At 61.5% G+C, this 113,190-nt stretch carries 120 protein-coding genes, 1 tRNA gene and 2 pseudogenes (1 of these 123 cut by a window edge); 66 read left to right on the top strand and 57 right to left on the bottom strand.

Annotated elements, in window-relative coordinates; all coding sequences use genetic code 11:
• From CBB63_RS02365 to CBB63_RS02340, 6 genes and pseudogenes are all read left to right on the top strand, one after another.
• Positions 1-298 (top strand): annotated as a pseudogene (locus tag CBB63_RS02365) (glycolate oxidase subunit GlcE); the annotation flags it as partial.
• Positions 295-660, top strand: coding sequence for a hypothetical protein (locus CBB63_RS02360; RefSeq protein ID WP_286697998.1), 366 nt, complete (start codon positions 295-297; stop codon positions 658-660). The pseudogene CBB63_RS02365 and the gene CBB63_RS02360, both read left to right, overlap by 4 nt.
• A 45-nt stretch (positions 661-705) precedes the next feature.
• Complete coding sequence (gene glcF / locus CBB63_RS02355) at positions 706-2,097, top strand: glycolate oxidase subunit GlcF (RefSeq protein WP_286697997.1); 1,392 nt, start codon at positions 706-708, stop codon at positions 2,095-2,097.
• A gap of 106 nt (positions 2,098-2,203) precedes the next feature.
• Complete coding sequence (locus CBB63_RS02350) at positions 2,204-2,992, top strand: trypsin-like serine peptidase (RefSeq protein WP_005851046.1); 789 nt, start codon at positions 2,204-2,206, stop codon at positions 2,990-2,992.
• A gap of 157 nt (positions 2,993-3,149) precedes the next feature.
• A complete protein-coding gene (locus tag CBB63_RS02345; protein ID WP_005851048.1) occupies positions 3,150-3,620 on the top strand; it encodes an Hsp20 family protein in 471 nt (156 codons plus the stop codon).
• A gap of 139 nt (positions 3,621-3,759) precedes the next feature.
• On the top strand, positions 3,760-4,980 hold the full coding sequence (locus tag CBB63_RS02340; RefSeq protein WP_286697996.1) for an aminotransferase-like domain-containing protein: 1,221 nt from the start codon (positions 3,760-3,762) through the stop codon (positions 4,978-4,980).
• Between the two features lie 60 nt (positions 4,981-5,040).
• On the opposite strand, the gene CBB63_RS02335 is transcribed toward CBB63_RS02340, so the two are convergent.
• Positions 5,041-6,516: an NAD-dependent succinate-semialdehyde dehydrogenase gene (locus CBB63_RS02335; RefSeq protein ID WP_286697995.1), complete on the bottom strand. Its 1,476-nt coding sequence runs from the start codon at positions 6,514-6,516 to the stop codon at positions 5,041-5,043.
• Between the two features lie 94 nt (positions 6,517-6,610).
• On the opposite strand from CBB63_RS02335, the gene CBB63_RS02330 reads away from it, so the two are divergent.
• From CBB63_RS02330 to CBB63_RS02310, 5 genes are all read left to right on the top strand, one after another.
• Positions 6,611-7,402, top strand: coding sequence for a hormone-sensitive lipase (locus tag CBB63_RS02330; RefSeq protein ID WP_009825861.1), 792 nt, complete (start codon positions 6,611-6,613; stop codon positions 7,400-7,402).
• Positions 7,403-7,522: 120 nt separating this feature from the next.
• Positions 7,523-8,746 (top strand): aminopeptidase P family protein, encoded by a 1,224-nt coding sequence (locus CBB63_RS02325; RefSeq protein ID WP_286697994.1) that lies wholly within the window; start codon positions 7,523-7,525, stop codon positions 8,744-8,746.
• 216 nt (positions 8,747-8,962) lie between these two features.
• Positions 8,963-10,048, top strand: coding sequence for a histidine kinase dimerization/phosphoacceptor domain -containing protein (locus tag CBB63_RS02320; RefSeq protein ID WP_502695840.1), 1,086 nt, complete (start codon positions 8,963-8,965; stop codon positions 10,046-10,048).
• Positions 10,049-10,083: 35 nt separating this feature from the next.
• Entirely contained in the window at positions 10,084-10,350 is a 267-nt protein-coding gene (locus tag CBB63_RS02315; protein ID WP_005851057.1) for a hypothetical protein, read from the top strand.
• Between the two features lie 12 nt (positions 10,351-10,362).
• A complete protein-coding gene (locus tag CBB63_RS02310) occupies positions 10,363-10,989 on the top strand; it encodes a DUF1523 family protein (protein ID WP_286697992.1) in 627 nt (208 codons plus the stop codon).
• A gap of 54 nt (positions 10,990-11,043) precedes the next feature.
• Here the strand turns inward: CBB63_RS02310 and CBB63_RS02305 are convergent, their stop codons facing one another.
• On the bottom strand, positions 11,044-11,424 hold the full coding sequence (locus tag CBB63_RS02305; protein WP_286697991.1) for a histidine triad nucleotide-binding protein: 381 nt from the start codon (positions 11,422-11,424) through the stop codon (positions 11,044-11,046).
• A 9-nt stretch (positions 11,425-11,433) separates the two neighbouring features.
• On the bottom strand, positions 11,434-13,011 hold the full coding sequence (locus tag CBB63_RS02300; protein ID WP_286697990.1) for a DUF5928 domain-containing protein: 1,578 nt from the start codon (positions 13,009-13,011) through the stop codon (positions 11,434-11,436).
• A gap of 158 nt (positions 13,012-13,169) precedes the next feature.
• Between CBB63_RS02300 and CBB63_RS02295 the strand changes: the two genes are divergently transcribed.
• The 4 genes from CBB63_RS02295 to CBB63_RS02280 all read left to right on the top strand — a co-directional run bounded on the left by CBB63_RS02295 (position 13,170) and on the right by CBB63_RS02280 (position 16,753).
• Entirely contained in the window at positions 13,170-13,988 is an 819-nt protein-coding gene (locus CBB63_RS02295; protein ID WP_286697989.1) for a sulfotransferase family protein, read from the top strand.
• A 94-nt stretch (positions 13,989-14,082) separates the two neighbouring features.
• Positions 14,083-14,571, top strand: coding sequence for an SsrA-binding protein SmpB (gene smpB / locus CBB63_RS02290; RefSeq protein ID WP_009825868.1), 489 nt, complete (start codon positions 14,083-14,085; stop codon positions 14,569-14,571).
• Between the two features lie 143 nt (positions 14,572-14,714).
• Entirely contained in the window at positions 14,715-15,569 is an 855-nt protein-coding gene (sseA, locus tag CBB63_RS02285; RefSeq protein ID WP_286697988.1) for a 3-mercaptopyruvate sulfurtransferase, read from the top strand.
• Positions 15,569-16,753 (top strand): amino acid aminotransferase, encoded by a 1,185-nt coding sequence (locus CBB63_RS02280; protein ID WP_064216295.1) that lies wholly within the window; start codon positions 15,569-15,571, stop codon positions 16,751-16,753. Before sseA ends, CBB63_RS02280 begins: the two co-directional genes overlap by 1 nt.
• A gap of 164 nt (positions 16,754-16,917) precedes the next feature.
• On the opposite strand, the gene CBB63_RS02275 is transcribed toward CBB63_RS02280, so the two are convergent.
• Positions 16,918-18,219, bottom strand: a complete 1,302-nt coding sequence (locus tag CBB63_RS02275; protein ID WP_005851078.1) for an ammonium transporter AmtB — start codon at positions 18,217-18,219, stop codon at positions 16,918-16,920.
• A gap of 25 nt (positions 18,220-18,244) precedes the next feature.
• Positions 18,245-18,583 (bottom strand): P-II family nitrogen regulator, encoded by a 339-nt coding sequence (locus CBB63_RS02270; RefSeq protein ID WP_005851080.1) that lies wholly within the window; start codon positions 18,581-18,583, stop codon positions 18,245-18,247.
• Positions 18,584-18,839: 256 nt separating this feature from the next.
• Here CBB63_RS02270 and CBB63_RS02265 point away from each other — a divergent pair, with 256 nt between their 5' ends.
• Positions 18,840-21,011, top strand: a complete 2,172-nt coding sequence (locus tag CBB63_RS02265) for a transglycosylase domain-containing protein (protein WP_286697987.1) — start codon at positions 18,840-18,842, stop codon at positions 21,009-21,011.
• Between the two features lie 135 nt (positions 21,012-21,146).
• Here the strand turns inward: CBB63_RS02265 and CBB63_RS02260 are convergent, their stop codons facing one another.
• The 3 genes from CBB63_RS02260 to CBB63_RS02250 all read right to left on the bottom strand — a co-directional run bounded on the left by CBB63_RS02260 (position 21,147) and on the right by CBB63_RS02250 (position 23,906).
• On the bottom strand, positions 21,147-22,001 hold the full coding sequence (locus CBB63_RS02260) for a DUF481 domain-containing protein (RefSeq protein WP_286697986.1): 855 nt from the start codon (positions 21,999-22,001) through the stop codon (positions 21,147-21,149).
• A gap of 156 nt (positions 22,002-22,157) precedes the next feature.
• A complete protein-coding gene (locus CBB63_RS02255; RefSeq protein ID WP_286697985.1) occupies positions 22,158-23,057 on the bottom strand; it encodes a LysR family transcriptional regulator in 900 nt (299 codons plus the stop codon).
• A gap of 99 nt (positions 23,058-23,156) precedes the next feature.
• Positions 23,157-23,906 (bottom strand): MlaA family lipoprotein, encoded by a 750-nt coding sequence (locus tag CBB63_RS02250; protein ID WP_286697984.1) that lies wholly within the window; start codon positions 23,904-23,906, stop codon positions 23,157-23,159.
• A gap of 189 nt (positions 23,907-24,095) precedes the next feature.
• On the opposite strand from CBB63_RS02250, the gene CBB63_RS02245 reads away from it, so the two are divergent.
• The 4 genes from CBB63_RS02245 (at position 24,096) to CBB63_RS02230 (ending at position 26,858) form a co-directional block, all read left to right on the top strand.
• The gene (locus CBB63_RS02245; protein ID WP_286697983.1) at positions 24,096-24,554 is read left to right on the top strand and encodes a RidA family protein; all 459 of its coding nucleotides are present in this window, start codon (positions 24,096-24,098) and stop codon (positions 24,552-24,554) included.
• Positions 24,551-25,312, top strand: coding sequence for a glycerophosphodiester phosphodiesterase family protein (locus tag CBB63_RS02240; protein ID WP_286697982.1), 762 nt, complete (start codon positions 24,551-24,553; stop codon positions 25,310-25,312). The genes CBB63_RS02245 and CBB63_RS02240 overlap by 4 nt, the downstream gene beginning before the upstream one ends.
• Before the next feature lie 50 nt (positions 25,313-25,362).
• On the top strand, positions 25,363-26,550 hold the full coding sequence (locus CBB63_RS02235; protein ID WP_286697981.1) for a GNAT family N-acetyltransferase: 1,188 nt from the start codon (positions 25,363-25,365) through the stop codon (positions 26,548-26,550).
• Positions 26,547-26,858 carry a 4a-hydroxytetrahydrobiopterin dehydratase gene (locus CBB63_RS02230; RefSeq protein ID WP_286697980.1) on the top strand — a complete coding sequence of 104 codons (312 nt, stop codon included), beginning with the start codon at positions 26,547-26,549 and terminating at the stop codon, positions 26,856-26,858. The genes CBB63_RS02235 and CBB63_RS02230 overlap by 4 nt, the downstream gene beginning before the upstream one ends.
• Positions 26,859-26,945: 87 nt before the next feature.
• Here the strand turns inward: CBB63_RS02230 and CBB63_RS02225 are convergent, their stop codons facing one another.
• Complete coding sequence (locus tag CBB63_RS02225; protein ID WP_286697979.1) at positions 26,946-27,434, bottom strand: peroxiredoxin; 489 nt, start codon at positions 27,432-27,434, stop codon at positions 26,946-26,948.
• Between the two features lie 92 nt (positions 27,435-27,526).
• On the opposite strand from CBB63_RS02225, the gene CBB63_RS02220 reads away from it, so the two are divergent.
• From CBB63_RS02220 to pssA, 4 genes are all read left to right on the top strand, one after another.
• Positions 27,527-28,735, top strand: a complete 1,209-nt coding sequence (locus CBB63_RS02220) for an NAD(P)/FAD-dependent oxidoreductase (protein WP_286697978.1) — start codon at positions 27,527-27,529, stop codon at positions 28,733-28,735.
• A complete protein-coding gene (gene rsmD, locus CBB63_RS02215; RefSeq protein WP_286697977.1) occupies positions 28,732-29,283 on the top strand; it encodes a 16S rRNA (guanine(966)-N(2))-methyltransferase RsmD in 552 nt (183 codons plus the stop codon). Before CBB63_RS02220 ends, rsmD begins: the two co-directional genes overlap by 4 nt.
• Positions 29,284-29,374: 91 nt before the next feature.
• Positions 29,375-30,034 carry a phosphatidylserine decarboxylase gene (locus CBB63_RS02210; protein ID WP_286697999.1) on the top strand — a complete coding sequence of 220 codons (660 nt, stop codon included), beginning with the start codon at positions 29,375-29,377 and terminating at the stop codon, positions 30,032-30,034.
• Between the two features lies 1 nt (position 30,035).
• Positions 30,036-30,797, top strand: coding sequence for a CDP-diacylglycerol--serine O-phosphatidyltransferase (gene pssA, locus CBB63_RS02205; RefSeq protein ID WP_286697976.1), 762 nt, complete (start codon positions 30,036-30,038; stop codon positions 30,795-30,797).
• A gap of 3 nt (positions 30,798-30,800) precedes the next feature.
• Here the strand turns inward: pssA and map are convergent, their stop codons facing one another.
• On the bottom strand, positions 30,801-31,616 hold the full coding sequence (gene map, locus CBB63_RS02200) for a type I methionyl aminopeptidase (protein WP_286697975.1): 816 nt from the start codon (positions 31,614-31,616) through the stop codon (positions 30,801-30,803).
• A 34-nt stretch (positions 31,617-31,650) separates the two neighbouring features.
• A complete protein-coding gene (sfsA, locus tag CBB63_RS02195) occupies positions 31,651-32,388 on the bottom strand; it encodes a DNA/RNA nuclease SfsA (protein WP_286697974.1) in 738 nt (245 codons plus the stop codon).
• A gap of 46 nt (positions 32,389-32,434) precedes the next feature.
• Here sfsA and CBB63_RS02190 point away from each other — a divergent pair, with 46 nt between their 5' ends.
• The 4 genes from CBB63_RS02190 to CBB63_RS02175 are packed head-to-tail and all read left to right on the top strand — an operon-like array spanning position 32,435 to position 35,423.
• Complete coding sequence (locus CBB63_RS02190) at positions 32,435-33,154, top strand: competence/damage-inducible protein A (RefSeq protein ID WP_286697973.1); 720 nt, start codon at positions 32,435-32,437, stop codon at positions 33,152-33,154.
• On the top strand, positions 33,151-33,861 hold the full coding sequence (locus CBB63_RS02185; protein ID WP_237278212.1) for a GNAT family N-acetyltransferase: 711 nt from the start codon (positions 33,151-33,153) through the stop codon (positions 33,859-33,861). Before CBB63_RS02190 ends, CBB63_RS02185 begins: the two co-directional genes overlap by 4 nt.
• Positions 33,862-33,873: 12 nt before the next feature.
• Positions 33,874-34,443, top strand: coding sequence for a peroxidase-related enzyme (locus CBB63_RS02180; protein WP_009825885.1), 570 nt, complete (start codon positions 33,874-33,876; stop codon positions 34,441-34,443).
• Positions 34,440-35,423 (top strand): OmpA family protein, encoded by a 984-nt coding sequence (locus tag CBB63_RS02175; RefSeq protein ID WP_286697972.1) that lies wholly within the window; start codon positions 34,440-34,442, stop codon positions 35,421-35,423. The genes CBB63_RS02180 and CBB63_RS02175 overlap by 4 nt, the downstream gene beginning before the upstream one ends.
• Before the next feature lie 61 nt (positions 35,424-35,484).
• Here the strand turns inward: CBB63_RS02175 and CBB63_RS02170 are convergent, their stop codons facing one another.
• The 3 genes from CBB63_RS02170 to CBB63_RS02160 form a co-directional block, all read right to left on the bottom strand.
• Positions 35,485-36,390 (bottom strand): LysR family transcriptional regulator, encoded by a 906-nt coding sequence (locus CBB63_RS02170; protein WP_286697971.1) that lies wholly within the window; start codon positions 36,388-36,390, stop codon positions 35,485-35,487.
• A 58-nt stretch (positions 36,391-36,448) separates the two neighbouring features.
• Entirely contained in the window at positions 36,449-37,468 is a 1,020-nt protein-coding gene (locus CBB63_RS02165; protein ID WP_502695845.1) for a zinc transporter ZntB, read from the bottom strand.
• Between the two features lie 134 nt (positions 37,469-37,602).
• A complete protein-coding gene (locus tag CBB63_RS02160) occupies positions 37,603-39,630 on the bottom strand; it encodes an NADPH-dependent 2,4-dienoyl-CoA reductase (RefSeq protein ID WP_286697969.1) in 2,028 nt (675 codons plus the stop codon).
• Positions 39,631-39,797: 167 nt separating this feature from the next.
• Here CBB63_RS02160 and CBB63_RS02155 point away from each other — a divergent pair, with 167 nt between their 5' ends.
• Together CBB63_RS02155 and purU are read left to right on the top strand one after the other, a co-directional pair.
• Positions 39,798-40,289: an RNA pyrophosphohydrolase gene (locus CBB63_RS02155; RefSeq protein WP_009825889.1), complete on the top strand. Its 492-nt coding sequence runs from the start codon at positions 39,798-39,800 to the stop codon at positions 40,287-40,289.
• A gap of 211 nt (positions 40,290-40,500) precedes the next feature.
• Positions 40,501-41,385, top strand: coding sequence for a formyltetrahydrofolate deformylase (gene purU, locus CBB63_RS02150; protein ID WP_286697968.1), 885 nt, complete (start codon positions 40,501-40,503; stop codon positions 41,383-41,385).
• A 12-nt stretch (positions 41,386-41,397) separates the two neighbouring features.
• Here the strand turns inward: purU and CBB63_RS02145 are convergent, their stop codons facing one another.
• From CBB63_RS02145 to nth, 3 genes are all read right to left on the bottom strand, one after another.
• Positions 41,398-41,988: a GNAT family N-acetyltransferase gene (locus CBB63_RS02145; RefSeq protein WP_286697967.1), complete on the bottom strand. Its 591-nt coding sequence runs from the start codon at positions 41,986-41,988 to the stop codon at positions 41,398-41,400.
• Positions 41,988-42,977, bottom strand: a complete 990-nt coding sequence (locus tag CBB63_RS02140) for an adenosine kinase (RefSeq protein ID WP_286697966.1) — start codon at positions 42,975-42,977, stop codon at positions 41,988-41,990. Before CBB63_RS02140 ends, CBB63_RS02145 begins: the two co-directional genes overlap by 1 nt.
• Positions 42,974-43,618, bottom strand: coding sequence for an endonuclease III (gene nth, locus CBB63_RS02135; RefSeq protein ID WP_286697965.1), 645 nt, complete (start codon positions 43,616-43,618; stop codon positions 42,974-42,976). Before nth ends, CBB63_RS02140 begins: the two co-directional genes overlap by 4 nt.
• A 140-nt stretch (positions 43,619-43,758) precedes the next feature.
• On the opposite strand from nth, the gene CBB63_RS02130 reads away from it, so the two are divergent.
• Positions 43,759-44,655 (top strand): methylated-DNA--[protein]-cysteine S-methyltransferase, encoded by an 897-nt coding sequence (locus CBB63_RS02130; RefSeq protein WP_286697964.1) that lies wholly within the window; start codon positions 43,759-43,761, stop codon positions 44,653-44,655.
• A 126-nt stretch (positions 44,656-44,781) separates the two neighbouring features.
• Positions 44,782-45,450, top strand: a complete 669-nt coding sequence (locus tag CBB63_RS02125) for a YiaD family glycine zipper/OmpA-like lipoprotein (protein ID WP_286697963.1) — start codon at positions 44,782-44,784, stop codon at positions 45,448-45,450.
• A 95-nt stretch (positions 45,451-45,545) separates the two neighbouring features.
• On the opposite strand, the gene CBB63_RS02120 is transcribed toward CBB63_RS02125, so the two are convergent.
• A complete protein-coding gene (locus CBB63_RS02120) occupies positions 45,546-46,577 on the bottom strand; it encodes an NAD(P)/FAD-dependent oxidoreductase (RefSeq protein WP_286697962.1) in 1,032 nt (343 codons plus the stop codon).
• 59 nt (positions 46,578-46,636) lie between these two features.
• Here CBB63_RS02120 and mnmC2 point away from each other — a divergent pair, with 59 nt between their 5' ends.
• A complete protein-coding gene (gene mnmC2, locus CBB63_RS02115; RefSeq protein WP_037943053.1) occupies positions 46,637-47,308 on the top strand; it encodes a tRNA (5-methylaminomethyl-2-thiouridine)(34)-methyltransferase MnmC2 in 672 nt (223 codons plus the stop codon).
• Positions 47,305-48,213, top strand: coding sequence for a DMT family transporter (locus tag CBB63_RS02110; protein WP_286697961.1), 909 nt, complete (start codon positions 47,305-47,307; stop codon positions 48,211-48,213). The genes mnmC2 and CBB63_RS02110 overlap by 4 nt, the downstream gene beginning before the upstream one ends.
• On the opposite strand, the gene CBB63_RS02105 is transcribed toward CBB63_RS02110, so the two are convergent.
• Positions 48,169-50,142, bottom strand: a complete 1,974-nt coding sequence (locus CBB63_RS02105) for a lytic transglycosylase domain-containing protein (RefSeq protein WP_286697960.1) — start codon at positions 50,140-50,142, stop codon at positions 48,169-48,171. The two genes, CBB63_RS02110 and CBB63_RS02105, sit on opposite strands and share 45 nt — an antisense overlap.
• Before the next feature lie 119 nt (positions 50,143-50,261).
• Here CBB63_RS02105 and dapA point away from each other — a divergent pair, with 119 nt between their 5' ends.
• Positions 50,262-51,137 (top strand): 4-hydroxy-tetrahydrodipicolinate synthase, encoded by an 876-nt coding sequence (dapA, locus tag CBB63_RS02100; RefSeq protein WP_286697959.1) that lies wholly within the window; start codon positions 50,262-50,264, stop codon positions 51,135-51,137.
• Between the two features lie 148 nt (positions 51,138-51,285).
• On the opposite strand, the gene CBB63_RS02095 is transcribed toward dapA, so the two are convergent.
• The 17 genes from CBB63_RS02095 to CBB63_RS02015 all read right to left on the bottom strand — a co-directional run bounded on the left by CBB63_RS02095 (position 51,286) and on the right by CBB63_RS02015 (position 67,488).
• Positions 51,286-51,543, bottom strand: a complete 258-nt coding sequence (locus CBB63_RS02095) for a YMGG-like glycine zipper-containing protein (protein ID WP_037944890.1) — start codon at positions 51,541-51,543, stop codon at positions 51,286-51,288.
• Between the two features lie 96 nt (positions 51,544-51,639).
• Positions 51,640-53,037 carry an aminotransferase family protein gene (locus CBB63_RS02090; protein WP_009825899.1) on the bottom strand — a complete coding sequence of 466 codons (1,398 nt, stop codon included), beginning with the start codon at positions 53,035-53,037 and terminating at the stop codon, positions 51,640-51,642.
• A 272-nt stretch (positions 53,038-53,309) separates the two neighbouring features.
• The gene (locus tag CBB63_RS02085; RefSeq protein WP_286697958.1) at positions 53,310-55,523 is read right to left on the bottom strand and encodes a DEAD/DEAH box helicase; all 2,214 of its coding nucleotides are present in this window, start codon (positions 55,521-55,523) and stop codon (positions 53,310-53,312) included.
• A gap of 164 nt (positions 55,524-55,687) precedes the next feature.
• On the bottom strand, positions 55,688-57,256 hold the full coding sequence (locus CBB63_RS02080) for a gamma-glutamyltransferase (RefSeq protein WP_286697957.1): 1,569 nt from the start codon (positions 57,254-57,256) through the stop codon (positions 55,688-55,690).
• A gap of 85 nt (positions 57,257-57,341) precedes the next feature.
• Complete coding sequence (locus CBB63_RS02075; protein WP_286697956.1) at positions 57,342-57,962, bottom strand: CHAP domain-containing protein; 621 nt, start codon at positions 57,960-57,962, stop codon at positions 57,342-57,344.
• Between the two features lie 132 nt (positions 57,963-58,094).
• Positions 58,095-58,724: an urease accessory protein UreG gene (gene ureG, locus CBB63_RS02070; protein ID WP_286697955.1), complete on the bottom strand. Its 630-nt coding sequence runs from the start codon at positions 58,722-58,724 to the stop codon at positions 58,095-58,097.
• The gene (locus CBB63_RS02065; RefSeq protein WP_286697954.1) at positions 58,721-59,356 is read right to left on the bottom strand and encodes an urease accessory protein UreF; all 636 of its coding nucleotides are present in this window, start codon (positions 59,354-59,356) and stop codon (positions 58,721-58,723) included. Before CBB63_RS02065 ends, ureG begins: the two co-directional genes overlap by 4 nt.
• A gap of 12 nt (positions 59,357-59,368) precedes the next feature.
• Entirely contained in the window at positions 59,369-59,821 is a 453-nt protein-coding gene (locus CBB63_RS02060; protein ID WP_286697953.1) for an urease accessory protein UreE, read from the bottom strand.
• 9 nt (positions 59,822-59,830) lie between these two features.
• On the bottom strand, positions 59,831-61,540 hold the full coding sequence (ureC, locus tag CBB63_RS02055; RefSeq protein WP_286697952.1) for an urease subunit alpha: 1,710 nt from the start codon (positions 61,538-61,540) through the stop codon (positions 59,831-59,833).
• Between the two features lie 24 nt (positions 61,541-61,564).
• Positions 61,565-61,870 carry an urease subunit beta gene (locus CBB63_RS02050; RefSeq protein ID WP_009825907.1) on the bottom strand — a complete coding sequence of 102 codons (306 nt, stop codon included), beginning with the start codon at positions 61,868-61,870 and terminating at the stop codon, positions 61,565-61,567.
• Positions 61,867-62,052 carry a hypothetical protein gene (locus tag CBB63_RS02045; RefSeq protein WP_286697951.1) on the bottom strand — a complete coding sequence of 62 codons (186 nt, stop codon included), beginning with the start codon at positions 62,050-62,052 and terminating at the stop codon, positions 61,867-61,869. The genes CBB63_RS02050 and CBB63_RS02045 overlap by 4 nt, the downstream gene beginning before the upstream one ends.
• 27 nt (positions 62,053-62,079) lie before the next feature.
• A complete protein-coding gene (locus CBB63_RS02040; RefSeq protein ID WP_009825908.1) occupies positions 62,080-62,382 on the bottom strand; it encodes an urease subunit gamma in 303 nt (100 codons plus the stop codon).
• A gap of 1 nt (position 62,383) precedes the next feature.
• Positions 62,384-63,256 carry an urease accessory protein UreD gene (locus CBB63_RS02035; RefSeq protein WP_286697950.1) on the bottom strand — a complete coding sequence of 291 codons (873 nt, stop codon included), beginning with the start codon at positions 63,254-63,256 and terminating at the stop codon, positions 62,384-62,386.
• Between the two features lie 153 nt (positions 63,257-63,409).
• A complete protein-coding gene (locus CBB63_RS02030) occupies positions 63,410-64,723 on the bottom strand; it encodes a TRAP transporter large permease (RefSeq protein WP_005851171.1) in 1,314 nt (437 codons plus the stop codon).
• Complete coding sequence (locus CBB63_RS02025; RefSeq protein WP_502695844.1) at positions 64,720-65,247, bottom strand: TRAP transporter small permease subunit; 528 nt, start codon at positions 65,245-65,247, stop codon at positions 64,720-64,722. The genes CBB63_RS02030 and CBB63_RS02025 overlap by 4 nt, the downstream gene beginning before the upstream one ends.
• Before the next feature lie 153 nt (positions 65,248-65,400).
• A complete protein-coding gene (locus tag CBB63_RS02020) occupies positions 65,401-66,408 on the bottom strand; it encodes a TRAP transporter substrate-binding protein (protein ID WP_502695843.1) in 1,008 nt (335 codons plus the stop codon).
• Between the two features lie 225 nt (positions 66,409-66,633).
• Entirely contained in the window at positions 66,634-67,488 is an 855-nt protein-coding gene (locus CBB63_RS02015; RefSeq protein WP_286697947.1) for a helix-turn-helix domain-containing protein, read from the bottom strand.
• Positions 67,489-67,581: 93 nt separating this feature from the next.
• On the opposite strand from CBB63_RS02015, the gene pobA reads away from it, so the two are divergent.
• Positions 67,582-68,751: a 4-hydroxybenzoate 3-monooxygenase gene (gene pobA / locus CBB63_RS02010; protein WP_278374845.1), complete on the top strand. Its 1,170-nt coding sequence runs from the start codon at positions 67,582-67,584 to the stop codon at positions 68,749-68,751.
• A 101-nt stretch (positions 68,752-68,852) separates the two neighbouring features.
• Here pobA and CBB63_RS02005 read toward each other — a convergent pair whose 3' ends face one another.
• A complete protein-coding gene (locus CBB63_RS02005) occupies positions 68,853-69,833 on the bottom strand; it encodes a zinc-binding dehydrogenase (RefSeq protein ID WP_286697946.1) in 981 nt (326 codons plus the stop codon).
• Positions 69,834-69,854: 21 nt separating this feature from the next.
• Positions 69,855-70,448 carry a TetR/AcrR family transcriptional regulator gene (locus CBB63_RS02000; RefSeq protein WP_286697945.1) on the bottom strand — a complete coding sequence of 198 codons (594 nt, stop codon included), beginning with the start codon at positions 70,446-70,448 and terminating at the stop codon, positions 69,855-69,857.
• A gap of 154 nt (positions 70,449-70,602) precedes the next feature.
• Here CBB63_RS02000 and CBB63_RS01995 point away from each other — a divergent pair, with 154 nt between their 5' ends.
• Positions 70,603-70,824: a hypothetical protein gene (locus CBB63_RS01995; protein ID WP_286697944.1), complete on the top strand. Its 222-nt coding sequence runs from the start codon at positions 70,603-70,605 to the stop codon at positions 70,822-70,824.
• Between the two features lie 36 nt (positions 70,825-70,860).
• On the opposite strand, the gene CBB63_RS01990 is transcribed toward CBB63_RS01995, so the two are convergent.
• Both CBB63_RS01990 and CBB63_RS01985 read right to left on the bottom strand, forming a co-directional pair.
• Positions 70,861-70,936 (bottom strand) — tRNA-Ala (locus tag CBB63_RS01990).
• Between the two features lie 116 nt (positions 70,937-71,052).
• Positions 71,053-71,379, bottom strand: a complete 327-nt coding sequence (locus CBB63_RS01985) for a TIGR02300 family protein (protein ID WP_005851186.1) — start codon at positions 71,377-71,379, stop codon at positions 71,053-71,055.
• Positions 71,380-71,491: 112 nt separating this feature from the next.
• On the opposite strand from CBB63_RS01985, the gene CBB63_RS01980 reads away from it, so the two are divergent.
• A complete protein-coding gene (locus CBB63_RS01980; protein WP_037943083.1) occupies positions 71,492-72,190 on the top strand; it encodes a M48 family metallopeptidase in 699 nt (232 codons plus the stop codon).
• 56 nt (positions 72,191-72,246) lie between these two features.
• The gene (locus tag CBB63_RS01975) at positions 72,247-72,897 is read left to right on the top strand and encodes a GntR family transcriptional regulator (RefSeq protein WP_005851189.1); all 651 of its coding nucleotides are present in this window, start codon (positions 72,247-72,249) and stop codon (positions 72,895-72,897) included.
• Positions 72,898-72,918: 21 nt separating this feature from the next.
• Here CBB63_RS01975 and CBB63_RS01970 read toward each other — a convergent pair whose 3' ends face one another.
• From CBB63_RS01970 to CBB63_RS01960, 3 genes are all read right to left on the bottom strand, one after another.
• Complete coding sequence (locus tag CBB63_RS01970; RefSeq protein ID WP_286697943.1) at positions 72,919-73,881, bottom strand: acetyl-CoA carboxylase carboxyltransferase subunit alpha; 963 nt, start codon at positions 73,879-73,881, stop codon at positions 72,919-72,921.
• Positions 73,882-73,945: 64 nt separating this feature from the next.
• Positions 73,946-74,575, bottom strand: a complete 630-nt coding sequence (locus CBB63_RS01965; protein ID WP_502695839.1) for a LysE family translocator — start codon at positions 74,573-74,575, stop codon at positions 73,946-73,948.
• Between the two features lie 74 nt (positions 74,576-74,649).
• The gene (locus CBB63_RS01960) at positions 74,650-75,609 is read right to left on the bottom strand and encodes an L-malyl-CoA/beta-methylmalyl-CoA lyase (RefSeq protein ID WP_286697941.1); all 960 of its coding nucleotides are present in this window, start codon (positions 75,607-75,609) and stop codon (positions 74,650-74,652) included.
• Between the two features lie 249 nt (positions 75,610-75,858).
• On the opposite strand from CBB63_RS01960, the gene dgcN reads away from it, so the two are divergent.
• The 3 genes from dgcN to CBB63_RS01945 all read left to right on the top strand — a co-directional run bounded on the left by dgcN (position 75,859) and on the right by CBB63_RS01945 (position 78,735).
• Positions 75,859-76,860, top strand: a complete 1,002-nt coding sequence (gene dgcN, locus CBB63_RS01955) for an N-acetyltransferase DgcN (protein ID WP_286697940.1) — start codon at positions 75,859-75,861, stop codon at positions 76,858-76,860.
• Between the two features lie 45 nt (positions 76,861-76,905).
• Positions 76,906-77,871: an N-acetyl-D-Glu racemase DgcA gene (gene dgcA / locus CBB63_RS01950; protein ID WP_286697939.1), complete on the top strand. Its 966-nt coding sequence runs from the start codon at positions 76,906-76,908 to the stop codon at positions 77,869-77,871.
• Between the two features lie 3 nt (positions 77,872-77,874).
• Positions 77,875-78,735 (top strand): D-amino-acid transaminase, encoded by an 861-nt coding sequence (locus CBB63_RS01945; protein ID WP_286697938.1) that lies wholly within the window; start codon positions 77,875-77,877, stop codon positions 78,733-78,735.
• Positions 78,736-78,766: 31 nt separating this feature from the next.
• Here CBB63_RS01945 and CBB63_RS01940 read toward each other — a convergent pair whose 3' ends face one another.
• Entirely contained in the window at positions 78,767-79,081 is a 315-nt protein-coding gene (locus tag CBB63_RS01940; protein ID WP_286697937.1) for a DUF1244 domain-containing protein, read from the bottom strand.
• A 280-nt stretch (positions 79,082-79,361) separates the two neighbouring features.
• Here CBB63_RS01940 and pyk point away from each other — a divergent pair, with 280 nt between their 5' ends.
• The 4 genes from pyk to rplT all read left to right on the top strand — a co-directional run bounded on the left by pyk (position 79,362) and on the right by rplT (position 81,792).
• Positions 79,362-80,807, top strand: coding sequence for a pyruvate kinase (pyk, locus tag CBB63_RS01935; protein WP_005851205.1), 1,446 nt, complete (start codon positions 79,362-79,364; stop codon positions 80,805-80,807).
• 44 nt (positions 80,808-80,851) lie between these two features.
• The gene (locus tag CBB63_RS01930) at positions 80,852-81,079 is read left to right on the top strand and encodes a hypothetical protein (RefSeq protein ID WP_005851207.1); all 228 of its coding nucleotides are present in this window, start codon (positions 80,852-80,854) and stop codon (positions 81,077-81,079) included.
• A gap of 131 nt (positions 81,080-81,210) precedes the next feature.
• Positions 81,211-81,411, top strand: a complete 201-nt coding sequence (gene rpmI / locus CBB63_RS01925; RefSeq protein WP_005851209.1) for a 50S ribosomal protein L35 — start codon at positions 81,211-81,213, stop codon at positions 81,409-81,411.
• Positions 81,412-81,426: 15 nt separating this feature from the next.
• A complete protein-coding gene (gene rplT / locus CBB63_RS01920; RefSeq protein ID WP_005851211.1) occupies positions 81,427-81,792 on the top strand; it encodes a 50S ribosomal protein L20 in 366 nt (121 codons plus the stop codon).
• A gap of 72 nt (positions 81,793-81,864) precedes the next feature.
• On the opposite strand, the gene CBB63_RS01915 is transcribed toward rplT, so the two are convergent.
• On the bottom strand, positions 81,865-83,088 hold the full coding sequence (locus CBB63_RS01915) for a YbfB/YjiJ family MFS transporter (RefSeq protein WP_286697936.1): 1,224 nt from the start codon (positions 83,086-83,088) through the stop codon (positions 81,865-81,867).
• A gap of 138 nt (positions 83,089-83,226) precedes the next feature.
• Here CBB63_RS01915 and pheS point away from each other — a divergent pair, with 138 nt between their 5' ends.
• From pheS to mscL, 6 genes are all read left to right on the top strand, one after another.
• On the top strand, positions 83,227-84,300 hold the full coding sequence (gene pheS, locus CBB63_RS01910) for a phenylalanine--tRNA ligase subunit alpha (RefSeq protein ID WP_037954562.1): 1,074 nt from the start codon (positions 83,227-83,229) through the stop codon (positions 84,298-84,300).
• 65 nt (positions 84,301-84,365) lie between these two features.
• A complete protein-coding gene (locus CBB63_RS01905) occupies positions 84,366-84,647 on the top strand; it encodes a YrhK family protein (RefSeq protein ID WP_260004718.1) in 282 nt (93 codons plus the stop codon).
• Positions 84,648-84,655: 8 nt separating this feature from the next.
• Positions 84,656-85,507 carry a CE1 family esterase gene (locus CBB63_RS01900; RefSeq protein WP_009825926.1) on the top strand — a complete coding sequence of 284 codons (852 nt, stop codon included), beginning with the start codon at positions 84,656-84,658 and terminating at the stop codon, positions 85,505-85,507.
• 83 nt (positions 85,508-85,590) lie between these two features.
• The gene (gene pheT, locus CBB63_RS01895) at positions 85,591-87,990 is read left to right on the top strand and encodes a phenylalanine--tRNA ligase subunit beta (RefSeq protein WP_286697935.1); all 2,400 of its coding nucleotides are present in this window, start codon (positions 85,591-85,593) and stop codon (positions 87,988-87,990) included.
• Between the two features lie 16 nt (positions 87,991-88,006).
• Positions 88,007-88,456, top strand: a complete 450-nt coding sequence (locus CBB63_RS01890; protein ID WP_286697934.1) for a YtoQ family protein — start codon at positions 88,007-88,009, stop codon at positions 88,454-88,456.
• A 159-nt stretch (positions 88,457-88,615) separates the two neighbouring features.
• Positions 88,616-89,047: a large conductance mechanosensitive channel protein MscL gene (gene mscL / locus CBB63_RS01885; RefSeq protein WP_286697933.1), complete on the top strand. Its 432-nt coding sequence runs from the start codon at positions 88,616-88,618 to the stop codon at positions 89,045-89,047.
• Positions 89,048-89,119: 72 nt separating this feature from the next.
• Here the strand turns inward: mscL and ald are convergent, their stop codons facing one another.
• Entirely contained in the window at positions 89,120-90,238 is a 1,119-nt protein-coding gene (gene ald / locus CBB63_RS01880; RefSeq protein ID WP_286697932.1) for an alanine dehydrogenase, read from the bottom strand.
• A gap of 141 nt (positions 90,239-90,379) precedes the next feature.
• Between ald and CBB63_RS01875 the strand changes: the two genes are divergently transcribed.
• Entirely contained in the window at positions 90,380-90,841 is a 462-nt protein-coding gene (locus CBB63_RS01875) for an Lrp/AsnC family transcriptional regulator (protein WP_286697931.1), read from the top strand.
• Here the strand turns inward: CBB63_RS01875 and trhA are convergent.
• Both trhA and rpsU read right to left on the bottom strand, forming a co-directional pair.
• Complete coding sequence (gene trhA, locus CBB63_RS01870) at positions 90,838-91,488, bottom strand: PAQR family membrane homeostasis protein TrhA (RefSeq protein WP_009825931.1); 651 nt, start codon at positions 91,486-91,488, stop codon at positions 90,838-90,840. The genes CBB63_RS01875 and trhA overlap by 4 nt on opposite strands.
• A gap of 155 nt (positions 91,489-91,643) precedes the next feature.
• On the bottom strand, positions 91,644-91,850 hold the full coding sequence (gene rpsU / locus CBB63_RS01865; RefSeq protein ID WP_005851231.1) for a 30S ribosomal protein S21: 207 nt from the start codon (positions 91,848-91,850) through the stop codon (positions 91,644-91,646).
• Positions 91,851-91,965: 115 nt separating this feature from the next.
• On the opposite strand from rpsU, the gene CBB63_RS01860 reads away from it, so the two are divergent.
• The 4 genes from CBB63_RS01860 to CBB63_RS01845 all read left to right on the top strand — a co-directional run bounded on the left by CBB63_RS01860 (position 91,966) and on the right by CBB63_RS01845 (position 95,139).
• Positions 91,966-92,664, top strand: a complete 699-nt coding sequence (locus tag CBB63_RS01860) for a COQ9 family protein (RefSeq protein WP_286697930.1) — start codon at positions 91,966-91,968, stop codon at positions 92,662-92,664.
• Positions 92,665-92,748: 84 nt separating this feature from the next.
• Entirely contained in the window at positions 92,749-93,474 is a 726-nt protein-coding gene (locus tag CBB63_RS01855) for an energy-coupling factor ABC transporter ATP-binding protein (RefSeq protein ID WP_502695842.1), read from the top strand.
• A complete protein-coding gene (locus tag CBB63_RS01850; protein WP_286697928.1) occupies positions 93,449-94,045 on the top strand; it encodes a CbiQ family ECF transporter T component in 597 nt (198 codons plus the stop codon). The genes CBB63_RS01855 and CBB63_RS01850 overlap by 26 nt, the downstream gene beginning before the upstream one ends.
• A 101-nt stretch (positions 94,046-94,146) precedes the next feature.
• Positions 94,147-95,139 carry an NAD(P)H-quinone oxidoreductase gene (locus CBB63_RS01845; RefSeq protein ID WP_286697927.1) on the top strand — a complete coding sequence of 331 codons (993 nt, stop codon included), beginning with the start codon at positions 94,147-94,149 and terminating at the stop codon, positions 95,137-95,139.
• A 115-nt stretch (positions 95,140-95,254) separates the two neighbouring features.
• On the opposite strand, the pseudogene CBB63_RS01840 reads toward CBB63_RS01845, so the two are convergent.
• Both CBB63_RS01840 and CBB63_RS01835 read right to left on the bottom strand, forming a co-directional pair.
• Positions 95,255-97,318, bottom strand: a pseudogene (locus CBB63_RS01840) (ATP-binding protein); the annotation flags it as partial.
• Between the two features lie 459 nt (positions 97,319-97,777).
• Entirely contained in the window at positions 97,778-98,128 is a 351-nt protein-coding gene (locus tag CBB63_RS01835; RefSeq protein WP_502695841.1) for a putative pterin-binding protein, read from the bottom strand.
• A 342-nt stretch (positions 98,129-98,470) separates the two neighbouring features.
• On the opposite strand from CBB63_RS01835, the gene CBB63_RS01830 reads away from it, so the two are divergent.
• Entirely contained in the window at positions 98,471-99,091 is a 621-nt protein-coding gene (locus CBB63_RS01830) for a response regulator transcription factor (RefSeq protein WP_005851242.1), read from the top strand.
• Here the strand turns inward: CBB63_RS01830 and CBB63_RS01825 are convergent.
• A complete protein-coding gene (locus CBB63_RS01825) occupies positions 99,084-99,728 on the bottom strand; it encodes a ribonuclease T2 family protein (RefSeq protein WP_286697925.1) in 645 nt (214 codons plus the stop codon). The genes CBB63_RS01830 and CBB63_RS01825 overlap by 8 nt on opposite strands.
• A 128-nt stretch (positions 99,729-99,856) precedes the next feature.
• Here CBB63_RS01825 and CBB63_RS01820 point away from each other — a divergent pair, with 128 nt between their 5' ends.
• The 5 genes from CBB63_RS01820 to CBB63_RS01800 all read left to right on the top strand — a co-directional run bounded on the left by CBB63_RS01820 (position 99,857) and on the right by CBB63_RS01800 (position 106,470).
• A complete protein-coding gene (locus tag CBB63_RS01820) occupies positions 99,857-100,618 on the top strand; it encodes a DUF1013 domain-containing protein (RefSeq protein WP_009825939.1) in 762 nt (253 codons plus the stop codon).
• Between the two features lie 108 nt (positions 100,619-100,726).
• Complete coding sequence (locus CBB63_RS01815; protein WP_286697924.1) at positions 100,727-101,830, top strand: endonuclease/exonuclease/phosphatase family protein; 1,104 nt, start codon at positions 100,727-100,729, stop codon at positions 101,828-101,830.
• A gap of 246 nt (positions 101,831-102,076) precedes the next feature.
• Positions 102,077-103,255 carry a type III PLP-dependent enzyme gene (locus tag CBB63_RS01810; RefSeq protein WP_005851249.1) on the top strand — a complete coding sequence of 393 codons (1,179 nt, stop codon included), beginning with the start codon at positions 102,077-102,079 and terminating at the stop codon, positions 103,253-103,255.
• Positions 103,256-103,448: 193 nt separating this feature from the next.
• Positions 103,449-105,299: an aspartate--tRNA ligase gene (gene aspS / locus CBB63_RS01805; protein WP_286697923.1), complete on the top strand. Its 1,851-nt coding sequence runs from the start codon at positions 103,449-103,451 to the stop codon at positions 105,297-105,299.
• A gap of 445 nt (positions 105,300-105,744) precedes the next feature.
• A complete protein-coding gene (locus CBB63_RS01800; RefSeq protein WP_286697922.1) occupies positions 105,745-106,470 on the top strand; it encodes a GNAT family N-acetyltransferase in 726 nt (241 codons plus the stop codon).
• Positions 106,471-106,477: 7 nt separating this feature from the next.
• Here the strand turns inward: CBB63_RS01800 and CBB63_RS01795 are convergent, their stop codons facing one another.
• Positions 106,478-107,197 (bottom strand): response regulator, encoded by a 720-nt coding sequence (locus CBB63_RS01795; protein ID WP_286697921.1) that lies wholly within the window; start codon positions 107,195-107,197, stop codon positions 106,478-106,480.
• A 134-nt stretch (positions 107,198-107,331) separates the two neighbouring features.
• Here CBB63_RS01795 and mce point away from each other — a divergent pair, with 134 nt between their 5' ends.
• Together mce and CBB63_RS01785 are read left to right on the top strand one after the other, a co-directional pair.
• Positions 107,332-107,736 carry a methylmalonyl-CoA epimerase gene (gene mce / locus CBB63_RS01790; RefSeq protein WP_005851258.1) on the top strand — a complete coding sequence of 135 codons (405 nt, stop codon included), beginning with the start codon at positions 107,332-107,334 and terminating at the stop codon, positions 107,734-107,736.
• Between the two features lie 2 nt (positions 107,737-107,738).
• Positions 107,739-108,032 (top strand): DUF1467 family protein, encoded by a 294-nt coding sequence (locus tag CBB63_RS01785; RefSeq protein ID WP_009825945.1) that lies wholly within the window; start codon positions 107,739-107,741, stop codon positions 108,030-108,032.
• On the opposite strand, the gene CBB63_RS01780 is transcribed toward CBB63_RS01785, so the two are convergent.
• From CBB63_RS01780 to trpS, 4 genes are all read right to left on the bottom strand, one after another.
• Positions 107,965-108,699, bottom strand: a complete 735-nt coding sequence (locus CBB63_RS01780) for an EI24 domain-containing protein (protein ID WP_286697920.1) — start codon at positions 108,697-108,699, stop codon at positions 107,965-107,967. The two genes, CBB63_RS01785 and CBB63_RS01780, sit on opposite strands and share 68 nt — an antisense overlap.
• Entirely contained in the window at positions 108,690-109,262 is a 573-nt protein-coding gene (locus tag CBB63_RS01775; protein WP_286697919.1) for a nitroreductase family protein, read from the bottom strand. Before CBB63_RS01775 ends, CBB63_RS01780 begins: the two co-directional genes overlap by 10 nt.
• An 11-nt stretch (positions 109,263-109,273) precedes the next feature.
• Positions 109,274-110,380, bottom strand: coding sequence for a histone deacetylase-like amidohydrolase (locus CBB63_RS01770; RefSeq protein WP_286697918.1), 1,107 nt, complete (start codon positions 110,378-110,380; stop codon positions 109,274-109,276).
• A gap of 138 nt (positions 110,381-110,518) precedes the next feature.
• Positions 110,519-111,535 (bottom strand): tryptophan--tRNA ligase, encoded by a 1,017-nt coding sequence (trpS, locus tag CBB63_RS01765; protein WP_286697917.1) that lies wholly within the window; start codon positions 111,533-111,535, stop codon positions 110,519-110,521.
• Positions 111,536-111,610: 75 nt separating this feature from the next.
• On the opposite strand from trpS, the gene CBB63_RS01760 reads away from it, so the two are divergent.
• Entirely contained in the window at positions 111,611-112,297 is a 687-nt protein-coding gene (locus CBB63_RS01760) for a rhomboid family intramembrane serine protease (protein ID WP_286697916.1), read from the top strand.
• Positions 112,298-112,384: 87 nt separating this feature from the next.
• On the opposite strand, the gene murJ is transcribed toward CBB63_RS01760, so the two are convergent.
• Positions 112,385-113,190: the 3' portion of a murein biosynthesis integral membrane protein MurJ gene (gene murJ, locus CBB63_RS01755; RefSeq protein ID WP_286697915.1), read on the bottom strand. 787 nt of this gene lie beyond the right edge of the window; only the last 806 of its 1,593 coding nucleotides appear in the window; its start codon lies beyond the right edge, outside the window; the stop codon is at positions 112,385-112,387.

Raw genomic sequence — 113,190 nt, 5'->3', positions numbered from 1 at the left:
CCTGCGCCGCGCGCGCCGCGCGCCGGGAAGCGCGGCGCGATCGGGAGCAGAGTGCTGGACCTATGACTGGGCGGGCGGGCTGATCTGGCTGCGCAGCGCCGCGGGCCATGATCTGCGCGCGGCCATCGGGCCGATGGATGGGCATGCAACGCTGGTACGGGCCGATGCGCAGACCAAGGCGCGCTTGGGCGTGTTCCACCCCGAACCCGCCGGTGTGGCGCGGCTGACAGCGGCCCTGCGGGCGCAATTCGATCCCAAGGGCGTTTTTAACGCGGGCCAGTTGGACCGCGCGGCATGAGCTTGCTTGCGGTCTTCCTTGTCGTCTTTATCGGCGGGCCGTTGGTGTTCCGCCTCTCGACCCGTGGCACGCCTGACCGGCGCAGCCTGCGTGCGCTGGTGCTCTTGGCTTTTCTCTGTGCCGTGGCGGGGATGGCGATACGCTATGGCGTGGCGCAGTATTGGGGCGAGAGCCTGCTGGCGTCGATGGGGGCGATTGCCTGTATCTGGCTGGGCTGGATCGCCGTTCTGGCCTTTGTCGCGCAGGTGTTGCGCCGCGCCTATCCCGGCTCCGTCACGCAGCGCTGGACCAATGTGCTGGGGATCTTGGCCACCACGCTGCCCTGGTTCGGCCTGATCTGGGCCAGCACCGTCGCCGCTTAACTCTTTACCTCGTCAGGGTCTCGTGCCCGCAACGCCGGAGCTTTCATGCAAACCACATTCACCGCAGAACAGTTGAAAAACCCCGCGACGGCGCGCAGCAACGAGATCCTGCGCGCCTGTGTGCATTGCGGCTTTTGCACCGCCACATGCCCCACGTATCAGGTGTTGGGTGACGAATTGGATAGCCCGCGCGGGCGTATCTATCTGATCAAGGACATGCTCGAGAACGACCGCGATCCGGATGAAAAGACGGTCAAACACATCGACCGCTGCCTGTCCTGTCTGGCGTGTATGACGACCTGCCCCTCGGGCGTGCACTATATGCATCTGGTGGATCACGCCCGCGATTACATCGAAAAACGCTACAAACGGCCCTTCAGCGACCGTGCCCTGCGGTGGATTCTGGCGCGTATCCTGCCCTATCCGACGCGGTTCCGGTTGGCGCTTCTGGGGGCGAAGATCGGGCGGCCCTTCGCGCGGTTGATGCCCGACGCGCGGTTGCGTGCGATGATCGAGATGGCCCCCAAGTCGATCCCGCCGGTCAGCCGCAACGACGACCCGCAAAGCTTCCCCGCGCAGGGGGCTCCGCGCAAACGGGTGGCGCTGATGACGGGCTGTGCGCAAAAGGCGCTGAACACCGACATCAACGACGCCACCATCCGCCTGCTGACACGGCAGGGCTGCGAGGTGGTCGTCGCCGAAGGCGCGGGCTGCTGCGGGGCGCTGACCCATCACATGGGCAAAACCAGCGAAAGCCACGCCACCGCGGCGCGCAACATCAAGGCATGGTGCGCCGAGATGGACGGGCAAGGGCTGGACGCCATCGTCATCAACACCTCGGGCTGTGGCACCACGGTGAAAGACTACGGCCATATGTTCCGCAATGACCCGCTGGCGGCAGATGCGGCGCGGGTGTCGGCGATCGCCAAGGATGTGTCCGAGGTGCTGCACGATCTTGCGGGGGACGCAGACCCTGTCGCCATGCCCAACCCCGCCAAGGGGGATATCGCGGGCATCGACGCGCCAAAGGCCCCCACGCCCGCCCATCACGGACTGACCGTGGCCTATCACGCCGCTTGTTCCCTGCAACACGGCCAGCAGATCAAAAGCTACCCCAAGGATTTGCTGAAACGCGCAGGCTTTACCGTGGTTGAGCCTGCGGATTCACACCTGTGCTGCGGGTCGGCGGGGACGTATAACCTGATGCAGCCCGAAATCTCTAAGCAGTTGAAAGACCGGAAGGTCAGAACCCTGCAGGCCAAGAACCCCGACGTGATCGCGGCGGGCAATATCGGCTGCATGATGCAGATCGGATCGGCGGCGGGCGTGCCCGTGGTGCACACGGTAGAGTTGCTGGATTGGGCGTCGGGTGGGCCGAAGCCTCCGGCGTTGTCGCAAGAAAAAGGCACAAACTTGCAGATTCCTCGCCTCCGCTAGGGTTTTCGCCGCATTTTCGCCTTATCTCGCGGCTAGGAGAGGCTAAAGACCAGATCTCACCGAAGTAGGAGCGATATCCGTGCGCCGTTGGGTAGCCATCTCTATCATGTGTCTGACCGTCGCGACGGCCGGGCTTGCTCAGGATGCGCGGTTGCGCAGGCTGGACACGGGGGTGGATGCCGGTGCGTGGGAGGCCGTGGGCCGCCTGGATATCGGCGGTAAAGGGTTTTGCACCGGCGCGTTGATCGCGCCCCGTCTGGTGCTGACGGCGGCGCATTGTCTGTACGACAAGGAAAGCAAGCAGCGCATTGATCATGGCGAGGTAGAATTCCTTGCCGGTTGGCGTAACGGGCGGGCGGGGGCCTATCGCAATGTGCGCCGTGCGGTGGTGCATCCCGATTATGTCTACGACGGCGTCGTATCCTCGGACCGTGTGCGCAACGATCTGGCCCTGCTCGAACTTGACCGGCCGATCCGCAATACCACGATCAAACCTTTTGACACCGCCCGCCGTCCGCGCCGCGGCGACCAGTTAGGGGTGGTGAGCTATGCCAAGGACCGGTCAGAGGCACCGTCCCTGCAAGAGGTCTGCAGCGTGCTGGCCCGCCAAGAAGGCGTGCTGGTGACCACATGCTCCGTCGATTTCGGGGCCAGTGGTGCGCCGATCTTTACCTTTGAAAACGGGGTGCCGCAGATTGTGTCTGTCGTATCCGCCAAGGCCCATGTCGAGGACAAGGAAGTGTCCCTTGGTACCGCGCTTGGTGCGCCGCTGGCGCGGCTTCAGGCGGATCTGGTGGCGGGCAAGGGTGTTTTCCAAGGTGGTGGCGTTGTCAGCAAGCGCATCACGTCAGAGGATCGCCGCCGCACCACCGGCGCGAAATTCGTCAAACCCTGACCTTGTCATCCGGGGTGATTTTGTCCCCTTGAAACGCGATTTATCCATCCCCACATGCATGTCACCGGAACGCCTGTTGAGGGTTCCGGTAGACAACCCAAGGTCTGTCCATGGTGGAAGGCCTGAATGATTATCGCTCAAACGAGGATGAATACCTATGCGTAGTTTTGATTTTGCACCGCTGCACCGTTCGACTGTCGGCTTTGACCAGATTGCCAATCTGATGGATCGCGTGATGGCCAACGACGCACCGCAGCCAAGCTATCCCCCTTACAACATCGAAAAACTGGACGATGATTCCTATCGTATCAGCATCGCCGTCGCCGGCTTTACCGAAGGCGACCTGAGCGTTGAAGTCCGTGAAAAATCGCTGATCGTCTCGGCGCGCAAAGCTGATGAAGATACGGACAAGACCTATCTGCATCGTGGCATCGCGACCCGCGCGTTCGAACGCCGCTTCCATCTGGCGGATCACGTGCAAGTGACCGGCGCGGCCCATGCCGACGGTATGCTGCACATCGATCTGGAACGTCAGGTGCCCGAAGCGCTNAAGCCGCGCCAGATCCAGATCGCGCGTGCGCCAAAGGCGATTGAAAAGGATGTGGTTGACGCGAACACCGTTAACTAAGCGACATCACTCTGACAGACGAAGCCCGGTGCATTCGCGCCGGGCTTTTTTGTGCGCGCATGGGGGCTAGGTCACAGTTGTTGACTTAAAATAGCGCAATGGGCACAGTGCCCCGATCCAGTCGGGGGAGGAACGCCGGATGTCACTGCAGGAAATATTTGCCACACGCGCCAATCGNATGAAGGCGTCGGAAATTCGCGAGCTGCTCAAGCTGTTGGACCAGCCGGATATCATCTCTTTNGCCGGTGGTATTCCTGACCCTGATCTGTTTCCAAAAGCGGCGTTTCAGGACGCTTTTGCCGAGGCGCTGAACGGGCCGATGGCGGCGCAGGGGTTGCAGTATTCCACCAGCGAGGGGCACAAACCGCTACGCGTATGGATTGCCGCGCAGATGCAGGCGATCGGTATTCCCGCGACGCCGGACAACATCCTGATCACCTCGGGCTCGCAGCAGGCGCTGGATTATCTGGGCAAGCTGTTCCTGTCGCCGGGGGATACCGCGCTGGTGGGCTGGCCGACCTANCTGGGGGCNTTGGGCGCCTTTAACGCCTACGAGCCGCGCTATGACAAGCTGGACCCGCTGAGCAACCGCAGTGGNGCNGATTATACCGCCGCCGCGNAAGAGGCAGGCGGCGCGGCCAAGTTCGCCTATCTTTCCGTTGATTTTGCCAATCCGACAGGGGCCACGGTCAGCCGCGCCGCGCGCGAGCGGGTGATTGATCTGGCCGAGGAAATGGACATCGCCGTGATCGAAGACGCGGCCTATCAGTCGCTGCGCTTTGACGGNGACGCGATCCCGCCGATCCTCGCGCTTGAGGCCGAACGCCGGAACGGTGATCTGGAAGCCTGNCGGACGATCTATTGCGGCAGCTTTTCGAAAACACTGTCGCCCGGGCTGCGTGTGGGCTGGGTCTGCGCCGCGATGCCGGTGATCTCGCAACTCGTGNTGATGAAACAGGCGGCGGATCTGCACAGTGCCACATTGAACCAGATTGCCGTGGCCACGGTCGCGGAACAGCANTTCGACAGCCACATCGACACGATCCGAAGCGCCTACCGTGCNCGTCGCGATGCTATGCTGGAAGCGCTGCAGGCNCATATGCCCGANGGGGTGAGCTGGACCNAACCCGAAGGCGGCATGTTCATCTGGGTGACACTGCCCGATACGCTGGACGGGGCCGATCTGCTGAAACAATCGCTGGAAAGCGAACGGGTCGCCTTTGTACCGGGGCACGCGTTTTTCGCGGACGGGTCGGGGCGCAATACGTTGCGGCTCAGCTACTCCACCTCGACCGAAGGCAAGATCGCGGAAGGGATCGANCGCTTGGGCCAGTTGATCACCCGCGCGCTGAACGGCTGATACGAAAACGGGCGGCAGGATGATCCCGCCGCCCGTTTCNAATNCCGGATGATCCGCAGGTCAGACCGACATGCAGATGTATTTCATNTCCAGATAATCCTCGATCCCGTGGTGGCTGCCTTCGCGGCCCAGACCGGACTGCTTGACGCCGCCAAACGGCGCGACCTCGGTCGAGATGATNCCGGTGTTCACACCCACGATGCCATATTCCAGCGCCTCTGCGACCTTGTACACGCGGCTTAGGTCTTTGGCGTAGAAGTAGGACGCAAGACCAAAGATCGTGTCATTGGCCATCTCGATCACGTCGTCTTCGTTATCGAACTTGAACAGCGGGGCGAGCGGGCCGAAGGTTTCCTCTTTCGAGACTTTCATATCCTGCGTCACACCGGTGATGATGGTCGGCGCGAGGAAGTTGCCCTCCATCTTCTCTTCTTTGCTGCCCAGCAGGATTTCGGCACCTTTCGACACCGCGTCCTCGACATGTTCTTTCACNTTCTCGGAGGCATCGCCGTTGATCAGCGGCCCCAGNTCTACGCCGTCTTCAAAGCCGTCGCCGACCTTCATCTTTTCAACGCGCGCTTTCAGCTTTTCAGCGAAGGCGTCATAGACACCGGCCTGCACATAGATGCGGTTCGCGCAAACACAGGTCTGGCCGTTGTTGCGGAACTTGCACAGGATCGCGCCTTCGACGGCGGCGTCCAGATCGGCGTCGTCAAAGACGATGAACGGCGCGTTGCCCCCCAGCTCCATCGAGCATTTCATGACCTGATCGGCAGCCTGTTTCAGCAGGATGCGGCCCACTTCGGTTGATCCGGTAAAGGTCAGTTTNCGCACNGCGGGGTTTTCGCAGAACTCCTTGCCCACGGCAGAAGAAGAGGACGACGGCAGCACGTTGAACACGCCTGCGGGGATGCCCGCGCGTTCGGCCAGCACACCCATCACGATTGCCGACAGCGGTGTTTCCGCAGCGGGGCGCGCCACNAAGGCGCAGCCNGCGGCNAGCGCGGGCGCGGCCTTGCGGGTGATCATCGCGTTGGGGAAGTTCCAGGGCGTGATCGACGCGGCNACGCCGATGGGCTGCTTGATCACGGTGATCCGCTTGTCGCGCTGNTGGCCGGGGATGGTCTCACCGTNGACGCGCTTGGCNTCTTCGCCGAAGAATTCGATNAANGACGCGCCATAGNCGATTTCGCCNTTGGCNTCGCCCAGAGGCTTGCCCTGTTCAGCGGTCAGGATGGCCCCCAGATCGTCTTGGTTTTCCATCATCAGGTCGAACCATTTGCGCATGACGCCGGCCCGNTCCTTGCCGGTCCAGCTGGCCCATTCCTTCTGTGCCTTTTCCGCNTGGGCNATGGCACCGGCCACCTGCGCACGGCTGAGGTTGGCGNCCTTGGCAATCACATCGCCGCGGGCGGGGTTCACCACATCAAAGGTGCCATCGTCGCCATCCACCCATTCGCCACCGATATAGGCGCGGGTCTCTAGCAGGCTTGGATCCTTGAGCATTGATTTCAGGTCAGTCTTTGCGTCAGTCATTTTGATCTCTCCGCTTTTGTCTGTGGTTACCCAAAGCAACAAACGCTATGATTGTCTAGTTCCAGTTCGTATCGGGACGCTGACGGAGGACCACATGCAGCTAGACGACGCCTATGCCAACGCCGCTTATATCGATAACGCAGAGGCATATCCGCCCCGCTGGAAAGACGCCGCAGCGGCATTCCGCAAGAAGCTGGGGTTCCGGGCGCAAAAGAATATCTCTTACGGGCCGACCGACCGCGAAATCTATGATCTGTTTGAACCCGAAGGCGTGTCGCGGGGCACGGTGGTCTTTGTCCACGGTGGCTATTGGAAAGCATTTGCTCCTGCCGATTGGTCCCATCTGGCGGCTGGCCCTCTGGCGCGCGGCTATGCGGTTGCGATGGTCGGCTATGACCTGTGCCCCGATGTGCGGATCAGCCAGATCACCGGACAAGTCGCTCGCGCCATTTCCGAGATCGCCAAACGCACCCAAGGTGCGCTGGCGCTTGTCGGCCATTCCGCGGGTGGGCAGCAGGTTGCCCGCATGACCGACCCGCTGATCCTGTCCGGCGATGTCCGCGACCGGATCGAGAATATCGTGTCCATCTCGCCCGTGGCAGACCTGATGCCGCTGTTGCAGACCTCTATGAACGACATTCTTCAGCTGGACGAAGCCGAAGCGACGGCGGAAAGCCCCGTGAACATGACGCCGCCTCATGGGGTGAACGTCACGATCTGGGTCGGGGCCGATGAACGTCCCGCCTTTCTGGAGCAGGCCGAGCAATTCTCGCGCGTGTGGGGGGCCAAGCAGTTCGTCGTCGAGGGGCGGCACCACTTTGACATTATCGACCTGCTGGAAGACCCCGACAGCGATATGGTGAAAGCGCTGCTTGGCATAAAGTGAGCCTTGATCGGGCCGCGCAAATCGGCGAGACAGGGGGCGGGTTGGGACGATGGCGTCGTCCTGCATTTCACGGCCCTTGCGTCCTGCACGCCGGGACCTTTCTGAGAAGGAGGGTCTGATATGACCAATACATCCAAAACCGCCCGTCCCGATATGTACCGTTTCCATAACGGCACGAAGTCTCCGCTGCCGTTTGACACCGCTGAATACGAAGCGCGTCTGGAAGAGTTGCGCGAACGGATGGATGCGGCTGGTGCGACGGCGGCGGTCTTCACGTCGATGCACAATATCGCCTATTATTCGGGCTTTCTGTATTGCGCCTTTGGCCGCCCCTATGGGCTGGTGGTGACCGAGACAGACTGTGTGACGATTTCCGCAGGCATCGACGCCGGTCAGCCGTGGCGCCGCAGCTTTTGCGACAACATCACCTATACCGACTGGCAGCGCGACAATTACTGGCGCGCCGTCGCCTCGGTTACGGGCAAGGGCGCGGTGATCGGCTATGAAGGGGACCACCTGACGCTAATGCAGCGCGACAAGCTGGAAGATTTCCTTGAGCCGGTGGTGATGATCGACCTGTTCGAGACGACCATGCGCCAGCGGATGCACAAGTCTCCGGCAGAGATTGCGTTGATCCGTCAGGCCGCTCAGGTCGCGGATGTGGGTGGCTATGCGATCCGCGATGCGGTCAAGATCGGCGCGCGCGAGATCGACATCGCAATGGCAGGCCGCGATGCGATGGAGCTTGAGATTGCCAAGCGGTTCCCCGACGCCGAATACCGCGACACCTGGGTGTGGTTCCAATCCGGCATCAANACCGATGGTGCGCATAATCCGGTCACTGCGCGGCANCTGGAGCGCGGCGATATCCTGTCGCTGAACACCTTCCCGATGATCTCGGCCTATTACGTGGCGCTGGAACGCACCATGTTCGCCGGAGAGGTGGACCCCGCCAGCCTGAAAATATGGGAGGCCAATGTCGCTGCCCATGAATACGGGATGAGCCTGCTGAAGCCCGGTGTCAGCTGCGCCGANNTGACCCACAAGATCAACGCCTTCCTNGAAGAGCGTGACCTGCTGCAATACCGCACCTTCGGCTATGGTCATTCGTTCGGCGTGCTGTCGCATTTCTATGGCCGCGAAGCAGGGCTGGAGCTGCGCGAGGACATCGACACGGTGCTTGAACCCGGCATGGTCATCTCGATGGAGCCGATGCTGACCCTTCCCGAAGGTCAACCCGGCGCGGGCGGCTACCGCGAACACGATATTCTGGTGATCACAGAAGACGGNAACGACAATATCACCGGCTATCCTTATGGCCCTGATTTCAACGTCGTAGGCTGATTGCGCTGCCCCCNTTCACGGGGGGCAAACGCCCTNTTGGCGGTTGGGGGTGACTGCGAGTACAAACAGGGAGTATGGCTTGACGTACCCTGTCACGTCGATATCTTGACGCATCGCTGTCGCGGGATGGGGGTGTCAGGCCATATCCGTGCCTATCGCCTGCATCCTTAGTCTTGTTAAAAGTGCTTTCCGCACGCTGTTTCGTGAGTGTTCCCGATGAAAGCATCCTTGATAGAACAAGAAGAAATGCGCCTCGCGTTGCTGCGGGGATATAATATTCTGGATACCGCCCCCGAAGAAGGGTTCGANGACATCACGCGCCTCGCGGCAGAGATTTGCGAGGTGCCGATCGCGCTGATCTCTTTGGTGGATGAAGACCGCCAGTGGTTCAAATCCAAGGTCGGGCTTGAAATTGACGGCAGCGACATCACCGACAGTATTTGCGCCCATGCCATCGCGGGCGATGACTACCTGGAGGTGACCGACACCACCGCCGATCCGCGCACCGCTGACAATAATTTCGTCACTGGCGAGGATTCGATCCGGTTCTATGCCGGTGCCTTGCTNGAGGATGACAAGAATCTGCCGCTCGGGACGCTCTGCGTGCTGGATAAGAANCCGCATCAGCTNAATGATTTTCAGCGCCGTGCGCTCAAGGTGCTGGCGGGGCAGGCGATGCGGCAGATCGAGCTGCGCAAGGCACTGGCCGATGCCGAGGTGCTGCGCAAAGAGGTCGACCACCGCGTGAAAAACTCGCTCCAGTCCCTAGAGGCATTGATCCGCATCCAGATCCGCAGCGAAAAATCCCCCGAAGCCCGCGCCGCGCTGGACACCATTCAGGGCCGCCTGTCGACCATCAGCAGCCTGCATGAAGCGTTGTACCTGACTGAAACCGGNGCCGCGGTGGATATCGCAGCCTTCCTGAAGAAGGTCGCCCATTCCACCAGTGAACAATTGCCCGACGGGGTGCAGGTGAACATAGAGGTCGATCAGGCGCATCTGTCGTCCCGCTCTGCGTCATCCGTGGGGATGATCGTGAACGAGGCGATGACCAACGCTGCGAAATACGCCTANGAGGGCCGCAAACGCGGGACACTCGACCTGCGCGGCGANCGCAAGGGCGGCTTCTACCACCTCAGCTGCATTGACGACGGCCCCGGTATTCCCAAAGATCGGACCACGGGCACGGGGCTCGGCATGCGCATCCTGCTTGCCGCCGCGCAGCAATTGGGCGGAGAGCTGGAAACCCCAGANCGTGAAAGCGGCGGCGAGATCAAGATCGTCTGGCCCGTCACCGACTGACACCCGGCCCGGGGCACAAGAGAGGTGCAGGGATTATGTTGGCTTTGTTAAGGTTGATCGTCATCGGGTTCGTCGTTCTAACGATCATCTATATCGCCCTGTCGATCTATTCGCGTCGGGTNCGGCGCGGCAAGCTNTACCAGAAGTGGGCGGACGGGCCGCGTCTTGTGGATCGCGATATTTTCGTGCAACGAGGGCTTAAACGATATGACGGGTCGATCCGTCGCAAGTTGATCCTTGGGGTCTATATTGTCCCGGTGGGNCTGGTCATCCTGACCGTCTACCTCACNAACTTTAACTAAGGGGTAACGCCGATGGCGATCATCAAATGGACCTTCTGGGGTGTGATCTGGCTGATCATTGCCGCGTTCTTTCACTATACNCTGCCTCAGGTCGATATCGTGCGGATCACCGACACCTATGAAAAGCGCATCGACTTTGGCGAGAACTCGATCTTCTGGTCGCATGCGGATGTGGGCAACAGCACCGCNTTGGGCAACCGCGATGTTTTCTTCATCCAGACGCGTCGGGCCAAAGGCGACGTCATGGTTTACCGCAACGAGGATACCGGCTGGGGCTGGCCGCCGTATTTCAAGTTCGACACGACCAACCTGCAGGCCGAGGCATCTGATCTGAANTCCGCCGCCGGTACGCCGCAGTATGTCGCGGTCAAGCATTACGGTTGGCGCAACGAGTTCCTGTCGATCTTCCCCAACGCGGTGTCCGTGCGCGTGGTGGACGGGCCGGATGCNAGCAANGGCATCCCGTTCCTGAATATCATCATCCTGANCCTGTTTGCGGCCGTGGTCTATGCGATCTGGGTCCGCTGGCGTCGGTTCAAACGCGCGCGCATCGATCCGACGTTAGAGCGGCTGGAAGATGACATCGCCGAAAAGCAGGGCCGTTTCGCGCGCTGGCGGGCGGGTCGCAAAAACAAATAAGCGCGGCGCAAGATCACGCCGCGCCTTTTGCGCACTGATTGATGTCNTGACGGGTTAGCTGGGGCGCGCCACCATGCGCCCCATGGGCCGACCGCCCAGAATATGCACATGCAGGTGCGGGACTTCCTGAACCCCNTGCGCGCCNGCATTGGCGATCATNCGAAACCCTTCGCCCGCGTCCAATGTNACCCCTTCGGCTTTGCAGACTTCCGAGATGGCGCGNACATAGCCGACGATTTCGGCATCGCTTGCCTCTGCCGCGAAGTGGTCAAAGCTGATNTAGGGGCCCTTGGGGATCACCAGCACATGCGTCGGCGCTTGGGGTTCGATATCGCGAAAGGCAAGCGCGTGGTCGGATTCATATACCGTGTTGTTCGGGATTTCGCCGCGCAGGATTTTGGCAAAGATGTTCTGGTCGTCGTAGCTGTAAGCCATGNNATGTCCTTAATCGGTGAAAAGATANTGTGTGTCGGCAATGGGCTGCGCCTGTTCCGGAGAGATGCGCAGGAAAGCGGCCAGCGCCTCGGCATTGTCCTGCGCCGAGGCTGTTTCGCGCATCCGGGCGTAGTTTTCAAACTGCGCGTCGCGGATGCGGTCGGATTCAAGGGTCAGGTCGTTCCGGATGGTGGGCAGCAGCCGTTCCAGCGTGTCAGCCGAGGTGCGTTCGCCCGCCAGCCCCACGCGCATGGCGTGGCCGANCAGNTAGTCATCCGAGAACTGGCATTCGATCTCGAGAACCCGTGTCATCGACCGGTCAGAGGCAAAGTCGTTCAGCAGGTCGATATCGCCGGGGTCCATGCAGACGATCAGCCGGTCGGCCTCGTAATAGTCGAACAGCATCCGCATCAGGGACCGCCGGTGGCGGGTGCGCTTGCCCAGACTGTTCTGGATGCCGCCAAGATCGGGCAGGGGGGTGTCCTGTTCGCTGAAAAGATATTCGATCGCGGGCAGNTTGGTGACCTGACGCATCTGCTCTAGCACGCGTTTGGCGACATGCCACTTTTTGCACACGACAATCAGCANCTCGCGCTCGCGCCCCAGCGTGCTCTCCGTCTCCCAGAAACGGGTAGAGAACCGCCGCCCGATCCGNCCCCGACCGGTCAGGAACTTGAACAGGTTNCGCCCTTCGTTGCTGATCTGNAGTTCGACATCCTTGGCCGANTANAGCAACCCCAACCGGCGCTTGAGGTCCGTCGCCTCGCTGCTGATCTTGCGTGCGAACAGATAGTCTTGGGCCAGCAGCAGATCGTAGTGGTCGTTATAGAAGGTCACCGGCATGCCGTAGTCGGTAAACATCAGGAACGTCAGCGTGCGCGCACGAATTTCATTGTCGGGCACGATATGGCGCACGATGGTCTGAAAAAACGTCTCGTCCGGAATCCAGGTGGTCCTGAAAAACCGCATCACGTCTTTGCGNNTGCGGGTGAAGGCCATCACCGCCTCTATGGTCTGGCGGCGCAGGCACCACCACTGGCTGCCGATCTGGATTTGCAGGTCCGCAGGAATGTCGCGCGTCAGGCCAAGNCGTTTCTGNAGCTCGAACATGCCGTAGAACCGCTTTTTCTGGGTGCGCTCGTTGAACCAGTGACGGTAGATCAGCCGCTCTTCCTTCCAGCCGGTCTTGATCCAGTCGCTTTCGAAGTAGTCAAAGCTTTCGATGAAATCGACGTCGTTATCATCAAGGTAGTCGTGGATGTATTCGGCGGATTTGATTGCCATGCAATCGCCCGACAGCATGTAGAAGTGTGTGGCACGCGGAAAGGCATCAATCGCGCTTTCGACGGCGTTCAGCGTCGCCTGTACCAGCGACCATTCNCCCCAACCGCAGCGGATGCGNTTGCTTGCNAAGGTCACATTGGGGTTCTTGCCAAGCGCTTGGGTGATCTGTGCGAAATCGGTCGGGCTGGCCGAGGCGTCAAAGTGGATCGACATGTAATCGCCAGACGCCGTCAATCTCTCCGCCTGCTTGATGATNGCAACGGGGTCTTTGTGACACAAAAGGATATAGNCAATTCTGGCCATCGCGAAACACGCATCCCCTCTGCTCTGGACGAGTTTGTTAGATAAAGGCGAACAGCGATTGAATAAACCGCGAATATTTGCTTTTTCTATATTTCAGGCCATTCTGTCGCCATAAATGGCAGCATAAGTGCGAAAAAATTTAGGAGGCAGAGCCGATTATGGGTTTCCCAGGGACATGGATGACAGAAAGCGAAAGCGTGGTNTACCGCGTGGTGCCCAAATGCGCCTGTTCGACNATCGGGCAGATCATGTTCTATTCGGACCATGGCGAATTCTTTGACGGCGACATCCATGACGCGAAATCGGGCATGCACAAATGGGCGCATGACGACTCTCAGCCGTTGATNACGCGCAATGTGGAAAACCACAAATCCTACGCCTTCACCTGCGTGCGCAATCCATATACCCGCATCCTCAGCTCTTTCTTCGACAAGATNTGCGGCATCCAGCGCAANGGCCGGCGGTATCGCGGCAATCTGGTGCCGCTGCTNGTGCANAAATACGGGATCGAGGTCGGCGGCGATGACGGCAAGCAAGAGTTTGACCAGATCGCCAGCTTCCGCCGTTTCCTGCTGTTTGCCCGCGACACCATCCGCTGGCGTCGNCCNATGGACCCNGACATCCACTGGTCCGCGCANTCGGGNCATGTCAGCACGTTCATCGTGAACGGCGGCACCTATGACAAGATCATCTGGACAGAGAAGTTCAACGACGGCATGCAAAGCGTGCTGGATGCCATCGACACGCCCCATGCGGTGAACCTGTCCGACATTCCGCGGTTTAACGAATCCGAAGGCCACGGCCCCAAGCGCGCCCACCCGGTAGAGGATTACTTCGACGATCTGTCGATGCATCTGATGCGCGAGATCTTCAAAAAGGATTTCGAGCTGTTCAAATACGATTTCGACAATCCGGCAAACAAGATGCCCACGGGCGAGATCGACCTTGCCGANGTGCACGCCAAGCTGGGCGACTAAGCGGGCAGGGCCGGCGCGCCCCGCCTGACGGTCCATGCGGTTATGCCCGCTGCGGCATCTTGCGCGCAGGGCCGCAACGCCCTACATCCTTGGCATGTCACAGGTTAAATCATCTTCCAAATCCGACCCGAACTACAAGGTCATCGCCGAAAACCGCCGCGCGCGGTTCGATTACGCGATCGACGATGATGTCGAATGCGGCATCATCCTTGAAGGGTCCGAGGTCAAATCCCTGCGCAACGGTGGCGCCAATATCGCCGAAAGCTACGCCGCCGTGGAAGATGGCGAGCTGTGGTTGGTGAACTCCTACGTCGCGCCTTACACGCAGGCCAAGACCTTCACCCACGAGGAACGCCGTCGCCGCAAGCTCTTGGTGTCCAAGAAGGAGCTGTCGAACCTGTGGAATGAAACCCAACGCAAAGGCATGACGCTGGTCCCGATGGTGATGTATTTCAATCACCGTGGCATGGCCAAGATCAAGATCGGCATCGCCAAGGGTAAAAAGCTGCACGATAAACGGGAAACCGCCGCCAAGCGCGACTGGTCCCGCCAAAAGCAGCGCCTGCTGAAAGACCACGGCTGACGCCCCGTCCCGCTCTCGGGGCCTGAACGGAACACAATATGCCCATTTCCGGCCTGTGCTGCATGCGCACAGTCGCGGGCTCTTGCTTGCGGGGGCCGTCGCGGGTAGGCATTGAAAAACCTGTTCTAAAAGGGGGTGGACCCATGGCTGACAACCCGAAAACGCTTGTTTCAACCGATTGGCTGGCGCAGCACCTCAAGGATCCCGACCTGCGTCTGCTGGACGCGTCATGGTATCTGCCCGATGCAGGACGCGACCCCAAAGCCGAATATAATCAGGCGCATATCCCCGGTGCCCGCTTTTTCGACATCGACGAAATCTCGGATGGGCGGTCGGATATGCCGCATATGGCCCCGCCTGCTGAAAAGTTCATGTCGCGGATGCGCGCTATGGGTGTGGGCGACGGGCATCAGGTGGTGGTCTATGACGGGGCCGGCTTGCTGTCGGCTGCGCGTGTGTGGTGGCTGTTCCGTCTGATGGGGCAGGAAAATGTCGCCGTGCTGGATGGGGGCCTGCCCAAATGGGCCGCCGAAGGTCGCCCCACCGAAGACATGCCCCCGATCCCCCGCGACCGCCACATGACCGTGCGTTTCCAGAACCAACTGGTGCGTGATGTGACGCAGGTCGCTCAGGCGTCCAAGCTCAAGGCACCGCAGATCGTTGATGCCCGCGCAGCGGCCCGCTTTCGCGGCGACGCGCCCGAACCCCGCGAAGGCCTGCGCGCCGGCCACATCCCCGGGTCGCGCAACCTGCCCTACACAGAGCTGTTGAACGACGACAAAACACTGAAATCCGTAGCCGAGACCAAAGCGGCTTTTGAAGCGGCGGGCATTGACCTGTCGCACCCTGTGATCACGACCTGCGGGTCCGGCATCACTGCGGCGATACTCGCGCTGGCACTGGAACGGATGGGCCATACCGATTGGTCCCTTTACGATGGATCTTGGGCAGAATGGGGGATGTTCCCCACCGTGCCCGTTGCGACCGGAGACGCATAATGTTCGAAACCCTACAGGCGCAGCCCGCCGATAAAATCCTTGCCTTGATGCAGATGTACAAGGATGACCCCCGCGAGACCAAGATCGACCTTGGCGTGGGCGTGTACAAGGATGCCACGGGGCTGACGCCCGTCATGCGCGCGGTCAAGGCGGCTGAACACCAACTGTGGGAAGCCCAGACCAGCAAGGCCTATACCGGTCTGGCGGGCGATCCTGCCTTTGGCGATGCGATGGTGCAGATGGTGCTTGGCGATGCGGTCCCCCGCGCACAGGTCGCCGCCGCCGCGACCCCGGGCGGGACCGGCGCGATCCGTCAGGCGTTCGAGCTGATCCAGATGGCCCGTCCGCAGGCGCGGGTGTTTGTGTCGAACCCGACATGGCCGAACCATCTGTCGATCCTGAAATATCTGGGGATGGAGATGGTCCCCTACCGCTATTTCGACGATGAAACCCGTGGCGTCGATTTTGACGGCATGATCGCCGACCTCAAGACCGCGCAAAAAGGCGATGTGGTCCTGCTGCACGGCTGCTGCCACAACCCGACAGGGGCCAACCTGAACGCCGCCGAATGGGACGCGGTGATCAAAGTGTTGCAAGACACCGGTGCCACCCCGATGATCGATATCGCCTACCAGGGCTTTGGCGACGGGCTTGACGCGGATGCGGCGGCTACGCGCAAGGTCGCGGCGGCGGTGCCTGAATGTCTGATCGCGGCAAGCTGCTCCAAGAACTTCGGGATTTACCGCGAACGCACCGGTATCCTGATGGCGCTGTCGGCAGACACTTCGGCGCAAAAGCTGAACCAGGGCACGCTGGCCTTTCTCAACCGCCAGAACTTCAGCTTCCCGCCCGATCACGGGGCCCGCATCGTCACCACCATCCTGAACGATGACGCCTTGCGCAGCGACTGGATGGCCGAGCTCGAAGACATCCGCAACACCATGCTGGGCCTGCGCAGCCAGCTCGCGGGCGAACTTCAGCGTCTCTCCGGCTCTGACCGCTTCGGTTTCCTTGCCGAACACCGCGGCATGTTCTCGCGCCTCGGAACCTCGTCTGACATGGTCGACAAGCTCCGCGAAGACCACGGCATCTATATGGTGGGTGACAGCCGCATGAACATCGCGGGGCTGAACGCCGAAACCGTGCCGATCCTCGCCAAGGCGATCATCGAGGTCGGCATCTAACCCCGCCGCTTCACCCTTTCAAAAATACTCAAACCGCCGCGCTGGCATCTGGCGCGGCGGTTTTTGTTTGGGCGCATTGCCAGTCCTGCCCAGCATAACACGCGCGCAGCAAAAAGCCCGGGCGCGAACGCCCGGGCCTCTGCCTGCCTGCAGGAGTTTAGACCTTAGCTCTTGGAGAACTCAGGGTAGGCTTCCATGCCCAGTTCGGACACGTCCAGACCAGCGATCTCGGCTTCTTCGCTGACGCGGATGCCGGTGGTGGCTTTCAGGATCATCCAGACAATCAGCGACACGATGAAGACAAAGGCACCGATTGAGGCAAAGCCGATGATCTGCGTCACAAAGGATGTGCCGTCGGTGTAGACGGGAACAACCAGCGTGCCCCAGAAGCCTGCGATCAGGTGAACCGGGATCGCACCGACCACGTCATCAATCTTGAGCTTGTCGAGGAAGGGCACCGCGAAGACCACGATCGCACCGCCCACAGCACCGATCCAAAGCGCACCGAAGAGCGTCGGGTCAAGCGGGCCAGCTGTGATAGAGACCAGACCGGCCAGCGCGCCGTTCAGCACCATTGTCAGGTCGGGCTTTTTGTACAGCATCTGGGTCAGGACCAGCGCGGCGATGGCACCGGCAGCAGCAGCCATATTGGTATTGGCAAAGATCTGCGCAACAGCATCGGCATCGATCATCGACCCCATCGCCAATTGCGAGCCGCCGTTGAAGCCGAACCAACCCAGCCACAGGATAAACGTGCCCAAAGTGGCGAGCGGCAGGTTCGAACCCTGCATCGGGATCACACGACCGTCTTTGTATTTGCCGATACGGGGGCCAAGCACCAGCGCACCTGCCAGAGCCGCAAAGCCGCCCGCGGCGTGGACCAGAGTGGAGCCCGCGAAGTCGCTGAAGCCCGCGTCAGACAACCAGCCTGCGCCCCACTGCCAGCTTGCTTCGATCGGATAGATAAAGCCGGTCAGCACGATGGTGAAGATCAGGAAGGGCCACAGTTTGATACGCTCGGCCAATGTGCCCGAAACGATGGATGCGGTGGTTGCGCAGAACATCAGCTGGAAGAAGAAATCCGACGCGTTGGAATAGCCGCCCGCGTCAATCGCCGTCTTGATGTCCTTGGTTGCAAAAGTGCCGAACACGCCGGGGATGATCCACGCGTCGCCGGGGTACATGATGTTATAGCCGACCAGCCAGTAGAGAATGGCGGCCAGTGCGAAAAGCGCGATGTTCTTGGTCAGCTGGGTGGTCACGTTCTTGGACCGCACCAGACCGGCTTCGAGCATGGCAAAACCCGCCGCCATCCAGAACACCAGAAAGCCGCCGATCAGGAACAGGATCGTGTTGAAAATGAAAGCAGTGTCAGCCGCGGTTGCATACTCGGCCTCCTGCGCGAAACCCAAGGACGGCAGCAGCGTCGCTGCGGCGGCAAGGGGAATAAGAAGTCGTGATGTCATGTCGTCAATTCCTCGGACGTGGGGGTCAGATGGCGTCTTCGCCGGTTTCGCCGGTGCGCACGCGCACGGCTTGTTCAACGTCGAGGACAAAGATTTTGCCGTCGCCGATCTTGCCGGTATGTGCGGTGCGGGTGATCGTCTCGACCATCTGGTCGGCCAGCGCATCTGCGACCACCAGTTCAAGCTTCACCTTGGGTACGAAGTTCACGACATATTCAGCGCCGCGGTAGATTTCGGTATGGCCGGATTGGGCACCGAAGCCCTTGATCTCGGTCACCATCAGGCCACGCACGCCCGCTTCGGTCAGTGCTTCGCGCACCTCCTCGAGCTTGAATGGCTTGATTGTTGCGATAATGAGTTTCACCTATAATCCCTCTTCCAGATGGCAGGTACTTCCTGCGTTATGCCTTGGATAAAAGAGCGGCCGGTGCCCCTTGAAGGAAGGGTGCATCGCGCTTAGTCCCTCTCTGGGCGGGCGTGTTTGCCCGATTATTGGGCGCTGTGGGAGATGTGCCTAATTATTGGGCGTTAATTAGATGGCGCAGCGGGGCGTCTGCGCTAAACAAACCGCGCCGTGCAGGATAGAGTGCGAAAAAAAAGTATGGTTCAGCGAGCAGCATATGAGTGATTCATCCAAACGGAAGCGGCCCTTGGTTGCCGATAAACGCACCGCGGGCAAAGGCGGCAAACCGCCCCGCAAGCCGGTCGCGAAAAAGGCTCCGGCCAAGCGCAAGCCGGCACGTCGTGCGCCTGCGCGGCCCAAGGGGCCTATTGGCTGGCTGGCCGCGCTGGTGCGGTGGGTCTTCCGTTTGATCTGGACGATCGTCTGGCGGGTGACTGCCGTGGCGGTGCTGATGGTTGCATTGGCCGTCGGCTATTTCTACACCACGCTGCCGCCGCTCGAGGCGCTGCTGGATGGGCGTGCGCGAGGGTCTGTCACGCTCAAGGATCGCTATGGTGATGTCTTTGCATGGCGCGGGGATCAGTTCGGCGGCGTCGTCACCGCAGACAGCGTATCCCCCGCCCTGAAGAACGCGGTAATCGCGACAGAGGACAAACGCTTCTATCGTCACTTTGGTGTCAGCCCGCGCGGTATCGCTTCGGCGGTCAAGATCAACCTGAGCGAGGGTCGCGGGCCCTTGTCCGGTCACGGCGGTTCGACGATCACGCAGCAGGTGGCCAAGCTGCTGTGTCTGGGTGAACCCTATGATGCGTCGTCGGGGCAGACGGAAAAGGAATACGAAGCCGAATGTCGCCGGTCCTCGCTGTCGCGCAAGGGCAAGGAAGCCCTGTTCTCCATGGCGATGGAAGCGAAGTATTCCAAGGATGATATCCTGTCGATCTACCTCAACCGCGCCTATATGGGCGGCGGTGCCTTTGGGGCCGAAGCCGCGGCGCAGCGTTTCTTTGGCAAACCGGCCGCCGCGTTGAAGCCTGCCGAGGGCGCGATGCTGGCGGGTCTGTTGACCGCACCGACCACCCTGTCACCGACCAATAATCTTGATCGGTCGCAAAGCCGTGCGGCAACCGTGATCCGCCTGATGGAGGATCAGGGTTATCTGTCAAAGGCCGAAGCGGATAACGCCATTGCCAACCCCGCAGAGCTGTCAGAAGCCGCAGAGGCCGAGGCGGGTGGCTATTTCGCGGATTGGGTGATGTCGTCGGGGCCGGAGTTCTTTACCCGCAACACGACCGAGGATGTGGTGATCAAGACCACCCTTGACCAAAAGATCCAGCGCGCCGCCGAGGAAGGTCTGAGCTGGGTGTTCGAAAACAAGGTCCGCGAAGGCTCCAAAGCGCAGGCGGCTGTGGTGATCATGTCTGCTGACGGGGCCGTGCGTGGCATGGTCGGTGGGCGCAAGACCAAGGTCGCGGGGGCCTTTAACCGCGCGACACAAGCGATGCGCCAGACTGGCTCTGCCTTCAAACCATTTATCTATGCAGCGGCGCTGGATCTGGGGTATTCGCCCAACGATCTGATCGAAGACGCGCCCTATTGTCTGAACGTGCCCGGGTCGGGCGAATGGTGCCCGAAGAACTATACCAACAGCTTCAAGGGTAACGTGACGCTCACCACCGCGCTCAAGGATTCGCTGAACATTCCGGCGGTCAAAGTCTCGGAGAGTGTCGGGCGCGATGTGGTCAGCCAGGTGGCAGAGCAATTCGGCATCAAAAGCGATCTGGCCGTCGGTCCGGCGCTGGCGCTTGGGGCGTCCGAAAGCACGTTGCTTGAAATGACAGGCGCTTATGCCGGCATCCTGAACGGCGGGTCATCCGTTAAACCCTATGGGCTGATTGATCTGACGTTGCAGGGCGACACTGATCCGGTGATGGGCACGGGCGGCGGTATCGGCGAGCGGGTCATTCAGGAAGATGCCGCGCTGCAATTGGTCTATATGATGGAAAAGGTGGTGTCCGAAGGCACGGGGCAGCGGGCGCAATTTGGTGGTCGTGAACTGGCCGGTAAAACGGGCACGACACAGGCCAACCGCGACGCGTGGTTCATCGGTTTCTCTGCCGACTATGTGGCCGGTGTCTGGATGGGCTATGACGACAACACGCCGTTGACCGGTGTATCGGGGGGCGGGTTGCCCACCGAGATCTGGAAGCAGGTCATGATGCGCGTTCACGAAGGGCTGCCGAATACGCCGCTGCCGATGATCGTGCCGGAACCGCCAGTGGTGCAAGCCCCGCCGCAGCCTCAGCAACCGGCGCAGCCGCAGCGAGTGCCGCGTCAGGACAACCCATTGGGCGTCATCGACAGGGTGCTGCGCGATATCTTTGGCGGGTAAAGGCCCTGCCTCTGCCGCAGCACGATGTTTTGGAAACGAAAGAAGGGAGGCCGGATTATTCCGGCCTCCCTTCCTTTTGTCGCATCCCCGAAGGCGGTACGAGGAGACCCGCCCCCGGGGGTTTGACGGTCTGGCTTAGAAGCCCAGAACCAGCGACACACCCAGGGTGTTGTCAGTGGATTTCAGGCCCGCAACCGGATCGGTGTTGTAGTCGGTACGGTAGCTTACGCGTGTCGACAGGTTGTCGGACATCTTGTAGTTGATGCCAGCGTCGTTCGACACGATGGTGTTCACATCAGAGCCGACAATGTCGGTGTCCATGGTGAAGGATACGATGTCGTTGAACGCGTAGAAGTAGCGCGACGAGGCGACGAAGCCGACTTCGGTTTCGGAGGTGCCGGTTGCGTCTTTAAAGTAGCGTACACCGGGGCCCGCTTGAACGCGCCATGTGTTGTCTTCTTTATTGATCGCGCGGTAACCCGGACCAAAGCCCAAGAATGCGTCTGTTTCGGAACCGTCCACGGCTGCACCGGATGTGTCGGTCAGGTAACCGTCATATTGGTAACGGGCCAGGCCGAACGCATAGAACTCGGGTGTGAAGTAGCGGCTACCTTCATAGGTACCAAAGAACTTCTCTTCGCTCTTGGTGCCGTTTGCTTCGCCGTATTCTACCGCAAAACCAACCAGGTGGTTCCAGTCGCCGACACCGTATGTCAGGCGGCCAGCGCCCGATACTTCGCCGTTGTCTGTGTTGCCGCTGGTGCCCGATGCGGACAGGGCGAAAGACCCGCGCCAGCCTTGGGCAACGCCATTGGCGCCATAACGTTCTGCGTCGGTGCCGCGGGCCAGGTCGGTGTTCACGTCATCGGTGATGTCTTCGATCTGGTCGTTCAGCGTTTCAATGCCAAGCGCACGTTGCTGCGCGAAAACTGGAGCAGCAGCCAAGAGTGCGATTACGGAAACCGCGGACGCTTTAAGTACTGTATTCATTGGGGAATCCTTTCCCTTAGAAGTGACCCGCCTCGTTGATTGAGGCGAGAGCATCTCTGCTGAGAATGGATTTAAGATAGGGGNTCAGATAAGTGAAATTCGAATAAATCGTGCNTGAAGNAAGNATTNCTNGTNTTAACTGNCCTTGAAGCGGAATTAAGGCGTNTTTTGCCCGTTGTCCAAGCTCTCGATCAGNATATTCTGTTGATTTTCAGCCGCTTGAGCGAGGTCCATCAAACTACGCCGTGCGATCGACAGCATCTCGGGGTCCAGATCTTCGCGCCAGACCACCCATGCGGGGTACGCAAAGCGTGGGGAATTTGCCACAACATGCAGTTTTCCAACGTCGAGATACCGTTGCACTGCCCGTGCGGGCAGGTAGGCAGCGGCGCGACGGTTGACGATATAGTCGGCCGCAAGCCCGCCAAGGGCCAATGATCGCCCCGAATTGGTCAGATGGGGCAGGGCGCTGGCGTGCATATGCGTAAACTCCGGCCCCCAGTCGACCGCGACATATTCTTTGCCAAGNTCTTTGACGTCCGTTTCAAAGGACGCGACGAGAATCAGTTCTTCCTCCAGCACGGGTTCGACGCGCAAACCGGGGCGCAGCTGCGGGGTGTAAAGCAAGGCGGCCTGAATAACCCCTTCGACCAGAAACCGCGTCAGCCGGTCGGACATGCCCATTTCGGCGTGAATACTAAGTTCGGGCATCATCGCTTGCATCGTGTCGATCCAGCGAAAGCCAAGCTTGTGCCACAGCGCGTGCTGTGCGCCGAAAGAAAAGCTGCGGCTGTATCCTTCGGGGATGGCGATCTGCTGGCGNGCTTCTTCCCATATCTTGAGAAGGCTCAGCGCGTATGAGGTAAACTGTTCGCCTTCCGACGTCAGCACTGCCCCCGCTTTCGATCGTTTGAACAGCGGGTGGCCTAGGCTGTCCTCAAGCCGTTGCACGCGCAGGCTGACAGCGGATTGGGTGACAAACAGCCGTTCGGAAGCAGCGACAAAAGAGCCGGTGTTGGCGACTTCGATAAAGGTTTTGATCAGGGTGATATCCATGCCCTGATCATGATCCTCCGCAGGCCCGTTGCCAAGCTGACCTGAATCGCGCGCCCCTATCCGAAAGAGACCGGAAAGGAGGCGCGTGTTATTTGATACTTAGTCAACCATGCGCGGGCCGGTGGTGGCGGCGATGCTGGTGGGGCGCGCCAGATCGGCACGGCGCTTTTGCAGATAGTCCTGACGTGCCTGGGCATAGCTGTCGCCCGATGCGGAGATNGGCACTTGNTTGCCATTCACGATGCGGCGGTTTTTCTCGAATGCGCTATCGGCATANCCGGTGACGGTGCCGACATAGCTTTCGGGGCTATCAAGCGTATAGGACAGCGGGTTGGTGAACAGGTCCACNACGCGGCCGGCGGTGTCGCGNCGGGTCGATGGGCCGATCAGCGGAAGNTCGATATACGGGCCTTCGCCCACACCCCAGACATACAGNGTTTCGCCAAAGTCGGTATCATGCTCGGGCACTTTGAATTCGCTCGCGACGTCGAACAGGCCGCCCATCCCAAGCGTGCTGTTTACCAAGAAGCGGTAGGTCGACAGGCCAAAGCCCGCGAGATCCGCCTGCAAGGCGCTGTTGACGGCAGCTTGCGGCATCGACAGGTTCTCGGAGACGTTATGCACGACCGTCTGGAATTCGATCGGCACCGCCCCCAGCACGCGGTTGGGTTTGCCCGATCCGCCGATCTTCTGATTNAAGGCGTGGACCTTGCGGTTACCGGCCTCGTGCGGGTCGTTGACCCCTGCGGGCTGGGGNCGCGATGCACCGCTACAGGCGGCAAGACCTGCAACCAAAGTGACACCCACAAAGGCGCGCAGCGATGTGGAGAGGGTCGTGGCCTTGAACATGGTANAAATCCCGAAAACGCGTGAAAAACATGGTTTGTTATGCGCAGCGTCCCCGAAATACGCAACATGAGTTTCCTTGGGCATCTCGCGTTGGGGGCAGGTGTTGCAGTTCCTCCCTCTTGGGTCTTTTCGTTTCGCCGTCGCATCGCTATCGTCCCGCCAAAGNCATTCATTCCAAGGAAGTCCCCCATGAGCATCACCAGCCGTCTGAACGATCTTGGCGTCACCCTGCCTGACGCACCTGCCCCTGCGGCGAACTATGTGCCCTTCGTGAAAACCGGCAACACGGTCTATGTTTCGGGCCAGATCTCGAACGGGCCGGACGGGTTCATCACCGGAAAACTGGGCGCGGATATGGATGTCGCCGCGGGTGCCGAAGCCGCCAAGACCTGCGCGATCAGCTTGCTGGCGCAAGTCAAAGCCGCATGTGACGGCGATATCGAACGGCTCAAGCGGGTGGTGAAGCTGACGGCCTTTGTGAACTCCACCGCCGATTTCACCGACCAGCCCAAAGTGGTTAACGGGGCCTCTGACTTCCTTGTCGAAGCTTTGGGGGATGCGGGGCGTCACGCGCGCTCGGCCGTTTCTGCCGCCTCCTTGCCGCTGGGTGTCGCGGTCGAGATCGAAGGCATNTTCGAAATCGAATGACCCTACCNCAGGCGTTTTATACGACCCCTATNGCGCATCGCGGTTTTCATCACCGCGATGCCGGTCGGCCCGAAAACAGCTTTGCCGCCTTTCAGGCCGCGATTGATCGGGGCTATGGCATCGAGCTTGATGTGCAACTGTCACGCGATGGTGTGGCGCTGGTGTTTCACGACTATGCGCTGGATCGCCTGACAGGCCAGACCGGTGCCATCCGGCAACGCGATGCGGATGACCTGTGCCAGATTACGCTCACCGGCGGCAGCGACACTATTCCAACCCTGCCGCAGGTGCTGGAACTGATCGCAGGACGCGTCCCGCTGCTGGTCGAGATCAAGGATCAGGACGGTGCAATGGGGAGGGACATCGGGCCGCTGGAAGATGCGGTGGCCGAAGCCCTGCGCGACTATGCGGGCGATGTGGCTATCATGTCGTTCAACCCCAACAGCGTCGCGCGGATGGCAGAGCTGTTGCCGGATGTGCCGCGTGGATTGGTGACCAGCGCCTATCGCTATGTCGANTGGCCGCTGCCCAAAGCCACCTGCGACCGCCTGCGCGAGATCCCCGATTACGACCGCACCGGCGCGTGTTTCATCAGCCACGAGGTCGACGATCTGCCCCGCCCCCGCGTGGCAGAGCTGCGCGAGGCAGGCGCGATGATCTGCTGCTGGACCGTGCGCAGCCTTTCAGTTGAAAACGGCGCACGCGAATTTGCGCANAATATCACCTTCGAAGGCTATGACGCGCCGCTGCAAGGTTGAACCGTCCGGCTTCGGCCACAGATAAGGCCTATGACAACGGGACATCCANTATGAACGCGCGCGACGTCGAAATCAGAATTGCCTCGCGCATCGCGCAAATCGGTCAGGCGGAATGGGATGCCTGTGCCTGCCCCGAAGCCNCCGNGGGCGCGCGCCCCGCGGACCCTTTCACCACCTTTCGTTTCCTTTCAGCGCTAGAGGAAAGCGGCAGCGTCGGCCCCGGTACGGGGTGGCAGCCNCAATACCTCAGCGCTGCCATTGACGGTCAGATCATCGCGGTCGCGCCGATGTACGCCAAGTCACACAGTCAGGGTGAATACATCTTTGACCACAGCTGGGCCCATGCGTTNGAACGGGCGGGCGGGCGCTATTACCCCAAGCTGCAGATCGCCGTGCCCCATACCCCTGCCACGGGCCGCCGTTTCCTGACCCGTCCGGGGTTTGAAGAGACAGGCACCGCGGCCCTCATCCAGGGGGCGGTCCAGCTGACCGATTCAAACGGGCTGTCGTCCTTACACATTACCTTTTGTACCCAAGACGAAGCCGCCGCGGCAGAGCAACTGGGCCTGCTGGCCCGCAAAAGCCAGCAGTTCCACTGGCACAACGCGGGCTTTGAGGACTTCGANGGGTTCCTTGCCACGCTCAGCTCGCGCAAGCGCAAGAACATCCGCAAGGAACGCCAGCAGGCTCAGGCCTTTGGCGGAGAGATAGAGGTGTTCACCGGNGACGATCTGCAGCCCGAACATTGGGATGCCTTCTGGCAATTCTATCAGGANACAGGTGCGCGCAAATGGGGNACGCCCTATCTGACACGCGCATTCTTCGACATCGCCCAGGACCAGCTACGCGACGACATGGCACTGGTGCTNGCCAAACGGGATGGTGCATGGGTGGCGGGCGCGCTGAACTTTATCGGCGCAGATGCGCTTTATGGGCGCTATTGGGGCTGCACCGAACATCATCCGTTCTTGCANTTTGAANTGTGCTATTATCAGGCCATCGATATCGCGATCAAACTGGGCCTCTCTACCGTCGAGGCAGGTGCGCAGGGGGAACACAAGCTCGCGCGCGGTTACCTGCCACAGGCNACGTGGTCGCTGCATTGGATGCGGGACGAGGGTTTTATGCGCGCTGTTGAAGACTATCTTGTACAGGAACGGGCAGCCGTTGACGAAGAGATAGACATTTTGACAGATTACGGCCCATTCAAAAGGGTCGAGGTTGAGGAACAGGAATGAGCGAAAGATTAAGCGAAGAGACGCGCAAAACCGTATTGGCCCCCTTGTTCAGCACAGGCTGGGCTATGGTGGAGGACCGGGATGCGATCGTCAAAACCTTCAAGTTCAATGATTTCGCGGATGCTTTCGGCTGGATGACCCGCGCGGCGATCTGGGCCGAGAAATGGAACCACCATCCAGAGTGGGAGAANGTNTATAACAAGGTGATCGTTACCCTGACGACCCATGACGTGGACGGCCTAAGCTCGCTTGATGCCAAGCTGGCGCGCAANATGGATGGATTGATGGGCGAGGTCAAAGCGGGCTAAGGCACCATTNANCGTCGNATTATNCAAAGAAAAACGCAGCCCCGGTGTCCCCGCGGCTGCGTTTTTCATTTTCAGGGTCGTGCCGGATTACATGTTGTCCAGCAGCGCCTCGCCGCCCGACATATCGCAGACACCGGGTTGGACCTCGGCCTGGAACAGCGTGACCTTGCCGTCATCCACCAGCATCGCATAGCGCTTAGAGCGCGAGATCAGCCCCGCGGGCTCGGCCGAGAATTCCATGCCGATGGCTTTGGTAAAGGCGCTGTTGGCATCGGCGAGCATGGTGATGCCAGCCGCCGTCGCGCCTGTCGATTTACCCCAAGCGGCCATAACAAAGGGGTCATTGCAGGACACGCAGATGATCTCGTCCACGCCTTTGGCGTCGAACTGGTCCTTGGTGCNCACAAAGCTGGGCACATGGGCGGAATCGCAGGTGGGCGTATAGGCACCGGGCACGGCAAAGACGACGACCTTGCGGCCCTTTAGCTTGTCAGCCATCTGCACAGGCTGCGGGCCGTCCGGCCCCATTTGCACCAGCGTTGCATCGGGCAGCGTGTCGCCTTGGGAAATCGTCATATGCGTGACCTTTCGTGTCATTGCGTTTGTCTTCACGGAAGATATAGGCTTTGCACGCAGGCAGGAACACGGTTTTTTCGAAAGGGGCAAGGATGGGTCATGTGGTGGTGATCGGGGCAGGGCAGGCGGGGTCATCCTGTGTGGCCAAGCTGCGCAACTCCGGCTTTGAGGGNAAGATCACGTTGATCGGGGCCGAAACCGTGCCCCCCTACCAGCGNCCGCCCTTGTCCAAGGCCTATCTGCTGGGCGACATGGCGCTNGAGCGGCTCTATCTGCGGCCCGAGAGTTTTTACGCCGACCACGGGATTGACCTGATGCTGGGCACCACGGTCGACAGCATCGATCCGGCGGCGCAGACCGTGCGGGTCAACGGCGGGGATATGGCCTATGACGATCTGGTGCTGACCACCGGATCGTTCCCGCGTCGNCTGCCNGCGCATATCGGNGGCGATCTGGAGGGCGTGCATGTGGTGCGCGACCTAAGGGACGTAGATACGATGGGCCCGCGCTTTACCAAAGGCGCGCGGGTGCTGATCGTCGGCGGTGGCTATATCGGGCTAGAGGCCGCCTCGGTCGCGGCCAAGCTGGGGTTGCAGGTGACACTGGTAGAGATGGGCGATCGCATCCTGCAACGGGTCGCGGCCCCGCAGACCTCTGACTTTTTCCGCGCGCTGCACGAGGCGCATGGCGTCACCATCCGCGAAGGCGTCGGGCTTGAGCGTTTGACAGGCGACACCCATGTCACCGGCGCTGAACTGTCGGACGGCACGACGCTGGACGTGGACTTCGTGATCGTCGGCGTTGGCATCGGGGCGGCGACGGCGCTGGCCGATGCGGCGGGGATCGTGAATGACAACGGNATNATGACCGACANCCACGGGCGCACTTCTGCGCCGCATGTCTGGGCTGCAGGCGATTGCGCGTCCTTCCCNTATCGCGGCGGGCGCATCCGGTTGGAATCTGTGCCAAACGCCATTGATCAGGCCGAGCTGGTCGCGGAAAACATCATGGGTGCGGATAAGGAATATGTCGCCAAGCCGTGGTTCTGGTCGGACCAGTATGACGTGAAACTGCAGATCGCGGGGCTGAACATGGGCTANGATCGCGTGATCACCCGACGCAGCGACGCCGATAGCGTGGCCTTCTGGTACTATCGCGGGGACGANCTGCTGGCGGTGGATGCAATGAACGATCCGCGCGGCTTCATGATCGGNCGCCGGTTGATCGAGGCGGGCAAATCCCCCGCGCCTGCGCTGATCGAAGACCCGAACACAGACCTGAAGGCACTGCTGAAGTCATGAGGATNATCGCTGGCAAACACCGTGGCACCCAACTGGCCGACGTGGGCAAGGGCGATGCGGATGCGCATTTGCGTCCTACCTCTGACCGCGTACGCGAGAGCCTGTTTTCCATGCTGACCCATCACAATGTGATCAACGGCGCCCGGGTGCTTGACCTGTTCGCGGGCACCGGTGCCCTTGGGCTAGAGGCGTTGTCGCGCGGTGCGCGCGAGGTGGTGTTNATCGAGAACGGGCGCGTCGGGCAAAAGCTGATCACCGAGAACATCAAGAAGCTGCGGGCCGAGGGCGCGACCACGCTGATGCGCTCCGACGCGACGGCACTTGGGGGTTGGATCGCGGCGCCGTTCGATCTGGTCTTTCTNGANCCGCCTTATGGCAAGGGGATGGGCCAGACCGCCTTGGTCAAGGCGCGGGCGGGCGGCTGGCTGACACCCGATGCCATGATCGTCTGCGAGGAAAACGCCCCGCTTGATCCGCCCCAAGGGTTCACGCGCGAGGACAAGCGCAAGTATGGCGACACCTGGATCACCCTGCTGCGCCAAGACTAGCCCANTGGNCATCAACAGTTGCCGCTTTGCATTCGNTGCGCTGCGGCCTATGTGCTAACAAAGACGTAAAGGAAAGTAGACCGCCATGAGCCTGAGCATGACCAGCACCTTCATCAAGCCGATGCACCCNGAGGGGCGCAAGTTCGTGGCGATNTTTGCCGCGATCACGCTGGTGCTTTTTATCATCGCTGAACCACTGGGATGGCTGGGGGTGGGCGCAACCGTCTGGTGCTACTACTTTTTCCGTGACCCTGAACGGGTGACACCCAAGGGCGATAACCTTGTTATCAGCCCTGCCGATGGCATCGTATCGCTGATCGAACCTGCCGTGCCNCCNGCNGAGTTGGGGATGCCTGACACGCCGCTGACACGGGTNAGCGTGTTCATGAACGTATTTAACTGTCACGTGAATCGCGCCCCCGTCGCGGGCGAGATCACCGAAATCGCTTACCGTCCCGGCAAGTTTTTCAACGCCTCGCTGGACAAGGCGAGCGAGGATAACGAACGCAACAGCCTGCGCATCAAGATGNCCGACGGCCGCGAGGTCGCCGCCGTCCAGATCGCCGGTCTGGTNGCGCGNCGTATCGTGTGTTTCACCAAGAAGGGCGCGCATACGCAGGCGGGTCAACGCTTTGGTCTGATCCGCTTTGGNTCGCGCGTCGATGTCTACCTGCCCGAGGGGGTCACCCCGCGCGTCAGCATCGGNCAGACGATGGTCGCAGGCGAAACCGTGCTGGCAGAGCTTTCCTGAGATGACCGATCAGCCCCCNGTCGCGCCGGATAAGACGAAAACNGAATTCTCGTTGCTGCAGCTGTTGCCCAACATGCTGACNATTGCCGCGATCTGTGCCGGTATTTCCGCGATCCGTTTCGCCGCCGAGGGGAATATCGCGCTGGCTGTGGCNCTGATCACNCTGGCGAGTATCCTTGACGGGATGGACGGGCGCACCGCGCGCTATCTGGGCTTCAACAGCAAGATCGGGGCCGAGCTCGACAGTCTTGCGGATTTTGTGAACTTCGGNGTTGCCCCGCCTTTGGTGGTGTATTTCTGGGGGCTGCAGGATTCCTACCGCGCGGGCTGGCTGGCGGTGCTGGTCTTTGCGATCTGTTGCGTCATGCGGCTGGCGCGGTTCAACGTNGATTCCCGNACCAAAGACCCGCTGGACGATGGCGGCTATTTCACCGGTGTGCCGTCGCCNGCNGGTGCGATGCTGGTGATGCTGCCGATCTATNTGCCCTATGCCTTCGGCCCNGGTGCCGCGCTGCCCGACGTTGTATCCAGCCTGTATATCGTGCTGGTCGGCTGGGTCATGGTCAGCCGCATCCCCACGTGGTCGTTCAAATCGGTCAGCTTNTCGCGCGCCAACGTGACCTATTTCCTGATCTTCTTTACCGGCTTTATCGCCTGCCTGGTCAGCTTCCCCTGGGCCACATTGGTGATCTGCTGCTTTGCCTATGCAGGCAGCGTGCTGTGGGCCGTGATCGAGCTGAAGCTGGCCAAGCGCCGGGGCTGAGGATCAGCCCTGGCTATAGGTCGGGTGGAACATACCGGCGGGGGATTCGGTAAAGATCTCGTATCCGGTTTCGGTCACGCCGATAGAGTGTTCAAACTGCGCTGACAGGGATTTGTCGCGGGTGACCGCTGTCCAGTCATCGGCCAAGACCTTGGTCTCTGCGCGGCCCAGATTGACCATCGGTTCAATGGTAAAGAACATNCCGGGTTCCAGCACCGCACCGGTGCCGGGGCGGCCATAGTGCAGCACGTTTGGCGGNGCNTGGAANACGCGGCCCAGCCCGTGACCGCANAAATCTGTCACAACGCTCATCCGGTGGGATTCNGCGAANGTCTGGATCGCATGGCCGATGTCGCCAAAGGTATTGCCGGGCTTCACGACCTCGATCCCGCGCATCAGCGCGTCATGGGTTACGTTGATCAACCGCTCTGCCTTGCGCGACAGCTTGCCTGCGACATACATCCGCGAGGTATCNCCNNACCAGCCATCGACGATCACGGTGACGTCGATGTTCAGGATGTCGCCATCCTTCAGCTTTTTGTCACCGGGGATGCCGTGGCAGACGACATGGTTCAGCGAGATACAGCTGGCGTGTTGATAGCCCTTATACCCGATGGTGGCAGACTTCGCGCCGGCGTCTTCGATCATCTGCGTGATGACACCGTCAATGGCACCGGTGGTCTGTCCGACAAACACATGTTCGGCGATGTCATCAAGGATTTGCGCCGCCAGCTTGCCCGCCGCGTGCATCCCCGCGAAATCCGAGGGGTCGTAAATGCGAATGCCATCTTTGGTCTGGCGTCCTCGGTGTTCGTTCATCACCGCTGTCTCCGTCATATGAATTTGGTGCTGTCTAACCCGCTTGGCCCCCAAGAGCCAGTGCAGGCGGGTCGATTAGGGGGATTGCGCNCGCAACGCTGACCCCAAGGGGGCTGATATGGGTGCCGATGACATGGGTTTCCAGCCCTGCGGCGCGGGCGTCGGCAAAAGCGGCGGCATAGGCGGGATCGATATCGGCAGCCACGCTAAAGGCGCTGCAATCGGTCCGCTGCACCAGATANAGCAGCACGGCGCGGTGCCCGTCCCGNGCCATCTGCGCCAGCTCTCCCAGATGCTTTGCGCCGCGTTTGGTCACGCTATCGGGGAATTCGACCAGCCCCTCGCGGCGCGACAGGGTGGCGGATTTCACCTCGACATAGGCGTCGGGCAGGCCGGGCTCGGCCAGCAGAAAGTCGATGCGCGAGTTTTCACCGTATTTCACCTCGGGCCGCACGCTAGTGTAGCCCGCGAGCGGGGCGATCTGCCGATCCATTAACGCGGCCTTGATCGCACGGTTCGGCAGCGCGGTNTCGACGCCGGTGAAATGCCCGTTCTCGTGGTCAACCAGCCGCCAGCCGTAGTTCAGCTTNCGNTTGGGGTCATCATTGGGCTCAAGCCAGATTTTCATGCCCGNTNTGGCCAGCCCCATCATCGACCCGGGGTTGGCGCAATGAGCCGTCACCTCGGTGCCGTCCTCAAGCTGGCAATCGGCCAGAAACCGTTTGTAGCGGCGGATCAGGCGGGCGGGGACAAGTTCGGTTTGAAAGCGCATGGGGGGTGACCTATACCTCAATCAACGGCCCCTCAAGGAGACAGCCATGCCTAACCCCACTGCTGCGATGATCGTCATCGGCGATGAGATCCTGTCGGGGCGCACCCGCGATTCAAACATGCACCATTTGGCGGGGCAGTTGACCAGCGTCGGGATCGACCTGAAAGAAGTCCGTGTGGTGGGGGATGAAAACGGCACGATCATTGCCGCCGTGCAGGAACTGTCGCGCGTCTATGACAGCGTGTTCACCAGTGGCGGTATCGGGCCGACCCATGATGATATCACCGCCGAGTGCATCGCCGCGGCCTTTAACAAGCATATCGACGTGCGCGAGGATGCCCGCAGCATTCTGGCCGACCACTACGCCAAAAGCGCGACAGAGCTGAACACCGCCCGTCTGCGCATGGCGCGTATCCCCGATGATGCCACGCTGATCGACAATCCGGTGTCGGCGGCACCGGGGTTCAAGCTGGAAAACGTCTATGTCATGGCCGGCGTCCCCGCCGTGTTCGAGGCGATGGTCGCCAGCGTTCTGCCAACCCTGACCGGTGGGGCCCCCCTGATCAGCGCCACCCATCGCATCGAACGCGGAGAGGGCGACATCGCCGGACCGTTGGGAGAGTTGGCGCATAGCTATCCCAACCTCTCTATCGGGTCCTACCCCTTCCAGAAAGACGGCAAATACGGCGCGCATATCGTGATCCGTGGCAATGATCAGGCCGAGGTCGACGCGGCGATGGCAAAGCTCGCGCAGGTGTTCCCGTGACCGATCTGGCGCAGCTTTATCAGGTCATCGACCACACATGGCCCGCCGCGAAAATCTGGACCGAAACCGGCTGGACCCTGCGGGACGGGCAGGGCGGGGGCAAACGCGTCTCTGCCGCGACGATGGCCGAACCAAATGCGGATATCGGTCAGGCCGAGGCCGCGATGCACGCCATGAACCAGCGCCCGATCTTCATGATCCGCGACGGCGACGACACGCTGGATACAGAACTGGCCGCGCGCGGGTATGACATCGTCGATCCGGTGAATGTCTATATCGCGCCAGTCGGCAAGCTGACCGATGTGCCGATGCCGCGGGTGACCGCTTTCCAGATATGGGAGCCGCTGGCCATCATGACAGAGATTTGGGCCAAGGGCGGCGTAGGCCCTGAACGGATCAACGTGATGCACCGCGCCGCGACCAAAACAGCGATCCTGACCCGCTGGAACGAGATGCCCGGTGGCGTCGCCTTTGCCGCGCTGCATGATGGCGTATGCATGGTCCATGCGGTCGAGGTGCTGGAACACCAGCGCGGGCAGGGTGTCGCCAAATGGCTGATGCGCAGCGCCGGTTTCTGGGCGCAGGCGCAGGGGGCGACGCAGGTGGCGGTTCTTTGCACAAAGGCGAACGCGGCCGCGAACCGCCTGTATCAAGGACTGGGCTTTGATCTGGTAGGGCACTATCATTACCGTCAATCCCCTGACTAAAGGAGCCGCCCCATGGCGCATGATGCCCCCACTGCCCTGAACCTGCCGATGGTCGATCCGCTGCCCGAGGACACGCAGAAATACTTTGATGTCTGTCAGGAAAAGCTGGGGATGGTGCCGAATGTGCTGCAGGCCTATGCCTTTGACATCGACAAGCTGAACGCCTTTACCGCGATGTACAACGATCTGATGCTGGGCGCGTCGAACCTTTCAAAGCTGGAACGCGAGATGATTGCGGTCGTCGTGTCGTCGGTAAACAAATGCTACTATTGTCTGACGGCCCATGGCGCGGCGGTACGGCAACTGTCGGGCAATCCGATCCTTGGGGAACAGATGGTGATGAACTGGCGTGTCGCCGATCTGGATGCGCGGCAAACGGCGATGCTGGCTTTTGCCGAACATCTGACCGTCGCCAGCGCCAAAACCACCGAGGCGGACCGGCAGGCGCTGCGCGATGTGGGCTTTTCCGACCGCGACATCTTTGACATCGCGTCGGTCACGGGTTTCTTCAATATGACCAACCGCGTCGCCAGCGCGACCGAAATGAAACCGAACGACGCTTACCACGCGCAGTTCAGATGATCCTCTGGCGTGCCGGGCTGATCTGGCTTTTACTGGCGGGCACGGCCCATGCGCTGGATCTGTCGTTGCCCGCTGCTGCGCGGCAGACCGTGACGCGCGATACCGACCCTGACAGCTACCTTGCCCCGACCTCTGCCTTCGAGAACGGCGGCTTTGCCAGCGTCAAGATCGAAGGCGCGGTTGCGCGCTCTGCCTGGCGGTTAGAGGCTCCGGGCCTCACGCCCCTACAGATTATGCGGCCCCTGCGCACCCAGCTAGAGGACGCAGGCTACAGGATCGTGCTGGATTGCAGCGCCGAGGTCTGCGGCGGTTTCGATTTCCGCTTTGCGATCGAAACACTGCCCGCGCCGAACATGTATGTCGATCTGCGCCAGTACCAGTTTGTCACCGCCGTCAAAGGGTCGCTGCAATCACCTGACGCCGTTGCGACCCTTCTGGTCAGCACAACCGATACCTCTGCCTATCTGCAGATCGTTGAGGCGGATGCGCAAGGCCAGGCGTCCAGCCCGTCGGTGCCAGAGGNGGCGGAAGACACCCNGNCCTTGGCCCCCGATGCCCCCGCNCAAAGCCAGTCAGAGATGGCTGCGGCGTTGCAGAATACCGGCCATGTGGTGCTGGCNGCGCTTGATTTCGGCACCGGCACCGCGGCCTTGGGGCAGGGGGAGTTTGATGCGCTGGCCAATCTGGCGGCGGTGCTGAAAGACCAGCCCGATCTGCGGATTGTTCTGGTGGGCCACACCGATAGCGTCGGCGGGCTGCAAAACAATATTGCCCTGTCGCGAAGCCGCGCGGCGGCGGTNCGGCGGCGGCTGATCACGGCGCATGGCATCGCGGGCGACAGGATCGAGGCGCAGGGCATGGGCTATCTGTCGCCAATCGCGTCCAACCAGACCAAAGCGGGGCGCGACGCCAATCGACGGGTCGAGGCCGTGCTTTTACCCGCGCCCTNACCCCGAACAGAAAAATCCCCGCATCCCTGAAAAGGGAGCGGGGGCAGCCACATGTGGGCTCAGTTCACCGAGGGCAGTTGGTGATCTCGTGTTACCAGTCCGTTGGACCTTTTTCGGCAAAGGTATGGGCTAGAAAATCAATGAAGGCGCGCACCTTGGGCTGGGTGAACCGGCCCGGAGGATAGACGGCGTAGATGCCTTGGGTCTCGAGCGGGAGATCGGGGATCGCGTCTTCGACCAGCCCTTTTTCCATCGCGTCGGCATACAGAAAGCTCGGCAGGTAGGCGATGCCAAGGCCAGAGATGGCGGCGTTCAGCAGCGATTGCCCATCGTTCACCGACAGCCAGCCAGCGGTGCGCACCTGACGCTTTTCGCCCGACGGCGAGGTCAGCTTCCACATATTGCCGCTGGACTGGTTGGAATAATGCAGCAGCTTGTGATCGTTCAGATCGTCGATCTTTTCGGGGCGGCCGTATTTCTCGAAATAGGCGGGNGAGGCGATCATGCGTTTGGTCGTCTCGGTTAGCTTGCGGGCCCGCAGGGTGCTGTCTTCCAGCTCTCCGATACGGACGGCCATATCGAAACCTTCGCTGATCAGTTCGACGTAGCGGTTGTTCAGCACCATGTTGACGGTGATATCGGGGAAATCGGCNAGNAANTCGGACAGGGCGGGNGACAGATGGTTCACGCCAAAGTCNGTCGCGACCGAGATCCGCAAAAGGCCCGAGGGCGCGGATTGCATAGAGGTNACAAGCGCATCGGCTTCGCCCGCGTCATTCAGCACGCGNCGGGCNCGGTCGTAATAGGCAAGCCCGATCTCTGTCGGNCTGACNCGGCGGGTCGTGCGGTTCAGCAACCGCGCCCCAAGCCGCGCTTCAAGCGAGGATACGTGTTTGGATACGGCNGATTTGGAGATACCCATCTTCTTGGCCGCATCGGTAAAGCCACCCTGGTCCACGACCGTGGCGAATGCTTCCATCTCTGTCAGGCGGTCCATACCCGTCCCCTTTCATCATCTGCGTCTGAAAAGGGTATGGCGGCCAAATCAGGCAGGATCACGGCAGCGGTGAGACAGTGGAGAGGTATTTATAGGGATCGTTCGCGGCGGGGAAACAGGGCGCGCCGTGCTGTGGNTAAATCCAGCGNACCAGTTTCAGGACCAGAAACATNAGCAGNGCCAGCCCCGCCATGCCNAGACAGAGGATGGTAAACGCCCAAGGATGGTCCACCCCCGGCATCCCGGCNACGTTGACGCCGAACAGACCNGTCAGAAACCCCAGCGGCAGAAAGATCGCCGCGGCGACCGACAGCACATAGCCGTGGCGCGCNTGGCGCTGCGCGATATTGGCGTCGTGCTCTTCCTGAACCGACACCAGCCGGTCGCGCAGCTCGTCCAGCTCTTCTACCGCGATCAGCGCGCTGTTGGCCTGNTCGCGCAGCTCAAGCTGGCTTTCGTCGGGGATCAGCGGAATATCAAAGGCGGCCAGCTTGGCCAGCGCCTCGCGTTGGGGGTCAAGATAGCGCCGCAGCCGGATCACGCTGCGCCGGATTTCGGGCAGCTCATGCGGCATCGGGGTGTTCTTATCCTCTAGATCGTCCTCGAAGAACTCCGCCTGTTCATCCAGTGTTGCAACATGTTCCTGCACCCGCAGGGTCAAGCGACCCACGAGCGCTTCGAGGAACTCGGCAGGGCTGGGAGGGGCCTTTTGCGCTTCGGCCTCGCGGCGGATCGCGTCGATGGCAAAGACCTTCTTGCGGCGCACGGTGATCAGCAGGTCGGAATCCACATACATCCGTACCGATACCATTTCATCGGCATCCTGCCCCTCGTTCATATTGATGCCCCGAAGGTTCAAGATCAGCCCGCCTTCAAAGCGGTCACAGCGCGGGCGGGTCTGTTTCTGGATCAGCGATCCGGCGGGGATTTCGTGCAAGTGTTCGCGGACCCAGGGTTCAAGCATCGGGTCGGCCAGATCAAAGTGCCACCAGCGGTAGATGCCCGGCCCCGTAAGATGCGTGTCGGTGGGCACTTGGGTCGTGCCATCGGCAAAGATATCGAAAACGCAAATCGGCATGGCCACACCCTGAAACATCTATTGATCCGGGCATTTTGACAGACCGGCGCGGAGGCGCAAGATGCGCTGCCCTTGTGGCGCGGGCGAAAGACGGGGCAGGCCACGACAGCCTGCCCCGTTTTGGTCGACATACCTTACAGCGCAGCGGCCAGACGGGTGCCTTGGTCAATCGCGCGTTTCGCATCCAGTTCAGCCGCGACATCCGCGCCGCCGATAACATGGCACGGGATGCCCTTGACCTCTAGCGCGTCGGCCAGCGACCGGTCCGACAGCTGACCGGCACAAAGCACGATCGTATCCGCCGCGATCACCTGCGGCTTTTCACGCGCTTCGCCAAAGCTGATGTGCAGGCCCTCTGCGTCGATCTTCTCGTAGTTGACGCCCGCGATCATCTGCACGTTCTTCATGGTCAGGGACGCGCGGTGGATCCAGCCGGTCGTCTTTCCCAAGCCCTTGCCGACCTTGGTGGTCTTGCGCTGCAGCATGGTAACTTCGCGCGCGGGGGCGTGCGGCTGCGGCCCTTCGGGCGCGAGGCCAGAGCGGTGATCGGCGGGGTCGGTGACGCCCCATTCCTTCATCCATTCGGGCAGGTTGGTGGTGGTGCTGTCCCCGTCATGCACCAGATGTTCAGACACATCGAAACCGATGCCGCCCGCGCCGATGACAGCGACACGCTGACCAGCGGTGACGGTGCCGTTTAGGATGTCGATATAGCTGACCACATTGCCCGCGTCCTGACCGGGGATTTGCGGGTCGCGGGGGATAACGCCGGTGGCGATAATCACCTCGTCATACTCGCCCAGATCATTGGCCGAGACTTCGGTGTTTAGCTTCACGGTGACGTCGTATTTCTTGACCATCGCCCGATACCAATCGACGAGGCCCCAGAACTCTTCTTTGCCGGCGACCTGCTTGGCAAGGTTCAACTGGCCGCCGATCTCGGCTGCGCGGTCAAAGACGGTGACCTTATGGCCGCGCTCTGCCGCGGTGATGGCGGCAGAGAGCCCCGCAGGGCCCGCGCCCACCACGGCGATTGTCTTGGCCGCGTCAACAGGATCGACGCGCAGTTCAGTCTCGTAGCAGGCGCGCGGGTTGACCAGACAGCTCGAGATTTTGCCGCCAAAGGTATGGTCCAGACAGGCTTGGTTGCAGGCGATACAAGGCGCGATCTCGGCCGATTTTCCGGCGGCGGCCTTGGCGACGAAATCGGCATCGGCCAGCATGGGCCGCGCCATCGACACCATGTCGGCGCAGCCGTCCACCAGCACCTCTTCGGCGACCTCGGGCGTGTTGATCCGGTTGGAGGTGATCAGCGGGATGCTCACCTGACCCATCAGCTTTTTCGTGACCCATGCAAAGGCCGCGCGCGGCACCGAGGTCTGGATCGTCGGGATGCGCGCCTCGTGCCAGCCGATGCCGGTGTTGATGATCGTGGCCCCTGCGGCCTCTACCGCCTTGGCAAGCTGCACGACCTCTTCAAAGGTTGAGCCGTTGGGGATCAGGTCGATCATCGACAAACGGTAGATGAGGATGAAATCGGGGCCCACGGCCTCGCGCACGCGGCGCACGACCTCGACGGGCAGCCTCATGCGGTTCTCGTACGACCCGCCCCATTCGTCGGTCCGTTTGTTGGTGTGGGTGACGAGGAACTGGTTCAGGAAATACCCTTCGGAGCCCATCACCTCTACCCCGTCATAGCCTGCCTGTTTGGCACGCAGGGCGCAGGCGGCGATATCGCTGATCTGCTTTTCGATGCCTTCCGCGTCCAGCTCTTTCGGCGCAAACATCGAAATGGGGGATTTGATCGCAGACGGGGCCACGCAATCGGGGCTGAAGGCATAGCGCCCGGCGTGCAGGATCTGCATCGCGATCTTGCCGCCTGCTTCGTGCACGCGGTCGGTGACGATACTGTGGTTGTCCACGTCCTTTTGCGACAGCATCATCGCGGCACCATGCGCGACCGACCCTTCGGGGTTCGGCCCGATGCCGCCTGTCACCATCAGCCCCACATCGCCACGCGCGCGGGTGGCGTAGAATTCGGCGACGCGGTTCCAGTCCTGTGTTTCCTCAAGCCCGGTGTGCATAGACCCCATCAACACGCGGTTCTTCAACGTCGTGAATCCCAGATCAAGCGGGGCAAGCAGGTGCGGATAGTCGGACATTTGGCAAACCTTTCGAGGGCTGAATGTAGGGTACTGGACCGTTCTGTGCGGCAGTTCACCCCAAGCCTGCGGTTCTGTCACGCACAACGCTGCGTAAGCCAATATACATGGGCGCGGGATTCGTGCTAACCGCGGTATGACTTCTCTTGCCGCGAAAGGCCCCCGATATGACGCCAGAAGAAATCGCCCGACTGCCCTATCGCCCCTGTGTCGGGGTCATGCTGGTCAACGCCGACGGGCATGTGTTTGTCGGGCAACGTCGGGACCGGGATCAGGACGCATGGCAGATGCCGCAAGGTGGCGTCGAAAAGGGCGAACACGCCGAAGTCGCCGCTCTGCGCGAACTGGAGGAAGAGACAGGCATCCCCCCAAGCTCTGTCACCGTGGTGGCACAGACCGAGGGCTGGTTGCCCTATGACCTGCCGATCGAACTGGTGCCCAACATCTGGAAAGGCCGGTTCCGCGGGCAAGAGCAGAAATGGTTCCTGCTGCGCTTTCACGGGTCGGATGACGAGATCAACCTGGATACCGAACACCCCGAATTCTCGGACTGGCGCTGGTTGCCGGTGCGCGAACTGGTCGACAACATCGTCCCGTTCAAGCGCGAGGTCTATACCGCTGTGGTCAACGCCTTTGTGAGCCATTTCGCCGACGCCTGACAAAGGGGCGGGCCGCGTTCACCGTCTGCCCGATTGCATAGCGGATATGGGCCAATGTGCATGATCGGAAACCGATTGTGCTGATTTGACCGGCCGCGCGGGCGTCGCGTGTCTTTTTCGGCCGTCGCGAACTTGACGGGGCGGGGGCGGATAGGAAACAGGTGGCTATCGGCGCGCGACGTCGGACCGCTTTGCCACAGGAAAAATCCCGATGAAGACATATGCCCTGACCGTGACCTGCCCCTCTGCGCGCGGGGTTGTCGCGGCGATTGCGAATTATCTGGCCGATCAAGGCTGCAACATCTCGGACAGTGCGCAGTTCGACGATAAGGAAACCGGCGGTTTCTTCATGCGCGTCAGCTTTGAAAGCGAAGCCGAGGTTGATCTGGCGACCCTGTCAGACGGCTTTGCCGATGCGGCGCGGCCCTTTGACATGGCCTATGAGTTCCACGACGAGGCGGTGAAGATGAAGGTCGTCATCATGGTTTCGCGCTTCGGGCATTGTCTGAACGATTTGCTGTACCGCTGGCGTATTGGCGCGTTGCCGATCGATATTGTCGCGGTGGTGTCCAACCATATGGACTATCAAAAGGTCGTCGTGAACAACGACATTCCGTTCCACTGCATCAAGGTCACGCCGGAAAACAAAGCCGACGCCGAGGCGCGGATCATGGCTGTGGTCGAAGACGCGGGGGCCGAGCTGNTNGTGCTGGCGCGCTACATGCAGATCCTGTCGGACGAGATGTGCCAGAAGATGTCGGGGCGGATCATCAATATCCACCATTCTTTCCTGCCCAGCTTCAAGGGGGCGAACCCGTATAAGCAAGCGTTCCAGCGCGGGGTCAAGCTGATCGGGGCNACATCGCATTACGTGACCGCCGATCTGGATGAAGGGCCGATCATCGAACAGGACATCGTGCGCGTCACCCATGCGCAATCCGCCGAAGACTATGTCTCGCTCGGGCGGGATGTCGAAAGTCAGGTATTGGCGCGGGCCATTCACGCGCATATCCACCGGCGCGTGTTTGTGAATGGCAACAAGACGGTGGTCTTCCCTGCCTCGCCGGGGTCTTACGCCTCTGAACGGATGGGGTGAGCCACGGGGGCGCTAGCCGATGGTCGGCACATGCGCCCCTGCGTCCTTGTCCANCAGATCGATCAGCCGCGGATCATCCGCGACCTCGACCTGCCGCTTGAACGGGGTAAACCCGCTGCGGATGTAAAAGGACAGCGCCTGCGGACTGTCGAGCGTGCAGGTATGTAGATGAAACCGCGAGATCGGCCGCGCCCAAGCCGTGCGGATCGCGTGGTTCATCAGNTAGCGCCCGGCACCCGANCCGATCAGCGCGGGCGTCAGTCCGAAATAGGCCAGCTCGCACGTGCCATCAGCCGTGAACTTGAGCTCGAGCAGCGCCTCGTCGCGACCATCNTTNGTCAGCGTGAAAAACTGCGTGTCCGCATCCGACAACAGCGCCTGCAATTCGGCGTCGGTTTTTGTGAGCCGNCCGAACCACAGCCAATCCTGTCCGACCCGCCGAAAGATATCACGGTACCAGTCCAGTGTCGGGGTCANNGCGCGCANGGTNACNCCCTCGGGGGCGGGGACATCNCGCAGGGGGGCGGCCTCGCGCATCTCAAGATGTGTGACAACCATCGCCAGCTTGCCAAGCGGTACGTCGTGATATCCGTCGGTCAGCATCAGACCAGCCCTTTTTCCTTGAACAGATCCATCATCGAGGTCTGCGGGCGCGGGCCGATGTGGCTGATNACCTCGGCTGCGCAGATGTTGCCCATCTTGCCGCATGTCTCGAGGTCGCGACCCGTGGCCATGCCATAGAGGAACCCCGCCGCGAATTGATCGCCGGCGCCTGTGGCATCCACGGGGGTCACCTTGGTCACGGGCACGTCGACACGTTCGCCCTTGCGGATCAGCGTCACGCCGTCGCCGGAACGGGTGCAGACGACCGTGTCACAGATCGCCGCCGTGCGGGTCAGCGCGTCTTCCAGATCGTCGGTTTCCCACAGGGCGCGGATCTCGGCCTCGTTGCCGATGACGTAACCCAGATCGTTTTCGATCAGCGCGAGGAAGTCATCCCGGTGGCGTTCCACGCAGAAGGGGTCGGAAATCGCGATCCCCGCCATGCCNCCGCCCGCCGTCGCCGCGCGCGCCGCTTCGCGGAAGGCGGTTTTGCCGGCGTCGTGGTCAAAAAGGTAGCCTTCGAGGAACATCAGCTTGNCGCTGGAGGCCACCGCCTGCGGAACGTCGTCCNAGGTAAGCCCCGTGGAGATCCCAAGATAGGTGTTCAAAGAGCGTTCCCCNTCCGGGGTCACAAAGATCATGCAGCGCGAGGTCGGGTTCTCGCCCCCGGTCACAGGCGCGTTGACAAAATCAATGCCGATGTCTGTCATCGCNTTGGCATAGAACTGCCCCAGATCATCGTCATTCACCCGCCCGATAAAGGCCGTGGGCAAGCCAAGCGCGCCGATGCCCGCAATGGTATTGGCGACCGACCCGCCGGGGGTCTGAAGACGGTCTTGCATTGTCGCATACAGGTTTTCGGCGCGGTCACGCTCGATCAGCTGCATAATGCCTTTTTCGATGCCGTTATCTTGCAGAAACGCGTCATCCGCATGCGAGATCACATCGACAACAGCGTTGCCGATGCCAACCACTTCGTATTGGGTCATTCGGTTTTTTCCTCATAGGGGCAAAGGTCACGGATGATGCAGGTTCTGCATAGGGGTTTGCGTGCTTTGCAATGGTATCGCCCGTGCAGGATCATCCAGTGGTGGGCATGGTGTTGGAAATCAACGGGGATATTATCCTCGATCGCGCGTTCTACGGCATCGACGGTTTTGCCGGGGGCGATGCGNGTGCGATTGCCGACGCGAAAGATATGCGTGTCCACCGCCTGCGCCGGATANTGCCACCACATNTTCAGNACAACATTCGCNGTCTTGCGGCCCACGCCGGGCAANGATTGCAGCGCCGCGCGGCTGTTGGGCACGACCCCGTCATAGTCATCCACCAGAATCTGGCTCAGCTTCATCACGTTCTTGGCCTTCTGGCGGAACAGGCCGATCGTCTTGATATGTTCGGTCAGCCCCTCCAGCCCGAGGTCCAGCATCTGCTGCGGGTGCTCGACAATCTCGAACAGGGATTTGGTGGCCTTGTTTACCCCCGCATCCGTGGCCTGCGCGCTCAGCGCGACAGCGACCAGCAACGTATAGACGTTGGTGTGATCCAGCTCGCCTTTCGGTTCCGCCTCGGCGTCCTGAAAGCGGGTGAAAATCTCGCGGATCGTGTGNTAATCAAGGGTTTTGGCCATGCGCCAAGGGTATGCGTGGTTTCGCCTCTCAGGGCAAGCCGCGCGCGGCGGATTTTACGGGCGTCGCTGCGGCAGGGGGCTGCGTCATTTGGCGCATGTTTCGGGTCGCGCGGGGGCGGGGCCTGCCGTAGTCTGCCCCTATGACACATGNACCACAGCACNCGCNCCAAACNACCGCCCCCGAAGATGCCGCCACNGCAGACGGCAGCGCCTATCACTACGGTGTGATGCGGCGGGCGATTGATCTGATCGATGCCGCCGCNGACCCGCTGGCGCTGGATCAGATCGCGGGNGAAATGGGGATGAGCCCGGCGCATTTCCAGCGGCTCTTCTCGCAGTGGGTGGGGGTGTCGCCGAAACGCTATCAGCAATACCTGATGCTGGATCACGCCAAATCGCTGCTGCGCGACCGCTTTACCACGCTCGACACGGCGCACGAGCTGGGGTTGTCCGGCTCTGGCCGGCTGCACGACATGTTCCTGCGGTGGGAAGCCATGAGCCCCGGCGATTTCGCCCGCAAGGGCGACGGGCTTGTGATCTCGTGGGGGTGGTTCGACAGCCCCTTTGGCCCGGCGCTGGTTATGGGCACGCCGCGGGGGATCTGCGGGCTGGCTTTCTCGGCCGAGATGGGCACCGGTGCCGCGATGGAGGATTTGTGCCGTCGCTGGCCGGGNGCGACATTCCGCGAGGATCCGGCGGTGCTGCGCGACTGGGTGCAGATTGCCTTTGGNCTACAGGGAGACGGGACCGACAAAGCCCCGATGTATCTGATCGGCGCGCCCTTCCAGATCAAGGTGTGGGAGGCTTTGCTGGCGATCCCGTCGGGTCATGTGACCACCTATTCCGAGATCGCCCAGACCATCGGCACGCCCAAAGCGGTCCGCGCTGTGGGCACGGCGGTGGGGCGTAACCCGATCAGCTGGTTGATCCCCTGCCATCGCGCCCTGCGCAAATCCGGTGGGTTAGGGGGGTATCACTGGGGGCTGCCGGTCAAACGCGCCATGCTGGCCTTTGAATCCGCCCGCGTCGACGCNTGAGGNCATCGGCGGGNTGCTGCCTATGGGTTTGAAGCTGCCGGTTCAACGGGAACAAAGGCTGGTGTAAAGCGTTATGTGACGATTGCCTCGCCCGAACGGGGCCACAACTTAAAGGCAGAATAAGATATGACACTTTCGAAAACCTCCATTGCTGTAGCTCTGACAAGCGTTCTGGCGCTGGCTGCTTGTGAACCCGGTCCGATTGGNGGCAACCCCAACGACCCGAACGCCAACACTCGTAACGGTGCGCTGATCGGTGCAGGTACCGGTGCTGTGATCGGTGCGCTGTCCAAAGGCGACGGCAACCGTGCGCAAGGTGCCTTGGCCGGTGCGGTCGCTGGCGGTGCATTGGGTGCTGGCTATGGCTATTCGCTGGACAAGCAAGAGGCCGACCTGCGCCGTCAGCTGGATTCCGACGTGATCATCACCAACACAGGTGACCGCCTGATCGTGACCCTGCCGCAGGACATCCTGTTCGCGACAGACAGCACGCAGGTTCAGGCCGGTATGCAAAACGATCTGGCCGCACTGGCGCGGAACGTGAACGTCTACAGCAACTCCACGCTNCANATNGTCGGTCACACCGATAGCGATGGCGAAGCGTCCTATAACCAGCAGCTGTCCGAAGGCCGTGCGCGCGCCGTNGCGAATGTGCTGGTGTCGAACGGCGTTCCCGGCAGCCGCATCCAATCCGTGGGCCGTGGCGAAAGCCAGCCGGTGGCAAGCAACCTGAACGCAGCGGGCAAAGCGCAAAACCGCCGCGTTGAAATCGTGATCCTGCCAAACGCTGCCTAAGCGTTAGCGACATGAACGTGAAAGGGCCTCGGCATCTGCCGGGGCCCTTTTGCGTTTGAGNGGTNCCNTANGGGGGCTGACGGGCCGCCGCGGCGCTAGAGGTTGTCTTCGACGCGGAACCCNTCNGGGATGGTATCGCGCCCGTCCAGCATCAGNTCGGCCATGACCTCGGCCACTTTGGGGGCCATGCCGAACCCGATCTTGAACCCGCCATTGGCCACGAACTGCCCCGGAGCGNCGGGCAAGGGNCCCAGCATCGGGGCACGGCTGCGGCTGCGCGGGCGCACGCCGGCCCAGCGGGTGATCACCGGCGCATCTNGCAACACGGGCACNGCAGCGCGTGCGGCGGCGATCACGTCATCAAGCTGCGCGTCCGTCTCGGTGGGCGAGGTATANGCGCGCTCTGTCGTTGATCCGATGGCGGTGGTGCCGTCGCTATGCGGGATGATATGCACACCGCCCGCGAAAAGCTGTGGCAAGCCGCGCGCGTCATAGTCCAGCAGCGCGGCCTGACCCTTGACGCCTGCGCCGACCAGACGGCTATGATTGGCGGTCATATGCGCCAGCCCCGCGACGCCCGTCGCCCACAGNACCTGTCCGCGATCTTCGCCCTCCGCCTGCACCGTCACGCCTTTGGCCGCCAGNGCCCGCACCAGCGCGTCGCAGGCGTGGCGGGGNTGGATCAGACCGCTTAGCGTGTCGTGGATCAGCCAGCCGGTGGGGCTGTCNGGCTGCCANGGNGTNTCACTCGCGCGGATCACGGACCATGTGGCCTGACCCTGCCACAGCGCCTTGGCNGTTTCGGCCCGCTGCTGTGCCAGTGCCAATGCCGCGTCATCGGCNACGGGTTGNAGGCGCCCCTTGCGGGCATAGCCCGCGTTNCCNCCNCCNGCCTGNTCAACCTCTTGCCAGAACCCTTCGGCCATCAGCAGGCTGTCGCGTTGAAAGGCTTTCTTGGCGTTCCAGTTTTCAGGCACATGTGGGGCCAGCGCGCCGACGATACCGCCGCTGCTGCCTGCGGCGGGCCCATTCGGGTCGATCACTTGCACCGTCGCGCTGCGTTGCACGCAGGCCCATGCCACCGATAGCCCGAATATCCCCGCGCCGCGTATCGTGATTTCGGCCATTGCCAATCCTTGCCCTTTTTGCGCAGTGTTCGGCAACGCCCATAGCACAAGGCCATCCCATGGAGAACCAGACAGCTGATATCGAATGGAAAGACAGCGGTGTGCCCGTGTCCTCCAAGTTCGACGACCCGTACTTCAGCCTTGATAACGGGGTAGAGGAAACGCAGCATGTCTTTATCGACGGGAATGACCTGACCAACCGCTTCCGCGACGGGTTCCGCATCGGAGAGTTGGGGTTCGGCACGGGGCTGAACTTTCTCGTGGCTTGGGACGCGTGGGCGCGGCACGGCGCGAAGGGCACGCTGCATTTCACCTCGTTCGAAGCCTTTCCGATGTCGTCCGAGGATATGGCCCAAGCGCATCGGTCCTTTCCTGACTTCGACGGCAAGCGCGACGCGCTGCTGGACGCCTGGTCGCCCGAGGGTGGAGAGATGCGCTTTGGCGATGTGGTGCTGACCGTAGTGATCGGCGATGCGCGACGTGCGGTGCCCGCGTGGGACGGGCTGGCGGATGCGTGGTTTCTTGACGGGTTTTCCCCCGCCAAAAACCCCGAGTTGTGGGAGCCGGAGCTGCTGCACGATGTAGCACGGCACACGGCACCGTTTGGCACGGCCGCGACCTATACCGCCGCTGGCGCGGTCCGTCGCGCGCTGGAAAGCGCGGGCTTCGCGGTTGAGCGCACGACCGGCTATGGACGCAAGCGGCACATGACGCGGGCTGTGCGCGTATGAGCATGGCCACCAACCGCGCGGCGGCTGCGGCGCAGTCGAACAATATCCCGCTTGGTATCACCTTGATGGTGATCACGACCTTTGTGTTTGCGGTGCAGGACGGGCTGTCGCGGCATCTGGCGTCAGAATACAACGTGATGATGGTGGTGATGATCCGCTACTGGTTCTTCGCGGCCTTTGTGATCGCGCTGGCCAAGCGCCATGCGGGCGGGTTGCGGGCGGCGGCGCGGACCAGCCAGCCGGTGCTCCAGATATTCCGCGGGCTGCTGCTTGCGGCCGAGATCTGCGTGATGATCGTCGCCTTTACGATCCTTGGCCTTGTGGAAAGCCANGCGGTCTTTACCTGTTATCCGNTGCTGGTNGCCGCCCTGTCCGGCCCNGTNCTGGGGGANAGTGTCGGCTGGCGCAGATGGGCGGCGATCGGGGTCGGCTTTATCGGGGTGTTGATCATTCTGCAGCCGGGGATGAGCGTCTTTGACCCCGCCGCCGTGATCCCGCTGGTGGCGGCCGCGATGTTCGCGGTCTACGGGCTGCTGACCCGCTATGTCGGGCGCAAGGACAAGACCGCCACCAGCTTTTTCTGGACCGGCGTCACNGGGTCAGTGGCGATGACAGCCACGGGGCTGTGGTATTGGGAGCCGATGATCGCCAGCGACTGGCTGATCATGGGGTGCCTGTGCATCACCGGTGTCACGGGCCACTGGCTGTTGATCCGCTGCTACGAAGTGGCCGAGGCGAGCGCGGTGCAGCCCTTTGCCTATTTGCAACTGGTCTTTGCCGCGATCATCGGCATCAGCGCCTTTGGCGAAACCGTGCGCCCCAATGTCGCCATCGGGGCGGCGCTGATCGTCGCGGCGGGGCTATTCACCTTTTGGCGCGAACGGCAGAAGGGTCGTGCCCGTTAGTTCCTCGGTAAAGGGTTGGGGCAGGGGGTCTTTGCCCATGCGCGCNCGGTAAACGGGCAGGCTTTCGGTCACCCGCATCACATAGTTCTGCGTCTCGCGGAAAGGGATCATCTCTATCCAGTCGACGATATCNATGTCGCCCTCGCGCGGGTCGCCNTAGGTGTCCATCCAGCGCGTCGGACGCGAGGGNCCCGCGTTATACGCGGCCGAGACCATGACCACATTCCCGTTAAACCGGCCNGCCATCTGCGACAGGTATTCGGACCCCAGCAAAGCGTTGTATTCNGGGTCGGCGGTCAGCCGGTCGGTGGTGTGCAGCGCGCTGATCTCCAGATCGCGCGCGACATCCTTGGCCGTGGCGGGCATCAGCTGCATCAGACCGCGTGCGCCCACATGGCTNTGNACCACGGGATCGAATTCGCTTTCGCGGCGGGCGATGGCCAGCACCATCTCGGGGGCCATGTTCAGGTCCAGCTTGATCGCATCATGCAGCGCGTAATAGGGGCCGGCGATGGTGATGCCCCGTTGCGCCACACGTTTGCCGATCATCACGGCCAGATGCGGCTGGCCCACGTCAATCGCGGCCTGTCCCAGAAGGGCAGCGTCTTCGGTGATCAGCTGCTCTGCCAGATGGGTCCAGAACCGTTCGGCGGTCGACAGCTCGCCCGAGGCTTGCAGCAACAGCCCCGCCTGAAATAGCGGTGCCTGTGCCAGCGCCGATGTGCGCCAGTCCTGTTCAGGGGGCGCGCCTGCAAGGCTTGTGTCGAACGGCAGATTGCCCCGCTCTGCCGCAAGCAGACCGTAGAAAGAGGATTGGAACTTCGCGCCTTGGGCATAGGCTTTGGCCGCGCCCTCGGCATCGCCCATGGCCTGATACGCGCGGCCCTGCCAATAGCCCGCGCGCCCTTGGCTGATGGGGGATTCTACCGCGCCGTCATGGGCCTGAAAGTGACCAAGCGCCAGCTTGGGGTCTTTGAGAAACCGCAGCGCGATATAGCCCGACAGCCATTCAAGGTCCGCGAAATGTGACCCTTCGGACAGGAAGTGTTTCGACGCCATCTGATAGGCCCGCGCCGGATCGCCATTGCGCATTTCATCCCGCGCCAGCGCGCGGCGGCGGTTGGCCCATGCGGCGGGCTGACCAAGGGCCGCAGCGCTGACCGATTGCGACAGCATCAGATCCTTGGCGCTGTCGCCGTAGCCTTTGCGGATGCGCCATTCGAAGCGGTCGGCCTGTAGCCCCGGATCACCGGCCTTGCTGGCGGGCAGCGCGTCGATCAGGGCGTTTACGTCGCCGTCCAGATTTTGCAAGGCGATGCGGGTTTCGGCCAGCGCCTTGTCGGCATCACTGACCAGATCGAACATCTGGCGGGCTTCGGCGTGTTCCCGTTGCCATAGCATCTCGTCCAGACGGGCGGCGTGGTGCGGTTTCAGCAAAGGCCCATGCGCGTCAATGAACTTTGCCTGATCGTTCCCGCTCATGGGCAGGGTACGCCACGCCAGCACCAGCCGCGCCTGTGCCTCGCCCAGACGATCCGCACGCAGCAGCGCTGCGGCATGGGCCAGCACACCCTCGGGCGTCTGCGGGCCCTGACCGGTAAAGAAATCCAGTATCGCCTTGTCACCCTCGCGGATCACGGCCTCTTCGGACTGTCTGCGCAGATAGGCCTCNCCCGGCCAATCAGGGCGGCGGNNAAGGAAATCTGTCACCTCGGCATAGGTGCCCCNTCCGGCGCGCAGGCGGTGCCATTCNATCACATCNACCGCAACGGCCCCGTCACGGCGCGCNATCAGGGCGGCATTNTCCCAGCTGCCCGCGCGCATGGCGTCCATCGCCCATCCCAGCGGACGCGGCCTTTCGGCNTGGGCCGGAAGGGCGAGGGCAAAAACCATCGTCAGCGTCGCCAAGGCGCGTCTCATCACTTGCATTTCCTACTGGTCAAAGGCTACAGCCTTGCAACATACNGCGCGGCGCGGGGGTTTCAACTCAACTTGCCGCTATCAGCAATTGGGCGCTTGCCCAGCAACGCAAGAATAGGAGCGTGCATATGCTACAAGGTTCACTACCTGCACTCGTCACGCCGTTCACGGACGGCGCGCTGGATTTGGCCACGCTCAAGAAGCTGGTGGAATGGCACATCGCGGAAGGATCGAACGGGCTGGTGCCTGTCGGGACCACCGGTGAATCGCCCACCCTGACCCATGCCGAGCATGAAACCGTTGTCGCCGAAGTCGTCAAAGCCGCCGCGGGTCGTATCCCCGTCGTTGCAGGTGCCGGTTCGAACAACACGACCGAAAGCATCCGTCTGGCCAAACACGCCGAAAGCGTCGGTGCCGATGCGGTTCTGGTGGTCACGCCCTATTANAACAAGCCGACCCAAGCCGGTCTGATCGCGCATTTCACCGCGATCCACGAGGCCTGCGGTCTGCCGATCATCATCTACAATATCCCCGGCCGTTCGGTCGTTGATATGCTGCCCGAAACCATGGCGGAGCTGGCCAAGCTGCCGCGCATCATCGGTGTCAAGGATGCCACCGGCGATCTGGCGCGGGTCTGTGACCAGCGGATGCTGTGCGGGCCGGATTTTGTCCAGCTCTCGGGCGAGGACGCCACAGCGCACGGGTTCAACGCCCAAGGCGGCGTTGGCTGTATCTCTGTCACCGCGAATGTCGCGCCCAANCTGCTAAGCCAGATGCAGGCGTTCTGCCTTGCGGGGGACTATGCGTCGGCGCTGGAAATCCAGGACAAGCTGATGCCGCTGCACAATGCGATCTTCACCGAGCCGGGCCTGGTGGGTGTGAAGTACGCGATGGCGCGTCTGGGATTGTGTTCGGACGAGGTGCGCCTGCCACTGGTGCCGCTGACCGATGCCACCAAAGCGCTGGTGGATCACGGGTTGAAGCACGCGGGTCTGCTTGACTGATCACGCGGTAAAATCACGGTTAAGACGGGGCGGCATCTAGCCGCCCTTTTTTATGGGCAAGACCCAGCCAATCGATCAGCGCATAAAAAAGGCCCCGGCGAAACGCCGAGGCCTAATGTGAATATCTGCCTTCGGGAGCAGAAAACGCTTATGGGCAAGCAGCCGTGTAACGCTGACCTGCGGAGTTCTGGTAGACACACTGGCCATTTTTGCCGCGGCCCAGGTATGCACCTGCAGCAGCGCCAGCCAAGCCACCCAGAACGGCGCCTTTGGTTTTGTCATCGTCGCCCGAGACGACAGCACCCAGAGCCGCACCAGCAGCAGCGCCGGTTACAGAAGATTGAGTCTGCGTTTCGCAAGCGGCGAGTGCGCCAACCATAGGCAGGACCAAAAGTAGCTTTTTCATGATATACTCCATACTAGCTTCAGTACTTAACGCTATGTGACGGGTTTGGTTCCAGCAAGATTTCTTTGATCGGCAATAAAGTGCCGGAGCGGCAGCCTATTTGCTGCCGAACACCCGACCCATTGCCCCATCCACAGCCGCGATGATCTGATCAATATCGTCCTTCTTCGCGATCAATGCAGGGCTGAAGCAGAGCGTGTTGTTCTTACCCGGCACCGACCGGTTGGTCGCCCCGATGATCACGCCCTGCGCCATGCAGTCTGCGACGACCGCCTGAATCTGCGCTTCGACAACGGGAACGCGGGTGCTGCGGTCCTGGACCAGCTCTGCGCCAAGGAACAGACCCTTGCCGCGCACCTGACCGATCACGTCATATTTGTCCGACAGCTCTTCAAGCTCTTCGAGCATGTACTGCCCCATGTCGCGGGTGTTTTGCAGCAGGTTTTCGCGTTCGATAATCGCCATGTTTTCAATCGCGGCGGTGGGGCCCGCGGTGCAGCCCCCGAAGGTAGAGATATCGCGGAAGTAGTTCAGCGGGTCGCTGGCGTCATCCTTGAATAGGTTAAAGACCTCTTCCGTCGTCACCAGACAGGCAATCGCCGCATAGCCCGAGGCCACACCCTTGGCCATCGTAACCATATCGGGCTGGACGCCGAAATGCTGGTAGCCGAACCATTCGCCGGTGCGCCCGATACCGCAGACGACTTCGTCGATGTGCAGCAGCACGTCATACTTGCGGCAAATCTCTTGCACCCGTTCCCAGTAGCCGTCCGGAGGCGTGATAACACCACCGCCCGCCGTGACGGGTTCAAGACACAGCCCGCCCACGGTGTCGGGCCCTTCGGCGAGGATGATCTTCTCGATCTGATCCGCAGCCCAAACGCCGTAGTTATCCTCTGGCGCGCCGTCTTGCTCGAACTTGCGATACTCCAGACAGTGGGGCACGCGGACGAACCCGTCGGTGAAGGGGCCGTATTGCGCATTGCGTTCTTCCTGACCGCCCGCAGACAGACAAGCGATGGTCGTGCCGTGGTAGTCGCGGTCGCGATACAGGATTTTGTGCTTCTTGCCGCCATAGCGTTTGTGGGCGATCTGGCGGATCATCTTGAAGGCTTTCTCGTTCGCCTCGGAGCCGGAGTTGCAATAGTACAGGCGGCTCATGCCCGGCATCTTGTCGATCAGCTTTTCCGCAAAATGCGACCCCGGAATAGACCCGGCAGACCCCGCAAAATAGTTCAGCTTGATCAGCTGGTCGCGCACGGCGTTGGCAATGCTTTCACGGCCATAGCCGACGTTGACGGTCCAGACCCCACCGGACACCGCGTCCAGATGCTCTTTGCCCTTCTGGTCCCAGACACGCATGCCTTTGCCTTCGACAATGATCCGTGGGTCCGTGGTTTCATAGGCTTTGTGCTGGCTGAGGTGGTGCCAGATGTGCGCGCGATCTGCCTCGACCACACGGGAGATATCGTTTTCGCTAAATGTACCATCCATGTGCGTGACCTTTCCGAGGTTGGGATTGGGGGCGGGTGGCAAAGCACCCTGTTTTCAAGGCCCCATCGCAAACGCGCCTCGCGTCTGTTTCGGCCCATGTGCAGTGATTGTTAGGAGCAACTTCCCCCTCTGAAAAGGAAAAACCTGCCACATAGGGGGGCGGGGCCGGGAAGATAGACGCAAAAAGGGCCGGAATTGATTAAAATTCCGGCCCCTAAGCGATTGATTGATCTGTATTTCCCCGTTTTCAGACCGGGGGTAGGTCTTGCGGCTTATTTCGGGCGAAAGCTCGACTTGCCGCGTTTGGGGGCTGCATCGCCGCCACCGGCTTTGCCCGTGGGTTTGCCGCCCTTGGGTTTCGCGCCCACTTTGCCCGGTGGGACAAAGCGTTTCGACGGGTCAGCGGCGCGGGCCTTGAACGGTTTATCCGCTGGTTTGCCGTCGCCACGGGGGCGGTCCGCCCCACGATCCGCTGGCTTTTCCTTTTTCCAGACGGCTTTGGCTTTGGGCTTGCCGCCGGGTTTGTCAAAGCTGTCGGGCTTGCCCGCAGATTTGGGTTTAGGCGTGGCACCGGGCTTCATCGGAGACCGTTCGGTCTTGTGCGACTTGGGCGGGCGTTCGCCTTTGGGGGCTTTGGGCTTGTCAAACTTCGGCTTGTCGCCGCGCGGTTTGTCGAACCCTTTATCGGGGCGCGGGCCGCGAGGTTTGTCGTAGGTAACCGATGCTTCTTCGGTGCTGGCCGCACGTGGTTTGCGCGGTGCACGTGGTGCGTCGGGGTCATAGGGTGCGCGGTCGGGGCGGGGGCCGTGATTGGGGCGTGGGCCACGATCGGGGCGCGGGCCGTTGTCAGAACGGGGGCCGCCACGGTTCGGTTTGGGGCCACGGCCGCCGGGCTTGGGCCCGCGCGACAGATCGGGGGCCTTGTCCAGCTTGGTCACAACCGCGCCGTCTTCGACCTTCATGTCGGGGCCAAGCGCGTTGGTGAATTTATCTGCCGAGGTCGCGAGGATCTCGACAAAGGTATGGCTGGGCTGCACGCGGATCGCGCCCACGTCATCCTTGGTCAGATCGCCCATGCGACAGATCATCGGCAGGATGGTGCGGGGTTCAGCGTCATCGTTGCGCCCGATCGAGATCGAGAACCAGACCGACGGGCCAAAGTCGCCACGGGGGCGTTCGTCGGCAGGGGTGCCGGGCTCTGCCAGCTGCTCGGGCGCGGACTGGCGTGCACGGTACAGGTTCACAAAGGCCGTCGCCAGTTGCTCGGCGCTGAACTGTTCGACCAGATTGGCAACAAAGCCCGCTGCATCATCGGGGATCGGGTCAGACCATGCGGAATCGGCCAGCAAGCGCTTTTCGTCTTCGGCGTTCACTTCTTCAGCAGAGGGCGGGTTGGCCCATTCGACCTTCAGCTTGGCGCCGCCCAGCAGACGGTTTGCCTTGCTGCGCATCTTGGCCGGAACGATCAGCGCGGACACACCCTTGCGACCGGCACGACCGGTACGGCCCGAGCGGTGCAGCAACGTGTCAGAGTTCGACGGCAGATCGGCATGCACCACCAGTTCGAGGTTGGGCAGGTCGATCCCGCGTGCGGCAACATCTGTTGCAATACAGACGCGCGCGCGCCCGTCGCGCAGCGCTTGCAGGGCGTTGGTGCGTTCGGATTGCGTCAGCTCGCCCGACAGCGCCACGACCGAAAAGCCGCGGTTGGTAAAGCGGGTGGTCAGGCGTGCGACGGCGGCGCGGGTGTTGCAGAAGACGATGGCGTTTTTCGCCTCGTAAAAGCGCAGCACGTTGATGATCGCGTTTTCAGTGTCGCGCGGGTGCACGTTCAGCGCACGGTATTCGATGTCGGCGTGTTGTTTCTTTTCGCCNACGGTTTCGACGCGCTGCGCATCACGCTGGTAGGATTTGGCCAGCTTGGCGATCGCCGCAGGCACGGTGGCCGAGAACAACAGNGTGCGGCGNTCTTCCGGCGCTTCGGAGAGGATGAATTCCAGCTCTTCGCGGAAACCCAGATCAAGCATCTCGTCCGCTTCATCCAGCACCACGGCACGAATGTCGGACAGGTTGATGTTGTTGCGTTTGATGTGGTCGCACAGGCGGCCCGGTGTCGCGACGACGATATGNGCNCCACGGTCCAGCGCACGGCGTTCGGTGCGTGTGTCCATNCCGCCNACGCAGGTGGTCACGACCGCACCGGCCTTGCCATANAGCCACGTCAGCTCGCGGCTGACCTGCATGGCCAATTCGCGGGTCGGTGCGATGATCAGCGCCAGGGGCGCACCGGCGTGTCCGAATTTTTCATCGTCGCCCAAAAGGGTCGGTGCGATGGCCAGACCAAAGGCCACTGTCTTGCCGGACCCCGTCTGGGCTGACACCAGTAGGTCGGCTTCGACCAGATCTGGGTTGGTAACCGCCTCTTGGACGGGGGTAAGCGAATCATAGCCTTGGGTGGCAAGCGCGTCTGCGATGGTTTGGATCAAGGGATTGTCCTGTCTGAGAAAATGTCGCGCTACAAATACGCGCGTCGCGGCAAAAGCGGATACGCCAGCCACGTGTTGCGCCCGTCCCTAGTCGGTTGTGACGCAAATGTACATCTCTTTGTCAGATGCGCAGGGCAAGGCAGCTATGCTTGCCCGTNGCTCTTTCAGGCGCTGACGGCATCCCCCCAAGCGGACATCACCTCTGTCACGCCGGTNTTTTCGTCGCCTGCGCGCCCGACAGCAGAGGGGCAAGCGAAGTGATAGGGGAAGATCGTGCGCGGCGCGGTCACCACATTGTCCAGCGTGTCTTGCAGCGTCGCGATCACCTGCGGCGGCAGCGCCTGATCCACGATGGTCACATCGGCAAGGCTCATATCCGTGCGCGGCGCATGAAAGGCGGTTTCCAGATCCATCCCGTAGTCCAGCAGCAGTGAGGTCAGTTNGACCACAGCGGGCATGATCTTGCGCCCGCCAGACGCCCCAAGCGCGAATTGCGCACCGTCGGCACGCTCCAGCAGGGTGGGGCACATATTCGCAAGGCAACGTTTATCCGGCCCAAGCGAGTTCGGCTTGCCCTGTTCAGGGTCAAACCACATGATGCCATTGTTCATCAGGATGCCCGATTGCGGCAGCATCATCCGCGAGCCAAAGATCGACAGCAGCGTTTGGGTGACGGCGACCATATTACCAGCTGCATCAACGACGCTGAAATGTGTGGTGCAGGACGGATCGGGTTCATGTTCGATATCGCCCATCGTNTCATAGCGTTCNTGGTTGGCCTGCCGGATGGCACGGTCATAAGCGATGAANGCNTCGGCGTCGGGGGNGTCTGTGCCNGGCTGCCANGCGGTCATNAGATCAAGGGCGCGGCGCATGGTCGGGCCAGCGGTCAGGGTCGGTGTGGCGATGACCTCGTGCCCGCGGTAGGCATAGTGCATCGCGTCGACCAATGTCGCCTGATACTGCGCCAGATCCTCGGCCGTATGGTGNCCGCCNGCGGCTTGCAGATCGGCGACGATGGATTGCGCCAANGNCCCTTCGTAAAACGCGCGCGGTCCGTCCTTGGCCACGGTGCGCAGCGANGCGGCAAGACGGCCAAGGTCGCATNTCGTCTCGCCCAAGGCGGTCCAGCCAGAGGATTTGGGAAAGCCGTCTTCGTCCAGAAAGGTCTCGGCCGAGGCGGGGAAGGGGGCGAGGTCTTTGGCCGAACCACCAAGGATCAGCTGCGTGTACCAGTCCACAGGCAGACCATCATCGGCAAGCTTGATCGCAGGGGCCAGCAGATCGGCCCAAGGTTTCGTGGCAAAGCTTTCATGCGCCAGACCCATGCCAGCGACCTGACCGGGAATGGCAATCGCCTTGGCCCCGAANACATTGCGGTCTTCCAGCACCGAAGGCCAGGGGAANAGATCGCNCGCCTTGCCGCCGACGATGGGGTAGTCCGCGATATCCAGCCCCTTGGGGGATTTCATCCCGAATTCGATGACCTTGGCCGTCTTTTCGCCCGCCATGCGCACGACCATAAAGCCGCCGCCGCCCATACCGCTCATCCAGGGTTCAGCCGCGCCAAGCGCAAAGGAGGTGGCAATCGCCGCATCCACCGCATTGCCGCCCTGCGCCATGACATCCGCCCCGACCTGCGCGGCGACACGGCTTTGCGAGGCGACGATCCCCTTGCGGCTGCGGGTCGCGGGTTTGGTGATCTGCCAAGAGGCATTCTGCTGCTGGGTCATTGGGGGCATCCTGATGTTTAGATGTGCCTACCCAACGCCAGTGTCAGCAGATTTGCAACCTTGAGGGGCACCGCGGCCCCATTGGTCAGTTGCTTTGTGTCGGTGCCGCTGAAAATGCGAACACGGGGGGCTGCGTCATCTCGTTCGACGGCGCGGATTTCGCNTCGGGATAGATGAACCCGTTGATCGGATAGACGCTGCCGTANGACCCGGCCTGGCTTTCAAGGCGCACATCGGACCAGTCGTTCAGCGGAGATACGTCTTGNACGCTCATCCCAAGCGAGATCTTGTTGCGCTTCCAATTGGCGTGATCGACCTTGATCTCGCGCGGGGAAACGACTTCGGAGACGACGGCAACATGGCCCATGGGGTTCCGGCTGGTGCCTTTGAACGCCATGACCGACCCGACGACGGGTTCTTTGCCGCGCTCGTACAGGCCGTTGGCTTGCGCCCACCACGTATTGGCATTGCCGCGGATTTGAACGCCGCTGGCATTGCGTGCGAANGGCACGCACCAGACGCGCTGACCTTTGGATTGCAAAACGCGCACCTCGCGGATTGCCATGGCGTGCAGGTCGGGGTTGATACCCGCCTGACCAATGGTCTGAATTTCAGACGGGCCGCGGGCGCAGGCTGCTGTCATCAGCAGGGCCACACACAAAAAAGGAATTCCGACTTTCGATGACCACTGGCGTTTCACGCTCATTTATCTGTCCTGCTGCCCGTTTCACTCACCTTACTGTCCCAGTAAAGTCCGGCAGACATTCCGCGATTCTCGGCCAAAAACAAAGCGTCAGGATTTTCGTGGGCAAAATTCCGCCGCTATTATTGCAAATTGTTAATTTTCGGGAACCGGGCGGAGGCCGCCGATTTCGACAATCAGGTCCAGCAGCTCTGCCACACCCTTATCGTGTTTCATCTCGGCAAAGAGATAGGGCAGATCGCCGCGCATCCGTTTGGCGTCACGGTCCATCACCTCTAGCGACGCNCCCACATGCGGGGCGAGGTCGGTTTTNTTGATGATCAGGATATCCGACTTGGTGATCGCTGGCCCGCCCTTGCGCGGGATCTCTTCGCCCGCAGCNACGTCGATNACATAAAGNGTCACATCCGCCAGTTCGGGGCTGAAGGTCGCCGACAGGTTATCGCCACCGGATTCGATCAGCACGCAGTCCAGATCGGGGTGGCGGTNGCGCATCCGNGCGACGGCGGCAAGNTTGATCGAGGCATCCTCGCGGATNGCGGTATGGGGGCANCCGCCGGTTTCGACCCCGATGATCCGGTCCTGCGGCAAGACCTGAAGCCGCATGAGCGCTTCGGCGTCCTCTTGGGTGTAGATATCATTGGTGATCACGCCGATCGACCAGCGGTCGCGCATGGCACGGCACAGGGCGGCGGTCGTTGTCGTCTTGCCCGCGCCAACGGGGCCACCAATGCCAATACGAAGCGGTCCATGGGGGGAGGTCATGTCTGGAACATCCTTGAGTAAAGCGTTTCATGTCGCATCGACGCGATATCGGCCAGAAANCAGGCGCTGCCGATGTCGTCGATGGTTTGGGTCAGGGCCAGCGTCACCGTGTGGTGGCACAGCGGGGCAAGGGCGGTGATCACCCGCTGCCCGTCCGTTTGCCCCAAGGGCACCGCGCGGATCGCGGCAGACACCAGTGCGCTGACGAAGGCGTGCAGGAACAGCTGCGCGCCTTGTTCCACGGGCAGCCCCTGCGCCGCGCAGGCCGCGCCAAAGGCGACGGGCAGCGTCAGGTCGGGGAGGTCATGCCCCCAGACGTCATTGACCACCCGCACAAAGGCCGCGCCCTGTTGGGTCATCTCGGTCAGCCGCTCTGACGAGGGGGCCAGCGCGCGCGCCAGCGCATCCACCTCGTCCATCCCCTTGCCCGCAAAGCCAGCGTTCAGCAGGATCGCATCGGTCCGGCCCGCACCNTNGGTGANGATNTCCGACAGCCACGCCTGAAGGCTGGCCGCATCGTGAATGGTGCCGTCCTGCACGGCCATTTCCAGCCCGTGGCTATAGCTGAACGCGCCGATGGGAAAGCTGGGCGACAGCCATTGCGCGAGCGTGATCAGNGCTTGGGTTTGCATCGTCCGGCNGGCCTAATGTGCGTGGCTATGGGTGCGCCCGTGGCCATAGGCCCCGCCTTCGGGAATGAANGGTTCGGACACATCNCGCAACGTCGCGCCGAGCTTTGTGAGCATGTCGCGGATCACGTGGTCGTTCTGGATCAGCAGGCGGGCGGGTTCAAGCTGGCAGGGGCAGTGCCGGTTGCCGATATGCCATGCCANCCGCACCAGATCGTCGCCGGTGATTTCCAGCAAGGCTTCCTTGGCCGCGATGACCTCGATGATCTGCCCGCCTTCAAGCTCGAACGCATCGCCGTGGTTCAGCGATTCCGTATGGGCGAGGTCCACNAGGAACCCGCGNTTNTGGCTGGTCAGCAGGCGNTTGCGGCGCAGGAAGCGGTNGTCATAGGTCAGCACGCAGCTGTCATCCGCATGGTCCCACTGGCCGTGGCGCTTGATCGTATGGGCGGGGGGAAGGTCGGTCATCTAGGGGCCTCAGAACATGAAATAGCGTTGCGCCATGGGGACGGTCTCAGCGGGCGCGCAGGTCAGCAGCTCGCCGTCCGCGCGGACTTCGTAGGTTTCGGGGTTCACCTCTACCTTGGGGGTGGCCGCGTTGTGGATCAGATCGGATTTGCCGATGTTGCGGGTGTTTTGCACGGCGATGGTNTGNTTGCGCAGGCCAAGGCTGTCGCGCAGCCCGNTCGATTGCGCNGCTTCCGAAATAAAGGTCACCGCNCAATGCTGNAGCGCNCTGCCATAGGCCCCGAACATNGGGCGGGTATAGACCGGNTGCGGCGTGGGGATCGACGCATTCGGATCACCCATCTGCGCCACGACGATCATGCCCGACATNAATACCATTTCGGGCTTCACGCCAAANAAGGCGGGGTTCCACAGCACCAGATCGGCCTTNTTNCCNACNTCGATCGACCCGACCTCGCGGCTGACNCCATGGGCGATGGCGGGNTTGATCGTGTATTTCGCGATATAGCGTTTGACGCGGAAGTTNTCGTTGTCGCCGGTTTCTTCNGGCAAGCGCCCGCGCTGCTTGCGCATCTTGTCNGCGGTTTGCCATGTGCGGATCAGCACCTCGCCCACACGNCCCATGGCCTGACTGTCAGAGGCGATGATAGAGAANGCACCGATGTCATGCAGNATATCCTCGGCGGCAATCGTCTCGCGTCTGATCCGGCTTTCGGCAAAGGCGACGTCTTCGGGGATGGATTTATCAAGGTGGTGACAGACCATGAGCATGTCCAGATGCTCTTCGAGCGTGTTCACCGTGAAGGGGCGTGTCGGGTTGGTCGAGGACGGCAGCACGTGCTCTTCGCCGCAAATCTTGATGATGTCGGGGGCGTGGCCGCCGCCTGCGCCCTCGGTGTGGAAGGCGTGGATGGTCCGGCCTTTCATCGCGCCAAGCGTATGTTCGACAAAGCCGGATTCGTTCAGCGTGTCGGTGTGGATCATCACCTGCACGTCCATATCNTCGGCGACCGACAGGCAGCAGTCGATNGCGGCNGGGGTGGTGCCCCAATCNTCGTGCAGCTTCAGCGCACAGGCCCCGCCGTTCACCATCTCGACCAGCGCGCCGGGTTGGCTGGCGTTGCCCTTGCCCGAGAGACCGATGTTCATCACCACACCGTCCATCGCCTGCAACATGCGCCCNATNTGCCACGGGCCGGGGGTGCAGGTGGTGGCAAGCGTGCCATGCGCAGGGCCGGTGCCGCCGCCAAAGCANGTGGTCACACCGGAATGCAGCGCGTCCTCCATCTGCTGGGGCGCGATAAAGTGGATGTGGCTGTCGAAACCGCCCGCGGTGAGGATGCGNCCNTCGCCTGCGATCACCTCGGTCCCCGGTCCGATGATGATGTCGACGTTGGGTTGGGTGTCGGGGTTGCCCGCCTTGCCAATCGCCGCGATGCGCCCGTCTTTCAGCGCGACATCCGCCTTGTAGATNCCCGAATGATCCACGATCAGCGCATTGGTGATCACAGTATCCACCGCACCGTTTGCCCGCGTGACCTGCGACTGGCCCATCCCGTCGCGGATCACCTTGCCGCCGCCGAACTTCACCTCTTCGCCATAGGTGGTCAGATCGCGTTCCACCTCGATGATCAGATCGGTGTCGGCCAGTCGCAGCCGGTCCCCCGTGGTGGGGCCATACATCGCTGCATATTCAGAGCGGGGGAGTGTGGTGGTCATAGGTCTCTCTTTCCTCGAAGCGCCTTAGAGCGCGCCCATCACTTCAGCGTTGAACCCGTACACCTTGCGGTCTCCCGCGAGCGGGATCAACTGCACCTCGCGGCGTTGACCGGGTTCAAAGCGCACGGCGGTGCCGGCGGCGATGTCCAGCCGGTGACCACGCGCGGCGGCGCGGTCAAAGTCGAGCGCGGGGTTGGTTTCGGCAAAGTGGTAGTGGCTGCCGACCTGCACGGGCCGGTCACCGGTATTGGCAACCATCAGGGTGATGGCCGTGCGATCGGCGTTCAGGGTGATGTCCCCCGCGGCGCACAGCACCTCTCCGGGGATCATTTGCGCGCCTTGCGGGGGGCCTTGACCCGCCCGCGCAGGGCGATGGCCGCGGCGGTTGCGATGACGGCAAGCCCCATGAAGACAGGCATCCATTCGGCCCCGTGGGGGGCGATATGCACACCGGGGTGGGCAAGGGCAGGGCCGGCCATCAGGGCGGCGGACAGGATCATCAGATGTTTCATAGCAGGGGCCTTTCTTGCGAATGGGGTCTAGCGGATAGGGTTGTGCACGGTGACCAGCTTGGTCCCGTCGGGGAAGGTGGCTTCGACCTGCACGTCGTGGATCATCTCGGCGATGCCCTCCATACAGTCGTCGCGGGTGATGACCTGGGCACCGGCCTGCATCATCTCGGCCACGCTACGGCCATCGCGCGCGCCTTCGACGACGGCGTCGGTGATCAGGGCAATCGCCTCGGGGTGGTTCAGCTTGACGCCACGGGCCAGACGCTTGCGCGCGACCTCGGCCGCCATGGCGATCAGCAGTTTGTCTTTTTCACGGGGGGTCAGCTGCATGTCAAAGCATCCATGTTTTAGGAGGGGCCGCGCCGTGCAGGCGGGCGATGATCGGCACCAGAGACTGGCGCAGGATGTAACTGTCGGGAGCAAGGAGCCGCGCATAAAGCACGCCGTCGCGGATCAGGCTGGCACCGGCGCTGGCAGGCAGCAGCGCGCGCAGGGGGGCAAGCAGCGCTTCGGCATCGGGGGCGGCATAGATCACGCTGGCCATGGCGCAGTTGCCGCCCGCCGTGGCGGTGCCTGCAAGCTGTGCATGGATATCGCCGGACAGACGCACGGCATCGGCAAAGATAGGGTGCCCGTCGCGGCGGATCGTGACGTTATCGGCAAAGCGCGCGTCGCGCAGCGTCTCGCCCATGGAGACGCGGCCAAAGACCAGCGGCTCTACGCCGAAGAAACAGGCGTCACCCGTCAGGTCCACCTCCAGCTTGCGGCGCAGGGCGGAGCCGTTGAACAGGATCGTTTCCTGCGGCAGCCAATCGACCCGTGCCCCCGCTTTTGCATCCAACCGCGTGGTCATCTGCGCCATGGGGCCGGGTTGCGCCAGATAGACGCGCTCGGCCGCTTGGCTGGTCAGGGTCAGCCGGCTGCCCGCACCCGCCGTGGCGGTGATCGACAGTTCATCGCCGCCCGTCATCCCGCCCGAAGTATTGAGGAAAACCCCCGTCAGCCCGCCCGCCGCCGCGCGCGGAAACAGAGCCTTGAAGCAGCCTTGCTGGTAGAGATCGCCAATCACGGACGCGCCGCCATAGGTCTTGCTGCTGATGCGCAACGCCCCGCGGGCGCGGGGTTGCATCGGCACGGCAAGAGCCTGATCGGTATGGGCGGCGATGTTGATGGGGGGCCTCGTCCAGCTGAAAATAACTCCCATCTGGATAGCGTGATTCCCGTCGGGTGCGATCCGAAACGGGCATTTTTGGCGCAATTTCAGGCTGTATCTCGACGGCTGCCTAATATTTGAGCATATCCCGTCAGGGGCTTTGACCCGCAGCCGTGCCGCGGGTCAAGGCAGGTGTTTACAGGTCTACCCGTAGAAATACTTGGGCAGATAGGTCGCGATCTCGGGGATCAGAATGATCAGCAGGACCCCGATCAGGGTCACGATCACGTAAGGCGTCACAGAAGCATAGATATCGCCCATTGTGACATCCGGCGGGGCCACCCCTTTGAGGTAAAAGAGGTTAAAGCCGAAGGGCGGGGTCATATACCCGACCTCCATCATGATGATGAAGAGGATGCCGAACCAGATCGGATCAAAGCCATAACTCTGCACAACGGGCAGGAATACAGGCAGGGTGATCAGCATGATCCCCACCGGATCCAGCACCATCCCAAGGATGAAAAGCACTGCCAGCATAAACACCAGCGACCCCCAACGCCCACCGGGCACAAGGTTCATCATATCCTGGATCAGGCTTTGGGCCCCAAGCGCGGTATAGGCCGTGCTGAAGGCATGGGCCGCGAAAAGGATCCACATGATCAGCGCGGTCAGTTTCAGCGTCGCGACAGAGGCGTCGCGGATCACGGCCCATGACAGCTGCCGGTTCACGCCCGTGGCGACCATCGCGCCAAAGACGCCGATGGCGGCGGCTTCGGTCGGCGTCGCGTAGCCGCCAAAGATGGCCCCCAGCACGATCACCACGATCAGGATCGGCAGGATCACCGCCTTGAGAGACCGCAGCTTCTGCCCCCAATTCGCGCGTTCCTCTTTCGGGAGGGCGGGGCCCAGTTCCGGCTGCATCCAGCACCGCCCGCCGATATAGACGGAGACGAGGAAGAACAGCAGCAGCCCTGGCCCGATACCGGCCGCAAACAGACGCCCGACCGACACTTCGGTCAGCAGCGAATACAGCACCATCAGGATCGACGGCGGGATCAGGATGCCCCAGCCCCCGCCCGCGTTGATCGCCCCAAGCGCGAGCTTCTTGTCATAGCCGCGTTCCAGCATTTTGGGCAGCGCGATGGTCCCCATTGTCACAACCGCCGCACCCGAGATGCCCGACATGGCGGCAAAGATCACGCAGATCAGCACCGTGCCGATGGCCAGACCGCCGCGCAGCCCGCCCCACCATTCGTGCATCATATCGTAAAGGTCATTCGCGACCCCCGATTTTTCAAGCAGGATCGCCATGAAAACAAACAGCGGAATTGCCATCAGCGTGGGGGATTGCATCGTCTCCCACATTTTGGAGGCGAGCAGATAGAACCCCAGATCGCCCATTTCCGCATATAGGAAGATGACCGATATTCCCCCAAGGGCAAAGGCCAGCGGCGTGCCGAGCATGACAAACAACAGCAGCGCGCCAAAGAAAAGCATGGTCAGGATTTCAACGCTCATGACTGGCCTCCTGCGGCTTGTGCGGCTTGGGTGTCGCCGGTGGCCGGTTGTCCAAAGATCGCGGGATCATTGGGCAGCCCCATCAGGGTGCGCACATCGGCCCAAAGGCGTACGAAGCCCTGCAACAACAGCAGCAAGGCGGCGACGGGGATCAGCGATTTTGTCGGCCACAGCGGGGCCTTCCAGACAGAGTTCGACCGCTCCATATCCGCGATGGCCTCGGACGCGATGTCATAGCCTTGCCACAGCAGCACGCCGACAAAGATCAGGAACAGCGGCCATGTCACGATGTCCACCAAGGCTTTGCGNTTGGGGGNAAACTGGCCGTAGATGATATCGACGTTCACGTGNCCNCGTTCGGTCAGCAGATANCCGCCCCCGATGATCGCATAGACACCAAAGATCAGCGTCGCCAGCTCGGCAGTCCAGATCGCGGGCTGNCCGATCAGATAGCGCATGACCACATCGGCCAGCAGCAGGGCAAAGATGATCAGCACGCAAAAGCTGATCCAATAGCCGATCATGCGGTTCAATTGCGTGATGAAGCGCGCAAGTTTAAACAAAACGTTTCTCCCTCAAGACATAAAAGAAGCCGCCCGAAATGCAGGGACATGTCAGGCGGCTACATTGATTTTCACTGTGGCATCACCGGGAGNCTGAGCCNCCGGATCAGGCCCCTAGAGGTAGCCGAGGTCGGTCATCAAGGTTTTGTAGATATCCGCCGCCTTNGCCGCGCGTTCGCCTTTCTGCGCCTCTGTGTCGAGGATCTTGGCCGAGGCATCGGCAAGGATCGCCAGAACGTCGTCGGGCAGTTCGGACACCTCGATATCGTTCTCGGCGATGCCCGAAGAAATCGCGATGGCTTCGGCGTGCTGGTATTCGGCCGACCGCTGGAAGAACCGCGTCTCCATCGTGTCGAGCAGGGCAGTGCGCAGATCGTNCTCCAGCCCGTCGACGGCCTCCATATTCAGGATGAAGGCNTCGGTGGTCTGACCAAGCGCGGGTTTGTAGTGGTATTTGCAGACCTCCCAGAGGGACATGGACTTCGCCCCCACAGCAGCGCCCCAATGCGCGCCATCCACAACGCCCGAGCTGAGCGATTGATAGAGTTCGGACCCGGGGATGTATTGCGGCGCGGCACCGGCGGATTGCAGGTAATCCAGCATCGTACCCGACGACCGCAGCTTGAGCCCTTTGAAGTCTTCGGCGGATTCGATCTTTTTCGACACGACGATTTCGACGGGTAGGACCTTTTCCGTCTTCATCATCACGCCATCGGCGTTCAGGTCTTCGTTCACCAGCGCCTCAAGGCCAAGGTTCTTGACCGCGTGCTCCATTTCCCAAGCCTGACGGAAGGTGCCGGGGATGCCGAACAGGAAGGACGCGGCCTGCGCCTGATCTTGTACATAGGACGGGCTGACCGTCCCCATCGGCACCACGCCCTTGCGCACGATATTGTAGATGTCGGGGCCTTTGGCGAATTCGCCGGCACCCAGCAGATCCATTTTGAACGCGCCTTCGGTGCGCGTCTCAAGCACTTCGGCCAGTTTGCCAAGGCTGTCGGTGAAAGAGCTGGACGCTTTGGGCCAATGCGCTTGCACGCGCCAGTTGACCTTGCCCTGCGCGATCCCTTTGCCGACCAGCGCCGGTGTCGCCAGCGCGCCAAGAGCAGCGCCGCGCAGCATGGTGCGACGGTTCATATTGCCTTTTGTCATTCTATTTCCTCCCAGAAACTTCGGTTTCTCTTATCTGCGCGGCACGGGTTGCGCAGGCTCCCTAACGTCACCTTCACGTATCAATTGGGGTAGGTCAAACGGCTGTTAGCGATAACGGTTAATAATTCTGACATTTGTCAGTTTTGTGAGCACTGATTTGCCGAGACTTCAACCTGCGGTCCTTTAGCGGCGATCTCAGGTTACGAATTGCTGGCGGTATTGCGATGGGGTCACCCCCTGCACGGTGCGGAAACGGCGCGAGAAATATGACGGATCGGCGAACCCCAGACGGTAGCCAACCTCGGCCACCGACAGGCGTGTAAAGGCCAGCATGCGGCAGGCTTCCTCGACATGGCGGGCTTCGATGTAGGCGGTGGCGGACAGCCCCTTTGCCGCGCGACACAGGCGCGANAGATGTCCNGTGCTGATCCCGAGGGTGCTGGCAAAGTCCTTGGCTGTCCAGCCGGCACTGTCGGGATCGCCGATAAGCTGGTCGAGCCGCGACANGCGATCATCCTGCGGTGCGTCGTTGCTGCGGTTTTGCGTGGTCCCCCATGCCGCGATGCTGGCCAGAACCGCATGCCCCANNCCCACGGCAATCTGCGCCCGAAACGGCGCNCCCGTCTGGGCCGCCACGGTTTCCAGCTGGGTCATCAGCGCGATCAGCGGGCCCGCGGCGCGACCAACCGTCGGCTTGGTCAGCGCCTGTGCGACCTCGGCATTGACGGGCCCGATGCTGTGCAGGATCGCAATGGGAAAGGATTGCACCATGCCTTGGGTATTGGGCGCGAAGTCGAAACTATGCACCATGCGGGGCGGGATAAAGACGACCGATCCCTGCGTCAGGGCAAATCGGTCGCCATCAATATTCGCCGTGCCACCCCCCGAAAGGATGTAAAGCACCTGCGCCAATTGCGCGTGCCGATGNGGNGCGATGTGCCACGCGTGATCCGGTGCGCGGTCCTTGATCCGTTCGCAATGGAGNACATCGGGAAAGCCTTTGGTTTCGCCAAAAAGCGCATAGCTGGGGATCGGGGAAAGCTCTGTCATGCACGGATTGTACCAGCAATTGCGCTAACGATCCATTCATCATGCACGTTCCGTACAATAGGTTAACCCGAAAATCGGGCAGGGAGCAGCTATATGAAAACGGAAGTCGTCATTATTGGCGGCGGGCCATCGGGCTTGCTGCTGTCGCAATTGCTGAACGACGCAGGCGTCAGCACTGTCGTGCTTGAAAGGACCACCCGTGAACACGTGCTGTCNCGNATCCGCGCGGGCGTGCTTGAGGATGGCACAATGAACCTGCTGCGCCATGCCGGTGTCGGTGCGCGGATGGACCAGCAGGGCTTGCCGCACAAAGGCTGCTACCTGACCGACAACGACCTGATGGTGCATATCGATTTCCACAAGCTGATCGGCAAGAAGGTCATGGTCTATGGCCAGACAGAGGTCACCCGCGATCTGTACGACGCACAGGACCGGATGGGCACCACGATCATTCACGAGGTCGAGGATGTGGTGATCGACGGTGCGGACAGCAATGCGCCCACGGTATCCTTCACCAAAGACGGCCAGCGGCAAGAGATCAGCTGCACTTACGTCGCGGGCTGTGATGGGTTCCACGGTGTCAGCCGCGCGACGATCCCCGCTGCCAAACGTCGGGAGTTTGAACGGGTCTACCCTTTTGGCTGGCTGGGGATTCTGTCGCGCACGAAACCGGTGAACGATGAATTGATCTATGCCAGTTCGGCGCAGGGCTTCGCCCTTGCCTCCATGCGCAGCGCAAGCCTGAGCCGNTATTACATTCAGGTGTCGTCGACCGAAAAGGTCGAGGATTGGAGCGATGACCGCTTCTGGGAGGCGCTGAAGCAACGTTTGCCGCGACCTGTGTCAGAGGCGCTCGTGACCGGCCCGTCGATCGAGAAATCCATCGCGCCGCTGCGCTCCTTCGTGAGCGAGCCTTTGCGGTGGGGAAACCTGTTTCTGGTGGGGGATGCCGCGCATATCGTACCGCCCACCGGTGCCAAGGGGCTGAACCTCGCGGTGTCCGATGTCTTCTATCTGCATGACGCGCTGATTGCCGCGCTGAAGCGAGGGGATCACAGCGGGGTTGACGGTTATTCCGCCCATGCGCTGTCGCGGATCTGGAAGGCGATGCGGTTCAGCTGGCAGATGACAACAATGCTGCATCAGTTCGAGGGCGAAGACAGTTTCGCCCCGCAGATGCGGCGGGCGTCGCTGGCCCATCTGGCGCAAAGCGAAACAGCNCGGCGCGATCTGGCAGAGAATTATACGGGGCTGCCGTTCTAAAGATCGCGGCCGCCCAAACTAGGGTGCCGAAATGAAAGCAGGGCGGCCCTTGATCCCGGATCAAGGGCCGCCCCGTTTGGTGCTGTGGTATTCGGCTGCGTTTAGCCGCGGATCATCACCTTGCCGGGGCGGCCCGGTGTCAGCGAGGCTTTCAGCGCACCGGACAGATCATCCAGCCCGAACTGCCCACCGTCTTCCAACACCAATTCGCCTTTGGCGACCAGCGTGACCAGTTCAGTGATCAGACGCTTGCGCTCTTCGGGGTCCATATCGCCGCTCACGCGGGAGCCCCAGAAGCCTTTAACGGTGATGTGCTTCATGATCAGCGCGCCAGAGTTCAGCGGCATCGGCGCACCGGTCGCGGTCCCGAACACGACAAGCTCTCCGTCCAGTCCCAGCAGATCGACCAGATCAGCCGAGATATCGCCCCCCACGGAATCGATCGCGGATGCGGCCCCTTTTTCGCCGATGATCTCGCGTGCTTTATCCTGCCAGCCCGCTTCCGAGGTCGACAGCACGTTGTCGATGCCCAGATCTGTCAGCTCTTTCACAGCATCTTCGCGCCGCACGAGGTTCAGCAGGTTGATGCCGCGGCTTTTGGCGAGCGTGGTCATGATCTTGCCGACGGCCCCGTTTGCAGCGGTCTGGACGATCCAGTCGCCTTTCTGCGCCTTGAGCGTTTCCAGCAGAGAGATGGCGCTGAACGGCATCGCGATCAACTGTGCGCCAGCAACGTCCGAGATCACGTCGGGCAGGGGCAGAACACCAGTGGCGGGGGCGACGAAGTATTCGGCCCAGGTGCCATGCACGCCCGCNATCGACACACGCTGGCCGATCATCGCNTCGTCCACGCCTTCACCGACAGCCTCGACGGTGCCAAGCGCTTCGCTGCCGGCAATCGCGCCGGGAAGCTCGGGCTTGTAGCCGTAGTTCCCGCGGATGGTCCAAAGGTCGTGGTTGTGGATTGGCGACAGGGTCATCTTGACCAGAACCTCGCCCGCCCCTGCGGTGGGGGTGTCGACATCGGTCGCTTCGATGACGTCGATCGGTTCGCCAAAGCTATTGTGCACTGCTGCTTTCATGGGGATCTCGCTTTCTTGTGGTTATCGAATGGTTAGAAAATCGGTGGTTTCTGACAAAGCCTGCTGCAACGGGACCTGATCCTGCGACAGTTTCGACAGGATCGCGGCCCCCAGAAACTTGGCATAGAGCATCTGCGCTGCTGCCTGCGGATCATCGACCGGCGGGACGGAGCCTTCTTCCGCCCCGGCAATCAGCAGCTGCGCAATGCGGCCGACCAACTGCGCCACGCCATCATCCAAAATGCGGCGCATGTCGTCGGACAGATCGGCAACCTCAGCCCCAAGCTTCACAACGAGGCACTGGTTGGCGATGCCTTCGGAATGGGCATGGGCAAGCCACGCCGACCAGAAGGACAAATGCTTGTCACGGGCAGAACCCGGCCCGCTGCACAGCGCATCCATGCGCGCCAGATAATCGTCGACATAGTCGTGCAGCAGGGCCTGACCAAAGGCATCCTTGGACGGAAAGTAATAATAGAACGACCCCTTGGGGACATCNCTTTCCCTCAGGATGCGCGCCAGNCCNACCGCGCCAAACCCGTGCTTGCTNATCAGCGCACGTCCGGCGGTCAGGATNTTTTGCCGCGTTTGATCTGATTTCTTTTGCTCTGTCATACGGGGGAGGTAAGAAGTAATAGACCGGTCGTCTAGTGGCGCGGCCAATTTAATTTTGTGCGCGGCTGTTCCTTGCCGTACAGCTTGGGATGGGGCGGTGTTCAAAGGGGCAGGGTGCGCAATGGGAAAGGTGTCGGACCGAGCGGTCATATGGGTGTTTTGCGTCTCAGGCGTGCTTTGTCTCGGGATCATCGCATTCCTTGCGGTGCAGCACTGGGTCGAAAGCATCCCCTACACCGACACATGGGCCTATTTCCGCAACTACCACCCGATCCGGCACAAGCTGCTCGTGGCGTTCGGATGGGTCTTCGCCGCCGTCAGCGTGACCGCGGGCTTTGTATACGTAGGTAGGCTTGCGATGCGTCGAAAACGCTGACGCATGACATCTGTGCTGGAATGTTCGGTGAAGGTTTGGTGGAGCCTAGCGGGATCGAACCGCTGACCTCCTGCATGCCATGCAGGCGCTCTCCCAGCTGAGCTAAGGCCCCATCGTGGATCAGAGATCCGGGAAGTGTATCAACCATTCAAGGCCGATGCGCCGCTGAATAGGCGGTCGCGAAGGCGGGATCAAGAGGAAAATCTATCCCGCCCTCGCAAAATTCAATCAATCTTCGTCGTCGGATGCAACGTCGGCGATTTCTTCGAGTGGAACGGTATCATCATCGTCGTCGTCATCGTCCAGGATGTCGTCGTCCAGATCCACATCTACATCGTCGTCATCTACCAATGTCTCGTCATCATCCACATCGCCCTTCTTGGCTTTGGCGGTGACGGCATCTTCGGCATCTGCTGCGATCATGCGGGATTTGGAGTTATCCACCTCGACCACTTCGCCGGAGTAAGGGCTGATGATCGGATCTTTGTTCAGGTCGTAGAACCGCTTGCCCGTTGTGGGGCACAGGCGCTTGGTTCCCCATTCTTCATTGGGCATCGAAGTCCCCTTTTTGAAAGTGTTGTTGCGTATAGATGATTCAGGCCAAGTGCCATATGAGATAGGCACTGTCAAAGGCAATCGCCACCCCATCGCGACCCGGAACCCTGAAATGCCTGATCCTGTCCTGCCCGGAAACCCGCCTATCCCGCTGATCCTGCGCCGCTCTGCGCGGGCGCGGCGGATATCATTGCGGATATCGCAGTTGGATGGGCGGGTGACGCTTACCATGCCGAAACGCTTGAAAGAGGCAGAGGGAATCGCCTTTGCCCGCGAAAAGGAGGCGTGGATTCGGCAACATCTGGAAGCGCGTGGTGCTGATGTTCTGGTGGGCATCGGAGCAGAGTTTCCCTTGGGCGGTCGGATGCTGCGGGTTGAAGCCGGGCAGGGCAGACGGGTGGTGCTGGGGACCGATACGATTTCCGTGCCCGGTCCGGCGGCGCGTGTGCCGACCCGGCTCGCTGCGCATTTGAAAGAGCTCGCGCGGGACCGGCTGACCGGGGCCTGCGACGATTATAGCGCGCTGCTGGGGCGGCCGTACAGCAAGCTAACCTTGCGGGATACGCGGTCGCGGTGGGGATCTTGCACCTCGGACGGGGGGCTGATGTTTTCGTGGCGCTTGATCCTGACGCCGCCCGATGTGCTGGATTACGTCGCTGCCCACGAGGTCGCGCATCTGGCGCAGATGAACCATTCGCCCGCCTTCTGGGCCGAGGTCGAGCGGATTTACGGCCCCTATCAAGAGGCGCGTGGCTGGCTGCGCACCCACGGCAGCGACCTGCACCGGTTCAAGTTTACCGCGCAGACATAGGTCTCGCCCGCGTTTGCGACATTGACGCAGCGGCGATTCGTGATCACAACGGCGATATGAACCTGAACCCTCGCCCCCTTGATGCGCATCCTTTGGCCCATGACCGTGTCTATCGGCAGTTGCGGACCCGCATCATGCATGGCGATCTGGCTCCGGGGCAGGCGCTGACCCTGCGGGGAATCGGGAAGGAATACGAGGTGTCGATGACCCCCGCCCGCGAGGCCGTGCGACGGCTGGCAGCGGAAGGGGCGCTGACCATGTCGGCCTCTGGCCGGATATCGACGCCGGAGCTGAGCAACGAACGGATCGAGGAACTGGCCGCCCTGCGCGCCCTGATCGAGGTGGAGCTTGCGAGCCGCGCCCTGCCACGGGCCCACCTTGCGCTGATCGACCGGATGCAGGCGATCAACAATGCCATCTCGGATGCGGTGATCCACCGGGACGCGGTGAGCTACATTCGCACCAATCTGGAGTTTCATCGCACGCTATACCTGCGGGCGCAGGCCCCTGCGATGCTGGCGATGGCGGAAACGGTCTGGCTGCAGATGGGCCCGACGATGCGGGCGCTTTACGGGCGGCTCAGACGGACAGAGCCGCCGCACTTCCACAAGCTGATTATCGCGGCGTTGCGCGCGGGTGACGAACCGGGACTGCGGCTGGCAGTGCGCACCGATGTGACCCAAGGTCTGCGGATGCTGGCGACGTGACGCGCCAGCGGTCGGCGTAGATTACGCCGCCAGCCCCTTGGCCCCGAGGTCGAGGAATTTCTTGCGACGATCTGCCACCAGCGCCTTTGGGTCTTTGCCCGACAGGTCATCCAGCATCGCGGCAATCGCCTTGCGCACCGATGCAATTGCCTCTTTCCGATCCCGATGCGCGCCGCCACGGGGTTCGGGGATGATGCGGTCGTTGACGCCCAGCTGTTTCAGATCTTGCGCGGTCAGGCGCAGCGCTTCGGCGGCCTCGCGCATTTTCTCGGCATCTTTCCACAGGATCGATGCGCAGCCCTCGGGCGAGATCACGGAATAGACGGAATGTTCCAGCATGGCGACGCGGTTCGCCGTGGCAAAGGCAACCGCCCCGCCTGACCCACCTTCACCGATGATGACAGACACCAGCGGCACACCGATCTGCAAGCATTTCTCGGTCGCGCGGGCGATGGCTTCGGATTGGCCACGCTCTTCCGCGCCTTTACCGGGGTAGGCACCGGGGGTGTCCACCAGCGTGATCACGGGCAGCCCGAACTTGTCGGCCAGTTCCATGAGGCGCACGGCTTTGCGGTAGCCTTCGGGGCGGGCCATGCCGAAATTGCGTTCGATACGGGATTTGGTGTCGTTGCCTTTTTCGTGGCCGATCACGACGACAGGCGTGTCGTTGAACCGTGCCANACCGCCCATGACCGCAAGATCATCGGCAAANTTCCGGTCNCCCGCCAGCGGGGTGTATTCGGTAAANAGGGCCTCGATATAGTCTTTGCAATGGGGCCGGTCGGGGTGACGTGCCACCTGACATTTGCGCCACGGCGTNAACGACTTGTACANATCGTCAAGCATTTGGTGGGCTTTTTCGTCCAGCGTTTTGGCTTCGGCGCTNACGTCCATCCCTTCGGAGGACCGCGCCAGAGCGCGCAGCTCTTCCGCTTTGCCTTCNACTTCGGCCAGTGGTTTTTCGAAATCCAGATACTGTGTCATCACCTGCTCCGCGCTTTGTTCAGGGCTATATGGCGTTNATTTGCGGTCTTTGCAACGGAACCTGTCAGCTGGCCGGCCAAAGGGCGGGCAGCAGCGACGCCACNAGCAGCGCGGCCATNGTCACGTTAAACACCCGCAAACGNCGGGGATTGGTNAGAAAACGGGCCATCTGCCCGCCAAGAAGGGTCCAAAGGGTGACCGACGGCAGCGCCATCACCGCCACGACAAGCGCCGTGATCACCAGCGGCAATATGCCGGCAGAGGGCACGTAGATCGTGATGACGCTGAGCCCGAAGGCCCAGGCCTTGGGGTTGACCCATTGAAACCCCGCCGCTTGCAGAAAGCTCAGCGGTTTGGCGTTGGGGTCTGCGCTTTGCACCGGGGCGGCGGTGGCGATCTTATAGGNAAGGTAGATCAGATAGATCAGGCTCAGGATCTTGAGCACCGAATAGATGACGGGAAAGGCGTCAAACACGCGGATCAGGCCAAAGCCCACCAGCAGCAACATGACCATNAANCCAAGGGTGATGCCCATCATATGCGGGACCGTGCGCGCAAAGCCGAAATTTGCGCCCGATGCCATCAGCATCAGGTTGTTCGGCCCCGGCGTGATAGAGGTGATCAGCGCGAAAAGCGCGAGCGCAGAGAGGACATCGATGGTCATGCTGCCTTGATGCCCCAAGCCGCGGGGCATGCCAAGCCCGCTTTGCAGCGGGGGAGATGGCGCGGCGCGAGGGTCGCCTCGCGCCGCTGTTCAGTATCGCGGGGTTAGCGCGAGGCGATCATTTCGGACTGGCGCACGATGACTTCGGCCTGTTTGATGCTGGCGATATCGACCAAACGGCCNTTGTAGACGGTCGCNCCTTCGCCGTTGGCCTTGGCTGTTTCCATCGCGGCCAGAATTTCGCGCGCTTCGGCGACGGCCTCGTCAGAGGGGGTGAACACCTCGTTCGCGACGGCNATCTGCTTGGGGTGNATGGCCCATTTNCCGACCATGCCNAGGGTCGCCGACCGGCGCGCCTGCGCGCGGTAGCCTTCGTCGTCCGAGAAATCACCGAACGGACCNTCGACCGGCAGCACGCCGTGGGTCCGGCAGGCGGCNACNATGGCGGTCTGCGCCCAATGCCACGGATCNGACCAATGCTTNGCCCCGTCGCGCAGCATGTAATAGTTTTCTTGCGTGCCACCGATGCCGGTCGTCTGCATCCCCATNGAGGCGGCAAAGTCGGCGGCACCAAGGCTCATCGCTTGCAGGCGCGGGCTGGCGGCNGCGATCTCTTCGACGTGGGCGATGCCTGCGGCCGATTCGATAATCACCTCGAACGANATTTTCTTGGTGCGGCCCTTGGCGGTTTCGATCGCCGTAACCAGCGCGTCGACAGTATATACGTCAGCGGCGCAGCCGACCTTGGGGATCATGATCTGGTCCAGACGCTCGCCCGCTTGCTCCAGCAGGTCGACGACATCGCGGTACCANTAAGGTGTATCCAGCCCGTTGATCCGCACGGACAGTGTTTTGTCGCCCCAGTCTACATCGCTGATCGCCTTGATGATATTGGCGCGGGCGCTGTCCTTNTCCGTGGGGGCCACNCTGTCTTCCAGATCAAGGTTGATCACATCGGCGTCGGAACTTGCCATTTTTTCGAAGATNGCCGGGCGCGAACCGGGGCCGAACAATTGGCAGCGGTTGNGACGTGCAGGTGCTGTAGGCTGGATGCGAAAGCTCATATGCGGAATCCTTGNGTAATAAAGTTACGACTTGNTTGCCTTNGGTGGTATTAAATTGCGCTGCGCCCTGCAAGGGTGATCTCGCACCTGCAGCATCGGCGGCTGAATTTCTGTGCACAATTCTTGCTTGGATGGCCGAATACCCGCAAAATTTCTGCGCCATATCTTGCGTCTACCACTCATTTGCAACCTTATCGCGCCGAAAGGCTGCGAAACTGAGCCAAAGCCAAATTGCAGGAGCATGTGATCATGATCAAAACACCTTATCTTCTTTTTCTGGGCGANGCGCCGGATCACCTTGCGGTTAAAGTGGCGCAGGGCATCAAGGACTGGCGTCCTGAAAACGCCGTCGGTCAGCTGCGGCTGGACGGGTGCAAGGCGGATCTGGGTCTGACCGATATGACGCTTGCGCAAGCGAAAGAGGCAGGCGCGCAGACCTTGGTGATTGGCGTCGCCAACCGCGGGGGCACCATCAGCGCCACATGGCGCGCCGTGCTGGTCGACGCGCTGGAGGCCGGCTTCGATCTGGCATCCGGCTTGCATAACCTGNTGCGCAACGAGCCAGAGCTCGTGGCCGCCGCCGAGAAACACGGGCGCAGCTTGCATGACGTGCGTATCCCGTCGGTGCAGTACCCGATTGCGAATGGCGTCAAACGCAGCGGCAAGCGCGTNCTGGCGGTCGGCACCGANTGTTCGGTNGGCAAGATGTATACCGCGCTGGCGCTGGACGCGGCGATGAAAGAGAAGGGGCTGAAAAGCAGCTTCCGCGCGACGGGGCAGACCGGTATTCTGATCACCGGCGAAGGTGTGCCTTTGGATGCGGTGATCGCGGATTTCATGGCCGGCTCGATCGAGTATCTGACCCCCGACAATGACGATGATCACTGGGATATCATCGAAGGGCAGGGCAGCCTGTTCCACGTGTCCTATTCCGGCGTCACCATGGCGCTGATCCACGGCGGCCAACCCGATGCGTTGATCCTGTGCCANGAGCCGACCCGCAAGACCATGCGCGGACTGCCCGACTACACGCTGCCCACGTTGGAAGAAGTGCGCGANGTNGCACTGACGCTGGCAAAGGTTGCCAACGCAGGCTGTCAGGTGGTCGGTNTCTCGATCAATACCCAGCATCTGTCGGAGGCAGAGGCAGANGCCTATCTGGCCGAGGTNGAACAACGCTTGGGCTTGCCAGCCGTGGACCCGTTCCGCCAAGGTGCCGCGAGATTGGCGGAGGCTTTGGCAGCCCTCTGATCGGCCCTTCGGGGAGAGTTTAAGTGGCAAAATGAAGGAGCGGATATGCGTATTGAGGTAAGCCGGGATGTCTTTCGGCTGGCGCAGGTCTTTACCATTTCGCGTGGATCGCGGACCGAGGCGCAGGTGCTCACGGTGCGGATCACCGATGGCGGNGTNACGGGGTGGGGCGAATGTGTGCCCTATGCCCGGTATGGCGAGACGCNGGAGTCGNTCACGGCAGAGATCGAAGCGCTGAGCGGGCCGCTGACGCGTGATGCACTGTATGACCTGCTGCCGGCTGGTGCCGCGCGCAATGCAGTGGATTGTGCCCTNTGGGATCTGCANGCCAAGCAGGCGGGNAAACCTGTGTGGGAACTGGCGGGGCTGGCGCGACCGGNGCCCGAGATCACGGCCTTTACCCTGTCGTTGGATAGCCCCGAAAAGATGCGCGAACAGGCNGCCTTGCATGCGCATCGCCCGCTGTTGAAGATCAAGCTGGGCACGCCGGATGATATGCCCCGCCTTGAGGCNGTGCGCGCCGGTGCGCCTGATGCGCAGATCATCATNGACGCGAANGAGGGCTGGTCGGCNGNGGTNTANGCCGATCTTGCCCCNCATCTGGTGCGGCTNGGTGTGTCATTGGTNGAACAGCCTTTGCCCGCAGGGGATGACGATGCGCTNNTCGGGATGGAGCGGCCCGTGCCGGTCTGTGCCGATGAAAGCTGCCATGACCGTGCGAGCCTTGCTGCGCTGNAAGGCAAATACGATGTGGTCAACATCAAGCTGGACAAGACCGGTGGTCTGACAGAGGCGCTGGCGCTGCGCGATGCGGCTGTCGCGCAGGGNTATGAGGTCATGGTGGGGTGCATGGTCGGGTCGTCGCTTGCGATGGCNCCGGCGGTNCTGGTGGCGCAGGGGGCAAAGGTCGTGGACCTTGACGGCCCGCTGCTTCTGGCCGAAGACCGCGANAACGCTTTGACATTTGACGCCGCCGGGGTGCATCCGCCTGCGGCCAAGCTTTGGGGATAAGACATGCGGACTGTATATGTGAACGGCGAATACCTGCCCGAGACCGAAGCCAAGGTTTCGATCTTTGATCGCGGGTTTCTGATGGCGGACGGGGTCTATGAGGTCACCAGCGTGCTGGACGGCAAGCTGATCGACTTTGACGGCCATGCNATCCGNCTCAGCCGNTCGTTGAACGAGCTACAGATGCGCAACCCGATCTCGAAGGAGGACCTGCTGGAGGTCCACCGCGAGCTGGTGCGCGTGAACGAGATCGACGAGGGGCTGATCTATTTGCAGATCACCCGCGGNTCGGACGGGGACCGCGACTTTGCCTTCCCCGATCCCGAGACGACAGANCCGACGATTGTCTTGTTCACCCAGNCCAAACCCGGTCTGGCCGACAGCCCCGCCGCCAAGAAAGGTGCCAAGATCATCAGCATCGAAGACATCCGCTGGGGCCGTCGCGACATCAAGACGGTGCAGCTGCTGTATCCGTCGATGGGCAAGATGATGGCCAAGAAGGCGGGCTGCGATGATGCCTGGATGGTCGAGGACGGTTTTGTCACCGAAGGCACCAGTAACAACGCCTATATCGTGATGGGCAACAAGATCATCACCCGCGCGCTGAGCAATGATATCTTGCACGGCATCACCCGCGCTGCGGTTCTGCGTTTTGCCAAAGAGGCGCAGATGGTGGTGGAAGAGCGTAACTTTACCATCCACGAAGCGCAGCAGGCGGATGAGGCGTTTACCACCTCCGCCAGCGCCTTTGTCATGCCCGTGGTCGAGATCGACGGCGTGGCCCTGGGCGATGGAACACCGGGCAAGGTCGCGCCGCGTCTGCGCGAGATCTATCTGGACGAGATGCGCAAGGCGGCGGTCTAACCCGCCTTGCCAAGGGGCTGGCTGCGCGCGGTCAGCCCTTTTCGCCGACGTTCTGTTCGAAGGCGACCTTGAACGCCTCTTTCTGCGCGTCCTTCGCGTCGGTCTGATAGTTGGTTTTCCATGCGTCCATGGTCATGCCGTAGAACAGCTCGCGCGCTTCTTCCTTGCCCATGTCGATCCCGCGTTCGTTTGCGGCTTCTTGATACCAGCGCGACAGGCAGTTGCGGCAAAATCCGGCCAGGTTCATCATGTCGATGTTCTGCACGTCCGTGCGGTCTTGCATCAGGTGCTGTTGCAGCCGGCGAAACGCCGCAGCCTGAAGTTCGATTTCCTGTTGTGTGGGCATTATGCTCTCCTGCGTGTGGGGTGGGGCCAAGCTATGGGCTGGCCGGTGCGGGTTCAAGGCGGCGGGCCGTGAATGTGGCGCGGCCTTCCGCCGCCCGCTGTCATCGTGCTGTCATACTGTGGTGGGCATAGACGGGGCGGGCGATCTTCGCTAAGTGTTAACGCCAACACATGTTAACGCTAACTTATTTACTATCCACTCTGACCGCCGCGCGTGTTAGACCCGTGGCAATGAGCGCAGGGGCTGCCAAAGCCCGCAGATGAAAAGGGACGTCACCAGTATGAAACGCACGCGGAATGTCAAAGTAGTTGCCACCTTGGGTCCGGCCTCGGACACGCACGAGACGATATCGGCACTGTTTCACGCGGGCGCGGATGTGTTCCGGTTGAACATGAGCCACGGCAGCCATGACGAAATCCGGATCAAGCACCAGATCATCCGCCAGATCGAAGAGGAAACGGGATCCACGATCGGTATTCTCGCGGATCTTCAGGGGCCAAAGCTGCGTGTGGGTGTCTTTTCAGGGGACAGCGAATTGCTGGTCGAGGGCGCGTCCTTCCGGCTGGATCTGGACGAGGCAGAGGGCAATGCCCGCCGCGTGTGCCTGCCGCACCCCGAGATTTTCCAGGCGCTTGAACCGGGCGCATCGCTGTTGGTCAATGACGGCAAGATCCGTCTGAAGGTCAAGGAATGCGGCCCCGATTTCGCGGAGTGCGAAGTGATGATCGGCGGCGTGATCTCTAACCGCAAGGGCGTGAACGTGCCGGATGTGGTGCTGCCGCTGGCCGCCCTGTCGGAAAAAGACCGCGCCGATCTGGAATTCGTGTGCGAGCTGGGGGTCGACTGGCTGGCGTTGAGCTTTGTGCAGCGCCCCGAAGATGTGACCGAGGCGCGCGACCTGGCCAAGGGCCGTGCCGCATTGCTGAGCAAGATCGAAAAGCCGTCGGCGGTGGACCGGTTCGAGGACATCCTGGCGGTGAGCGACGGTATCATGGTTGCGCGCGGTGATCTGGGGGTTGAACTGCCGGTGCAGAACGTGCCGCCGATCCAGAAACGACTGGTGCGCAAATGCCGTGCGGCGGCAAAGCCGGTGATCGTGGCGACGCAGATGCTGGAATCGATGATCGAAAGCCCGATCCCCACCCGGGCCGAGGTATCGGATGTCGCGACCGCCATTTATGAAGGGGCCGATGCGGTGATGTTGTCGGCGGAATCCGCGGCCGGTGCCTATCCGGTCGAGGCTGTGCGCACGATGGATAACGTGGCCACCGAGGTAGAGCAGGATCCGACCTACACCCAGATTATCGAATCGTCGCGCAAGGTGGACCGCATGACCGTGGCGGATGGTATTGTCGCCGCCGCACGCGAGATTGCGGAAACCGCGAACATCAAGGCGATCTGTTGCTTCACCCAAAGCGGGACCACGGCGCTGTTGACCGCACGTGAACGCCCGCGGGTGCCGATCATCGCGTTGTCACCTCTGGTCAAGACCGCGCGCCGACTGGCGCTCACCTGGGGCGTAAATTGCGTTCAGACCGGCACGCTGGAACGCTTCAAGATGGCCGTGGTCAGCGCCGCGCGCGTTGCCCGTGACGAAGGCTATGCCGGACCGGAGGATATGATCGTTGTCACCGCAGGCGTGCCTTTCAACGTCGAGGGCAGCACAAATATCCTGCGCGTCGCACCCTGCGACGAACGATTGATTTTTAATACCGATCCGGAATAACCTCTGGTCAGGTAACAAGAATATATCGAGCAGGGGCAGGAATAATGGATACTGATCTGATTTTGGTGATTGGTCTTGCCCTTGCTGTGCTTTCTATCCCCTCTGTCGTGTCGGCCTTCTCTGATGGCCGTGCGCCGCGCGCGTCGGCGTTGACGGTGCTGATCGCGGGCGGGATGATCGTCTATGCCATCAACACCCATCCGGGCGGCTATGCGTTGGAAGATGTGCCAGACGCCGTTTTGCATGTGATTGCGCGCTACAAGTTCTGGTAAGCGCAGGCGTTTCGCGCTTTTGCCCTTGCTTTGGGCCCCTGTCCCTCCTATACGCCAGCTTCGTTCCGCGCGTCCGGCCTTCGTGGCATGCCGAGTCGCGCACTTACCGAACTCAAGTTAAGGAGACGGAAATGCCCAAGATGAAGACGAAATCGAGCGCCAAGAAGCGCTTTAAGATCTCGGCGACCGGCAAGGTCATCGGCGGTCAGGCTGGCAAACAGCATGGTATGATCAAACGGACGAAAAAATTCATCCGTGACGCGCGTGGGACAACAGCTTTGTCTGCACCCGACGCCAAGATCATCAAGGGCTTCATGCCCTACGACCGCTAAGATAGGAGAGCCGATATGTCCCGTACAAAAGGTGGTGTCGTTACCCACGCCCGTCACAAAAAGGTAATCAAAGCAGCCAAAGGTTACTATGGCCGCCGCAAGAACACCTTTAAGGTCGCCCGTCAGGCGGTCGACAAAGCCAACCAATACGCCACGCGCGACCGTAAGAACCGCAAGCGGAACTTCCGCGCATTGTGGATCCAGCGGATCAACGCCGCTGTGCGCAGCCACGACGAAGCACTGACATACAGCCGCTTCATCAATGGTCTGTCCCTGGCTGGTATCGAAGTGGACCGGAAGGTTCTGTCCGACCTGGCCATCAACGAGCCCGAAGCATTCGGTGCCATCGTGAAGCAAGCACAAGACGCACTGGCCGCGTAAGCGCCCTTTGCCGACCCAAATTTTTAGAACGCCGCCCTGACATCGGGGCGGCGTTTTTCGTTTGTGCGGTGATCAGCCGGGGTCTTGTGGCGGCAGCGGTTTTTGAAACGCCACCACAGCGGCCCCTGTCAGCAGGATCGCAGCGGCAGCCAAGAGGCTGGATCCGATATTGCCCGTCAGGTCGCCCAAGGCACCGGCGGCGAAGGGGCCTGCGGTCTGCGCGATGGCAAAGACCACGGTGAACAGGCTCATCGCGGCGGCCCAGCTTTCGGCAGGCAGGTTCTGGCGGATAAAGCTGGTGATCGCGCCGGGGGCCATGAAGACGCAAAGCCCGAACACCACGGCTGAAATCACCACGGCCCCACCCGCAGGCAGGACGAGCGGCAGCGCCGACCCGATTGCGATGCCGGTCAGGATCATCGCCAAGGGCTTGCCCGAGGCGTGCCGCGCCAATACCCCGCGCCAGACGAAGGGCGAGGCGATCAGCGCCACCCCCATGATGATCCACACCGCCGAGATCAGCAGCGCGGGTGCCTGTTGATCCGTCATCCACGCAGACAGGAACGTCAGATAGACGATATAGCCCATGGCAAAACCGATGTAGCCTGCAAGCTCTCTCCAGATCAGGTGCAGCTTGATGCCGTCGGCTGCTGTGTTGCGCTGTGCAGGCACCGACAAACGCGCCGCGGCCCATAGGGACAGGGGCAGGCAGGCCACGCTGATCACGCCGATGATATACCAGCCATAGCGCCATGATCCGGTGCCCCAGAGCTCTATCATCAGGGGCAGGGACGCGCCTGCCAGCATGATCCCGATACCGCCCCCTGCGCCGAACAGGATCGCGATTGCCAGCGCATTGCGGCGCGCGTCGCCGGGAAACAGCCGCGCGGTCAGCACCCCTGCGGTGGAAAAGGACATCGCCCCGAAGACCCCCGCCGCGATCCGCCAGAAGGTCTGCCAGCCCATCGTCGCCTCGTACCCCGTCGCCAACAGCGTCAGCGTCGTGGTCACCATGCCGAACCCGAACAACCGCGCAGGCGCGATGCGCCCGATCAGCAGCAGCGTCAGCACCGCGCCGATGATATAGCCGATGGCATTCGCCGTGTTCAGCCAGCCCGCCTGCGCATAGGTCCAGTCCAGCTCGGTCTTCATCGCGGGCAGGATCAGCCCGTAGGCAAAGCGCGCGAACCCGTTGGTGACCGTCACCCCCAGCGTCAGGCCAAGCAGCGCCAGCCAGGGCCGTGTGACAGGTCGGGGCAGGGACGGGTTGCCGTCGGGTTGTAAAATCTCTGCCACGCGCGGCACCCCCTTGATGGTTTGCGCCACTATGTGCCCGCGGTTTCAGCATCACAAGACCCGCTTCAAATGGCCCTGCCGCTTGTATTCGGGGCCAATTCTGCTAGCACCAGCCCGAGCAAAAGACATGAGGCCGATATGGACGACCTGAAAGCGAAATATCTGGGCCAGATCGCTGGTGCCGCCGACGAAGCCGCGTTGGAGGACATCCGTCTGGCCGCCGTGGGTAAAAAGGGCGAAGTCGCCCTGAAGATGCGCGAGCTGGGCCGTATGACGCCCGAAGAACGCCAGACGGTCGGCCCCGCGCTGAACGCGCTCAAGGACGAGATCAACTCCGCCATTGCCGCGAAGAAAGCAGCACTTGGGGATGCGGCCCTTGATGAACGTCTGCGCAGCGAATGGCTGGACGTGACATTGCCCACGCGCGCGACGCGTCAGGGCACGATCCACCCCGTCAGCCAGGTGACCGAGGAAGTGACCGCGATCTTCGCCGAGCTGGGATTCTCTGTCGCCGAAGGGCCGCGCATCGACACCGATTGGTATAACTTCGACGCGCTGAACATCCCCGGCCACCACCCCGCACGCGCCGAGATGGACACGTTCTATATGGCCCGTGCCGAGGGCGACGACCGTCCGCCCCACGTGCTGCGCACCCACACCAGCCCCGTGCAGATCCGCACGATGGAGGCCGAAGGCGCGCCCCTGCGCATCATCTGCCCCGGTGGCGTCTACCGTGCCGACTATGACCAGACCCACACGCCGATGTTCCATCAGGTCGAAGGTCTGGCGATCGACAAAGACATCTCTATGGCGAACCTGAAATGGACGCTGGAGGAATTCTTTAGCGCGTTCTTCGAGGTCGAGGGCATCAAGACCCGCTTCCGCGCCTCGCATTTCCCCTTCACCGAACCTTCGGCAGAGGTTGATATCCAGTGTTCCTGGGTCGACGGACAGCTGCGCATCGGCGAAGGCGACGGCTGGATGGAGGTGCTGGGCTCCGGCATGGTCCACCCGAAGGTGCTGCAAGCGGGCGGGATCGACCCGAACGAATGGCAGGGCTTTGCCTTTGGCATGGGCATCGACCGTATCGCGATGCTGAAATACGGCATCCCCGATTTGCGGGCATTCTTTGATTCAGACCTGCGCTGGCTGCGACATTACGGGTTTGCAAGCTTGGATCAGCCGACGCTGCATGGTGGTTTGAGCCGCTAATCGATCGGCGCGGTGTCCGTCGCTGGGCACCGCGCCGCTTGTCCGGTGAACAAGGGCAGGGCCCGATGAAAATATTTCGCAATGAACGTCGGGACCAATCCGAGGCGCACCGCAGGCTTTATGCACGGTTCGAGTTGGCCCATACGGTTGTCGATTTCATGGCCGCTTTTTGCTTTATTGTCGGGTCGGTCATGTTCTTTAGCGACGCTTGGCTTACGCCCGGCACATGGCTGTTCCTGATCGGGTCGCTGCTGTTTGCTGCCAAACCAACCCTGCGTCTGATCCGCGAGATCAAGCTTTATCGCATGGGCGATGTGGACGATCTCGCGCATCGGTTTGAGGATTAGAGAAACCCGTGAGCCTCTCCGCCTTTTTCCACGCGCTGACCGCGCGGCCAAAAGCACTTGTTCAGGCCGCGATGCTGGCCTGCGCGCTGTCTGCCGCGCCAATGGTTGCCACCGCCCAAACCCTCCCGCCCTGCGGTGGGGATACCGTCTGCGAAATAGGTGACCGCAGCTACAACATCCTGATGCCCGATGATTGGGACGGCGTGACGCCCCTGCCTGTCATGATGCACTTTCACGCTTTCCTGCGGCGCGGGCGGACGGTGATCCACCATCCGCGTATCGGGTCCGAGACAAAGCCCCGTGGCGTGATGCTGGTGGCCCCGTCGGCGCAGCATCGGGCGTGGCGGTTCTGGCAGGATGACCCTGCGGATATCGCCTTTGCCGATGCGGTGCTGGCGGATGTGGCGAAACGCTATCCGGTGGATCAAAGCCAGATCTATATCTCGGGGTTCAGTTTCGGGGCGGCGATGGCGTGGCGCTATGCCTGCGCGCGCGGCGACCGGATCGCGGGGCTGATGACCATGTCGGGCACGATCAAACAGTCCAGCACCTGCGCCAATCCGCCGCGTCAGGTCCGCCATGTGCACGGGCTCAACGACCTGTGGATGAGCCTGCCGCGCGGGCCCGAACATGATGCCACCAATGTCGTCGCCCTGTGGCGCAAGGCGTTCCGCTGTGGCAAGGGCCGGCTGGATGGCGCGCTGACCCTCGCCCCGGGGGTAGAGTTCGCGCATTTTACTTGGGACAATTGCGCCGGCGACCGCAGCGTGACGCTGGACATCCATACCGGCGGACATTTCATCCCGACCGGATGGCTTGGCTACCAGCTGGACGGGTTGATGCCCAAAACACCGGGCTAGGCGCAAAACGCAGCCGCACCGCATTGAAACCGCGCCGATTAAACGCTACGCCCTAGCGCAAGCATTGCATGAGGATCACCGCCATGAAATTCACACTGTCCTGGCTGAAGGAACATCTCGACACCACCGCGTCGATCGATGAAATCACCTATGCGCTGACCGATCTGGGGCTCGAGGTCGAAGGCGTCGAAGATCGTGGCGCGAAGCTGGCGGAGTTTACGCTGGGCTATGTGCAATCGGCAGAAAAGCACCCCGACGCGGATCGTTTGCAGATCTGTCAGGTGGATACCGACGAAGGCGTGCAGCAGATCATCTGCGGTGCNCCGAACGCGCGTCAGGGCATCACCGTGGTTGTGGCNAANCCGGGCGTNTATGTGCCGGGCATTGATACCACCATCGGCGTTGGCAAGATCCGTGGCGTCGAAAGCTTTGGCATGATGGCGTCAGAGCGCGAGCTTGAACTATCCGAGGAACATGACGGTATCATTGAACTGCCCTCGGGCAATGTCGGCGACCGTTTCATCGACTGGCTGGCGGAAAACGACCCCGCCAAGGTTGACCCCGTGATCGAGATCGCGATCACCCCCAACCGTCCCGATGCCTTGGGTGTGCGCGGGATCGCGCGTGATCTGGCGGCCCGTGGTCTGGGCACGCTGAAACAGCGCGATGTGCCCGCGGTCGAGGGGCAGTTCCCGTGCCCGATCTCTGTTTCGATCGACGAAGANACGCTGGACCAATGTCCGGTTTTCTANGGTCGTGTGATCCGCGGCGTCAAAAACGGCCCGTCGCCGGCGTGGTTGCAGGACAAGCTGCGCGCCATTGGCCTGCGCCCGATCTCGTTCCTCGTCGANGTGACGAACTTCTTCACCTATGACCGCAACCGTCCTTTGCACGTGTTCGANGCGGATAAGGTCGCGGGCAACAGCCTGCGCATCCACCGCGCCAAGGGCGGCGAGACCCTGATGGGGCTGGACGACAAGGAATATACCTTCAGCGAAGGCATGACCCTGATTTCGGACGCCGAAAAGGTCGAAAGCATCGCGGGTGTGATGGGCGGCGCGGAAAGCGGCTGTTCCATGGACACGGTGAATGTCTTTGTCGAAGCGGCCTATTTCGATCCGGTGCGCACCGCCTACACGGGCCGCGCGCTCAAGATCAACTCGGACGCGCGCTATCGCTTCGAACGGGGGATCGACCCCGAATGGACGCCNTATGCCATCGAACATGCGACNCNGATGATCCTGGACATCGCAGGCGGTGAGGCGTCNGANGTTGTNGTCGCGGGCAAGGTNCCNGACTNTTCNCGNGCNTACAAGCTGGANGCNGCGCGCGTGCAGTCGTTGGTGGGGATGACCATTTCGGAAAGCGAGCAGCGCAAGACGCTGACGGCGCTTGGCTTCCGTCTGGAAGGCGACATGGCGCATGTCCCAAGCTGGCGCCCCGATGTGCAGGGCGAAGCCGATCTGGTCGAGGAAGTCGCGCGGATTGCGTCACTCACCAAGCTTGAAGGGCGCCCCTTGCCACGCCTGACGCCCGGCGTGCCCAAGCCCGTCCTGTCGCCGATGCAGCGCCGCGAGGCCATCGCGCGCCGCGCCTGCGCCGCATTGGGCTACAACGAATGTGTGTCCTACAGCTTTATCGATCAGGCGTCTGCCGCGCTGTTTGGTGGCGGCACCGATGACACCCGTCTGGAAAACCCGATCAGCAATGACATGAGCCATATGCGCCCNTCGCTGNTGCCCGCCTTGCTGCAGGCCGCGGCCCGCAATCAGGCGCGGGGCTTNCCTGACATGGCGCTGTTCGAGGTCGGCCCCGTCTTCACCGGCGGNGAGCCCGGCGATCAGCATCTGCAGATNAGCGGCCTGCTGACCGGCAGCACCGGCCCCAAAGATGTGCACGGCGCATCGCGTCCGGTCGATGTGTTCGACGTCAAGGCGGATATCGAGGCGGTCCTGTCCGCCATCGGTGCCCCCGCCAAGGTGCAGATCAACCGCAATGGCGCTGACTGGTTCCACCCCGGGCGTCACGGGCAGATCTGCCTTGGCCCGAAAAAAGTGCTTGGCGTCTTTGGNGAAATTCACCCGCGGGTTCTGGCGGCACTGGATGTCAAAGGGCCCGCGATGGGCTTCACCATCTGGCCCGCCGAGGTGCCCTTGCCGCGCAAGTCCGGTGCCACACGTCCCGCGCTGAACACCAGCGCGNTGCANGCGGTGGAACGTGACTTTGCCTTTGTGGTGGACGCCGATGTTGACGCGCTGACCTTGGTCAATGCGGCGATGGGGGCGGACAAGGCCCTGATNGACGATGTGCGCGTCTTTGANGAATTCATCGGCGGTGCCTTGGGCGAGGGGAAAAAATCGCTCGCCCTCACGGTACGGATGCAGCCAAGCGACAAGACACTGAAAGACGCGGATATCGAGGCGGTTGGCGCCAAGGTCATCGACAAGGTGACCAAAGCCAGCGGCGGCGTACTGCGCGGCTAAAGCGAANGGAGGCGGTATGACACTGCATGTATATCTCTCGGGTGAAATCCACACCGACTGGCGCGATCAGATCATCGATGGCGCGGCNGGGTTGGATGTTGTGTTCACCGGCCCTGTCACCGACCACGCGGCCAGCGACGACTGCGGTGTGGCGATTCTGGGGGCCGAGGAAAACAAGTTCTGGCACGACCGCAAGGGCGCACAGCTGAACGCGATCCGCACCCGCAAGGGCATCGAAGAGGCGGATGTCGTCGTCGTGCGTTTTGGCGATCAGTACAAACAGTGGAACGCGGCTTTTGATGCGGGCTATGCGGCGGCTCTGGGTAAATCGCTGGTGATCCTGCATGGGGCCGACCACGCGCACGCGCTGAAAGAGGTNGACGCCGCAGCTTTGGCTGTCGCCCAAGAGCCCGCGCAGGTCGTGCANATNCTGCGNTATGTGCTGACGGGCACCCTGCCAGAGTAAGCACGCTTTGCNCCGGATTGCGCGGTTTTCGCCTCTGTAAGGGGGAAAACCGTGCTTATCCGACAAAAACCCATCGTTATCTGGAAAACTTGTGCTAGCGCATGCGCAGTATGTCGTGCGACGTAGCAGGCACGGCTTTCAATCATACGAGGGACAGACATGATTCAAGAATTCAAGGATTTCATTGCCAAGGGCAATGTTATGGACCTGGCAGTCGGTATCATTATCGGCGCGGCGTTTACGGCTATTGTGACCTCGCTGGTCAGCGATCTGATCAACCCTGTGATCGGTCTGATCCTTGGCGGCGTTGATTTCACCAGCATGTATGTGGTGCTGTCTGGCGATGTGCCTGCGGGTACCGGTCTTGACGCGGCGCGCGAAACCGGCGCGGCGATCTTTGCCTATGGCGCGTTCATCACGGCCTGCATCAACTTCCTGATCATCGCTTTTGTGGTGTTNATGCTGGTCAAATCCGTNAACCGGCTGAANTCGCTGGCCGAACGCCCCGATGATGTCGCCCCCGAAGTGGCGACTGGCCCCAGCCAGTTGGANGTGCTGCTGCAAATTCGCGATGAGCTTGCCAAGAANTAAGCGTTNCAACNGCGNGANACGAAAAGGCCCGCAGGTGCACTGCGGGCCTTTTGCGTGGTGCGTAGGGGGTGNTTAACCGGCGATGGCCTGATCGGCGGTGATCGCCTCCATCCCGAGCGCTTCGGCCACGGCGGCGTAGGTCAGNTGACCTGCGTGCACGTTCAGACCTGCCTTGAGGTGGGGATCGTCGGCGCAGGCTTGCTTCCAGCCTTTATCNGCNAGTGCCAGCATGAANGGCATCGTGGCNTTGCCAAGCGCAATGGTCGATGTCCGNGCCACGGCACCGGGCATGTTGGCAACGCAGTAGTGCATGATGCCGTCCACGTCGTATACGGGGTCTTGGTGGGTGGTCGCTTTCGAGGTTTCAAAGCAGCCACCTTGGTCAATCGCCACGTCCACCAGCGCCGCGCCGGGCTTGAGCTCGGACAGTTGCGCGCGGCTGATCAGTTTGGGGGCGGCGGCCCCGGGGATCAGGACGGCNCCGATGATCATNTCNGCCTCGCGCGCCAGTTCGATCGTATTGCCCGCCGAGGCGTAAGAGGTGTTGAACACGCCGCCATAGATGTCATCCAGATAGCGCAGACGGGGCAGGGACCGATCAAGCACGGTGACATCCGCNCCCATACCNGCGGCAATGCGTGCGGCGTGGGTGCCGACAACACCGCCGCCGATCACGACCACACGCGCCGGACCAACGCCGGGGACGCCGCCCATCAGCACGCCGCGCCCGCCGTTGGCTTTTTGCAGCGTCCATGCGCCCACCTGCGGGGCCAGACGACCCGCGACTTCGGACATTGGCGCAAGCAGCGGCAAGCCACCATTGCGGTCGGTGACGGTTTCATAGGCGATACAAGTCGCCCCGGAGGCGAGAAGATCCTTGGTCTGTTCGGGNTCGGGGGNGAGGTGCAGATAGGTGAACAGNATCTGCCCTTCGCGGAGCATCTTGCGCTCGACCGCTTGGGGTTCCTTGACCTTGACGATCATGTCGGCGCTGTCGAAGACCTCTTGCGCGGTGGCAAGGATCGTCGCGCCTGCGTCGGTATAGGCGGCGTCATCAAAACCAGCGCCGATGCCGGCACCTGCTTCGATAACAACCTCATGTCCCTTGTTCACCGCCTCGTAAGCGGCATTCGGGGTCATGCCGACGCGGAATTCCTGTGGCTTGATTTCTTTGGGGCAACCGATTTTCATGAGTTCATCCTATTGAGGGNGCATTTGAATTACGGTACGCCCCTCGATACGCAATTGGGCACGGATTATGGGCCGNTATCCCCCTTGCTCTTCGAATNCTCTGCTNCATATTGGTCATTTCACGCGAAAGTATTGCGCCACATGAGTCTAGACGACATNGATCGCCGCATCCTTACTGCCCTGCAACGCAACGGGCGGATGTCGAACTCTGACCTGTCGGAAAAGGTACATCTGTCGCCGTCGGCCTGTCACCGGCGCGTGCAGCGGCTGGANGCCGAAGGGTATATCCGNGATTACGTCGCCCTNCTGAACCCGCGCAAGATGGGCGTTCCCACGACGGTGTTTGTCGAGATCACCCTACAAGGCCAAGCGGACGAGGTGCTGGACGCCTTTGAAAANGCGGTCGCGCGTATTCCCGATGTGCTGGAATGNCACCTGATGGCGGGGGCCGCGGATTACCTGCTTAAGGTCGTGGCCGANAATACCGAGGATTTCGCCCGCATCCATCGCCAGCATNTGGCGCGGTTGCCCGGTGTGGGGCAGATGCAATCCAGCTTTGCGCTGCGCACGGTGTGCAACACCACAGCGCTGCCAGTCGGTTAAATCGCGGANGGAAACAGCGCCATCCAGATNCCNGCGAACATCGCGATNCCGCCGATATTGACCCAAGCGTGCCANGTCGCATAGCGAAAGCGCATGGCGCGGCGCACGTAAAAGCCGACGCCTATCACATAGGCAAATGCCCCGCCGATGATGCACCAGAGTGTTGCCAGCGGCACCCCTGTCAGGTCCGGCAGTGCGCAAAGGCCAATGGCGCCCAGCCCCAGATAGGATGCGGTGGACCACTTGCCCTGAACCTGCGGGTCGGTGATTTTTTTGTACATCGCCACCAGCGCCAGCCCCCATGACACACAAAGCAGCGTGATCGTCCATGTCGTGCCGGCCTGCACGAAGAACGGCGTAAACGTGCCCGCGATGCTGGGATAGATCGCCGCATGATCAATCCGCCGCATGAGTTTGCGCGCATCGTGCCACGGCGCGAAGTGGTAGGCGCAGGATGCAAGGTTCGATGCCAGCGCGCAAAGCACATAGACCACCACCGCGACCGTGACCGCCGTTTGCAGCGATGTGGCCGATTTCATCACCAACGCGCCGCCAGCCCCAAGAATCAGCGCAAGCCCCACAAGGTGGACGATCAGATCAGCCCGCCGGTGGATCGGGGCAACGCTGGGGTAGGTGGGCTGGGTCATGGTCTGTCCTGTCTTTGGCCGCTTTGCGATACGCTCTGCCGTCGGGTCCTGTCTACTGTACCCATGCGTCACCACGCGCGCAGCGGCAGACAAAAGAAAACCCCCGGCACCGAAAGGTAACGGGGGTTCGTATTCTTATGCGTCGCTTGGATGATTTACATCATGCCTTCGCGCTGCAATTTCTTCCGTGCCAGTTTGCGGCTACGGCGGATCGCTTCTGCTTTCTCGCGTGCTTTTTTCTCGGAAGGTTTCTCGAAATGCTGCTTAAGCTTCATTTCACGAAACACACCCTCGCGCTGAAGTTTTTTCTTCAGGGCGCGCAGCGCTTGATCGACGTTGTTATCGCGAACACTAACCTGCATGTGGTTTTCACCACCTTTCTAGTTTGAAGTTGCAAGGATTTGCAGGAACTGGCCATATAGCAACCGAAACCTATATTGTCTAGAGCAAAGCCAATCACCCCTTCAGGAGGCCGCTATGACGAACACGTCCCAGACACCGAAAGAACAACTGCTGGATGCCGCGCTGATGCATGTCGCGTTTGACGGCTGGTCAGAGGCGACATTCAAGGCTGCGGTCAGCGATACCGGCATGGACCCGACCGTCGCGCGTGCTGTCTGTCCGCGCGGTGCCGTNGANCTGGCCGTCGCCTATCACAAACGGGGNGATCAGCAGATGATCGACCGGATGAAGGCCGAAAACATGACCGAGATGAAATTCTCGGCCAAGGTTGCCGCTATGGTCCGCTTCCGTCTTGAAGCCGCCACGGACAAAGAGGCGGTACGTCGTGGGACAACCCTGTTTGCCCTGCCACAATATGCGCCCGAGGGGGCCAAACTGGTCTGGGGGACGGCGGATGCCATATGGGCTGCCTTGGGGGATACGTCCGAAGACGTGAACTGGTACACCAAACGCGCCACGNTGAGCGCGGTCTATTCCTCGACCGTGNTGTTCTGGCTGGGCGANACCAGCGAGGGCCACGCAGAGACATGGGCCTTCCTTGATCGGCGGATCGAGAACGTGATGCAGATCGAAAAGGTCAAGGCGCAGGTGAACAGCAGCCCGACGCTCAGCATGTTGATGGCCGGGCCCAACTGGTTGCTTTCCCATGTGAAAGCCCCCTCGCGGCTGAACCGTAGCGATCTTCCCGGCAGCTGGGGCAGCCCGCGTCCCTAGGCTGGCTTTCCTCGCCAGACCAGACCTGCTAGGTGCTGCGGCGTCCGCATCCGGCGCGGGCGCGGCTTATTGGTACTCACGCATATGCACCCGTTTCTGATCGATCTGGACAAGGTTTCCTACACCCCCGAAGGAACCTCGGTGCTATGTGATGTGACACTGCAGGCATCCGAGCGGCGGATTGGTATTGTCGGGCGGAANGGGTCCGGNAAGACATCTCTGGCNCGGGTGCTGGCGGGGCTGGTGGCNCCGTCNTCGGGCAAGCTGCGGATCAACGGGGTGGATGTGGTCAAGGANCGCAAGGCGGCNNTGCGGCAGGTCGGCATCCTGTTCCAGAACCCCGATCACCAGATTATCTTCCCCACGGTGGAAGAAGAGATCAGCTTTGGCCTGACCCAGCTGAAACACACCGCAAAAGAGGCCGCAGAGAGAACGGCGGATATCCTCGCCCGCTTTAACCGCAGCCATTGGGCNAAGGCGGCGATCCATCAGCTATCTCAGGGGCAGCGGCAGCTGGTNTGTCTGATGTCGATCCTTGCCATGCAGCCGCGCCTGATCATNCTNGATGAACCTTTTGCGGGGCTNGATATCCCGACGATGATGCATCTCACGCGCGTGCTGCACGCGGTAGAGGCGCATCTGGTGCACATCACCCATGACCCCGCGCATCTGGCGACCTATGACCGNATGATCTGGATCGATCAGGGTCAGATCGTGCAGGACGGCGCGGTGCCTCAGGTGACCCAAGCCTTTGTGGCACAGATGCAAGAGATCGGGGAAAGCGATGATTTCACTCACCTCCCCGGTTGAGACCCGCGCCCACGGTTGGCCTGCGGGGGCAAAGCTGGCAGCGCTTTGCGTGGCGACGATGGGGCTATTCAGCCTGACCCACNCCGCGCTGCAGGCGGCGGCCTTGGCGGTGACCCTGCTGCTTTATGCGCTGCCGGGATGGCGGTTTTTCAAGGTGGGGCTGGCGCGCTTGCGGGTGCTGCTGCCCTTCGTTGTGCTGATCATGGTCTGGCATATCGTGACCCATGACATCATGGCGGGNGCGACCGTGACGTTGCGGATGATGACAGCGGTGGCGCTGGCGAATCTGGTGACCATGACGACCAAGCTGGCGCAGATGGTGGCTGTGGTGACATGGCTGACAACGCCGCTGCGCCGCCTTGGNATCCAGACCCGCGCNATCGAACTGGGCATCGCCCTNGTCATCCGCTTTACCCCCGTTCTGGCGCAAAAGGGCCAGTTGCTGGCGCAGTCATGGCGCGCGCGTTCCACCAAGCGGGTCGGCTGGCGGATGATCNTCCCGTTTACCGTGCTGGCGATTGACGACGCCGAACATGTGGCCGAGGCCCTGCGTGCCCGTGGCGGGCTTTGACGTGAGNCTCTNCGCGACCTGACGCCTGTCAGTTCGCATTGTGTGTGCCGAAAACCGTGCCTATGGTGCGGCAANACNGATTTACGGAGGAGACGTAGTCGATGACAGAAACCATGCGTGCGATAGAGATCACCAAGGCCGGCGGACCCGAAGTGCTGCAACCCACCGACCGCCCCATGCCGCAGCCGGCCCACGGGCAAGTCGTGATCAAAGTGGCCTATGCCGGTGTGAACCGCCCCGATGCGCTGCAACGNGCGGGCATGTATGCGCCGCCCCCCACTGCCAGCGATCTGCCNGGGCTTGAAGCCTCGGGCGTNGTGTCCGCCGTGGGCGAGGGCGTCAGCGGTCTGGCTGTCGGCGACAAGGTCTGCGCGCTGCTGCCCGGTGGCGGCTATGCGGAATATGTCGCGACGCCTGCGGCNCATTGTCTGCCGGTGCCCAAGGGCATGGACATGAAGNAAGCCGCCTGCCTGCCCGAGACATTCTTCACCGTCTGGTCCAATGTGTTCATGCGCGGTGGCCTGAAAGCGGGCGAACGGTTCTTGGTGCATGGCGGGTCGTCGGGCATCGGGACGACNGCGATCCAGCTGGCNCGCGAATTCGGCGCACGGGTTTTTGCNACGGCAGGGACCGACAGCAAATGCGACGCCTGCGCCAAACTCGGGGCCGAGGCCGCGATCAACTACCGTGACTCGGATTTCGTTGATGTGCTGAAAGCCGAGGGCGGGGCAGACCTGATCCTTGATATGGTCGGCGGCGANTACATCCCNCGCAACCTGCNAGCGCTGGCCGAAGACGGCCGTCTTGTGCAGATCGCCTTCCTCAGCGGGCCGAAGGTAGAGGTGAACTTTGCCACGCTGATGACACGCCGTCTGACGATGACCGGCAGCACCCTGCGTCCACAAAGCGATCTGGCCAAGGCCAAGATCGCNGAAGANCTGCGCGAGAAGGTCTGGCCACTGCTGGACGCGGGCAAGATCGCACCGGTGATGGACAGCGAATACGCGTTCGAGGACGCGAGCGAGGCGCACGCCCGCATGGANACAAGCGGCCATATCGGCAAGATCGTGTTGAAGGTTGACGCCAACGCCTAAGCGGCGGGCANTNANATNNGGCAAGGGGCGCTCTGATATCAGGGTGCCCTTTGTCGTTCAGGGGGCGNTACGCCGACAGGCGCGCCTCCCANGCNTCAAGGGTTTCGGCCCATGCCGCGGGCACTTTGGCGACCTGATCACGGGCNTTNTCCACGTCNCCCTGTTTGCAGTCCTGTTCGATGGTGGCGAGCAGGGCGTGCATNCGCTCTGCGCCGAACATNCCGCANAACCCGGCAAGGTCGTGGGTCTTGCGTTGCAGATCNTCGCGGTCCTCGGCCGAGGCNAGGGGCGGCANTTGCCCCTCTACACGTTGGCGCAGNTTGCCAATGCGATCGGCAAGCTTTTCAGGACCAAGCAGTTCGAACAATTCGTTCACCTGATTGGCGTTCAGTACCGGAGGCTGCGGCTCGGCGTGCGTCGCTTCAGCCGCATCAGAGGCACCGTCAGCGGCGGGCATCACAAGCTCGCTTAGCGCGGTTTTCAGACGGCGCGTGTTGATGGGTTTTTGCAGAAAGCCGGTCATCCCGCCCGCGGTAAAGGCCGCGCGTTCGTTGGGCAGGGCGTGGGCGGTCACGGCCATGATCGGGGTATCGGCATTGGGCCCGCCCCCTTGAAGGATCACCTGCGTGGCCTGTAGNCCGCTCATCCCCGGCATCGAAATATCCATCAGGATCGCGTCAAACCTCTGTTCGGCCGCACGATCGATGCCTTCGGGGCCGCTGCTGGCAAGGGTGACCTCGTGACCCAGACGGCCCAGCATCGCCTTAAGCAGATCGCGGTTGATCTCGTTATCGTCGACGACCAGCAGGTTCATCGCGGGGGTGTCTTCGGTATCAAGCTGCGGTTGGGCGACGGGCTGCGGGGCTTCTGTCTGCACGAAGTCTGCTGGCAGTCGCACGATAAACCGCGCGCCTTTGCCAACCTCNGAGACGCAGGTGATCGTGCCGCCCAGACGGTGCACCAGCCGACGGACGATGCCCAGCCCCAGACCGGTGCCCCCTGTGCGCCGCTCGTAGCGGCTGTCGAGCGATACGTAATCCTCGAAAATCCGCTTGAGGTCATCGGGCGGGATACCGGGGCCATTGTCTGCCACTTCGATATGCAGCATCGGCGCATTGTCCGTTTCCATGTCATAGGTCGCGCTGAGCACAATATCGTCGTCGGGGCTGAATTTGATCGCGTTGCTGATGAGGTTGACCAGAATCTGCTGCACCGCGCGCGGGTCTGTCAGGATGGGTGTGTCGGTCAGCCCGTCCTGATCCAGATGCAGGCGCGTGTCCGATGTCTTGGCCAGTGGCGTCATGGTGTTGACCATGCCGGCGGTCAGCGCGACCATATCACTGGCTTGCAACTCGTTGTCGTTGGTTTCGGCCTCACTGCGTTCGATGGCTAGCACGTCGTCGATATGGCCCAGCAGGATGTCACCGGATTTCAGCGCGGCTTCGACGTATTTGCGCTGTTCGGCGTCCAGCTTGTCGTCATGCAGCAAGTGGATGGCGGAGAGGATGCCGTTCAGCGGCGTGCGCATCTCGTGGCTCATCATCGCGAAGAAACGCGATTTTTCCTGATAGGCATCCAGTGCCTCGTCGCGGGCGCGGATGATCTCCTGCTCTTTTTGCAGTTTGTCGGTGATGTCGCGGATATATGTGACGAAAACCGGCGCGTCGTTTGACCGCGCCAGCGACACCGAAAGTTCGACAGGGAAGATGCGCCCGGTGCCGTCGATCATCTCTGTCTCGTGACGGCCGGTTTCTGCCAGCCGCGTTTTTCCCGTTGCGTTGAAATGGGCGAGGTTATCCCGTTGGCGATGGCGCAGTTTAGGGGGGACCAGCAGTTCGATGTAGCTGCGCCCAAGCGCATGATCGCGCGAGATGCTAAAGACCTCTTCGGCAGAGCCGTTGAAATCGATAATCTCGCCGTCCACCGACAGCACCATCACCGCATCAAGCGAGGCGCGTAGCATGGTCGCCAGTTGCGAATGGTTGCGTTCGACCTCGCGCGAGGCACGGTTGAGCGTGATCGTCTGGCGCGACAGCCGCAGGATCGCGCCCAGTAGCGCAATGGTCACGGTCACCACGATCACCAGCAAGATCTCGATCAGCTGCGCGATCTCTTTGCGCTCNGCCTCNGCNGCTTTGGCGGCNAAGGAGATGGAGGCAAGCCCGATGTTGCGCGGCATATCCTCGACCGTGGCCAGCGCTTCCGATAGGGCGGGCACACCGGCGGCNAGCGCCTCATCGCTGCCGTCGATCAGGGGGATCTGTGTGTCCANAACCGCTTGTATCTTCTGGATTTCNCGGNTNAGGTCGCCGCTTTGCTGTACGCGTTCGGCGACTTCGGTGCGGCTGTAGAAGATGTCGAACCGTTTGCGCAGGTTCGCCAGATCGTTTTCGTCCCCGGACCGCGCCTGTTCAACGGCACCATCCAGTTTGAGAAAGTCGATTTCAAGCTGCGAGAACACCCATTCGGCATGATCCTGCTGCGCGCTGCCAAGGGCGCGCACGCGGTCCCAGACGTTGAACGCCAGGTAACCGGCAAGCAGGATGCCGACCATCAGCGCCAGGGCAAGAATATATCTTACCCTGTTGCGCTGTGGGCCGTCCTGCATCAAATCGGCCATGGTNAACATGCCTTGCGGTTACTTGATCGCCAGCCGGTTCAACTGCCAGATAGAACGGCTATAGATCGTNTCTGTCTGGTACTTTACGTCGCTGTCATAGGGATAGACAATCCATAGCGGACCTTTCCCGCGGCGCGACATCTCTTTGTCGTTGTTGGCATAGGCGATGATCGGCCCGTCGGACACCGCATCCTCCATCGGGATTTCGACCGCATAGTCGTTGATCGCGGTTGCTTCGATCATACCTTCGGACACGTCCAGCGTGTCCATCAGATCCTTGAGCGANACGCCCTGAAAGGTCTGCGCGCCTTCGGTCCAGATGGTTTCGGTCTCGAAGCTGGACGACGGCAGTTCTTTCAGCTGCTCCATCGTATAGGTGTGTTCCATGTCGCCTGCCGTGACGGTAAGAACGGCATCTTCTTGTGCACTCACAGCAGTGGCCAATGCGGCACCGCACAGTGCGGCGGTGATTGTCTTGGTGAAAGCTTGAAACGTCATAACTCGGTATCCTTCCCCTGTGTTTGTACATCAACCTTAGGTTAACGCCGTTTGGAGAGCGACTGAGATTAAGGGTATTCTTACTATACGAAGGTATAGCCGTCAAAAATTCGACACAGTTATCCTATCCTCATGTGTGCTATTATTCGCCCATAAGTTGGTCTACGACTACTTAAGCAGCATTGAGGTGGTGGCGAGGGAAGGAAAGAACTTATGGCATTACGGATACTGATTGCGGACGACCACGATATGGTCCGCGAAACGATTGCAATGTTTCTGGACGCNGATGGCGGGACAGAGACGGTTGCAGCAAGCGACCTGCCCGAAGCGATGGCCAAGATAGAGGCAGAGGGGCCGTTTGATCTGGTNCTGCTNGACTATACGATGCCCGGCATGAAGGGGCTTGAGGCGCTGCCTAAGGTCATGAAAGCCAACGAGGAAAAGCCTGTCGGTCTGATTTCGGGCACGGCAACGCGGTTGATCGCGGAACAGGCGCTGGCCATGGGCGCGATCGGTTTCCTGCCCAAGACGCTGCCTGCGAAATCACTGGTCAACGCGGTCCGCTTTATGGCCGCGGGTGAGATTTACGCGCCCGTCAACTTTATGTCTGGCAAGGACGATCCCGAAGAAACCGACTTTGAAAAGGCCCTGTCAGAGCGGGAGCGTCAGGTTCTGCGCGGCTTGATGGAGGCGAAATCGAACAAGGAAATCGCCCGCGACCTAGAGTTGCAAGAGGTCACGATCAAGCTGCACGTCAAAACGCTGTGCCGCAAGCTGGACGCCCGCAACCGCACCGACGCCGCAATGATCGCACGTAGTGCGGGGTTTATCTGATCGGGGTAAACAGCGCGTCGTCCAGCGTGCAATCCTTGATCACGTCGCGCCCGCAAGGCACTGGCTCCAGCGTTTTTGACAGGCATAGACGCACTTCTTGAATGTAGCCGCTTTTGCAGGTGACGGTAACGCCATCGGCCTCCATCGTCGGGTTTGCTTTCAAAAACGCTTCCTCCACCACCGAGGCGGGCAGGCGGATGTCGCCCGTGATCTTGCGAAAGACCGCGGGGCGGGTCACGGCATCATAGGCCTGACGCGACAGATCGAAATATCCGGTGGCGGGCAGGCCGGTGCAGCTGCCGTGTTTCTTCCATTGATGCCACGCCAGACCGGGCGTCCCCATAATGTCAGCCATGGCGGCGGTCATGCCACGGGTGGGGGGCCGTTCGGCGGTGCGGCAGTAAGTTGGAAACCCCCGATGCAGCTGCGGCCAAAGCCCGTGCATGATCCAGCCGTGATCGTGGCGCGCGTCGCATTGCGCGGAATCGCGCGCATCGCCTTCCAGCGCGCACCAGTTGGGCGACCAGCTGAGCGCCAGCACGTAATAGTCGAATTCCCCTGCAATTTCGCCCTTGGCCGCCGCCGGGCGGGGCATCGGGGCCAGCAACAGACACAGGCACAGGATCAGCAATCGCATTGGGGTCTTTCCTTATTTTGCCGGTCCGAGTATAAGACGTTCAAGTTCCCCCACAATGGAAACCGTTCTGCCCCGCAGGACAGCCTATTTCAGGCGACGGGGAAAGTGCGTTTTAAGGAGAGACCGACATGGCAAAACCGATTATGGCCCGCGCCACTGCCGTATGGCTGGTGGACAACACAACCTTGAGCTTCAAACAGATCGCGGATTTCGTGGAAATGCACGAGCTTGAAGTGCAGGGCATCGCGGATGGTGACGTGGCGCAAGGCGTGAAGGGCTTTGACCCGATTGCCAACAACCAGCTGACCGAAGAAGAGATCGAAAAAGGGCAGGCGAACCCGCTGCACAAGCTCAAGCTCAAGTTCAACGCGTCTGCCCAAGGCGAAGAGAAACGTCGCGGCCCGCGCTATACGCCGCTGTCCAAACGTCAGGACCGCCCCGCGTCGATCTACTGGCTGGTCAAGTTCCATCCCGAACTCTCCGACGGTCAGGTCAGCAAGCTGGTCGGCACCACCAAGCCAACCATTCAGGCGATCCGCGAGCGGACGCACTGGAACATTGCGAACATCCAACCGATCGATCCCGTGGCTTTGGGGCTGTGCAAACAGTCCGAACTGGACGCCGCCGTCCAGAAAGCCGCTGCCAAGAAAGCCGCCGAAGGTGGCTTGATGACCGATGACGAACGCCGCCGTCTGGTCAGCACCGAACAATCGCTTGGCATGGATACGGAACCGAAGATGCCGACCTCTATCGAAGGTCTGGAAACGTTCACCCTGTCCGGCAACCCTGCGGATGACGAAGAAAAAGACCACGGCGACTATTCTGACGCCGACAGTTTCTTCAAGCTGCCCGAGGGCGGTTCCGACGCGGATGAAGACGACGACAAGTAATTCGGTTCCGCCCTTCCGGCGGCTTCGGAACAAATCCGCTTAACCTCGTGTTGGGCTAGGGGTGCAGGGCAACCGCTCTGCGCCCCTTTTTTGACGTAGGGAGCATGCATGGTGGCGACGATATTACTCGGTCTGTTTTGGGGCGTTGTCGCACTCGTTTCTGCGATCAGCGTGCTTCCCTTTAGCAAGATACCGCATGGCGCGATCCGGGGGATGGCCTTCCCCCGTGAACAGCTGTTTGTGTTGACCGTCGCGCTGGCTGCCGTGGCGCTGGTGTTTCTTGAACCTGACCATCGCAACCCGGCGCTGGCGATCCTCGCTGTGATTGCGGCGATCCACACGGGCTACATCCTGAAATTCACGCCGCTCTGGCCGCGCCAATCCGTGGATGCGACCGAGGCACAGGCGGCTGACGCCGAAAACCGTGTCACCATCCTTGCGTCAAACGTGAAACAATCCAATCGCCAGTATCAGCGTCTGATCGACCTGATCCGCACCGAGGACCCCGATATCGCCGCCGCGCTTGAGGTGGACCCGAACTGGGTCGATGCGCTTTATGACGCGCTGAAAGACCAGTACCCCCATTGGGTGAAAGTGCCCAAGGATAACTCCTATGGTGTGGTCATGATGTCCAAGATGGAGCCGTCAGAGACGCAGGTGCGGGACCTGCTGGTTGATGATGTGCCGTCGATCCGGACCAAGGTCGCGATGCCGTCTGGGCGGATGTGGCGTTTGTATATCGTGCACCCCGAACCCCCCGTGCCCTATCACGACACCAAGGGCCGCGACGGAGAGATCGCGTTGGTCGGCATCGAAGCCAGCAAGGACGATCTGCCCGCTATCGTGACAGGCGATCTGAACGACGTTGCTTGGTCCACCACCACCCGCCGGTTTCAGCGGCTGTCGGGATTGCTGGACCCACGGGTCGGACGTGGGTTCTATAACACGTTTCACGCGGGTATTGCCGTCATGCGCTGGCCGCTTGATCATCTGTTCCATGATGCAGAGTTCCGCCTGATCCGTATGTCGCGCTTGCCCAGTATCGGGTCCGACCACTTCCCGATCCTGTTCTCGCTTGCCCTGACAGGGGAGCCTCAGTCGAATTCCACGCCCGAACAAAGCGACGCCGAAGAGCGCGCGGAGGTGCGGGAAATGGCAGCCGAAGAACGCGAAAAGGACCGCGAAGCCATCGGCACGGATTGGGAAAAATAGCCCCGATCCGTCACCGCTCACCGGTACGCAGCGCTTTGCGTGCCTCCTTGAAAAACGAATTGTCGTATCGAGTATTTTGCCACTTGCGCGAATCTGAAAACAGCGTAAATGCGCGCTTACAGACGCCAACGCACGCGCCTCTGGCCGGTCCGTCTGTCCGCGGATTGACCCCGCGCCTATGCAGCGACGGTAACGTCTCTTGAAACGACATGTTAGGGTACTCCCGCCCTTCCTTGCTCTTTGGAGATGACCATGAACGCCACAGCTACCGCCACCGTGAACACATCCGCAGCATCGAACTATGACGAAGCGGCTGATTACATCTGGAACAACAGCTTCGACAAACCGACTCTCGTCGTCAGCCGCGCCCGTGTGGGTGTACAATACGACGCGCTGCAAGCCGGTCTGGGCGATGCGCGAATCCACTATGCGGTAAAGGCGAACCCCGCCCCCGAGATCATTCGTATGCTGGTCGAACGCGGCTCGGGCTTTGATGCGGCGTCGCGTCAGGAGATCGAGCTGTGTCTGTCCCAAGGGGCGGATCCTGCGAAAATCTCTTTCGGCAACACCATCAAACGCGGCGTTGATATCGCTTTTGCCCATTCCATCGGGGTGACCATGTTCGCCGCCGACTGCGAGGCAGAGCTCGACAAAATCGCAGAGCACGCCCCCGGCGCGCGCGTCTATATCCGTCTGATCGTCGAGAATTCCATGGCGGACTGGCCGCTGACCCGCAAGTTCGGCTGCGCGGGCTCGTTGCTGCCAAGCCTGCTGGAGTACACCAAATCCGTGGGTCTCGTGCCTTATGGTCTGTCGTTTCACGTCGGGTCGCAAACCCGTCGTGCCGAATACTGGCACCCCGTTCTGGATCAGGTCGCCCCGCTATGGCACGCCGCGAAAGAAGCAGGGCACGACCTGCAACTGCTGAACATCGGCGGCGGTTTTCCTGCCTATCACGGTGATCCGGTGGATGCGCCGCGCGGCTATGCCGCCGCAGTCGTTGCCGCCGTCAAAGAACGCTTTGGCGAGATTCCGGTCCTGATGGCAGAGCCGGGCCGCGGCATGGTCGCAGAGGCAGGGCATATCGCGGCCGAAGTGTTGCTGGTGTCGCGCAAATCGGCAGAGGCGGCCCGCCGTTGGGTGTATCTGGATATCGGGCGTTTTTCCGGTCTGGCCGAAACCGAGGGCGAGGCGATCCGCTATCAGTTTGTGACCCCGCATGACGGCAAGCCCGTCGGCCCCTGTGTGCTTGCCGGCCCGTCCTGCGACAGTGCCGATGTGCTTTATGAAAAAAATCCGGTTGACCTTCCACTTGACCTAAGGGACGGTGACAAAGTCATGATCAAGAACTGCGGCGCTTACACAAGCTCGTACAGTTCGGTCGGCTTTAACGGGTTTCCGCCGCTTGATGTATTGGTCCTGTAAGAGGATCATCAACGTCGCGCGGGAAGGGCCGTCTGCTTTGGGAGGAGCAGGCGGCCCATCTATTTTCAGCCCTATGGTTTAACGCGGGGGTTTTACCCGCGGTTTGTGCCGTTTTTACGGGAAACTCTTGACTTCCGCGGCCCCAAACGGTGTACCTGCCCCGAACAATTCTAGCCCTCGAAAGGGACCCGTCATGCACGCATATCGCAGCCATACATGCGCCGATCTGAGCAAGGAAAACGTTGGCGACAAGGTTCGCCTGTCCGGGTGGGTGCACCGTGTGCGCGACCACGGTGGTATCCTGTTTATCGACCTGCGCGATCATTACGGCATGACCCAAGTGCTGTGCGACCCTGATTCCCCCGTCTTTGCCGAGGTGGAAAAGGTGCGGTCCGAATGGTGTATCCGCATCGATGGCGAGGTAAAGGCCCGCGACGCCGATCTGGTCAACACCAAGATCCCCACCGGCGAGATCGAAGTTTTCGTGCGCGACATCGAAGTGCTGGGGCCNGCGAAAGANCTGCCTTTGCAGGTNTTTGGCGATCAGGAATACCCCGAGGAAACCCGCCTGCGCTATCGCTACCTCGATCTGCGTCGCGAAAAAATGCAGGACAACATGGTGCTGCGGTCCGACGTTGTGTCGTCGATCCGCAAGCGCATGTGGGACCAGAACTTCAAAGAATTNCAGACGCCGATCATCACCGCGTCTTCCCCCGAAGGNGCGCGCGACTTCCTCGTGCCGTCGCGTCTGCACCCGGGCAAGTTCTACGCGTTGCCGCAGGCCCCGCAGCAGTTCAAACAGCTGCTGATGGTGTCCGGCTTTGACAAGTATTTCCAGATCGCGCCNTGTTTCCGCGACGAAGANCCGCGCGCTGACCGNTCGCCCACCGATTTCTACCANCTCGACCTCGAGATGTCCTTTGTCGAACAGCAAGACGTGTTCGACACCATCCAGCCCGTGCTGACCGGCATTTTCGAAGAATTCGGCGGCGGCAAGGCTGTGGATCAGGAATGGCCGCAAATCTCTTATAAAGATGCGGCGCTGTGGTATGGCTCTGACAAGCCTGACCTGCGCAACCCGATCAAGATGCAGGTCGTGTCCGACCATTTCCGCGACTCCGGCTTTGCGATCTTCGCGAAACTGCTGGAACAGGANGGCACCGAAATCCGCGCCATTCCCGCGCCCACAGGCGGCAGCCGCAAGTTCTGCGACCGCATGAACGCCTTTGCGCAAAAAGAAGGGCTGCCCGGCATGGGCTATATCTTCTGGCGCGAGAAAACCGCCGACAGCGTGGCACAGGANCTGGGCATCACGGTGAAAGAAGCCCAAGCCAAGCTGAAAGCCGGNGAGGTCGAAGGNGGCATGGAANCNGCNGGCCCGCTGGCCAAGAACATCGGGCCAGAGCGTACCGAGGCGATCCGCCAGCAANTGGGTCTGGACGTGGGCGATGCGGCGTTCTTCCTTGGCGGCAAGCCCAAGTCCTTCGAAGGCGTCGCGGGCCGTGCCCGTAACGTTATCGGTGCCGAACTGGGGCTGACGGATGAAAACCGTTTCGCCTTTGCCTGGATCGTCGATTTCCCGATCTACGAGAAAGACGAAGAAACCGGCAANATCGACTTTGAACACAANCCGTTCTCTATGCCACAGGGCGGGATGGACGCGCTGATGGGCGACCCGCTTGANGTGCTTGGCTANCAGTATGACCTTGCGTGCAACGGCTACGAACTGGTGTCCGGTGCCATCCGGAACCACAAGCCAGAGATCATGTTCAAGGCGTTCGAGATCGCAGGCTACGGCAAGGACGAAGTCGAAAAACGCTTTGGCGGCATGGTGAACGCGTTCCAATACGGTGCCCCGCCCCACGGTGGTTGTGCCGCCGGTATCGACCGGATCGTCATGTTGCTGGCGGAAGAGGCGAACATCCGCGAGGTGATCCTCTTCCCGATGAACCAGCGNGCCGAAGACCTGATGATGAACGCGCCAAGCGAACCACAGTCGGATCAGTTGATGGAACTGGGTCTGCGGGTCATCCCGCAGGACTAAGCNCTGCAACATACCCATAGAAAAGCCCGTCTTGGATATGCCAAAGGCGGGCTTTTTCGTTTGAATCTCGTGGTGTCGGGCGGGNGCGGTCAATGTCAGGCCGGCCTGCGCCCAAAGGTCAGAAACCGGCTTGCGCAACCTCTACCACGGTCTGCGCGCCAAAGTCGCGCGCATGGGCAAAAGCCAGTGCCACGATCGCCACACCCACCACATTTGCCGCAAAGACGGTCCAGTCGAAACTGGTTTCCTTGGCGTAGATGCGNCGCAGTTTGGNGAACATGATGTGGCCCTTGGGTTGGGTGACGTGGGTGGGTTGGTGGTTGCGGATGCCANCAGCCTCGCAGGCGTTTGTGGCAAAAACAGGACNTTTCTGCGCTCCAGNTTGGGTGATGTCATATGACATTCGGGTCTTGGCGCTGACAGCGCTTGGCCTTAACGTAAGNGCATGAAACAAGATGACCAGCCCCCCGGCCCACTTGGTGCCCCTGTTGCAGATTTTTCCGTCCCGCCGCGCCCGCCGCGGACGGTGATGACGGGCCGCTACGCCCAGCTTGAACCGCTGAACGCCGAGGCCCACGCCGCCCTGCTGTTCCGCGCCTTTGAAGGGCAGGATCAGCTNTGGCACTATATGTATGACGGGCCGTTCTCATCCTCTGCCCAGTTTCACCGCTGGGTGCGCGAGGTTGAAACCAAAGACGACCCGCTCTTCTATGCGATCAAGAACCTAGAGACAGGGCATATCGAAGGGGTGGCAAGCTATCTGCGCATCGCGCCAGAGGCCGGATCGATAGAGGTCGGGTCAATCACCTTTGGGCCCGCGTTGCAGCGCACGCGGGCGGCGACGGATGCCATGTATCTGATGATGAAATGGGCATTCGAGGCGGGATACCGTCGGTATGAATGGAAGTGTAACGCGCTGAACATGCCGTCGCGCCGTGCCGCGCAACGCTTGGGCTTCAGCTACGAAGGCATCTTCCGGCAGGCGGCTGTCGTTAAAGGGCGCAACCGCGATACGNCATGGTTTGCGGCAATTGACGCCGAATGGCCGGGCCTGCGTGAAGCCTTCGAGGCGTGGCTTTCCCCTGCCAACTTTGACNCAGAGGGTAAGCNGCGCGAACGGTTGGGCGATCTGACCAGCCTCGTGCGGGTGTCCAGTGACCCGNTGACGTGACCCGCGACTAGATCGCGATCTGCCGCATCAGGCGTTGGCGCAAGACCGACCGGATCACCCGTTGTTCTTCGATAGCAGGCAGGCCCAAGGTGCTGCGTGCTGCCAGCGCTGTCGCCGCCTGTTCCAGTGCTGCGTCCCGCGCACTGCGCGCCACGCCGGTCAGAAACTGCGCGACATATTCCAGCGTCTGAGGCGTACAGGGGCCGGACAGAACGTCATCCATATGCGCCATGTCATCCTGCAACGCGATGTTGTCGGGCGTGATCGTTTCATCGGCAAGCACGGACAGCCCCAGCGGACGGTGATGCTGGGGCAGGGCGGCCAGCACGACCTGTTGAAACTGTGACAAAGACTGCAACGGTTTGCTCATGAAACGGTCGGCTCCTGCGGCCAGCGCATCCGCCGCCAGATGGGTCTCCCCCGAAGTCGCCAGTAACGCATCAACGCGGGGCTGCGATTGTGCCAGTTCCGCAATCAGATCAATGCCGTTCCCGTCTGGTAACCCCAGATCGGCAATCACGATCGACGGGCGGTAGACCTGCAAATGCCGCCGCGCCGCGCGCAGGCTGTCGGCCCGTCTGATCCGCGCGCCAGAGCGGAGACAGAGCAGGCGCATCGCCTCGCAGGCAAAGCGGCTGTCTTCGATCACCAGAACCGTAAGGCCCAAAAGCGGGCGGTCGGCCGTGGGGGCGGGCAGGCTTTGGGCCTGATGTTCAAGCGTATCCATGATTCCTCCGTTATGCTTTGTGGGTGACCTATGGTTAGGCGCGCTTCGCTAATACGGTGTTAACGTGACGCATTGCTCTTGCGGCAGCGGCAGCCCATAAACCGGGTCAAATGTTGATTTGAGGGAGAAGAATGATGATCGGTCGCCTAAACCACGTAGCCATCGCCGTGCCGGACCTTGAGGCCGCTGCGGATCAATATCGCAACGCTTTGGGTGCGAATGTCGGTCCTGCGCAGGACGAACCCGACCACGGCGTCACCGTGATCTTTATCGAACTGCCCAATACCAAGATCGAACTGCTTTACCCGCTGGGGGACGATAGCCCGATCAACGGTTTTCTGGAAAAGAACCCCGCCGGTGGCATCCACCACATCTGCTATGAGGTCGAAGACATCATCGCGGCGCGGGATCGCCTGAAGGAAAGCGGCGCGCGTGTTCTGGGCAACGGAGAGCCCAAGATCGGTGCCCACGGCAAGCCGGTGATTTTCCTGCACCCCAAAGACTTTAACGGCGCGCTGGTCGAGCTGGAGCAGGTGTAACCATGGCCGTCATGTCAGGTATCGTTCTGTTCGCCGTGATCTGGTCGATGGTCTTTATGATCCTGCTGCCAGTACGGGTGCAGACCCAGGGGGATCTGGGCCAGATCGTCGAGGGCACCCACGCGGGGGCCCCCGAACATCACCACCTTAAAAAGAAAGCGCTGTGGACGACCGCTGTGTCGATCGTGCTTTGGGCGATCATCGCGGGGATCATCCTGTCGGGCTGGTTCACCGTGGCGGATGTGGAGCAGTGGCTCCACGGGGCGCCGACGCCAATTGGTGGAACAAATGGGTAAAGGTCGCCGCCCCTAGGATCGGAATCACCAGATTCAGCAGCGGCACCGACAGGGGAATCGCCATCAACACGCCGGCGGCCCAGATTGTAAGGCCATGTTTCCCGCGCAGACGCTTTGCCTCGGTCCGGCCTACCCGCCGGATCGCGGCAAGCGTGAAATACTCGCGCCCCAGCAAGAAACCGTTCACGGTCCAGAAGATCAGGGGCGCGAAGGGGGCGAACATCAGGTAGAGCACCAACGCCACGACGTTCACACCGATCAGCACCCCCATGAAGTTCACCGTATCGCGCAGCGCATCGCCAAAGGGCACAGGCGTGGCGGGGGGCAGATGGGGGTAGTGTTCGGCCTCTACCGCGTCGGCCACATCATCCAGAAACATCGACGTGATGGCCGAGGCGACGGGCACCATCAAGAACACCGACAGCACCATCAACAGCAGCGCCGCCCCCCAGCTGAACAGATCGTCAAGCCACGAAACCTCGCCCAGNACGGGCAGCCAGTTGTCCTCTCCGGTCAGCCAGTCGATCAGCCAGACAAAGCCCGCNGANGCNCCGACCAGCAGCAGCAACGCCAAGCCGACACCCAGCAGCAGCACGCGGCGAAAGCTTGGATCGCCGACNTGTCCGACCGCCAGCCCGAAGGCGCGAAAAATCTGTGCTATTGCCATGTGGTGATCGCCGTGATGTCGGGGCGCCCGCGCTCTGGCGGGGCGGAGGTTTCGGTGCCGATATGGATGATGCCGGCGATGCGTTCGTGTTCCGCGAGGTCGAAAGCCTNGGTCATGAAGGCGCGGTCGTGGCTGACCCAACCGCTCAGCCAGTTCGCGCCCCAGCCAGAGGCGAGCGCGGCATTGACCAGCGACAGGCAGACCCCGCCCACGGCATAGGTCTGTTCCAACGGCGGGATCTTGGGCGAGGGGTTCTGCACCTCGACCACCACAACCGCCAGATCGCCCTGATCAAATTGCCCGCGGCCCTTCTGGATCTGCTCGGCGTCCAGCGCCAGGGCGGTGCCGCGTGCCTCGGCGATGTCGGCCAGACGCGCCATCGCGGGCTTTTCGATCACGATAAAACGCCACGGCTCCAGCATCCCGTGATCCGGCGCGCGCGAGGCCACGGTCAACAGCTCGGTCAGCGTGTCGCGGTCGGGGACCGGTGTGGTCAGGGTCTTGGCAGGGCGCGAACGGCGGGTTTGCAGGAAATGCAGCGCGTCGGGATTGGGTGTCGGCATCGGGGTCTCTCTTATAGGTTCAGCTCTTGCGCCATGTCGTCAATGGACGCGCGCAGGAAAGCGTCGAATGCGGGGCTTGGCTGGCGGATGCGAAAGTTCTTCGCATGGGGATCTGGCGCTGTGATGTCACTGTCTGCGAGGGCTGCGATGGTGGCGTGGCCACAGAAGGGAACATAGGCCTCAGAATAGCCGCCTTCATGGACGAGCACCAGCTTGCCGCCGCAAAGTTTTTGCGCCGCGGCTTTGATCCGCTGTGTCATCTCGGCAAAGGTTTCCGCTGTGGCCTGCATGCGCGCCAGCGGATCCACGATAGAGGCATCGAAACCGCAGGCGACGATGATCATATCGGGTTGATACGCGTCGAGCGCGGGGAGCACGACGCGATCGAGCGCATGCAGATAGGCCGTATGCCCCGACCCCGCATGCATCGGCAGGTTGATATTGTAACCGGCTCCCGCGCCGTTGCCCCGATCCGCCAGCGCGCCGGTATCAAGCGGGTAATTCCCTTCTTGATGGAGCGAGATCGTCAGCACGTCGTCGCGGTCATAAAAGATCGCCTCGGTGCCATTGCCGTGGTGCACATCCCAGTCCAGCACGGCAACGCGGCGTACCAGCCCCTTGGCCTTTGCTGCCTCGATCGCGATGGCGATATTGGCGAGCAGGCAGAACCCGTTGGGGANATCAGGCAGCGCATGGTGCCCCGGTGGACGGCTGAGCGCATAGGCATTGTCGAGGTCACCTTTGGCGACGGCCTCTACCGCGGCGATGGAGAGGCCCGCGGACAGCGCCGCAATCTCGAACCCGCCGGCGGCGAAGGGGGTGCGCAGCCCCAGCTCTCCACCGCCCGCGTCGGAAAGGCGNTTGAAGTCGTCGAGATAGGCAGCCGGATGGACGCNCAGCAGATCNTCGCGNGNNGCAGGTGCNGCGCTGCGCAGGTCGAGNTCNGCCATCAGGCCGGTGACCTCCATCAGATTGCGCAGGCGGCGTTTGGTCTCGGGGTTTTCCGGCAGGCCGCCCGCCGCCAGCGGCTGCACCAAGCCGCCCACGGGCATGGTAAAGGCATAGTTGCCACCTGCGTGCCAAAAGCAGCGTTCATCCATGAAAAAACCGGTGGTCATCGTCTATCCCCTTCGTGGTTCGGGCGAAGGCTGGCAAAACGCNANAGGATTGTCCATGGGGGCAAGGCCCGCAGCCGTGGTGCTGCGGGGGGANCTGTGGAGNGAGTATTTGGGAAAGGGTGAAGGGGGCGGGCTGGTTTAGCCCACCATGCCCACAATCTCGTAGGTTTTCTTGAGGATCGGCGCGGTGATCTCGCGCGCTTGGGTGGCACCGTGGGCCAGAATGCGGTCGATCTCTGCCTCGTCNGCCATCAGCTCTGCCATGCGGGTGCTGATCGGGGCCATNTTGGCGACGGCGAGTTCAGCCAGTTTGGGTTTGAAGGTGCCGAACTGCTGGCCGCCCACATCGGCCAGAACCTGTTCAACGGTCTGGTCGTTCAGCGCGGCAAAGATATTCACCAGATTGCGCGCCTCTGGCCGGTCCTTGAGGCCGTCCACTTCGGAGGGGAGCGCATCGGCGTCGGTCTTGGCCTTGCGGATTTTCTTGGCGATGGTGTCGGCATCGTCGGTCAGGTTGATACGGCTGGCATCGGAAGGGTCGGATTTCGACATCTTCTTGGAGCCGTCGCGCAGGGACATGACGCGGGTCGCAGCCCCTTCGATCACCGGTTCGGTCAACGGGAAGAAATCGACGCCGTAGTCATGGTTGAACTTGGCCGCGATGTCGCGCGTCAGTTCAAGGTGCTGTTTCTGGTCCTCGCCCACGGGCACATGGGTCGCGTGATAGATCAGGATGTCGGCGGCCATCAGCGCGGGATAGGCAAAGAGCCCCAGCGAGGCAGCTTCGGCGTTCTTGCCGGCCTTGTCCTTCCACTGGGTCATGCGGCCCATCCAGCCCATACGCGCCACGCAGTTGAAGACCCAGGCCAGTTGCGCGTGTTCGGGCACCTGGCTTTGGTTGATCAGGATGGATTTATCGGGGTCGATGCCCGACGCGATAAAACCGGCACAAAGCTCGCGCGTGCTACGCTTGAGGTCCGCAGGGTCCTGCCAGACGGTGATCGCGTGCAGATCGACCATGCAGTAGATCGACTGCACCCCCTTATCCTGCGCATCGGCGAAACGTTTGAGCGCGCCCAGGTAGTTTCCAAGATGCAAATCGCCCGACGGCTGGATGCCGGAAAACACACGCGGGGTGAAAGAGGTGTCGGTCATTGGATGCTCCGATAAGGCTGGAAACTACGGCCAGATGGGCTTACCCATGCGCACCATGCCCGTCAAGGAGGCCCTATGGAAGACCCAGATTTTCACCCCCCCGTGAACCCGATGCCCGCAACCGTCACGCTGCTTTTTCTGGCGCTGGCGGGGATAGAGGTCGTGCTGTCGCTGGCCGAGGCCGGGATCATCGGCGGCCCTGCNGCNGTGGGCTGGCGTCTGGCCTTGATCCGCGACTTCGGNTTTTCGGGCGATGTCTTNGACTGGATGGTCGCCAACATGCAGTTTCCCCTGCGCGANCTGTCGCGGGTGGTGAGCTATAGTTTCATCCATCTGGGNTTNACNCATGCGATCTTTGCCTGCGTGCTGTTGCTGGCGCTTGGCAAGATGGTGGCCGAGGCGATGGGGCAGGTGGCGTTTTTGGCGATCTTTTTTGTGTCGGGCATTTTCGGGGCGGTGGTCTACGCGCTGCTGCTGGATGATCCGGTCTGGCTGGTCGGTGCCTATCCGTCGGTTTATGGGCTGATCGGCGGCTATTCCTTTGTCATGTGGCGCAAGCTGGCGGTGCAAGGGGAACAGCAGTACCGCGCGTTTTCCCTGATTGCCGTGCTGATGGGGTTGCAGCTGATCTGGGGCGTGTTCTTTGACGCGGGCACCCAGTGGGTGGCGGAGCTTTTGGGCTTTGCCTGTGGTTTCGCGCTGAGCTTTGTTTTCGCGCCGGGCGAATGGGGCAGGCTGCGGGAGCGTATTCGGCACCGGTGAGGCTTGCAGGCGGGTCAGGCAGACGTGACAGGCAGGGGGCCAGCCCCCTGACCCCCGGGATTTAATGCCATTTGGAAGCGGGTCGGGTTAGCTGCGTTTTAGGGCGCGTTTGAATTCGGCCAGTTTGAACGCACCGATGAGCTGGCCGGTGCCGAAGTAGCTGGCGGCCGCCAGGGCAATGAGGATCACCAGGGCGACCCCGCGCCACCAGGCTTCGGCGAGCAGGGGTTGCAGGGCCAGGTTGCCGATCCAGAGCGCTCCGCCCATGACCGCCGCCGCCGCCATGATGCGCCAGATGCGTTTGTGAAAACGCGCATCGAATTTCGCGGCCAGCCCGAAACCACGTGCGCCATAGGCCAGCAAGGCAAACATCGCCCATCCCGCCAATGTCGTCGCTATGGCAGGGGCAATCCAGCCGATCACGGGGCTGAGGCCGATGGCCAGTACCACGTTCACCACCATTGCCACCACGGCAAAGTAGAACGGGCGGCGGGTGTCTTCACGCGCGTAGTAAAGCGGTTGCAGGATCTTTTGCAGCACAAAGGCCGGCAGGCCGAGCCCGTAGATCGCCACCGCAATGGCGATGGCCGCGGCGTCATCTGTGGTTGTGGCCCCGCGTTGGAACAGCACCGTGGCCAGCGTGAAGGGGATCACCATCAACGCAACCGCCGAGGGGATGGTCAGCGTCAGCGACACCTCGGCGGCGCGGCTGATCTGGGTGTGCGATCCCTGTTCGTCTCCGGCCTTGAGCCGTCGTGACAGGTCGGGCAGCAGCACCACGCCAATCGCGATCCCCACCACGCCCAAGGGCAGTTGGTAGAGGCGGTCTGCGTAATTGAGCCAGGCCACGGCCCCTTCGTAGAAGCTGGCGACCTGACGGCCTACCAGCAGGT

Source organism: Sulfitobacter sp. TMED3, from assembly GCF_002167505.1.
Lineage (GTDB): Bacteria > Pseudomonadota > Alphaproteobacteria > Rhodobacterales > Rhodobacteraceae > Sulfitobacter > Sulfitobacter pontiacus.
The sequence above is the reverse complement of the archived record's forward strand: the minus strand, read 5'-3'. Positions and strand labels throughout refer to the sequence as shown.

Bases quoted from the DNA above. Each gene is read 5' to 3' on its own strand.
- CBB63_RS02360 (WP_286697998.1), top strand. From the start codon at position 295: ATGAGCTTGCTTGCGGTCTTCCTTGTCGTCTTTATCGGCGGGCCGTTG.
- glcF (WP_286697997.1), top strand. From the start codon at position 706: ATGCAAACCACATTCACCGCAGAACAGTTGAAAAACCCCGCGACGGCG.
- CBB63_RS02350 (WP_005851046.1), top strand. From the start codon at position 2,204: ATGTGTCTGACCGTCGCGACGGCCGGGCTTGCTCAGGATGCGCGGTTG.
- CBB63_RS02330 (WP_009825861.1), top strand. From the start codon at position 6,611: ATGCAGCTAGACGACGCCTATGCCAACGCCGCTTATATCGATAACGCA.
- smpB (WP_009825868.1), top strand. From the start codon at position 14,083: ATGTCACAGGTTAAATCATCTTCCAAATCCGACCCGAACTACAAGGTC.
- sseA (WP_286697988.1), top strand. From the start codon at position 14,715: ATGGCTGACAACCCGAAAACGCTTGTTTCAACCGATTGGCTGGCGCAG.
- CBB63_RS02280 (WP_064216295.1), top strand. From the start codon at position 15,569: ATGTTCGAAACCCTACAGGCGCAGCCCGCCGATAAAATCCTTGCCTTG.
- CBB63_RS02275 (WP_005851078.1), bottom strand. From the start codon at position 18,219: ATGACATCACGACTTCTTATTCCCCTTGCCGCCGCAGCGACGCTGCTG.
- CBB63_RS02265 (WP_286697987.1), top strand. From the start codon at position 18,840: ATGAGTGATTCATCCAAACGGAAGCGGCCCTTGGTTGCCGATAAACGC.
- CBB63_RS02260 (WP_286697986.1), bottom strand. From the start codon at position 22,001: ATGAATACAGTACTTAAAGCGTCCGCGGTTTCCGTAATCGCACTCTTG.
- CBB63_RS02190 (WP_286697973.1), top strand. From the start codon at position 32,435: ATGCCTAACCCCACTGCTGCGATGATCGTCATCGGCGATGAGATCCTG.
- CBB63_RS02180 (WP_009825885.1), top strand. From the start codon at position 33,874: ATGGCGCATGATGCCCCCACTGCCCTGAACCTGCCGATGGTCGATCCG.
- CBB63_RS02160 (WP_286697969.1), bottom strand. From the start codon at position 39,630: ATGTCCGACTATCCGCACCTGCTTGCCCCGCTTGATCTGGGATTCACG.
- CBB63_RS02155 (WP_009825889.1), top strand. From the start codon at position 39,798: ATGACGCCAGAAGAAATCGCCCGACTGCCCTATCGCCCCTGTGTCGGG.
- mnmC2 (WP_037943053.1), top strand. From the start codon at position 46,637: ATGGAGAACCAGACAGCTGATATCGAATGGAAAGACAGCGGTGTGCCC.
- CBB63_RS02095 (WP_037944890.1), bottom strand. From the start codon at position 51,543: ATGAAAAAGCTACTTTTGGTCCTGCCTATGGTTGGCGCACTCGCCGCT.
- CBB63_RS02090 (WP_009825899.1), bottom strand. From the start codon at position 53,037: ATGGATGGTACATTTAGCGAAAACGATATCTCCCGTGTGGTCGAGGCA.
- CBB63_RS02050 (WP_009825907.1), bottom strand. From the start codon at position 61,870: ATGATCCCCGGAGAGGTGCTGTGCGCCGCGGGGGACATCACCCTGAAC.
- CBB63_RS02045 (WP_286697951.1), bottom strand. From the start codon at position 62,052: ATGAAACATCTGATGATCCTGTCCGCCGCCCTGATGGCCGGCCCTGCC.
- CBB63_RS02040 (WP_009825908.1), bottom strand. From the start codon at position 62,382: ATGCAGCTGACCCCCCGTGAAAAAGACAAACTGCTGATCGCCATGGCG.
- CBB63_RS02035 (WP_286697950.1), bottom strand. From the start codon at position 63,256: ATGGGAGTTATTTTCAGCTGGACGAGGCCCCCCATCAACATCGCCGCC.
- CBB63_RS02030 (WP_005851171.1), bottom strand. From the start codon at position 64,723: ATGAGCGTTGAAATCCTGACCATGCTTTTCTTTGGCGCGCTGCTGTTG.
- CBB63_RS01985 (WP_005851186.1), bottom strand. From the start codon at position 71,379: ATGCCCAATGAAGAATGGGGAACCAAGCGCCTGTGCCCCACAACGGGC.
- CBB63_RS01980 (WP_037943083.1), top strand. From the start codon at position 71,492: ATGCCTGATCCTGTCCTGCCCGGAAACCCGCCTATCCCGCTGATCCTG.
- CBB63_RS01975 (WP_005851189.1), top strand. From the start codon at position 72,247: ATGAACCTGAACCCTCGCCCCCTTGATGCGCATCCTTTGGCCCATGAC.
- CBB63_RS01940 (WP_286697937.1), bottom strand. From the start codon at position 79,081: ATGCCCACACAACAGGAAATCGAACTTCAGGCTGCGGCGTTTCGCCGG.
- pyk (WP_005851205.1), top strand. From the start codon at position 79,362: ATGAAACGCACGCGGAATGTCAAAGTAGTTGCCACCTTGGGTCCGGCC.
- CBB63_RS01930 (WP_005851207.1), top strand. From the start codon at position 80,852: ATGGATACTGATCTGATTTTGGTGATTGGTCTTGCCCTTGCTGTGCTT.
- rpmI (WP_005851209.1), top strand. From the start codon at position 81,211: ATGCCCAAGATGAAGACGAAATCGAGCGCCAAGAAGCGCTTTAAGATC.
- rplT (WP_005851211.1), top strand. From the start codon at position 81,427: ATGTCCCGTACAAAAGGTGGTGTCGTTACCCACGCCCGTCACAAAAAG.
- pheS (WP_037954562.1), top strand. From the start codon at position 83,227: ATGGACGACCTGAAAGCGAAATATCTGGGCCAGATCGCTGGTGCCGCC.
- CBB63_RS01905 (WP_260004718.1), top strand. From the start codon at position 84,366: ATGAAAATATTTCGCAATGAACGTCGGGACCAATCCGAGGCGCACCGC.
- rpsU (WP_005851231.1), bottom strand. From the start codon at position 91,850: ATGCAGGTTAGTGTTCGCGATAACAACGTCGATCAAGCGCTGCGCGCC.
- CBB63_RS01825 (WP_286697925.1), bottom strand. From the start codon at position 99,728: ATGCGATTGCTGATCCTGTGCCTGTGTCTGTTGCTGGCCCCGATGCCC.
- CBB63_RS01820 (WP_009825939.1), top strand. From the start codon at position 99,857: ATGGCAAAACCGATTATGGCCCGCGCCACTGCCGTATGGCTGGTGGAC.
- CBB63_RS01815 (WP_286697924.1), top strand. From the start codon at position 100,727: ATGGTGGCGACGATATTACTCGGTCTGTTTTGGGGCGTTGTCGCACTC.
- CBB63_RS01810 (WP_005851249.1), top strand. From the start codon at position 102,077: ATGACCATGAACGCCACAGCTACCGCCACCGTGAACACATCCGCAGCA.
- CBB63_RS01795 (WP_286697921.1), bottom strand. From the start codon at position 107,197: ATGGATACGCTTGAACATCAGGCCCAAAGCCTGCCCGCCCCCACGGCC.
- mce (WP_005851258.1), top strand. From the start codon at position 107,332: ATGATCGGTCGCCTAAACCACGTAGCCATCGCCGTGCCGGACCTTGAG.
- CBB63_RS01785 (WP_009825945.1), top strand. From the start codon at position 107,739: ATGGCCGTCATGTCAGGTATCGTTCTGTTCGCCGTGATCTGGTCGATG.